Source organism: Cohnella kolymensis (assembly GCF_000829465.1).
Taxonomy (GTDB): Bacteria; Bacillota; Bacilli; order Paenibacillales; family Paenibacillaceae; genus Cohnella; species Cohnella kolymensis.
In genome coordinates this window covers 1-115343 of record NZ_JXAL01000016.1, presented here as the reverse complement: position 1 = coordinate 115343, position 115343 = coordinate 1, and the positions used below count along the sequence as shown (strand labels likewise).

At 48.9% G+C, this 115343-nt stretch carries 113 protein-coding genes, 5 tRNA genes, 11 pseudogenes and 1 other annotated feature (1 of these 130 running past the window's edge); of the genes and pseudogenes, 19 read left to right on the top strand and 110 right to left on the bottom strand.

From position 1 onward, the window contains the following. Window positions 1–217: the start of a bifunctional 3-deoxy-7-phosphoheptulonate synthase/chorismate mutase gene (locus SD71_RS10490; protein WP_041062460.1), read on the bottom strand. It extends 857 nt beyond the left edge of the window; 217 of the gene's 1074 nt are visible here — the first part of the coding sequence; its start codon is at window positions 215–217; its stop codon lies beyond the left edge, outside the window. 132 nt (window positions 218–349) lie between these two features. Between SD71_RS10490 and SD71_RS10485 the strand changes: the two genes are divergently transcribed. Then, window positions 350–928, top strand: coding sequence for a shikimate kinase (locus SD71_RS10485; protein WP_041062458.1), 579 nt, complete (start codon window positions 350–352; stop codon window positions 926–928). Between the two features lie 6 nt (window positions 929–934). On the opposite strand, the gene SD71_RS10480 is transcribed toward SD71_RS10485, so the two are convergent. From SD71_RS10480 to SD71_RS10350, 31 genes and pseudogenes are all read right to left on the bottom strand, one after another. Next, entirely contained in the window at window positions 935–2026 is a 1092-nt protein-coding gene (locus SD71_RS10480) for a hypothetical protein (RefSeq protein WP_041062456.1), read from the bottom strand. A gap of 11 nt (window positions 2027–2037) precedes the next feature. Further along, window positions 2038–2301 (bottom strand): hypothetical protein, encoded by a 264-nt coding sequence (locus SD71_RS10475; protein WP_041062454.1) that lies wholly within the window; start codon window positions 2299–2301, stop codon window positions 2038–2040. A 98-nt stretch (window positions 2302–2399) separates the two neighbouring features. After that, window positions 2400–3680: a TRAP transporter large permease gene (locus SD71_RS10470; protein WP_041062452.1), complete on the bottom strand. Its 1281-nt coding sequence runs from the start codon at window positions 3678–3680 to the stop codon at window positions 2400–2402. Then, on the bottom strand, window positions 3677–4285 hold the full coding sequence (locus tag SD71_RS10465; RefSeq protein WP_041062450.1) for a TRAP transporter small permease: 609 nt from the start codon (window positions 4283–4285) through the stop codon (window positions 3677–3679). Before SD71_RS10465 ends, SD71_RS10470 begins: the two co-directional genes overlap by 4 nt. Window positions 4286–4365: 80 nt before the next feature. Further along, complete coding sequence (locus tag SD71_RS10460) at window positions 4366–5424, bottom strand: TRAP transporter substrate-binding protein (protein WP_041062448.1); 1059 nt, start codon at window positions 5422–5424, stop codon at window positions 4366–4368. 331 nt (window positions 5425–5755) lie between these two features. Then, window positions 5756–6775 (bottom strand): LacI family DNA-binding transcriptional regulator, encoded by a 1020-nt coding sequence (locus SD71_RS10455; RefSeq protein WP_041062445.1) that lies wholly within the window; start codon window positions 6773–6775, stop codon window positions 5756–5758. A 36-nt stretch (window positions 6776–6811) separates the two neighbouring features. Beyond that, window positions 6812–7606: a sugar phosphate isomerase/epimerase family protein gene (locus SD71_RS10450; protein ID WP_041063091.1), complete on the bottom strand. Its 795-nt coding sequence runs from the start codon at window positions 7604–7606 to the stop codon at window positions 6812–6814. A 58-nt stretch (window positions 7607–7664) separates the two neighbouring features. After that, complete coding sequence (locus SD71_RS10445; RefSeq protein WP_041062442.1) at window positions 7665–8645, bottom strand: zinc-dependent alcohol dehydrogenase; 981 nt, start codon at window positions 8643–8645, stop codon at window positions 7665–7667. Between the two features lie 66 nt (window positions 8646–8711). Further along, window positions 8712–8981 (bottom strand): YciI family protein, encoded by a 270-nt coding sequence (locus SD71_RS10440; RefSeq protein ID WP_041062439.1) that lies wholly within the window; start codon window positions 8979–8981, stop codon window positions 8712–8714. A gap of 16 nt (window positions 8982–8997) precedes the next feature. Further along, window positions 8998–9801, bottom strand: coding sequence for a DODA-type extradiol aromatic ring-opening family dioxygenase (locus SD71_RS10435; RefSeq protein WP_041062436.1), 804 nt, complete (start codon window positions 9799–9801; stop codon window positions 8998–9000). Between the two features lie 19 nt (window positions 9802–9820). After that, complete coding sequence (locus SD71_RS10430; RefSeq protein ID WP_041062433.1) at window positions 9821–10453, bottom strand: fumarylacetoacetate hydrolase family protein; 633 nt, start codon at window positions 10451–10453, stop codon at window positions 9821–9823. Between the two features lie 45 nt (window positions 10454–10498). Continuing rightward, on the bottom strand, window positions 10499–10990 hold the full coding sequence (locus SD71_RS24890; protein ID WP_235427082.1) for a sugar phosphate isomerase/epimerase family protein: 492 nt from the start codon (window positions 10988–10990) through the stop codon (window positions 10499–10501). 17 nt (window positions 10991–11007) lie between these two features. Next, entirely contained in the window at window positions 11008–11409 is a 402-nt protein-coding gene (locus tag SD71_RS24885; protein ID WP_235427072.1) for a sugar phosphate isomerase/epimerase, read from the bottom strand. Then, complete coding sequence (locus tag SD71_RS10420; RefSeq protein WP_082034172.1) at window positions 11409–11873, bottom strand: type II 3-dehydroquinate dehydratase; 465 nt, start codon at window positions 11871–11873, stop codon at window positions 11409–11411. Before SD71_RS10420 ends, SD71_RS24885 begins: the two co-directional genes overlap by 1 nt. 149 nt (window positions 11874–12022) lie before the next feature. Then, window positions 12023–13879 (bottom strand): annotated as a pseudogene (locus tag SD71_RS26205) (bifunctional diguanylate cyclase/phosphohydrolase). Window positions 13880–14368: 489 nt separating this feature from the next. Beyond that, window positions 14369–14950 carry a DUF5317 domain-containing protein gene (locus tag SD71_RS10410; RefSeq protein WP_041062426.1) on the bottom strand — a complete coding sequence of 194 codons (582 nt, stop codon included), beginning with the start codon at window positions 14948–14950 and terminating at the stop codon, window positions 14369–14371. Between the two features lie 35 nt (window positions 14951–14985). Then, a complete protein-coding gene (locus SD71_RS26200) occupies window positions 14986–15138 on the bottom strand; it encodes a helix-turn-helix domain-containing protein (protein ID WP_407637535.1) in 153 nt (50 codons plus the stop codon). Window positions 15139–15443: 305 nt separating this feature from the next. Next, window positions 15444–15968 (bottom strand): 3-phenylpropionate/cinnamic acid dioxygenase subunit beta, encoded by a 525-nt coding sequence (locus SD71_RS10405; RefSeq protein WP_082034171.1) that lies wholly within the window; start codon window positions 15966–15968, stop codon window positions 15444–15446. Further along, a complete protein-coding gene (locus tag SD71_RS25900; protein ID WP_326998736.1) occupies window positions 15965–16756 on the bottom strand; it encodes an SRPBCC family protein in 792 nt (263 codons plus the stop codon). Before SD71_RS25900 ends, SD71_RS10405 begins: the two co-directional genes overlap by 4 nt. 245 nt (window positions 16757–17001) lie before the next feature. Continuing rightward, a pseudogene (locus SD71_RS25895) lies at window positions 17002–17211 on the bottom strand (Rieske 2Fe-2S domain-containing protein); the annotation flags it as partial. Between the two features lie 330 nt (window positions 17212–17541). Further along, entirely contained in the window at window positions 17542–18315 is a 774-nt protein-coding gene (locus SD71_RS10395; protein ID WP_041062423.1) for a Cof-type HAD-IIB family hydrolase, read from the bottom strand. 141 nt (window positions 18316–18456) lie between these two features. Beyond that, the gene (locus SD71_RS10390) at window positions 18457–18882 is read right to left on the bottom strand and encodes a cupredoxin domain-containing protein (protein WP_041062420.1); all 426 of its coding nucleotides are present in this window, start codon (window positions 18880–18882) and stop codon (window positions 18457–18459) included. 12 nt (window positions 18883–18894) lie between these two features. Continuing rightward, complete coding sequence (locus SD71_RS10385) at window positions 18895–19110, bottom strand: twin-arginine translocase TatA/TatE family subunit (protein WP_041062416.1); 216 nt, start codon at window positions 19108–19110, stop codon at window positions 18895–18897. Between the two features lie 42 nt (window positions 19111–19152). Then, window positions 19153–19884, bottom strand: a complete 732-nt coding sequence (gene tatC / locus SD71_RS10380; RefSeq protein WP_041062413.1) for a twin-arginine translocase subunit TatC — start codon at window positions 19882–19884, stop codon at window positions 19153–19155. Window positions 19885–19891: 7 nt separating this feature from the next. Then, complete coding sequence (locus SD71_RS10375) at window positions 19892–21610, bottom strand: GMC family oxidoreductase (protein WP_041062410.1); 1719 nt, start codon at window positions 21608–21610, stop codon at window positions 19892–19894. A 19-nt stretch (window positions 21611–21629) separates the two neighbouring features. After that, entirely contained in the window at window positions 21630–22439 is an 810-nt protein-coding gene (locus tag SD71_RS10370) for a gluconate 2-dehydrogenase subunit 3 family protein (RefSeq protein WP_041062407.1), read from the bottom strand. Between the two features lie 229 nt (window positions 22440–22668). Beyond that, complete coding sequence (locus SD71_RS10365; RefSeq protein ID WP_041062404.1) at window positions 22669–24072, bottom strand: alanine/glycine:cation symporter family protein; 1404 nt, start codon at window positions 24070–24072, stop codon at window positions 22669–22671. A gap of 92 nt (window positions 24073–24164) precedes the next feature. Further along, window positions 24165–24842, bottom strand: coding sequence for a Na-translocating system protein MpsC family protein (locus SD71_RS10360; protein WP_041062401.1), 678 nt, complete (start codon window positions 24840–24842; stop codon window positions 24165–24167). Window positions 24843–25073: 231 nt separating this feature from the next. Further along, window positions 25074–25229 carry a hypothetical protein gene (locus SD71_RS23940; protein WP_161793370.1) on the bottom strand — a complete coding sequence of 52 codons (156 nt, stop codon included), beginning with the start codon at window positions 25227–25229 and terminating at the stop codon, window positions 25074–25076. Window positions 25230–25313: 84 nt separating this feature from the next. Then, complete coding sequence (locus tag SD71_RS10355; protein WP_041062398.1) at window positions 25314–26102, bottom strand: ABC transporter permease; 789 nt, start codon at window positions 26100–26102, stop codon at window positions 25314–25316. Continuing rightward, window positions 26099–26986 (bottom strand): daunorubicin resistance protein DrrA family ABC transporter ATP-binding protein, encoded by an 888-nt coding sequence (locus SD71_RS10350; RefSeq protein WP_041062396.1) that lies wholly within the window; start codon window positions 26984–26986, stop codon window positions 26099–26101. The genes SD71_RS10355 and SD71_RS10350 overlap by 4 nt, the downstream gene beginning before the upstream one ends. A gap of 130 nt (window positions 26987–27116) precedes the next feature. On the opposite strand from SD71_RS10350, the gene SD71_RS10345 reads away from it, so the two are divergent. Then, window positions 27117–27887 (top strand): TetR/AcrR family transcriptional regulator, encoded by a 771-nt coding sequence (locus SD71_RS10345; RefSeq protein WP_041062393.1) that lies wholly within the window; start codon window positions 27117–27119, stop codon window positions 27885–27887. A 259-nt stretch (window positions 27888–28146) separates the two neighbouring features. Here the strand turns inward: SD71_RS10345 and SD71_RS23050 are convergent, their stop codons facing one another. The 9 genes and pseudogenes from SD71_RS23050 to SD71_RS10305 form a co-directional block, all read right to left on the bottom strand. Continuing rightward, window positions 28147–29880: an immunoglobulin-like domain-containing protein gene (locus SD71_RS23050; RefSeq protein ID WP_161793369.1), complete on the bottom strand. Its 1734-nt coding sequence runs from the start codon at window positions 29878–29880 to the stop codon at window positions 28147–28149. After that, window positions 29792–32295: pseudogene (locus SD71_RS10335) on the bottom strand (GH92 family glycosyl hydrolase). The gene SD71_RS23050 and the pseudogene SD71_RS10335 overlap by 89 nt, the downstream one beginning before the upstream one ends. Before the next feature lie 466 nt (window positions 32296–32761). Continuing rightward, the gene (locus SD71_RS24420; protein WP_200889584.1) at window positions 32762–33364 is read right to left on the bottom strand and encodes a discoidin domain-containing protein; all 603 of its coding nucleotides are present in this window, start codon (window positions 33362–33364) and stop codon (window positions 32762–32764) included. Window positions 33365–33390: 26 nt separating this feature from the next. Continuing rightward, window positions 33391–34212, bottom strand: coding sequence for a carbohydrate ABC transporter permease (locus tag SD71_RS10330; protein ID WP_041062387.1), 822 nt, complete (start codon window positions 34210–34212; stop codon window positions 33391–33393). Further along, on the bottom strand, window positions 34212–35198 hold the full coding sequence (locus SD71_RS10325) for a carbohydrate ABC transporter permease (protein WP_041062384.1): 987 nt from the start codon (window positions 35196–35198) through the stop codon (window positions 34212–34214). Before SD71_RS10325 ends, SD71_RS10330 begins: the two co-directional genes overlap by 1 nt. Before the next feature lie 63 nt (window positions 35199–35261). Beyond that, the gene (locus SD71_RS10320; RefSeq protein WP_235427070.1) at window positions 35262–36632 is read right to left on the bottom strand and encodes an ABC transporter substrate-binding protein; all 1371 of its coding nucleotides are present in this window, start codon (window positions 36630–36632) and stop codon (window positions 35262–35264) included. A 135-nt stretch (window positions 36633–36767) separates the two neighbouring features. Further along, a complete protein-coding gene (locus SD71_RS10315) occupies window positions 36768–37544 on the bottom strand; it encodes a response regulator transcription factor (RefSeq protein WP_041062381.1) in 777 nt (258 codons plus the stop codon). Between the two features lie 16 nt (window positions 37545–37560). After that, window positions 37561–38886: an ABC transporter substrate-binding protein gene (locus tag SD71_RS10310; RefSeq protein ID WP_161793368.1), complete on the bottom strand. Its 1326-nt coding sequence runs from the start codon at window positions 38884–38886 to the stop codon at window positions 37561–37563. A gap of 42 nt (window positions 38887–38928) precedes the next feature. Continuing rightward, window positions 38929–40710, bottom strand: a complete 1782-nt coding sequence (locus tag SD71_RS10305) for a cache domain-containing sensor histidine kinase (protein ID WP_041062375.1) — start codon at window positions 40708–40710, stop codon at window positions 38929–38931. 434 nt (window positions 40711–41144) lie between these two features. Here SD71_RS10305 and SD71_RS10300 point away from each other — a divergent pair, with 434 nt between their 5' ends. Further along, window positions 41145–41936: a M48 family metallopeptidase gene (locus SD71_RS10300; protein ID WP_235427069.1), complete on the top strand. Its 792-nt coding sequence runs from the start codon at window positions 41145–41147 to the stop codon at window positions 41934–41936. 69 nt (window positions 41937–42005) lie between these two features. Here the strand turns inward: SD71_RS10300 and SD71_RS10295 are convergent, their stop codons facing one another. From SD71_RS10295 to SD71_RS10185, 22 genes and pseudogenes are all read right to left on the bottom strand, one after another. Beyond that, window positions 42006–42311 (bottom strand): hypothetical protein, encoded by a 306-nt coding sequence (locus tag SD71_RS10295; protein ID WP_041062372.1) that lies wholly within the window; start codon window positions 42309–42311, stop codon window positions 42006–42008. 235 nt (window positions 42312–42546) lie between these two features. Beyond that, a pseudogene (locus SD71_RS23045) lies at window positions 42547–43025 on the bottom strand (aldo/keto reductase); the annotation flags it as partial. A gap of 72 nt (window positions 43026–43097) precedes the next feature. Continuing rightward, window positions 43098–43448 carry a DsrE family protein gene (locus SD71_RS10285; protein WP_041062369.1) on the bottom strand — a complete coding sequence of 117 codons (351 nt, stop codon included), beginning with the start codon at window positions 43446–43448 and terminating at the stop codon, window positions 43098–43100. Window positions 43449–43587: 139 nt separating this feature from the next. Then, window positions 43588–45057: an aldehyde dehydrogenase family protein gene (locus SD71_RS10280; protein WP_041062366.1), complete on the bottom strand. Its 1470-nt coding sequence runs from the start codon at window positions 45055–45057 to the stop codon at window positions 43588–43590. A gap of 159 nt (window positions 45058–45216) precedes the next feature. Then, the gene (locus SD71_RS10275) at window positions 45217–46038 is read right to left on the bottom strand and encodes a BtpA/SgcQ family protein (RefSeq protein ID WP_041062363.1); all 822 of its coding nucleotides are present in this window, start codon (window positions 46036–46038) and stop codon (window positions 45217–45219) included. A gap of 28 nt (window positions 46039–46066) precedes the next feature. Continuing rightward, window positions 46067–46942, bottom strand: coding sequence for a carbohydrate ABC transporter permease (locus SD71_RS10270; protein ID WP_041062361.1), 876 nt, complete (start codon window positions 46940–46942; stop codon window positions 46067–46069). A 44-nt stretch (window positions 46943–46986) separates the two neighbouring features. Then, window positions 46987–48306, bottom strand: coding sequence for an ABC transporter substrate-binding protein (locus tag SD71_RS10265; protein WP_082034169.1), 1320 nt, complete (start codon window positions 48304–48306; stop codon window positions 46987–46989). Between the two features lie 15 nt (window positions 48307–48321). Further along, the gene (locus SD71_RS10260) at window positions 48322–49149 is read right to left on the bottom strand and encodes a carbohydrate ABC transporter permease (RefSeq protein ID WP_041062359.1); all 828 of its coding nucleotides are present in this window, start codon (window positions 49147–49149) and stop codon (window positions 48322–48324) included. A 6-nt stretch (window positions 49150–49155) separates the two neighbouring features. Next, window positions 49156–49917, bottom strand: a complete 762-nt coding sequence (locus tag SD71_RS10255) for an HAD family hydrolase (protein ID WP_041062356.1) — start codon at window positions 49915–49917, stop codon at window positions 49156–49158. Further along, the gene (locus SD71_RS26195; protein WP_407637534.1) at window positions 49914–50099 is read right to left on the bottom strand and encodes an SDR family oxidoreductase; all 186 of its coding nucleotides are present in this window, start codon (window positions 50097–50099) and stop codon (window positions 49914–49916) included. The genes SD71_RS10255 and SD71_RS26195 overlap by 4 nt, the downstream gene beginning before the upstream one ends. 53 nt (window positions 50100–50152) lie before the next feature. Then, window positions 50153–50695 (bottom strand): annotated as a pseudogene (locus SD71_RS10250) (SDR family NAD(P)-dependent oxidoreductase); the annotation flags it as partial. A 15-nt stretch (window positions 50696–50710) separates the two neighbouring features. Next, entirely contained in the window at window positions 50711–52210 is a 1500-nt protein-coding gene (locus SD71_RS10245; RefSeq protein ID WP_041062354.1) for an FGGY-family carbohydrate kinase, read from the bottom strand. Between the two features lie 201 nt (window positions 52211–52411). After that, window positions 52412–53161: a DeoR/GlpR family DNA-binding transcription regulator gene (locus SD71_RS10240; RefSeq protein ID WP_041062351.1), complete on the bottom strand. Its 750-nt coding sequence runs from the start codon at window positions 53159–53161 to the stop codon at window positions 52412–52414. Window positions 53162–53355: 194 nt separating this feature from the next. Then, the gene (locus SD71_RS10235; RefSeq protein ID WP_041062348.1) at window positions 53356–54420 is read right to left on the bottom strand and encodes a TolB family protein; all 1065 of its coding nucleotides are present in this window, start codon (window positions 54418–54420) and stop codon (window positions 53356–53358) included. Window positions 54421–54485: 65 nt separating this feature from the next. Then, complete coding sequence (locus tag SD71_RS10230) at window positions 54486–54935, bottom strand: hypothetical protein (protein WP_041062345.1); 450 nt, start codon at window positions 54933–54935, stop codon at window positions 54486–54488. 987 nt (window positions 54936–55922) lie between these two features. Further along, window positions 55923–56078, bottom strand: coding sequence for a helix-turn-helix domain-containing protein (locus SD71_RS10215; RefSeq protein ID WP_082034203.1), 156 nt, complete (start codon window positions 56076–56078; stop codon window positions 55923–55925). A gap of 61 nt (window positions 56079–56139) precedes the next feature. Next, a complete protein-coding gene (locus SD71_RS10210) occupies window positions 56140–56403 on the bottom strand; it encodes a hypothetical protein (RefSeq protein ID WP_152619409.1) in 264 nt (87 codons plus the stop codon). Window positions 56404–56588: 185 nt separating this feature from the next. Further along, window positions 56589–57317: a hypothetical protein gene (locus SD71_RS10205; RefSeq protein ID WP_041062331.1), complete on the bottom strand. Its 729-nt coding sequence runs from the start codon at window positions 57315–57317 to the stop codon at window positions 56589–56591. A gap of 161 nt (window positions 57318–57478) precedes the next feature. After that, the gene (locus SD71_RS10200) at window positions 57479–58615 is read right to left on the bottom strand and encodes a hypothetical protein (RefSeq protein ID WP_041062329.1); all 1137 of its coding nucleotides are present in this window, start codon (window positions 58613–58615) and stop codon (window positions 57479–57481) included. A gap of 14 nt (window positions 58616–58629) precedes the next feature. Then, on the bottom strand, window positions 58630–59826 hold the full coding sequence (locus SD71_RS10195) for an MBOAT family O-acyltransferase (RefSeq protein WP_041062326.1): 1197 nt from the start codon (window positions 59824–59826) through the stop codon (window positions 58630–58632). An 88-nt stretch (window positions 59827–59914) separates the two neighbouring features. Beyond that, window positions 59915–61390: a DUF4179 domain-containing protein gene (locus SD71_RS10190; RefSeq protein ID WP_041062324.1), complete on the bottom strand. Its 1476-nt coding sequence runs from the start codon at window positions 61388–61390 to the stop codon at window positions 59915–59917. Beyond that, a complete protein-coding gene (locus tag SD71_RS10185) occupies window positions 61391–61897 on the bottom strand; it encodes an RNA polymerase sigma factor (protein WP_041062323.1) in 507 nt (168 codons plus the stop codon). It abuts the gene before it with no gap. A 491-nt stretch (window positions 61898–62388) separates the two neighbouring features. Between SD71_RS10185 and SD71_RS10180 the strand changes: the two genes are divergently transcribed. After that, window positions 62389–63000 (top strand): TetR/AcrR family transcriptional regulator, encoded by a 612-nt coding sequence (locus tag SD71_RS10180; protein WP_041062321.1) that lies wholly within the window; start codon window positions 62389–62391, stop codon window positions 62998–63000. A gap of 689 nt (window positions 63001–63689) precedes the next feature. Next, window positions 63690–64517 carry a pyrroline-5-carboxylate reductase gene (gene proC / locus SD71_RS10175; protein WP_041062319.1) on the top strand — a complete coding sequence of 276 codons (828 nt, stop codon included), beginning with the start codon at window positions 63690–63692 and terminating at the stop codon, window positions 64515–64517. Window positions 64518–64540: 23 nt separating this feature from the next. On the opposite strand, the gene SD71_RS22170 is transcribed toward proC, so the two are convergent. From SD71_RS22170 to SD71_RS10120, 13 genes and pseudogenes are all read right to left on the bottom strand, one after another. Beyond that, on the bottom strand, window positions 64541–64915 hold the full coding sequence (locus tag SD71_RS22170; RefSeq protein ID WP_052476132.1) for a membrane protein: 375 nt from the start codon (window positions 64913–64915) through the stop codon (window positions 64541–64543). 7 nt (window positions 64916–64922) lie between these two features. Continuing rightward, window positions 64923–65129: a hypothetical protein gene (locus tag SD71_RS22165; RefSeq protein WP_052476131.1), complete on the bottom strand. Its 207-nt coding sequence runs from the start codon at window positions 65127–65129 to the stop codon at window positions 64923–64925. 11 nt (window positions 65130–65140) lie between these two features. After that, window positions 65141–66380, bottom strand: a pseudogene (locus SD71_RS10165) (hydantoinase/carbamoylase family amidase). 44 nt (window positions 66381–66424) lie between these two features. Continuing rightward, window positions 66425–66943 (bottom strand): L-2-amino-thiazoline-4-carboxylic acid hydrolase, encoded by a 519-nt coding sequence (locus tag SD71_RS10160; RefSeq protein WP_041062317.1) that lies wholly within the window; start codon window positions 66941–66943, stop codon window positions 66425–66427. A 12-nt stretch (window positions 66944–66955) separates the two neighbouring features. Next, window positions 66956–67663 (bottom strand): ABC transporter ATP-binding protein, encoded by a 708-nt coding sequence (locus tag SD71_RS10155; RefSeq protein WP_041062315.1) that lies wholly within the window; start codon window positions 67661–67663, stop codon window positions 66956–66958. Further along, window positions 67650–68630 carry an agmatinase family protein gene (locus tag SD71_RS10150; RefSeq protein WP_041062313.1) on the bottom strand — a complete coding sequence of 327 codons (981 nt, stop codon included), beginning with the start codon at window positions 68628–68630 and terminating at the stop codon, window positions 67650–67652. Before SD71_RS10150 ends, SD71_RS10155 begins: the two co-directional genes overlap by 14 nt. 2 nt (window positions 68631–68632) lie before the next feature. Next, window positions 68633–69397 carry an ABC transporter ATP-binding protein gene (locus SD71_RS10145; RefSeq protein ID WP_041062311.1) on the bottom strand — a complete coding sequence of 255 codons (765 nt, stop codon included), beginning with the start codon at window positions 69395–69397 and terminating at the stop codon, window positions 68633–68635. Further along, window positions 69339–70157, bottom strand: coding sequence for a branched-chain amino acid ABC transporter permease (locus SD71_RS10140; RefSeq protein ID WP_235427080.1), 819 nt, complete (start codon window positions 70155–70157; stop codon window positions 69339–69341). Before SD71_RS10140 ends, SD71_RS10145 begins: the two co-directional genes overlap by 59 nt. Then, entirely contained in the window at window positions 70154–70357 is a 204-nt protein-coding gene (locus tag SD71_RS24870; protein WP_052476129.1) for a hypothetical protein, read from the bottom strand. Before SD71_RS24870 ends, SD71_RS10140 begins: the two co-directional genes overlap by 4 nt. A gap of 8 nt (window positions 70358–70365) precedes the next feature. After that, window positions 70366–71238: a branched-chain amino acid ABC transporter permease gene (locus tag SD71_RS10135; protein WP_041062309.1), complete on the bottom strand. Its 873-nt coding sequence runs from the start codon at window positions 71236–71238 to the stop codon at window positions 70366–70368. A gap of 55 nt (window positions 71239–71293) precedes the next feature. Further along, on the bottom strand, window positions 71294–72424 hold the full coding sequence (locus SD71_RS10130) for an ABC transporter substrate-binding protein (RefSeq protein ID WP_041062307.1): 1131 nt from the start codon (window positions 72422–72424) through the stop codon (window positions 71294–71296). A 154-nt stretch (window positions 72425–72578) separates the two neighbouring features. Next, the gene (locus tag SD71_RS10125) at window positions 72579–73556 is read right to left on the bottom strand and encodes a sigma-54 interaction domain-containing protein (protein WP_052476128.1); all 978 of its coding nucleotides are present in this window, start codon (window positions 73554–73556) and stop codon (window positions 72579–72581) included. A gap of 82 nt (window positions 73557–73638) precedes the next feature. After that, a complete protein-coding gene (locus SD71_RS10120) occupies window positions 73639–74517 on the bottom strand; it encodes a LysR family transcriptional regulator (protein WP_041062305.1) in 879 nt (292 codons plus the stop codon). A gap of 152 nt (window positions 74518–74669) precedes the next feature. Here SD71_RS10120 and SD71_RS10115 point away from each other — a divergent pair, with 152 nt between their 5' ends. Continuing rightward, a complete protein-coding gene (locus tag SD71_RS10115) occupies window positions 74670–75644 on the top strand; it encodes a DMT family transporter (RefSeq protein ID WP_041062303.1) in 975 nt (324 codons plus the stop codon). Between the two features lie 433 nt (window positions 75645–76077). Here the strand turns inward: SD71_RS10115 and SD71_RS10110 are convergent. From SD71_RS10110 to SD71_RS10080, 6 genes are all read right to left on the bottom strand, one after another. Beyond that, window positions 76078–76163 (bottom strand) — tRNA-Leu (locus SD71_RS10110). Between the two features lie 49 nt (window positions 76164–76212). Beyond that, a tRNA-Lys gene (locus SD71_RS10105) sits at window positions 76213–76288 on the bottom strand. Window positions 76289–76293: 5 nt separating this feature from the next. Continuing rightward, window positions 76294–76368 (bottom strand) — tRNA-Glu (locus SD71_RS10100). A gap of 211 nt (window positions 76369–76579) precedes the next feature. Further along, window positions 76580–76670: transfer RNA gene (locus tag SD71_RS10090), tRNA-Ser, on the bottom strand. Window position 76671: 1 nt separating this feature from the next. Then, a tRNA-Asn gene (locus SD71_RS10085) sits at window positions 76672–76747 on the bottom strand. 132 nt (window positions 76748–76879) lie between these two features. Beyond that, window positions 76880–77344: a SprT family protein gene (locus tag SD71_RS10080; RefSeq protein WP_041062299.1), complete on the bottom strand. Its 465-nt coding sequence runs from the start codon at window positions 77342–77344 to the stop codon at window positions 76880–76882. A 121-nt stretch (window positions 77345–77465) separates the two neighbouring features. On the opposite strand from SD71_RS10080, the gene SD71_RS10075 reads away from it, so the two are divergent. After that, on the top strand, window positions 77466–77822 hold the full coding sequence (locus SD71_RS10075; RefSeq protein WP_041062297.1) for a hypothetical protein: 357 nt from the start codon (window positions 77466–77468) through the stop codon (window positions 77820–77822). 87 nt (window positions 77823–77909) lie between these two features. Continuing rightward, complete coding sequence (gene cmpA / locus SD71_RS23560) at window positions 77910–78050, top strand: cortex morphogenetic protein CmpA (RefSeq protein ID WP_152619408.1); 141 nt, start codon at window positions 77910–77912, stop codon at window positions 78048–78050. A 55-nt stretch (window positions 78051–78105) separates the two neighbouring features. Here cmpA and SD71_RS10070 read toward each other — a convergent pair whose 3' ends face one another. The 8 genes and pseudogenes from SD71_RS10070 to SD71_RS10035 all read right to left on the bottom strand — a co-directional run bounded on the left by SD71_RS10070 (window position 78106) and on the right by SD71_RS10035 (window position 86865). Further along, a complete protein-coding gene (locus SD71_RS10070) occupies window positions 78106–78756 on the bottom strand; it encodes a nitroreductase family protein (RefSeq protein WP_041062295.1) in 651 nt (216 codons plus the stop codon). 150 nt (window positions 78757–78906) lie between these two features. Further along, window positions 78907–79356 carry an RrF2 family transcriptional regulator gene (locus SD71_RS10065; protein WP_041062294.1) on the bottom strand — a complete coding sequence of 150 codons (450 nt, stop codon included), beginning with the start codon at window positions 79354–79356 and terminating at the stop codon, window positions 78907–78909. Window positions 79357–79384: 28 nt separating this feature from the next. After that, window positions 79385–81564 (bottom strand): annotated as a pseudogene (locus SD71_RS10060) (Tex family protein). 97 nt (window positions 81565–81661) lie between these two features. Next, window positions 81662–83491 carry an LTA synthase family protein gene (locus SD71_RS10055; protein ID WP_052476196.1) on the bottom strand — a complete coding sequence of 610 codons (1830 nt, stop codon included), beginning with the start codon at window positions 83489–83491 and terminating at the stop codon, window positions 81662–81664. A 149-nt stretch (window positions 83492–83640) separates the two neighbouring features. Next, window positions 83641–83991, bottom strand: a complete 351-nt coding sequence (locus SD71_RS10050) for a type II toxin-antitoxin system PemK/MazF family toxin (protein WP_041062292.1) — start codon at window positions 83989–83991, stop codon at window positions 83641–83643. A gap of 3 nt (window positions 83992–83994) precedes the next feature. Next, complete coding sequence (locus SD71_RS10045) at window positions 83995–84276, bottom strand: CopG family ribbon-helix-helix protein (RefSeq protein ID WP_041062290.1); 282 nt, start codon at window positions 84274–84276, stop codon at window positions 83995–83997. Window positions 84277–84424: 148 nt separating this feature from the next. Then, a complete protein-coding gene (alr, locus tag SD71_RS10040; protein ID WP_041062288.1) occupies window positions 84425–85606 on the bottom strand; it encodes an alanine racemase in 1182 nt (393 codons plus the stop codon). A 146-nt stretch (window positions 85607–85752) separates the two neighbouring features. Further along, complete coding sequence (locus SD71_RS10035; protein ID WP_041062286.1) at window positions 85753–86865, bottom strand: LolA family protein; 1113 nt, start codon at window positions 86863–86865, stop codon at window positions 85753–85755. 262 nt (window positions 86866–87127) lie between these two features. Here SD71_RS10035 and SD71_RS10030 point away from each other — a divergent pair. From SD71_RS10030 to SD71_RS24855, 3 genes and pseudogenes are all read left to right on the top strand, one after another. Further along, window positions 87128–87941: pseudogene (locus tag SD71_RS10030) on the top strand (SDR family oxidoreductase). Window positions 87942–87968: 27 nt separating this feature from the next. Next, window positions 87969–88701 (top strand): annotated as a pseudogene (locus tag SD71_RS24860) (sugar phosphate nucleotidyltransferase). Between the two features lie 20 nt (window positions 88702–88721). Further along, window positions 88722–89162, top strand: coding sequence for a GlgC family sugar phosphate nucleotidyltransferase (locus tag SD71_RS24855; protein ID WP_235427066.1), 441 nt, complete (start codon window positions 88722–88724; stop codon window positions 89160–89162). Window positions 89163–89227: 65 nt separating this feature from the next. Here SD71_RS24855 and SD71_RS10020 read toward each other — a convergent pair whose 3' ends face one another. The 4 genes from SD71_RS10020 to SD71_RS10010 form a co-directional block, all read right to left on the bottom strand. Beyond that, window positions 89228–89950: an amino acid ABC transporter ATP-binding protein gene (locus SD71_RS10020; protein ID WP_041062284.1), complete on the bottom strand. Its 723-nt coding sequence runs from the start codon at window positions 89948–89950 to the stop codon at window positions 89228–89230. Beyond that, window positions 89943–90188, bottom strand: a complete 246-nt coding sequence (locus SD71_RS24850) for a hypothetical protein (protein ID WP_235427065.1) — start codon at window positions 90186–90188, stop codon at window positions 89943–89945. Before SD71_RS24850 ends, SD71_RS10020 begins: the two co-directional genes overlap by 8 nt. After that, the gene (locus SD71_RS10015; RefSeq protein ID WP_235427064.1) at window positions 90172–90615 is read right to left on the bottom strand and encodes an amino acid ABC transporter permease; all 444 of its coding nucleotides are present in this window, start codon (window positions 90613–90615) and stop codon (window positions 90172–90174) included. Before SD71_RS10015 ends, SD71_RS24850 begins: the two co-directional genes overlap by 17 nt. Window positions 90616–90711: 96 nt before the next feature. Further along, window positions 90712–91563 carry an ABC transporter substrate-binding protein gene (locus SD71_RS10010; protein WP_041062282.1) on the bottom strand — a complete coding sequence of 284 codons (852 nt, stop codon included), beginning with the start codon at window positions 91561–91563 and terminating at the stop codon, window positions 90712–90714. A gap of 238 nt (window positions 91564–91801) precedes the next feature. Between SD71_RS10010 and SD71_RS10005 the strand changes: the two genes are divergently transcribed. From SD71_RS10005 to SD71_RS09980, 6 genes are all read left to right on the top strand, one after another. After that, on the top strand, window positions 91802–92974 hold the full coding sequence (locus SD71_RS10005; RefSeq protein ID WP_041062281.1) for a M20 family metallopeptidase: 1173 nt from the start codon (window positions 91802–91804) through the stop codon (window positions 92972–92974). A 245-nt stretch (window positions 92975–93219) separates the two neighbouring features. Then, the gene (locus SD71_RS10000) at window positions 93220–94422 is read left to right on the top strand and encodes an ABC transporter substrate-binding protein (RefSeq protein ID WP_041062279.1); all 1203 of its coding nucleotides are present in this window, start codon (window positions 93220–93222) and stop codon (window positions 94420–94422) included. 69 nt (window positions 94423–94491) lie between these two features. Beyond that, the gene (locus SD71_RS09995) at window positions 94492–95361 is read left to right on the top strand and encodes a branched-chain amino acid ABC transporter permease (RefSeq protein ID WP_041062277.1); all 870 of its coding nucleotides are present in this window, start codon (window positions 94492–94494) and stop codon (window positions 95359–95361) included. Beyond that, window positions 95358–96365: a branched-chain amino acid ABC transporter permease gene (locus SD71_RS09990; RefSeq protein ID WP_052476126.1), complete on the top strand. Its 1008-nt coding sequence runs from the start codon at window positions 95358–95360 to the stop codon at window positions 96363–96365. The genes SD71_RS09995 and SD71_RS09990 overlap by 4 nt, the downstream gene beginning before the upstream one ends. Next, the gene (locus SD71_RS09985) at window positions 96334–97089 is read left to right on the top strand and encodes an ABC transporter ATP-binding protein (RefSeq protein ID WP_041062275.1); all 756 of its coding nucleotides are present in this window, start codon (window positions 96334–96336) and stop codon (window positions 97087–97089) included. The genes SD71_RS09990 and SD71_RS09985 overlap by 32 nt, the downstream gene beginning before the upstream one ends. Continuing rightward, window positions 97082–97792 (top strand): ABC transporter ATP-binding protein, encoded by a 711-nt coding sequence (locus SD71_RS09980; RefSeq protein WP_041062273.1) that lies wholly within the window; start codon window positions 97082–97084, stop codon window positions 97790–97792. Before SD71_RS09985 ends, SD71_RS09980 begins: the two co-directional genes overlap by 8 nt. 61 nt (window positions 97793–97853) lie before the next feature. Here the strand turns inward: SD71_RS09980 and SD71_RS09975 are convergent, their stop codons facing one another. After that, on the bottom strand, window positions 97854–98654 hold the full coding sequence (locus tag SD71_RS09975; RefSeq protein WP_041062271.1) for a DODA-type extradiol aromatic ring-opening family dioxygenase: 801 nt from the start codon (window positions 98652–98654) through the stop codon (window positions 97854–97856). A gap of 200 nt (window positions 98655–98854) precedes the next feature. Between SD71_RS09975 and SD71_RS09970 the strand changes: the two genes are divergently transcribed. Further along, a complete protein-coding gene (locus SD71_RS09970; RefSeq protein ID WP_041062270.1) occupies window positions 98855–99646 on the top strand; it encodes an IclR family transcriptional regulator in 792 nt (263 codons plus the stop codon). A gap of 15 nt (window positions 99647–99661) precedes the next feature. On the opposite strand, the gene SD71_RS09965 is transcribed toward SD71_RS09970, so the two are convergent. From SD71_RS09965 to SD71_RS09930, 8 genes and pseudogenes are all read right to left on the bottom strand, one after another. Further along, complete coding sequence (locus SD71_RS09965) at window positions 99662–100846, bottom strand: 4-hydroxybenzoate 3-monooxygenase (RefSeq protein WP_041063074.1); 1185 nt, start codon at window positions 100844–100846, stop codon at window positions 99662–99664. 186 nt (window positions 100847–101032) lie between these two features. Continuing rightward, entirely contained in the window at window positions 101033–102667 is a 1635-nt protein-coding gene (gene groL, locus SD71_RS09960) for a chaperonin GroEL (RefSeq protein ID WP_041062268.1), read from the bottom strand. Between the two features lie 84 nt (window positions 102668–102751). After that, complete coding sequence (groES, locus tag SD71_RS09955) at window positions 102752–103036, bottom strand: co-chaperone GroES (protein WP_041062266.1); 285 nt, start codon at window positions 103034–103036, stop codon at window positions 102752–102754. Window positions 103037–103296: 260 nt separating this feature from the next. Next, window positions 103297–104085, bottom strand: a complete 789-nt coding sequence (tatC, locus tag SD71_RS09950) for a twin-arginine translocase subunit TatC (RefSeq protein ID WP_041062264.1) — start codon at window positions 104083–104085, stop codon at window positions 103297–103299. A 124-nt stretch (window positions 104086–104209) separates the two neighbouring features. Next, window positions 104210–104440 (bottom strand): twin-arginine translocase TatA/TatE family subunit, encoded by a 231-nt coding sequence (tatA, locus tag SD71_RS09945; RefSeq protein WP_041062262.1) that lies wholly within the window; start codon window positions 104438–104440, stop codon window positions 104210–104212. A gap of 127 nt (window positions 104441–104567) precedes the next feature. Then, window positions 104568–105070 (bottom strand): annotated as a pseudogene (locus SD71_RS09940) (MogA/MoaB family molybdenum cofactor biosynthesis protein). A gap of 42 nt (window positions 105071–105112) precedes the next feature. After that, window positions 105113–105613, bottom strand: a complete 501-nt coding sequence (moaC, locus tag SD71_RS09935) for a cyclic pyranopterin monophosphate synthase MoaC (protein WP_041062260.1) — start codon at window positions 105611–105613, stop codon at window positions 105113–105115. Next, window positions 105613–106254: a 5-formyltetrahydrofolate cyclo-ligase gene (locus SD71_RS09930; RefSeq protein WP_052476125.1), complete on the bottom strand. Its 642-nt coding sequence runs from the start codon at window positions 106252–106254 to the stop codon at window positions 105613–105615. Before SD71_RS09930 ends, moaC begins: the two co-directional genes overlap by 1 nt. Before the next feature lie 151 nt (window positions 106255–106405). Between SD71_RS09930 and SD71_RS09925 the strand changes: the two genes are divergently transcribed. Next, on the top strand, window positions 106406–108322 hold the full coding sequence (locus SD71_RS09925; protein ID WP_041062257.1) for an ABC-F family ATP-binding cassette domain-containing protein: 1917 nt from the start codon (window positions 106406–106408) through the stop codon (window positions 108320–108322). A gap of 515 nt (window positions 108323–108837) precedes the next feature. Here SD71_RS09925 and SD71_RS09920 read toward each other — a convergent pair. The 7 genes and pseudogenes from SD71_RS09920 to SD71_RS23935 form a co-directional block, all read right to left on the bottom strand. Continuing rightward, window positions 108838–110390 (bottom strand): annotated as a pseudogene (locus tag SD71_RS09920) (2-isopropylmalate synthase). A 394-nt stretch (window positions 110391–110784) separates the two neighbouring features. Next, window positions 110785–111039: a binding site (T-box leader), on the bottom strand. Window positions 111040–111112: 73 nt separating this feature from the next. Beyond that, window positions 111113–112192 carry a tRNA (adenosine(37)-N6)-threonylcarbamoyltransferase complex transferase subunit TsaD gene (gene tsaD, locus SD71_RS09915; RefSeq protein ID WP_082034165.1) on the bottom strand — a complete coding sequence of 360 codons (1080 nt, stop codon included), beginning with the start codon at window positions 112190–112192 and terminating at the stop codon, window positions 111113–111115. Next, complete coding sequence (rimI, locus tag SD71_RS09910) at window positions 112137–112682, bottom strand: ribosomal protein S18-alanine N-acetyltransferase (protein ID WP_041062253.1); 546 nt, start codon at window positions 112680–112682, stop codon at window positions 112137–112139. The genes tsaD and rimI overlap by 56 nt, the downstream gene beginning before the upstream one ends. A gap of 4 nt (window positions 112683–112686) precedes the next feature. Further along, window positions 112687–113481, bottom strand: a complete 795-nt coding sequence (gene tsaB, locus SD71_RS09905) for a tRNA (adenosine(37)-N6)-threonylcarbamoyltransferase complex dimerization subunit type 1 TsaB (RefSeq protein ID WP_041062250.1) — start codon at window positions 113479–113481, stop codon at window positions 112687–112689. Then, window positions 113478–113996, bottom strand: a complete 519-nt coding sequence (gene tsaE, locus SD71_RS09900; protein ID WP_041062249.1) for a tRNA (adenosine(37)-N6)-threonylcarbamoyltransferase complex ATPase subunit type 1 TsaE — start codon at window positions 113994–113996, stop codon at window positions 113478–113480. The genes tsaB and tsaE overlap by 4 nt, the downstream gene beginning before the upstream one ends. 8 nt (window positions 113997–114004) lie before the next feature. Next, entirely contained in the window at window positions 114005–115027 is a 1023-nt protein-coding gene (thiL, locus tag SD71_RS09895) for a thiamine-phosphate kinase (RefSeq protein WP_326998734.1), read from the bottom strand. Window positions 115028–115135: 108 nt separating this feature from the next. Then, on the bottom strand, window positions 115136–115343 hold a 208-nt coding region (locus tag SD71_RS23935; RefSeq protein WP_041062247.1), incomplete at its 5' end, for a hypothetical protein.

The window sequence follows — 115343 nt, the reverse complement described above, 5'->3', positions numbered from 1 at the left end:
GCCTCACCGTCGCATCGTCGAACGGTCCTTTATTTCGGGAGACCAAGTTCTCCAGCATTGTGCTCTCTCGAACGGGATCAAACCGGGGAAGTCCGTGTTTTTGCTTCTGGGCCCCGATTTTCTCGACGATCTCTGCCCGCTTTGATATTAATTCAAGGATTTGATAATTGATCTCATCCAAAGATTTGCGAAGTGATTCCAACTCCGAATTGCTCATGCCTGCAACTCCTTTTCCAAGCTCTTCCTCAGTTCATTATAACCGAATTGATACGTATTCCAATTACCTTTATAATGTGTGTAATTCATTGAGACGGTGCTTAAAGTCATCACCAGGAAAGAGTGATCAGCCATTACTACGAATAAAGTTATCCCGCTTAAGGAACGAAATATCATTTTAACCGGATTTATGGGCGTAGGCAAAACAACGATCGGCCAACTAATCGCCAACAAACTGTACCGCGATTTTATTGACGTCGACCAAGAGATCGAGAAGCAACATAACATGCCGGTAACCGAAATCTTCAAGTCGATGGGCGAAAAGAATTTTCGTCAAATGGAAAAGGATTATATCGTCGATCTATGCTATAACTCCCGATTGAAGATTGTCTCTCTAGGTGGCGGCGCGTTCATGCAGGAAGAAATAAGAGCCGCTTGCCTTTCAACGTCCATCGTGTTTTTCCTTGATCTATCCTGGTCGTCTTGGAAAGACAGGCTGCATCTTATTGTGGACAGCAGGCCGGTTCTGCAGAACAAATCCTTGGATGACATCGAGAGCTTGTTTGCTGCCCGCCAGCATGTGTATGAAATAAACAATTCGAAAATAAGCACGGACGACTCGGACCCGGAAGAGGTCGCCGATTATATTGTCCGGACATTAAAACTCGGCTGGGAGATGAATGACCGCTCTCCTTTCTCTCAGAGCTTTTAGTCCAGTCTAGATAACCGAATTAAGCACTACAGCTACCGTGATACTGAATCCGACATACAACATTGCAAATGCAAGATTCCAGGAAGTTATTCTATACGGATTGATTTTCAGTTCATTCGCCAACACAGATACAGACAAGTTAAACGGACTGTACATCACGCTTGCTATGCTGCATGCGATCAGGACAACCGTGAACGGAACGATGGACAACTCAGCGATGACAGGCTCAAGGCTTGCGGCATACACGGCCAGCGCTATTAACGGATGAAATCCGACCAGAGATGTGATCAGGAAAAATGCTGCTGTCAGCAGATAAAAGTAGACGGGTACATCTACAAAAGGTTCGTAAAAATTTTGCAGCAGCTCCATCGCACCGCTTGCCACCGCCATTTTGACGAATAGCCCCGCGCTCAAGAACATGAAGAAGTACTTCGATAATCCTCGTGTATGATTGTTCCAGTTCCCCGCGATAAGAGACATATACCTCTTTGGTTTCCTAACGGCCAATGACCATATCAGTGAATAGACAGGAAGAACGATTACGATGGAAATCAGAAAGCTTTGATTCAAACAGGATTGAACAAGGGAAGCGAGTCCCACGAAAACGGATATAAAAATCCCCAGCTTAAGCAATTTCTTTTTGATTGTTACCGTGCCTGCGTGCTGAAGTCCGACTGTCGGTGTGAACTTGATCTTGCGGTAGCGTAAAAAGGATATGCCTACGTCTGCATAGATAGCCGCTATAGCTATTGAAAGCATAATGGGAGCGACAATCAAGTAGTTGACGCCTGTAAAATCGATACTGCTCGTAACAGTGGCATCCAGAGGGCTCCAAGTTAAAGCAAGGGCATAAGAACGCAAAATCATTTTGCTGCTGAACGAATGTTTTTTTGATTTAGGAAATTCGCCCAGGGTTGGCTTCAAGGATCTGGCGATCAATGGAATGGCAGCGACATTCAAAAAGTTCGCGATCACTTGGTTGGCGAAGGTGGAACGCTTGTACAATTGGTCCCAGTAGCTGATCTTCTGCTTGAGAAAGCTTTCAATGGTCTTATCAAATCTCTCGATATAAATAATGGTGTTAATGAAAGGCAGCACGATAAAAAAAGCTAAGCAGCGCTAACATCGACTGGAACTGTAAAAAAGAATTGCTGCCAGGGGATCCCGTTGTAAATAAAAAGGTAAACGCCGATCAGCAAAAAGACTAACCCGGTATAAAAATAAAGCCCTTTTGCATATATGGACGAGAGAAGCAGCGCAACAACAGCGAGCGCACCGACAATATAATTCAAGATCGGAATGGGGGCGAAAATTGAAGTTAGATAGAGTACGATCAGAATGGGATAAACAAAGGCGTACATAGATTTCTTCACCGCTCTCCACCTCGTTTCTATGGCAAAAGAAAAGGAATTCCAGCCCCTCCCGGATGCAGGAGCTTGAATTCCCTTTATTTGTGAACCATAAAATCCTCTTACCTGCTGAACCATTCAAGCGGTACTGTGACGATACTCGGGAAGAGTATCAGTAGTAGCATCACGATACATTGCACGATCAGGAACGGCATAACGCCTTTCATGATTCCTTCCATTGTCGTTCGGCCTACTCCTGCCGCAACATTGAGCACAGTGCCGACAGGCGGAGTCAATAAGCCGATACTGCAGTTAAGAACGAACAGCACTCCGAAATAAACCGGGTCGATCCCTGCCTGTACGACGATCGGCATTAAAACCGGCGCCATAATGAGGATGGTTGGTGTCATGTCGAGCGCCGTTCCTACGAGGACGAGCAGCACGTTCATCATCAGCACAAGCAGTAATGGACTATCAATCAGCGGTCCAAGCCACTCCGTGATTTGCGCCGGAACATTCGCAAGAGTGATGAGCCATGAGGATACCATTGCGGCGGCAGCGAGGAACATGACAACGCTTGTTGTTTTGGCTGCTCCGACCAGGCATTGATATATCACTTTAAGCGAAAGTGAACGATTGATGACAGCGCCAACGAATAAGGCGTAGAAAGCGGCTACTACCGCAGCTTCCGTCGGGGTAAACATTCCGCCGCGTAATCCGCCGAGAATAATAACCGGCAGCAGCAGCGCCCAAGCCGCATCTTTGATTGCAAAAAGAACTTCCTTGAATGTTTTGCGCGGCATGACTTCAACGGTTGCTTTGCGGGAATACCACCACCACACAGCGACTAATGCAATTCCCATCATGAGACCGGGCACAATGCCGGCCAGAAACAATTTGGTGATAGAGACATCTGCCGTTACGCCGAATATGATGAACGCGATGCTCGGAGGTATAACGGGGGCTATAATGCCGCCGGCGGCAATCAACCCGGCTGCTCGATCCCGATCGTAACCCGCTTTCACCATCATGGGTATGAGAATGGCTCCTAGAGCCGCCGTATCTGCTACGGCTGAACCCGATAATCCCGCAAAGATGACGGCAGCGATAATGGCTACGTAACCTAGACCGCCGCGAACTTGGCCGACTAAAGTCAAAGCAAAATTAATGATCTTCCTGGAAATGCCGCCCGCATTCATGAATTCACCGGCAAGGATAAAGAACGGAACAGCGAGCAACGGGAAGCTGTTGGCTCCGTTGATCAGGTTCTGTGCAATGATTTGACTGTCGAACACTCCCATAGAAAACATAAGAATGACGCCGCTTAACAGCAGGGCAAATGCGATCGGCATGCCCAATGCCATTGCTCCCAATAAAGATCCGAGAAAGACGACAGAAGTCATGAACGATCCGCTCCTTCCGCTGCACGCAATTGATGTTGATCAAGCTTGGTGACTGTCTCTGTTGATTGCGTTTCAGCCGGAACATGATGATCGATAATCTCTTCTTCCGATTCAACGGTTCTGGAAAGTTTATGGATAGAATCCTTGTCAATAATGACACGGATGATGTTGACAATAAGGATGATTGCCATGCAGGCACTTGTAATAACGCCGACTACATATACGAAAGAGAAAGGGAGACCTGTTGCGGGTGCGTGTGTATCGCCGCTAAGAATGGTCATCTTCCAGCTGCCTTGCCCAAGCAAGTACAAGGTATAAAGTACAATACCGTTACTAATCACATATACGATTCTTCTGAGCGTGAGAGGAAGTCTTCTAACCAAAATATCCACACCCAAATGTTCGTTGTCTTTCAATGCTGCAATTGCACCAAAGAAAACGAGATAAACGAAAAGATAGCGGGACATTTCCTCCGACCATGTAATCCCGGAATCGAAGAAATATCGTAACACCACGTTACCGAACACGAACAGAGCCATGGCCGCTAAGCAAAAAGCCATCAGGACATTGATGATGTGTTTCATAATCGAATATATCTTTTCCATGCTTCCTCCTGCCCAGGACCCATTGGCTAATGGATGCTCTTAAGGGGATGGTCTCCCCTTAAGAGCCCTGCATTTCCGAATTATTTTACAGCTTCTAACAGCTTATTAACCAAATCTTCTCCAATAGTCGGTTTGAATTTATCATAAACCGGCTTCAGAGCGTCAACAAATTTTTGTTTCTCTTCCGGTGTTAATTCAGTAACCGTCATACCGTTCTGGGCTAAGAAGTCATACGCCTCTTTACTTTCCTTCTGGTTCTCCGCACGCTGCCAAGTGATGGATTCAGCGGCAGCTTTCTTGATCGCTTCCTTCTCTTGATCGGAGAGCTGTTCCCAGAACTTATTGCTGATGATCAGCGGGCTGGCGTTATAGACGTGACCCGTTTTGGTAACGTACTTCTGAACCTCGTAGAACTTGTTTAATTTAATGTTCCCCGACGGATTTTCCTGACCGTCTACAACTTTTTGTTCCAATGCGGTGAACAGTTCGGTAATAGCCATTGGAGTCGGAGTGGCGCCTAGCGTCTTCCACAACTCGATATGCAGCTCATTCTCCAAAGTTCTGATTTTCAGGCCTTTGACATCATCGGGTGATTTCACTTCTCTTTTGTTATTCGTAAGATCCCGGAAACCGTTCTCCATGTAGCCGAGACCCACAACGCCGGCAGCCGGCAGTTCGCTTAACAATTCCTGTCCGATATCCCCATCAAGAACTTTGTAAGCTGTCTCGGCATCCTTAAACAGGAAAGGCAGGTCAAAGATATTGAAGCGCTTCGAGAAAGACGCGATCGGACCGGTAGACATTGTGGACCCTTGAACGGAACCGATCTTCATGGCCTCAAACACTTGAATATCTCCGCCAAGCTGTCCGTCAGGATAAACCTCCACTTTAATGGAGCCGTTCGTTTCTTTTTCCACGAGTTCGCCGAACTTCACCAGTCCTCTGGTTAAAGAGCGATCTTTAGCATTGGCAGTTGCCATTTTCATGACCTTAACTTCACCTTTTGGAGCTTCGGAAGAAGCTGAAGCAGCAGTAGTGCCGGCCGGCGAAGAAGAAGATCCGCTCGTCGTGTTCTTACTGCCGCAGCCTACTACGAAAATCACACAGAACATTACAAGTACCGTCAACAACTTTTTCAAAGAAACACACCTCACTGTTTAGTATAGAGTAACCCCTTGAATTAATCTTCCATGAAGAATGAATCAAAATCGGCAAGCATGATAGAACTCGCTATGTAGCGTGGGCTTCAGTGTTTCACCTTTTTTGAAACACCTCCTATAAGAATCTCAAACGGCTGCAGGATATGTACGTAATCAACGAACGGCAGAACCATTTTTATAAGCGCTTTCACTAATATTAGATCGATCTAATAAAATACTGAGGTTTTAGATCGATCTAAGGATTTATGGTTATTGTAAAGCCTTGTTGTAAGCGTTGTCAATCATTTTCTTCTTGTTGGATACGAAAAGGTTAGCTGGATCCCCGGATGACGAGCTCCGGCTTTAAAATGATCCGCTGCGGTTCCTCATCTACCGTCTTTGAAGTGATTCGATGGTGGAGAAGATTCGCTGCATTGGTCCCCACAAGCATCGGCGATGCCATTACTGTCGTTAAACCGGGATCCGTGAACGCCGATTCTTCAATATTGTCATAGCCGACAACCGCAAAATCCCGTCCCGGAACGAGGCCTGCTTCTTTTAATCCAAGCATGACGCCGAATGCTACGATATCGTTATAACAGAACGCCGCAGTTGGCGGATTAGTATGCTTGAGTATTTGTTGCACAACCTCTCTTCCGCCCTGGCGGGAAGCCGCGCTTGTTAGGATCAACGACTCGTCATACCCGATCCCGGCCTGTTGCAGGGCATCCATATAGCCTTGCTGCCGGTCCAGTCTAGCGGAAGATTCCGAGGGACCGCCCAAAAAAGCGATTCTGCGATGTCCCTTCGCAATGAGATGTTCGGCCGCTATCTTTCCTCCCAACACGTTATCGATACCGACATAATCGGTATTCGCATGAGGCGGTTCTTTAGTGACAAGAACGACTGGAATATCCCATTGCCTGAGCCGGTTTAGCGTATCCGCTGCACTTCCTGATGCCGGACTTACAATTGCGCCCCCCACCCTGTATTCAAGCATCGTGGAAATCAGTTGATCTTGCTTTTCCGCAGATTCAAAGGTTGTACCGAGTATGACCGTATATCCTTCCTCGTCCAGCACCTGATGTACACCTACTAAAAGCTCGGAAAAGAAAGGGTTTCCAATTTCCGTTATAATAAGTCCAACCGTCGAGGAATTACGTGATCGCAAATTGGCGGCCACGCGGTCGTAGACATATCCCAACTGATTCATGGACTCCTGAACTTTCTTGCGTGTAGAATCGGCGACCAGCTTGCTTCCCCGGACGATCAGCGAGGCAGTTGCCCTCGAAACACCGGCATGATCCGCCACCTGCTGCAGAGTAACGCGTGATCCTTTTTCCTGATTCACTGTTTCTCACCTTTTTTCTCTTTCGGTCTAAAACAATTATACAGGCTTTTTGTCAAATTCCAACCGAAACAGACTTTTTAGATAATGCAGAGAATCTGTCAAAGCGCTCGTATCAAAGGTAGTCCATATTGCTTCGATACATATCCGGCCGTTATAATTTGCATCTTTTAAGCATTGAGAGAATTCAGCATAGGGATACTTCCCCGTGCCCGGTTGCTGACGAAAAGTGTCCGCAAGATGGATATGTTTCAAGTAATCCTTATGCTTTACAATCTCACTCAGAGGTTCATACTCTTCATCCATATGGTAGAAATCCGCAAGTACCTGGATAGAACGGCTGTTCACCTTGCGCGCAAAATACACACCCTCGGCTACATTGTTAATGATGTTGGATTCTTTCCTATTTAGCGGTTCAATAACAATTGTGAGACCAAGCCTTTCCGCATGGTCTGCAGCGATTTTGAGAAACTCTACGATTTGTTCCTCGGCTTTGATTCGAGCAAAGCCACTCGGTACATTTCGTGCGTAACCGCTGCCGAATACGATGGTGTCTGCGCCTATTGTTTTTACGCGTTTCAAGGCTGCTGCGACATACCGTTTGATGCGAACGTGATCTAAAGACTCACCAACCAGGTGAAGATCTTTCGGGAGGAAGAGATTGCACGCCTCCACAGGAATGGAAAGCATTTGATAGCTGCGCAGCACCTCTAGAAAAACGGCTTCTTCTCCTTCAGGATGCAGGGACAGTACTGAACACTCTACAAAATCGTAGCCGGCATGCTCGGCGACCCGCGCTTCCCGCGCATCTTTCACACAACATCCGAATCTCAATTGACCGTTCATCCTCTCTTTTGAAGAAATGATTCGCCATTTAAGTAAGCCGCCCCAGTTAGAACTTGAAAACAATCTTGCCGTAATCTCCGGATAGAGCACTCTCATATGCGCTTTGATATTCCGTTAATGGGACAATTTTCGAAACGATAGGAGAAATATTCAAATTCGGGTCTTGCAAATATTCGATTGTCTGCTGATAGTCTGACGGGAAGTTATAGATGATCGTTCCGAGTAAGGTCAATTCCTTCCGGACCAGTTGAATAACCGGAATATTGGCTTCCGGCGTCATTCCGATTAAAACCATCGCACCTCCCGGCTTGACCAATTCGATGCCCTGTTCCACGGAACTTCTGACACCCGCAGCCTCGATCACAACATCGAATGTCTCATCGTGTATGTCCGAAGGATAAACGGCATTAATATCTCCGATGCTTTTAATGATTTCAAGTTTCTTTGGGTTGATATCAATGGCAGTCACATGAGCTCCTAAATAGTAGGCCAATGCAGAAGCCAGCATACCCTCATTTCCGCTCCCTACAATTGCCACCGACGTGCCCTTTGTTATGTTAACCTTTTTAAAAGCATGAACGACAACCGCAAGCGGCTCGATTAATACCGCTTTTTCATCCGGCAGGTCATCCGGAAGCGAAAGGGCAAACTTGGAGGAAATAACAAACTCCTCCGAAAAGCCGCCGTTCGAATTAACTCCCAGCGATTTTTTGTGACGGCAGATATTCGTATGTCCCTTCAAGCACAAATCGCATTCACCGCAAAAAGTGTTGGGGAGGATTACCACGCGCGTACCGACAGGGTACGACGCCTGCGGGCCTGCCTCGATCACCGTTCCTACCAATTCATGTCCGGGGCGCAGAGGATAAGTTGCATGCGGAAGTTTACCTCTATAGACAGAGACATCGGATCCGCAAATTCCTCCATACGATGTTTTTATCTTGATTTCATCCCCTTTTGGCGAGGGTAGAGCGTCAACGGTTCTCAATTGCAGCTCCGTCGGATTTGTCAGAAATAATTCCAGCATGTAATCCCTCCGTCATTTGGATCGATCTAAATGGATTTCATAATTGTAAGCCTATCAAACGCTATACTATTGTTGGATCAGCGTCATTTCCCATTCGTGAATTTCATAACTGCGCGCACCCTGAAAAATAAACGGATCATTTTCAACCATTGATCTTACATCTTCTATAGCATCAGCCTTATAGATCACTAAACCACCGGTTCCGTCAGAAAATCTGCCTTTAGCAAAAACCTTGCCCTCTTTGGAAAGCCCCTTCAAATAATCCAGATGTTCCTCGCGGTACTGCTTGTTCAGTTCCAGACTGAGCATTGTCGTAATGACTGCAAAATACTTCATTGTATCGAATCTCTCCTTATTTAGGTTGGAACGAGAAGTGAGGGTTGCCGCTGCCGGAAGATTGCGCATAACCCAAGTATGAAGCATTAAAATCATTGCCGAGTGCTCCTAAAAGCGCTGCCACGTGTCTCCCTCCGGACTCAACATCGGCCGCCGCAGAAAACTGAGGGAGAATATCCCAAGCGGAATCATATTTGCCCTCTACGAGAAACTCTATGAATTTGTCGTCCAATGCTTTTTCTGCTAGGGAAGGCATATTCGCGCGGCCGCGGGTAAGATGATGAGACAAAGCTCCGCTGCTGGCCAGAACTGCCCGCTTGTTGCTTTCTCTCAGTACTTTTCCGATTTGCTGACCCCAACGGTAAGTCTCTTCAAGCGAAGCCGACATGTTACATGACAAGTCAATGACAGCAATATCTCCATCCGGAACAAAGTACCGAAGCGGCACAAGAACACCATAGTCCCAAATATATGTCGGCTCCTTAAAGGCAACGGCCGGTATGCCGGCGTCTTTGCCGGCTTGCGCCAGCTGATAGCCCAATTCTTCGTCTCCAGGATAGTTAAAGGGAATATTCGCGATCATATCAGGGTGTTCACGCGCCGTTAAATAGCCTTCATGCCGTGGTGTAGCATCAACATAGTGATTCCAATTCGTCAGAAAGTGACTGGAAATCATGATAAGGACATCCGGCTTTACTTGTTTTATTTTTTCCCGCTGCTGATGAAAGGCCTTCACGATAGACTGCTGAAAATCAGGCACCTGATCCTCATGCAGAAGGGAAGGCGCATGCGAACTCAGAAGAGCTAACTCAAGTGACATAATGATGCCCGCCTCTCTATTATGATTTCAAACTGACTCTGCAGGAGCCTATATTCTCAGCCCCCCACTGAATTTCGAGCGTATCCTGATGCTGTAGTTTGGCTATCCCTTCCGGCGTGCCGGTGTAGATCAGGTCACCTTGGCCCAGACCATAGCGCTCCCCAATGAAGTCAACCAATGTTTGCAGCGAAAAAACCATATCCCGCACATTGCCAACCTGCAGGACTTCGCCATTTTGTAAAAGTTTAAAATCATTCGCCTTTACCGATTCGCTTTTGAAAGTGTGGAACTTTCCTATTAATGAGGAATTTCGAAAGCCTTTCGCAGGCATCCAAGGCTGCCCCTTCTTTTTGACGTCGTTCAATAGTTCCCGATAGGTAAAATCCAGACCGACAGTGAATTGATTTACCAGATCGTCAATCTGAATTCCAGGCTGAAAATCGCGTCCGATATGAAGTACAATTTCCGCTTCGCAATTCACCTCACCGACGGATCCCGCCAGCTCAATGACGTTGCCGGTCATACTTACCAATGAATGTGTAGGTTTCAAGAAAATAATAGGTGTCTCAGAGACTTTATTGCCCATCTCTTTCGCAAATGAAGAATAGTTACGACCGACGCAGTAAATGTTCCGGACATTTGGGTTTTCCAACGTCTTGCTCCTTCCGTGAGCTCAGAGGATGAGCTATATTGTGAGCTATATTCGCTGCCACGCAGCTCTCAGTGTCCTTTTGGCTTGTGCGATCACGACTTCCGAGGACTCCCCGGGAGCCGGTTTGATTTCAAATGACAGTGTTCGGCGTTTTCCCTTTTCCAAGTAGCCAATGTCAATCAATGTCCGCAAATATTCCGCTAATTCGGGCACACCAATCTCACTTCCCGGGTAACCGAAACGAGGATGCTTGTCGCCATATACAGGGTCATTCTTATCACGAATCAGACAATTCCCTATATGTGCATGCTTCAAATAATCCTTTGTTGCAGTTAATGCTTGCGCCGGCGATTCACGGAGCATGGGCAAATGGCTCAAATCAACCATTAGACCAAAAGTAGGGTCGACTTTTCGAACCTCTTGTGCAACCTGGACAGCCAGTTCGGAAGGTCCTATTAAACAACGAAAATCCGTGTCATGGTCGAACGGTTCCAACAGAATCTCCAAGTCGCCTTTGGATCGGGCATATCTGCAGATCTCCTGAATGGATTCGATTAGATAACCCAGCGCCCGCTCCCTGAGCTCAGTCCCGGATCTTTCCCTGACATGAAAGCTAGGTTAGCGGCGCCGAAATGATAGGCGTCATCGATCGAACCTTTCACAAGATTAACCGCTCTGTGCCTCTCCTCTTCCTCCATCGCATTAAGATTGGCCTGATTTCCAAGCAGAACCGGATGAGCACTGAAACCAACCGTAACCCCTGAGCTTTGGAGTAATGCCCGAACCTGCTCAGCGGTCTGTTGATCAGGAGCGGACGTTATCTCAATCAAGTCGAAAAATTCATCTTCAATAATTGCGGATATGGTACGCAAGTAATGCTCGCTGGATTTAGACTGAGGGAACGCCATGAACTGGACAATGCCTAGCCGCATGAAATCGTGAAGACTTTCCCGCATTATGTGGAACCTCCGTCTCTTTCCTGTCTGATTCGGCTGCAAAGCGCTTCAGCAGCATAGAGATACACATCAATGCCGAGACCGACGATTTGGCCTGTGACTACTGCAGATAATACTAGATGGTGGCGGAATTCCTCCCGCTTATGCACGTTTGTTATATGTACTTCTATGGTCGGCCGACTGATGTCCTCCAAGCAGTCCCGCAGCGCAATGCTGTAATGGCCGAATGCCCCTGGATTAATGATAATTCCCGCAGCACCTGGGCCATGTTCCTGCAAGTAATCAATCAATTCACCTTCATAATTGGACTGTATATCTAATACGCCAACTCCCTGCGGCGCTGCGACAGAGCGAACAAGCTCAATGACATCGGGAAGAGTCTTATTCCCATATAACTCGGGCACTCGGAGACCTAAACGGTTTAAGTTTGGTCCATTCACAACGATTAGATAGGGTTCAGCCAAGGATCTCATCTCTTTTCATAAGATATAGGCAATTTTAGATCGATCTAAATTTATAATAACAAGGTATGAAAGCGGTGTCAATGAACTTAATAGGCGGTGAAAATAAAAAACCCTTATCGAATAAGGGTTTAGAAATGAAGCATATTCGTTCACTGTTGCTCCAAGTCCGCGGCAACATAGGAGTTGCTCGAAGCCATCTTGGCCTCAATATAGGCAATAAAGAGCTCGGCGAGCTCGGGATCAAATTGCGTACCCGAACATCTCCTGATTTCCAAAAGAGCTTCGTCAAATGATTTTGTTTCCTGATATGGACGCTCCGTTGTCATCGCGTCAAAAGAGTCAATGACACATAACATTCTCGCAAGCCGTGGAATTTCATGCTCCTTTAGCCCGTGCGGATAACCCTTGCCGTCAAACCGTTCGTGGTGCAGTTCAACCAGCGGGGCCAAATCTTTATATTTATCTCTTACCATTACGATTTCTTTGCCCCAAATGACATGCTTCTTGACGATTTCCCACTCTTCGTTCGTAAGCTTTGTTTTTTTTATTCAGAATATCACGCGGAACCTCCAACTTGCCTATATCATGAATCAATGCGCCCAATACCAGCAGCCGCCGATCTTCCTTGTTCAAATGCAGAATCTCGGCCATATCGACTGCGTAAGAGAAGACCCTCTTGGAGTGTTTAAACGTATAGACGTCTTTGGATAAGAAAAATTTGAGCTGCTGTTCAATTTCGTTGATATCATGTTCCAGCCGTTGAGGCAGCTTGTTGTCTTCGCCATGGATGGAAACGGTATTCTTTCCTTTGGACTTGGCTACATAAAGTGCGCGGTCTGCCCAATCAACCAATTGGGACTTGTCGTAACTTTCCTTATTTACTTCAAGAAGGCCTGCCGAAAATGAAACACAGCCGTGAGGAAACACGTCTACCCCTTCGAAAGGAGAATCATTCACTTTTTTTTCGGAGACCGTCCACAAACTCCTTGGCTCTAACCTTCGTAAAGCCCGGCATGATGATAGCAAATTCCTCTCCGCCATAACGAGCGGCGAACAGGTTGTGGGGTTCGCATTCTTCCTTGACGATTTTACCAAAGAAACCAAGCAGTCGATCACCTTGCGGATGGCCGAAAGCGTCATTATATTTCTTGAAATCGTCCAGGTCGAGCATTGCTAAGCACAATGGAGTACCACCAAGCCGGGATTGACTTATATAATCATCCAGCTTTTCCTCGAAATAACTATGGCTATAGAGCCCTGTTCGCTGGTCTGTGTTCGCTTTGTCGCTGACTTCGTTGTACATCTTAAATAATTGCCGAAAACCATGGGATAGCAGCATGCCGACAGCCAAAAATAAAAAAAGTCCGAATGTACCGGTATTTATGATCAGAATCAGTAAAACAACAGAAAGCAGCAAAGTACTGAAATAAGCAAAAATGGCATCTGTTAAAATCGTTTTGATAATTTCATATAGTACGCCTTTATACAGTAGGTAATAGTAATAGCCAACGAGAAGACAATTCACAAAAAAAATAGACCGCTAATGCGAAAATATATGCATGTAGATGCCTGATGTCAAAAGCACCTGTTGTGCCCCCCAACAAATGAAAAGTGAAGTTTGCACCATAGATCATGAGTGTGTATGTAGAAAAATTAAGCAGATGTTTCCACCATTCAACTTGTCTTTTATATAGCAATAATACAAACGTTCCCAATATTAATATTATAAGAGCAAAATTCCCACCATACGCAAAGGTAGCAGCCAGATAGACTGATGAGTCCATAGACTGACGATTTCCTTCCGGCGGAAGCTGAAACATGAAATACTCTAAAATAAGGACAGCCCCGACCATCGCGTAAATCATTACCCACTCGGAAAGCGAATAGGAACGAAACAAACTTTTATTATTGGCAATACATAGGATCGCACCAGCCAAGAATACTAATAATGAATAACAGAACCCGGGTTGACGTATCTGTGAATAAAATCTTTCTGTCGCCCCCATTATTGTTCCGACCTTTCATGTTCGAAGTAAAATAATAATTAGGGAAACAAGGAGACCTTGTTTCCCTATTAGAGATTCTTAATTAACTTTCAAACCCGATGTGAGATCCCTGATTACTAATGCTACAATTATAGCATTTATCACAATATGTGTGATGTTTAATTCTTATATGATATATATCGGCTAAGTTGGCCGATTAGTTTACTTTAAAACCCGAAGTTAATGCGATAACTACTGAAGCAACGATCAATGCATTCACCAGAATGCGGGTGATTTTGATTCCTTCTAATTTCTTCATTTGTATGTATCCTCCAATTATTTGCGGTTTAGTTTACTTTAAAACCGGATGTTAATGCGATAACTACAGAAGCTACGATCAGGGCATTTACCAGAATGCGAGTGATTTTAATTCCCTCTAATTTTTTCATATTGAATTTATCTCCTCTCAGATTGGTAGTTTCGTTCTGCTAATTAGTTTGACGATCTATGTTATTTTGTCTCAACAATGGAAGTTCGGAGTTTGTGGAGCAGCATGACATTTTGTAGATATATAAACATTCCAAAGTTCATGATGACATCCCCAATACTAATGGCTTGATCTCTAGGATAGGGTGACGTAAGGGGAATGATATCGCCTAAAAAAGGTAGCAGTGTTGATTCAGTTAAAACTGCATGTTTGGATACAGCTGTACCGTCTTGCAACATTTCAACGTAAATGGGGTCAAGCACCGAAGCTGCTTCTAAAGAGACCGGCATCTTACCACCATTGAGCAACATGACGAGAAAATTTAATGCAACGCCGGCAAAGATGAACATAAATCCTTTTTGCTCTCGGTTGAGCCAAAGTACATAGAGACCGACTACATACACCACCATAAAAAAGTATCCGTTATACAGGGCTATGAATGGCACTTTGTCATGCAGGAAGTACATCAAGAATTGGATCAACAGCAATACCGGAAAAATCAAGCCGCCTCGAATTCGAATCTGGGATAAAGCCGCCAGGCCGTTCTTCCATCCAGCCCTAATGAAACCGGCTATTAACCCAATTATGATGCCATCGTAAACCATGTACTTAGATCCCTTCGTTCTGTCATGGAGTGGATTTAAACGAGCGTCCTGCTGCCTGGCTTCGGTTGATTCTTAGGGAGAATATAGGTCTTACCGAATTTTCGGCAGACTACCTTCCCTTCCCGGCACAAGCGCTTAACATGATCTTGATGAACACCCCAAATCTTGGACGCCTCTTCAGTTGACATAATCTGGTTCAGCGGGTTTATCCTCTCTCCTCCTCTGTCAAAGAGAGTGAAGTGCAGGTCAATTGCAAAGCTTTTTCAAATCCTTGTTCTATTATGTAATAATTTCTTCCTTGTCCATATTATAGAATGCCCGTTGTCGGACGTCAACAATTTTTTTCAGAAATTTTACCAATATGCGTTTCAATGAAACTTGTATTGGGTAAATAGCACCTTCAAATATTACACCACTACTGCCTGCATCTCCTGCGTGAGTGGTCAAAAAGATTGAAAAGAACCCTCGATCGAGGGTTCTTTTCGTTTCGGTATTATAGAAACATACTCATGTTCATCGTTGTGATTACCGTTTGATCCGGGATGATGATTCGCGATGCAATCTTCCAATCCCCGTTGACCCGCTTGATCGTGTCGTGACGTTCGCCGAGCATCTCTTCGATCTCTGGATGGGATCCTCTACTGCGTTTATATAGGAAATAACTCACAACCTTGTACTCGTCGGGCCCTGACCCGGACTCTACTCGGATGTTACTGATGAAGTGCCGCTGCCGTGTTGCCGGATTTTCCACCCATGCGGATTTGGTATAATATCTATTCACCCGTGTTGTAAGAGCGGCCTTGGATTCATCGAAAAAAGCGGAATCAGATGCAACGTTATCTACTCCCACGCCCTCAACCGTTTCCCGCATCGGCATCCGATAGACGATGTCTTCCGATAGTAAATCAAGCCATTCCTTATACATCCGATGGTCCAACAGATATGCTTCCCGATAGAGAAAATCCGCAATCTCTATTTGGATCTCAGGAAGAATTCGTGTTTTCGTTTCCGAACTCATTTGCTCGCCCCCTCGATTATCAAATCCTTCGTTAATAATTCGAGCCAGCGTTCATGAATGCTTCTAGAGAGAGCATCAATATACGTGGTGGGGTAGGCCGTACCCGGGCCTGCGAATGTCGGATCGGGCTCAACATGACTGAAGCCCATCAGGTAATTGCTCACATTATTGTAGTTCAGCTGTTTGTCCCGCATCATCAGCCCGCCGCTTACCTCGACGATGCGCGCCCAAGTTTCGGTATCGTCCTGTTCCAGCGTGCCGGAAACACCGAATGAGCCCAAGTACCCTTTGTAGGCTGCCTTTTTGTATTCCTCCGGAGCCGCTTTATCGATCATAAACCAGCACCATACTTCAACCTTATCAGGAGCCAAAGGGCGCCATACCCGAAAATTCAAATAATTATGCAAATGCCCCTCCGTACCATGAATCGGGCTGACAAACGATAAGTTCGGATACACTCCGCCAACGAATACAGTGGTCCTCGATAAAATATCATCCTGCTCCGGCTTCAAATTACGCTGAAACATCGGCCACATTGATTCGGGCATACCCTGGTAAGGCGCTCTGGAACGGCCCGTTTTAGATGTGATGACATTCAGTCCGTGCCCGTTCTGCATGACCACCTGGTGGCCATAACCGGCATATAACGGATCTTCCGGGCTGATGCCCATTTCAACGGTTGAGCGGTGGGTGGTTTGAACATGATAGGGGTCGGCTGAGAAATTCTCCTGTGTCGCTTTCCAGTTGGCCTTGGCGACCCAGCGTTGAGGAAGGCCGATGACCTCCATGCCCCCGTCGCCTCTGCCGAGAAGAATATCGAAATACCATTCATATCTCCCAAATAATCTTCGAGAGATTCCGCATTGGGATCGAGGTTACCGAAAATCATCCCCTGATACGAAGCGACCTTCGGAATTTCTTTCAATCCCCATTCCGATTTGGTCATTTCCTCACCGTAAACCTTATCCCCGGCAACGATGCCGATCAGCTGCCCGTCACGGTTGTAGCTCCAGCCATGATAAGGGCATGTGAATGTTTTCTTATTACCGCGGTCTGCAGTACATAGCTGCGTTCCGCGATGTGTACATGAATTTAAAAAGGCCTTAATCTTGCCCTCACCGTTTTTGATCAGCAAGACGGGATCGTTAACAAGCCATCTTGTAATATAATCCCCAGTCTCCTTAAGTTCGGTTTCATGAGCTAAAAACTGCCAGGTCTTGCCGAATATTTGTTCAAGCTCCATCAGATACACGTCGGGATCCGTCAGCACCCATTGCGGGAATAGTCCTTGACTCATCTTTTCCTTCAAGGTTTGTACGGCGGCTTCATCAAGATGTCTTTTTATCATAGCGAGCACCCCTCATCAATAAAGTGGATCGTTGGGAACCTATAAACGGGTTTATTAAGTATAGTTGCAACGCTTGCAATATCATTGATGTAAGCGCTCTTATTTTATAGTAAGCCCCCGCCTTTTTATATTCAAGACGGTTTTTCCTCTATACGGGAAATGAATGCTGGAAAAGCAAAAAAGAGGAGCCTATAGCGCTCCTCTTGAATAACCAAGCACCTTGACCTACAACAATCCCACCATACGCAAACCATGAAGGATGCCGTCTTCACTGACGTCCTTGGTAACATGTGTGGCCGCACGCTTAACGATGTCCGGCGCATTCCCCATGGCAACGCTGGTGCCGGCATATTGAAGCATCTCGATGTCATTCAAATAATCGCCGAACGCGTAGATATCTTCTTTAGCAATGCCTAGTTTATTCAGCGCCACTTCAATGCCTTTTGCTTTGGACCCTCCAAGCGGCAGCACATCCATGGAAAACTGATGCCACCGAATGAAGTCCAAATTCGGGAACCGCTCACGGTAAAGAGGCTCCTCCCCGATCGTACAGAAAACTAACCCTTGGAAAATATCCCTGCCCCGGAAGTAATCTGGATCATACGCCGGATGAGGCGCCTTAAGCGTAGCGATGCTCTCTTGAATATGAACATGAAACTCAGCGCTGCTTTTCATCGTCTCAAGGTCCATGTACACCAGGGGATGTCCATGCTGATCGGCATAATCGGTCAGTTTCTCAAGCAGATCGGTGTCAATGGGATTTCTGTAGATCGTTTTATTTTCCCACTCCACATATTGACCGTTATAGCTTACGTAAGAGTCAATACCTAGCCGCTCTCGAATTTCTTTGAACATGAATGGAGCTCTGCCGGTAGCAATGGCTACTTGGTGGCCCTTTTGCTTTAGCTGGTGAACGGCGTCTATCGTCGATTCGGGCAATTGTTTGTCATGGTCGAGCAGAGTACCGTCAATATCGAAAAAAATCAGTTTTCCCGTCATGTGTCCTCCAGCTTCTGCTTGTATTTCCCTTTACTATAACATAGCTGGCTAACGGAGATGCGGGATGCTCCAGCTGAAAAAATAAGTACAGTCATGGCGGAAACGCCACGAACTGCTCTGAAACCAAAGTTACCTTAAGGTCTATTCTACAATGAATGTCCCCGTCATTTTAGAATGGCCGGCACCGCATATGACCGAGCATGCGAACGGAAACTCTCCGGCTTGATCTGCTATGAATTCAACACTTCCCGGCTCTTTTAAGTCGATGTTTAAATCAGGAATCGAAAAGCCGTGAGCTCCTTCCTTACTTTCAAATGTCAGCTTTATCTTTTCTCCCTTCTTCACACGTATTTCCTTTTGATCAAACTCGAAATTCGACGCCGTTACTTTGATTTCCCTCACTCCATTATCGGCCGGCTGAGGCGAAGCCTGAGAGGCGGGCTGCGAAGAAGACGGTGAGTCAGCTTCCGAAGCACCCTGCGTAGGATTTGAAGAATTCTCGTTGCTGCCTCCACAGCCTGACAATAAAAGCGAGAGAAATAACACCAAAGCCGTTATCCGTTTCATTTGAAAAGCCTCCTAAGCACGTTCCTCGACATTTTTGTTGTCAATAAGCTTTTTCTCGGCGTTGTCACTATCTGAATGATCCTCCATAACCGTTTTAGTGGAATTCCGAAACTCACGCAAAGTATCACCGACGGCTCTCCCCAATTGCGGAAGTTTAGATGGACCAAACAGCACCAAAGCTATAATCAGAATAATGACTAAGCCGGAAACTCCGATATTGCTGAACATGCGGCTTACCTCCCCGTGACTTGCGTTGTATCCCCAATGTAATCAGGCCTGCAACGCGAGCTTCGCTTTTTTTCGCAAGTACCAGCCGGAAAAGAAAATGCTGACTTCATAGAGCAAGATAAGCGGAATGGTGACCAAGATGTGAGAGATGTAATCGGGCGGGGATATCATTGTACCTGCGATCACAAGAATGAAGTATGTCTTCTTTCTAAATTTCTTCAGCCTCAGCGGATTGATGATCCCGAGTTTCGTCAGAAACAAAGTGACGACCGGCATTTGAAACGCGATGCTAAGCGGCAGCAGTACATTGAACAGTAAGGAAAAAAATCGGTCTATTCCATAAGTTTCAACCGCTCCGATGCTTTCGTTTATCGTGCTCATGAATTTCACCATCATGGGAAAGACGACGAAGTAACCGAAGGAAACACCCATTAAAACAAGCCCAAAAGACATTGGCACAAACCAAACCAAACCTTTAGCCTCGAATTCTGTAAGACCAGGTCTGACAAATATCCAAATCTGGAGGAGCATGACCGGTAAAGTAACCAAAAGGGCAATAATCAGGGCACATTTTAAGTAAAGAAATATACCGTCTGTTAACGAAAAGACATTCCACACAATGTTGACGGCTGCGGGCTGCTCCTTAATGATCAGAAGAATTTTAGGCGACAAGTAGAAGCCGACAGCCAAGGAAAGAACAAAAATAACAAGGACGATAATGATCCGTTTTCTTAACTCCGTCAGATGCTCTAAGGAATCGATAGGGGACTCCATAATTACCTCACACCAGTGATCCGCCTTGTTTTAAATATTTCAAAGCTCCTTCGGCAGCTCTGTAGGCCAGCGCACCGACCGTAGCCGTTGGATTGTAGCCGCTGTTATGAGCGAATGCCGATGCCCCGACGACGAACATATTCTCATAATCCCACATTTGCAAATAGTTGTTGACCGCTGAAGATTTAGGATCTGCTCCCATGATAACTCCGCCGGTATTGTGTGTGGACTGATAAGGGGTGATATTATACGATGTTAAGTCCCGGCCAGGGACAGTACTGGTGGCACCCATTTCCTTAAGTATTTCTGAACTCTTTGCCGCCAAAAACTTACCCATCTCGCGATCCTGCTCTTCGAAATCATATGTCATGCGAAGAAGCGGCAGTCCATATACGTCTTTGTATGTCGGATCCAAGTCGAGATAGTGATGCCGCCATGGCATATTGGAGCCTTGGCCGCTGACCGAAAGGGTACGATAGCTGTATTTTAATGAAGCTTTTTTAAACTCCGCCCCCCAAGAAGGCGTTCCGGACGGCACCGTGTTGTTAGCGATCGGCCGGCTGCCGCTTTGGGCGTGACGGATATTGCCGCCATGAATAAACTTCAGATCCGAGTGGTCAAAGTTATCACCGTTAAAGTCATCCAGGCATACACCGAGCGCACCGGCACCCATGTAGCTGTTAAACTCCTTATCTTCGAAGAATCCGGTCGCTCCTCCGCCGGTTTGATAAGCGTAATTTTTGCCGATGACACCGGTGCCGGTCGCAGGATCGTAGGGTTTCCCCATTTGGGAGATCAGCAAAAGTTTCACGTTGTTGAGTACATAGCTCGTCATGATGACAAGGTCTGCCGGCTGTTCGAATTCTTCACCGGTTAAGGTGTTTAGATACACGACGCCGGTTGCCTTCTTGCCTTTGTGAAGCACTCTAAGCACGTTAGAATGGGTACGGGTTTCGAGCTTTCCGGTCTTTTCGGCTACGGGGATTACCGTTACGACGGGATCTGCTTTAGCACCGTATTCGCAGCCGAAACGTTCGCAGTACGCACAATATTGGCATGCGGCACGTTCAATTCCGTCCGGATTTTTATACGGCTGGGACAGATTGGCGGAGGGACCGTTATACGGGTTGTAGCCTAGCTTTTTTGCCGCCTCCATAAACAATTTCATGCTGGGTGTTTGTTTCATCGGCGGTGTCGGGTAAGGATTCGAGCGTTTTCCGATCATCGGATTCTGTTCGGCATCTCCCGAGATTCCCGCCATTTTCTCATATTTATCGAAATACGGTTCTATTTCTTCCCATTTAATACCCCAATCTTGAATGGTCATTCCGGCCGGTATTTTCTTTTTTCCGTAGCGTTCCACCGTTTTGGAGTAAATTTCAAAATCGTACGGAAGAAAGCGAACGGATACGCCGTTCCAGTGTTTCCCCGCTCCTCCCACGCCGTCCCCAGGTAAAAATGAACCGTATGTCCGCATTGGCAGCGCCGTCATTTTATCGTTATTCCGGAACGTGATCGTCTCTTTGGATAAATCCTGCATCATATCATGCCGCAAGGCGTAACGTACTTCATCATGCATGGCATAGTAATCTTCTAACTTCGCCCGTTTACCCCGCTCCAAAGCAACGACTTTGTGACCGGCTTTCGTCAACTCTGAGGCAATGATGCCGCCGGCCCAGCCCAGGCCCACAATAAGTACGGGTACTTTCGGCAGTTTGGTCGCCATATTCAGATCGCCCCCATTATCAATGATTCAGATGATCGTGAAGACTTTTGGGCTCTATTACGATGAAGCCGTCTTTCTCAATGTCGTTGAAATAGCTCGGTTGGTTGCCGGGGTATCGTTTCATTTTCCAGCCCTGCATATCTTTGTTGCCGCCGTAAAGCGGATCGGAATATATGCCTTCCAGGGTTCCAGTGCGCAGCAGGCCAAAGAACGCGGACGTCGATGTTCCCTCCAGCTGTACCGCTTCACCGGCTTCGAAAACTTTTAACACCTCATCCTGCTCCGCCGCGGATAAATCTGCGAACCCTTTCTTATATTTCTGCATGCTGTAATCTTGCAGACCTTGCAGGCCAATGGCGAAAATCTCCTTGCGCGTGAGCCGCGTCTGCATGCCTTGAGTTGGCTCTGCCTTGGGGAACGGCCCCATCATATAATCCCTGGAATTATTTCCCCAAGGCCCGGCCAGTTGATGATCGATGTAAAAAGCAGCTCCCAGCTCTTTGGCTCCGGGACCCGAATCGTCTTGCGGGAAAATGCGTTCGGCAGCCGCTTCCGCGATCGCGAACTGCTCCAAGCTGAAAAACATGAGAGCCTGATGGTAGTAAACCGGTTGCGGGACAATCTTTTCCACTTCTTTCTCAACCACTTTTTCAACGACTTTTTCTTCCACTTTGGTTTCAACCTTCGTTTCCACTTTCACCTGCGGCTTTGGCCTAAGCAGGACGCCTCCGACAACTCCCCCGACCACAACACCTCCTAATGCAATACCAGACTGTTTGAGAAACGTGCGCCTTGCAGCGTTCTGCGGTTTCGCGTCTTGTTCAGACACATTACACTCCTCCTTCAGAGTTCAGTCTGCAACGATTACTTTGGTCAAGCTGTCGTAATCCGAAGCCATCTGTCGATTGGTGCATTGTATTAAAATACATATGTAGCCGAGCGACAGCTATGACACCAAATAAACCGAGCATAGGAGGTACGTAAAATGGAGTTTAAATGAGACACAAAAAAAAACGCCTAGCCATATAGGCTAAGCGGAAGCTTTTCCTGCTCAATTTTTACTTTTGCTCGATGTCGTCCCAGCATTGAATGTTACGCACGCCTTCGATGCTATGTTTAGTGAACACAGGGTCTTTGCCTGCTTTTTTCTGTTTGTTATAGTCATTGAGAGCAGCGAAGGCGATCTTTGACAGCAACGTGATGGCAATCAGGTTTACGATAACCATGAAGCCCATGAACACGTCTGCCAAATCCCACACCAGCTGTACCTTTGCCACGGATCCGAATATAACCATAGCGACAACGCTGAATCGGTAAAGCCACAGCCAAGTTCGATTGGACTTTAGAAAATCAATATTGGTCTCCCCATAATAGTAATTCCCGATCAACGTACTAAACGCGAACAGAAAAATCATGATCGCCAGAAAACCGGATGCCCAAGAACCGATATGTGTGCTCAGCGCCGATTGTGTAAGCTCGATGCCGGCGGCGGTGCTGCCGTAAGCATCGGAAAGCAGGATAATAAAAGCCGTACAGCTGCAAATCACGAACGTATCTATGAGCACAGCCAGAGCCTGAATTAGTCCCTGTTTGGCCGGATGGCTTGTTGTTGCGGTTGCTGCGGCGTTGGGTGCGCTCCCCATACCCGCTTCATTGGAGAAAAGGCCTCGTTTGATTCCTTGCAGAATGGCGGCTCCAAGCGTTCCGCCCGCCACTTGTTCAATGCCGAACGCATGTTTGAAGATCGTCATGAACATCCCAGGAACTTCAGTAATATTTGCCAGCACAATAAATAACGAAACGCCAATGTAGAGCGCGGCCATAAAAATGACCATATATTCGGAAATTCTCGCAATACGCTTTACACCGCCGAAGATAATAGCCGCGAATATCGCGGCCATGATCAAGCCGACAGTCAAACGGTTTGTACCGAAAGAATTTTGAAAAGCAATTGTAATCGTATTGGATTGCACGGCGTTAAACACAAGACCGAAGGATAGCGTGATCAGAACCGCGAACAATGCGCCCATCCAACGTGCATTCAAGCCGAACTGCATATAATATGCAGGACCTCCGCGAAAACCCGTCTCATCCCTAACTTTATATATTTGCGCAAGCGTGCTTTCTATATAGCTGGAAGCTGAACCGATTAAGGCGATCAGCCACATCCAGAATACAGCCCCGGGTCCGCCTAATCCAATAGCGATTGCAACCCCCGTTATATTACCTGTGCCCACTCGGGCGGCCATACTTATACAGAATGCTTGGAATGGAGAGATGTCATTGCGCGCGCCGCCTCTGGACTCCATAAGAAGTCTGAACATTTCTCTGAACATCCGAATTTGTAAAAATTTCGATCTGGATGTGAAATAAAAGCCGAGAGCGATAAGCAGCACAATTAACAAATTGGACCAAAGAAAATCGTTTATTCCGCTAATCGCTACCTGAAGTGATTCAGTCATGTAAGAGATCCTCGCTGATGTGATTTTTTGCAGCAATGGAGAAAAGAAGCTGCCCTTATTATCTTTACCTGATGAGGACGTGTTGCAAACACTCACCCATCAAAAGCATAGACCAATGCACTTTTGTCTAATTCAAATTGCCAATCCACATATAGGGCACGATGTTTTCGCTTCAGGATAGCCGTGGCCTGGGCTTCCGAAAGGAAGCTTTGTCTTTCGAGGGTACGTTTGGCCGTCCATAAACCGTCCGTAAACCCGAGCTTGATCAGCTCTTTCTCAAGCTTGATGAAGAGTCCTTCCCGAACAATTACCAGCATATTGTCTCCCGTCCAGAATGAATAAATGCTGTCCGGGACTTTTTGTACATCGTAAGTAATCTTGGCAACCTGTCGGTGAATTTCGTCTTTGCCGGGATAATAGTCTTCATGCTCGCGGTAGCGGCTGCCTTGCGGCAACCCGATTATAAGCCCGGATGAATCACTGTCGTTCCAATCGTAGTACATACTTTCAAACTTAATGCCGCTTACTTTGTTAATGAAATCGCCCAAGTCCGGAATAACGTAATCGACGATCAAATCCCGAGTTGCACGCATATCATGTTGGTCCAATCTGACCATTGTCTCTTGAGCGGATGTAAATAAATGATGTAACTGTATGGTCAGGCATCGCTCATCTAACGAGACAGTGATGTCTTCGGGGATCAGTCCTAAATTCCGGAGTAATGTTTGTGTCTCTGCGGAAATCTGGTCTGTGATTTTTGTGATAAGCATGAATCCACCACCCCTGTCAATGTTTTTTGAAATTTCTTTGTGTATGTAATACCCCGTTTTACAATAAATAGAAACGACCCCCTTCGAATATGCGGCAGAGGAAAGTGCAAATGTGAAGTGGATACGCGTGAGAAACTGGTTGCCAAGCAACGGTACATATACAGCGACTCGTCACGAAAAAGACCCGCCGTATGGGCAGGTCTGATCGTTTTTTTAAATGCTGCGGGGTGACTATTGCGTTATCCCTTCATCATTTGCAATCGGCTGAACTTCATTCGTACTGCCTTTTTTGTACTTCTCATCCGTACCATTCTGCTGTTCGAGTTGATCAAGCTGTTTTTGTACGTTTTCAGCATTTATTTTACCTGTCTGAGTTTCTTGATCCATCGTTGCGTTTCCTCCTCCATAACAAAGATTGGATTGATCTTCATTATGGTAAGGTAATAATTGCAAATTTATACAAACCCGGTGCTATCGCCGCCCTGCTTTCCTATTGAAAGCCCAAGATGCCCAAATGTAAGATCCAACAAGAATGAGCATGCACCATCCGACCGCCCACCATGCGACGTCAGAGATTGGGGTTCCCGTGAGCAACCCTCGGATCGTTTCGATGACCGGCGTGATGGGCTGGTTATCGGCGACTCCGCGCAGCCAGGTTGGCATCGTGTCTGTCGGAACGAATGCGCTGGAGAGATAGGGGAGAAAAAGCAGGGCAAATCCGTAACCGCTCGCGGCCGACGGACTCCCCGCCACTAAGCCGATGGCCGCGTAGAGCCAAGTAAATGTAAGAATGAACAGGGTGATCACGCCGACTGCAGCGAGCCACTCCATAATACCCGCAGTTGTGCGGAACCCCACGAGCAGTGCGACCCCGATTACAACGGCGGTAGCCACGAGGTTGCGGACGAGGCTCGCGATGACGTGGCCTACTATAACACTCATGCTGCTTATTGGCATCGTGCGAAACCGGTCGATAATGCCGTTAGTCATATCTCCAGCCACGTCCACCGCGGTGCTTGAGGAACCGAATCCCGCGCAAAGCAGAATAATACCCGGTACGACGTAGTTTACGTAATGCCCGCCCGGCTGAATCGCTCCTCCAAACACGTAGGTGAACAGCAGCATAAGCATGATTGGAAGTGCGATGGCCATGACCAAAGCCTCCGTGTTGCGAACGCTGTGACGTATGCTTCGTCCAATGAAGACCGCGTTTGTGCTGGCGAATGATGCCGATTTGGCCGGTTTGATGAGAGAGTTCATATTGCGGATTCCTCCAGTTCCTTAGTCGTGAGGGCAACGAATACATCTTCCATACTCGGTCTGCGAATATTCACGCGCGATCCCTCAGGCGCTGCGCGCACCAACTCATCGATCGTCATTTTCACTTCTCGGATGCTGCTGCCTGTCGGTACTTCACGTATAATTTCGTCATTCTCGTCGCGAAGCTCGACTACGTCTCCACCGACGCGCGACTTGAGCTCATCCGCCGTTCCCTGCGCCACGACGCGGCCGCCCGCGATGACGGCGATAGCATCAGCCAATTGATCCGCTTCCTCTAAATACTGCGTGGTTAGAAAAACAGTGACACCCTTCGCGGCAAGCTGCCGGATATCGTTCCATAACGCCCGCCTGCTTTGGGTGTCGAGACCCGTGGTCGGCTCGTCAAGGAACAGGATCGGCCGGGTCACTACGAGACTCAGGGCCAAGTCCAAGCGACGGCGCATGCCCCCCGAATATGTCTTCACCCGTTTGTGCGCAGCGGCTGTAAGGTCGAAACTGGCCAGCAGTTCTATCGCTCTTCTGCGAGCTTCCGCTGCCGTAAGTCCGCAAAGCCGGCCCATCATGCGTAGGTTCTCTTCCGCGGTTAACACCTCATCGACGGCAGCGAACTGTCCCGTCAGGCTGATGGACTGTTTAACCCCTTCCTTATCGGTTATGACATCGTGCCCTGCTACGCGAACGCTTCCCGAATCCGGAGCGACAAGCGTGGAAAGGATGTGGATGAGCGTCGTCTTGCCTGCACCATTCGGACCAATAAGCGCAAAAATCGCTCCGGATGGAACCGACAGGTCGATACCGTCCAACACGACATGATCTCCGAAGGCTTTGCGCAGCCCTTTCACCTCAATCATTGCAGTCACCATATTCCAATCCCCTTTCTGCTTATATGATAAACAGTATATTGCATACACAGTATATTATGTATACAGTTATCTTGCAACGATTATTTTTGGTTAAGATTAGGAGACAGAGGAAACACAGGAGGGCATTCTAATGGATCGCGAAATCGAGGCAAAGCTGCCGCACGGAGTGGCGCTCAGCTGGGGGATCGTCAAACAGCCTCAGCGGGGGCCGAAGCGTGAGATGAGCATAGAACAAATCGTGGATGCCGCGGTTTCCATCGCTGACAAGGAAGGGCTCGCCGCCGTTTCCATGAACCGGGTTGCGGCTTCCTTGGGTTTTACTACGATGTCTCTTTACAGGTATATTCCCAGCAAGGACGACCTGCTGCTGCTCATGCAGGAAGCCGTAAGTCACGTAGATTTGCCCGAGAAGGCGGAAGGCGAGCACTGGCGGGAAAGCCTGCGGAAATATGTACGAGTAGCTATGACGGTCTTCCGGGAGCATCCTTGGTTCGGAGATATACCGATTATGGGCGTCCCCATTACGCCAAACAACCTTCGGATGGTGGATTGGGCGCTTGGCGCGATGGAAGGACTCTGTCTGAACAACAGTGAGAAAATGTCCGTAATCCTCCTGTTAAGCAGTTATGCGCGAGCGACGGGCATGTTGGTTCGGGATATGGAACGTGCCATTCGGGCGGGCGCCAGTCCGGGCGCTGTCAGCGGAACGGATTACAGCGCCGCGTTGAAACAACTGGTCACAGCGGAACGTTTTCCGCATTTGCATCCGGTTTTTATGTCCGGTGCGTATACAGGCGAGAGCGACGAAGATCTCACCATCGGAAACGACTTTGATTTCGGCCTGGAGCGGATTCTGGACGGCATAGAGCATTACCTCAACTCCAAGCCGTCGGATAACTAAAAAACCGTCTGCAGCCCCAGCGGATCGCGGGCGCAGAACGGCTCAAAAAAAGCATAGAAGGCTGCCGATCAGTGGAGCTCGGCAGCCTTTGCAGGATATTAATCCATCTATTATTCGATCAACCAAGGTATGGGTGTAACCTTATTGTTCTCCCAATCTTCCCTGATGACCGCGTAGCCGACCGAGTCAAACAATTGCCCGGCTTGCCTCCAGTCCTCCCGCATTCTTATTACTGTGTAACCTCTGGCTCTAGGTCAGTTCATATTGGGTCAGCTGTTGCCGGCGCTTCGTGCCCCGAATCCCCAGTTGCGGAATCTGTTGGTGCCTGTTCCACAGGTGCCGAGTCCCCTGGAGGTGTTTCCAGAACCGACCCCGTATTTACTGCTGCACGGAACTTTTCGACGGCGCTGGCCAGCTTTTGTGCAGCTACATCGATATCCGCTTGTGCAGCTGATTTGTTGTTGAACATCTCTTCGGCCCGAGTGATCTCCGCCTGAAGTGCCGCCTTTGACCCTGATGGATATTGGCCCTCTTGATTTCCTTCGATTGCGGCATCATGAACGGCTTGTGCTTCTGCGATCAGCCCTTGCAGAGCCGTGAAGGTCGATGTCGGCGCGGTGCTGCTGCTTGCGTGTTCAATCTTGATATCGTCGAAGAATCCGCGTCCCAGACCGGTTTGACCGGTAGCGTTAAAAGAGACCATAACGCGATCTACAGTTTTCCCTGCAGCGACCAGCCCTATCTCAGACGTAATCAAGTTCCATTGGTCCGCTATGAGCTTGCCGCCAGCTCCTTGCTGCTGTGGATGCAGTCCGATGCCATGTTGATCCGTGGCTCCAAGATCGTGGAGATACGTACCGTCGGTAAAATGCAGGTCTACCGAAACATACTTACTTGTAGCCAAGGCACCGTTGAAATTAGCTTGAGGAAGTACCCAGTAAGACAACACGGTAGTAGGCTTAATGTCGAAGTCCACGTCAAACATCTCGTTGTAGGAATAATTCTCTACCGCGTCCAGGGCCCTGCCGGAATAGAGTATCGCTGTGCTGCTATCCCGCCCCGGTGTTCCCGGAATTGATTCTAATCCGCCTATGCCGCAACAGAATTCTCCTACGTTTTTAGCTATGATTTCCTGGTTGTTCCAATTCGGCATCACATCGCCCGCTTCCAATCCGGTAGCGAAGTCGATGCCTTCCTCATAGACCAGATCGGCAGCATCGATTGCTAATACTGTGACGTCAAAGATCTTGGTTTGTGTTACAGTTCCACGGGTTACCGTTGCAGTGAAGGTCAACTGCGCGTTCGGCTCTCCTTGTGCGGGACGTTTCACCATTCTGCCGTCATGGGTCATGACAGCCGTATCGGAGCTCTGCCAACTGATCTTGGTCCCGAATTCGAAGTTCTCGACAGGCAGCTTCAAACTTTTTCTAACGGCACTGGTATCGCCCAGAGATAATATTGAAATCGTCTCTGCCACTGCTTGGTTGTCGGTCAGCGGAGCCGATGGGTAGGCCATCAACTCAAACTCAGCCAAGGAAGTAACAGCTTCACCGCTGTTTGTGACAATTTCCAATCGATAGAAACTGTACGGCTTCGATTTCTTAATTGAGAATGCACGAGTAAAAGATCTCCACTGGAAGCTTTCATTGCTTCTCTCATCCAATAGATCCCACTTGGAGCCGTCATTAGAACCCTGGAGCACCCAGCTTTTCGGATCTCCGGCGGCTGTACCGGAAGTCAATGTATACATAACAGCTTCCCGTTTGCCGCTTAGGAATTCATATTGGATCCATGGCGTCTGGCTGGCGAAGTTGACGGTCGTTCTGGAGTTGTTGTCGAAAAGATTCCCGAGATTCGCATTGTTCTGGCTGTCGGTTGCCACCGCTGTTCCCGATGGGATCAATTTATCCGTCGCATCCCGGAATGGCCCGTCTTTTTTTGCGTTTATTATCATTGTTTCTGCTGTCATCATTGTCTTTGTTACGATCATCATGATCCTCTGTTTCATCCTCAGCTTCAACGCCCCATGAGCTAGGCTGTGCTGCCATTTCAAAGTCCAGTCTGGCGCCCCGGGCCAGCAAAGAATGAGACAATGTCGTGCTGTCATGGCTCTCTCCGTTCACCTTCAAGCTGCGAACATATTTGTTTTGTTTACTGTTATTCGGAGCGTTGATGACAATTTTCTTTCCGTTGTCAAGATTGATCGTAGCTTTCTTGAATAATGGCGCACCGATTGTGTATTCAGGACTCCCCATTTTGAGAGGATAGAAGCCGAGCGAACTGAAGATATACCAGCGGACATCTCGCCGTTATCTTCGTCGCCCGCATACCCTTGACCGATTTCACTGCCGATATAAAGACGGTCTAATACTTCGCGTACCTTTTCTTGTGTTTTCCAAGGTTGATCGGCGTAGTTGTAGATATAAGGGATGTGATGAGACGGTTGATTGCTGTGTCCGTACTGCCCCATTCTTACATCTCTGGCTTCTCTCATTTCGTGGATGACTCCACCGTAAGAACCGACATTCGCTGCAGTTTCAGGGATGCTGAAGAACTGATCCAATTTGGCAGCCAACTGGGCTTTACCGCCATACAGCTTCGCCAAGCCCTCACCGTCTTGCGGAACATGGAATGCCATATTCCAAGCATTCGTTTCCGTGTAGTCGCCTCCCCATTCTCTCGGATCGAAATCCGCCGGCGAGGATCTCCAATCTCCGCTTGGGGTTCTGCCCATAAAGAAGCCTGCGTCAGCGTTGAACATATTGATATAGTTATGTGCCCGATTCATGTAATACACAGAATCGTCCGTATATTGGCGATTCATAGGATCCTTCTTATCCGTTTTCTTCGCCAGTGCCTTTGCCAGGTTGGCAATGCCATAGTCGTTGATATATCCGTCCATCGCCCATGACAAACCTTCACCGGTGTCAGTGTTCGTGTAGCCGTCGAACACGGAAGTGGAAATGCCTTTTCTGCCTACATTTGCATTAGGAGGATTCACTGCGGCGTCTTTTAACGCCGAGTCGTAGAAGCTTTTCACATCAAAGTTGGTGACTCCTTTTAGATACGCATCGGCAAAAGCGACATTGGCGCTCGTGCCCACCATCAGGTTGGCGTATCCGGGTGAAGACCATCTCGAAATCCAGCCGCCGTCACGATAATGCTGTACGAATCCGTCGATTAATTCACCGGCCTTGTTCGGTGTTAACAAAGTGTATGCCGGCCATGTGGTACGGTAAGTATCCCAGAAGCCGTTGTTCACATAAGTCTTGCCATCAACGATCCGCGCGCATGTAGTCGTCGCGGTGCTTGTTCCGCAGCTTTGAATCGGTGTTTGATCCGCATGCTTGTATACCGGCTCTGCGTTTGTACCTACATTTTCATACGCAGAGTTCGGGTACAGATAAAGCCGGTACAAGTTGGAATACAAAGTGACCAGCTGATCCTCTGTCGCGCCTTCCACCTGAATCAATCCCATAATTTGATCCCACTGCGTCTGAGCCCTTTCTTTCACTGTCTCGAAAGTGTCCCCAGTTGAGATCTCCAGTTGTAAGTTTCTCTTAGCTTGATCCAAGCTGATCAGAGAGGTAGCAATTTTCATTGAGACAACTTTATCTACCGATGTGTCGAATTTAAGATATCCCTGCACATTAGCTCCGCCACCGCCGCCGCCAGTCAGCTTACCGCCGGCTGTTACCGGTTTGTCGATTTCAGCATAGATAAACATTCGCGTTGCGCCGGTCGACAGGCCGCTTCTCCGGTCCGAATATCCCGTTAGAGTGCCAGTGGCTGTGTCTAGTGTGAGCCCGCCGCTGTTATCCATATTGTCAAAAATAAGGTTCCCGGTATTACCGGTAAAGGTGAATCTGAACATTGCAGCGTGATCAGTCGGCGTAAACTCCGTTTTTATTCCATTCTCAAATGTGACTCCGTAGTAATACGGTTTGCCCACTTCGTTGGCATGTTTGAATGGCAAAGCACGTGCAGTACGGCTGATGTTTGGCGTCCCTTCTGCACCAGAGGGCATAAGATGGAACGTTTGGCGATCACCCATCCACGGACTTGGCTCATGACTTAAGGTGAACGCTTGAATCGTCGGGAGATTGTTGCCGTTATTGGCCTCATGATACCGGTATCCGAAATCTGAGCTCGCATTTGTTTTGGGAATCCAGAAATTAAACCCATGCGGCACAGCCACCGCCGGAATGTTATTTCCCCTGGAAAATGTCCCGTTGGCCTGAGTCCCTCTAAGAATATCTGTATATTCAGATAATCGGGAGTAGCTTTTCGCCGTAGGTTTACCCTCTATTTTAATGTCATCGATGGTTCCTTTGAACGCGCTTCCGTTAACAGCCGCAGGATTATCGTAACCGATTAGTATCCGCTTGACTGTTTTTCCGGAAGCCACTTCACCGATTTTAGCTTTTTTGAAGTTCCATTGATTGTTATACAGCGTCTTGGAGTTCCCTTGATCTTGCGGAGTCAACTTGACGCCATGCTGATCAACTGCACCGAGCTCATGAAGATATGTGCCATCTGTAAATGCTAAATCCACCGCTGCGTAAGTACTGGAATATTCCGTTTGCGCCGTGTCTGTAAATTCGGGAGCGATATAATAAGAGAGTTCCGTATCAGGCGTTACCTGAATATTAACATCGTAAATTTTGTTATAGGAATAGACTCTTCCATCGGCAATATGCTTCCTGAGAACGTAAATGCTTTGAGACCGGTCCAACCGACATTGGGCTTCGCCGCATAGAGGCCGGAAGGCCCGTTCGATACGAATGATTTCATATCACCAGGCGGCGGAGGAGGCAAAACTACGCCATCTGACAGCTGGAACTCCGCCAATTGGATGATATTCTCACCATGGTTTAGTGTGATATTAAGACGGTAGTACAGGAACGCTTTGTCATTGGAGAAGTCATATACGTTTGTGACGAAGCGCCCGCTGAAGTCTGATTGGTTCGGGTGTCGACCACAGTCCATGTCTGCCCGTCATCAGAACCCTCGAACGTCCAGTTTCTCGGGTCTCTTCCTGGGGCATCATTAGCTGAGGTCAGCGCATATTTCACCACCGCTGCCGGTTCGGAAAGCTTAAATTGAACCCAGCTGGTGGAGTTGAAATCCAGCCACTTTGAATTGCTATCGGAGTCAACAAGATTTCCGGCAACCTCACCGGCTCCTGTGTTTTCACCTCTGGCCTTAGCCTCTACGACCTTGTGCGTAATACTTCCGGGAATACCTGTAAAAGGAGCATTACCATCAACTCCGGAGCTCAATTGGTTACCCTGGGCATCCGTTTCAACAGTGCTTTCCCATGTGACTTGTGGATCGCCCGTTTCAAATGATGAATAGAAATCGCTGCCGTCGTTGGCAGCTGATGCGGTTCTATCTGCAGGGACATAGAGGATACCTGATATAAGAGCAATGCACACTGCAACAGGAAGAATTTTGCCGCTTGTTCGGTAGAACATTCGATGATACCTCCCAATGATTGATGTCACCCTTTAATAGAGCCAGCAAGCAATCCCCGGATAAAATAACGGCTAAGAAAAACATAAACGAGCAGTGTCGGTAAAGCAGCCAGTAAAGCACCGGCCATTTGCACGTTCCACTGCACGATCTGGCTCCCCGACAGATTCTGCAGCGCAACCATGATCGGCTGCTGCTTCTGCGATGTCAGAGTCACAGCAAAAAGGAATTCATTCCATATACTCGTAAACTGCCAAATAGCGACTACCACGAAACCCGTCAGCGACAGCGGCACCATCACATAGCGGTAAATCCCGAAGAATCCGCCACCGTCTATTTTTGCAGCCTCAAGCACTTCAGTCGGAACGCCGACATAGAAATTTCGGAACATCAAAGTACAGATCGGAAGTCCATATACCACATGAACGAGGATCAACCCCGGTATGGTGTTGTACAGATTGATCTTTTGCATGAACTGGATCAATGGTATGAGCACGCTCTGGTATGGGATGAACATTCCGAACAACATAATCGTGAACAGAACATCTGATCCTTTGAACCGCCACTTAGCCAATATATAGCCGTTCATCGATCCGAGTATGGAAGAGATGAGAGTTGCCGGGATTGCAAGCAAAAAGCTATTTGTCAGATTGGGCACCAGTTTGGTGAATGCTTGTTCATAACCGGCCAGACTGAAGCTGTTCGGCAGCTGCCACATTCGATCCAGTGTGATCTCATCTAAGCCTTTGACGCTGGTAACGAGCATGATATAAACCGGAACCAAGAAGAGAACGGCCAAAATGACTAATGTAACGTACATCAGCGCACGGTTAAACCGCTGCATCGTCATTAGCCCTCCCCCTTCCTCATGTTGGAGACGAGGTACGGCACTATTAGCAACGAAACGAGCAGCAGCATTATGATTGCGATACCGGCCCCTTGTGCGTAATGGTTGCCGCGGAAAGTTGTTTCAAACATGTAGACGCCGGGCACGTCTGTTACGAACATTGCTCCGGGCCCGGTCATCGCGTATACAAGGTCGAAGATCTTGAGTGAGATGTGAGCCAAAATAATAATAAGGCTCATCGTGATCGGTCTGAGCTGAGGGAGAATAACCTTTTGCAGAACCTGCCTTTCTGATGCCCCATCCACTCTGGCCGCTTCCCGAAGATCGTCGGGAATACCCCTCAAACCTGCAAGATACATGGCCATAGCAAAGCCGGACATCTGCCAGATGGCGGCAAGGGCTACTGAAATGATAGCAACGGGCAGACCGAATTCAATTTGACCCACATGGATCTTGGGCACGATATCCGTACTCACGAACCAGTTCGGAACGTTGTTAACTCCGATGGATTTCAATATCAGATTGATACCTGTTGTGGGGTTGAGGATCCATTGCCACACGACACCCGTTACAACAAAAGACAGGGCCATCGGAAAAATAAATATATTGCGAAAAAATGCTTCACCGCGCACCTTCCGGTCAACCATAACCGCTAAAAATAATCCGATAACCATGGCACCTAAGATGAAGAGAACGGTGAACATCAGCGTGTTTCTTAGATCCGACTGAAAGCGGAAATCCTGGAACAGAAATTTGTAATTATCCAAGCCTGCGAATGAAAAATCAGTGACAAGTGTATTCCACTCGGATAAGGATACATAACCGGTCCACGCGATAAATCCATAAACAAAAATCGCGATAGCCGCCACGGAAGGCAGAAGCATGAGCAGCGGGACGAGCTTGTCCGACTTCCGCCTGCTGCTGTGAACAGTCACGGCTGATATAACACCAGTTTTATTCGATTGTTCGGTTGAACGGAGTGAATTCATCAGTTCACACTCCAAGTAAGGCGGGCCGGACGCCTGCCTTGCCATCCGGCCCGGTTATTTTGGTTATTTCTTCATGCCGTTGGATTCCTGCGCTTGTTTCAGTGCTTTGGCAGTCTGCTCCACGTTTCCTTGCGTAACGAAAATATTAATCGCTTGGTTCGCCTGTGTCGTAAAGCCTTCCGGAGCTGCCGATCCATGAGCCATGCTTGGTGTAAGCTTGCTTTTCTTGAAGTCCTCTATGGTTGCTTTACCATACACATCGTATTTGCTTGCATCCGCATCGACCCGTGCAGGAATAGAGCCTTTTAGCGGGTTAAACACATCCTGGCCTTCCACGGACCCGAGCACCTTGAGAAACTCTTTTGCAGTAGCCTGGTCCTTGGATTCCTTCGGAAGCGCAAAAGTATCCGTGACAACCATAAATGTGCCTGTGGAACCTGGAGAGGCCACCCACCCGAAATCCTTATCCGCAGTTAGTTTCAAGTCGGTTGTGAAGTAACCTTTTGCCCAGTCTCCCATATTGTTCATTGCTGCTTCGCCCTTTGCGACCAGCTGGGCGGCATCCTGCCAATTCCGTGCCGCATGGTCTTTGTTGACGTACGTGAGCATCTTTTTGAACGTTTCCAGTGATTTGACCACTCGGGCGTCATCGAATGCAATCTCACCGGTCCATAGTTTTTTGTAATCCTCTGCACCGAGCTCGCCAAGGAGCACATTCTCAAACAGCATCGTCGCCGTCCATGGCTCTTTGTCACCCAGTGCAAGCGGTGTAATTCCCTTCGCCTGAAGCGCATCCGCAACTTTGAAGAACTCTTCAAAGGTAGTGGGCGCTTTCAGCCCATTGTCGTCGAATATTTTTTTGTTGTAGAAGATCACGTTTCCACGATGGATATTGACCGGCACAGAATAGATATTGCCGTCCTTACTGACCATGTCAATCAGGTCTTTCGGGAATTTGTCTTTCCACCCTTCCTGATCGTACAAATCATTCAATGGACTTACTTTATCCGCGGCAACCCAGCCGGTGTTAAGCTCCGCCCCTCCATGAACCTGGAATGCGGACGGCGGATCTCCGCCCTGCATCCGGCTCGCCAGCACGGCTTTCGCGTTTGTACCGGCGCCTCCGGCTACTGCAGCGTTGATGACTTCAATATCAGGCTGCTTTTGCTTAAAGAGATCGATGAGCGCCAGCAGTCCCGCCTCTTCGCCGGCTCCCGTCCACCAGCTGAAGATCTCCACTTTCTTGTCTCCCTGCTCAGCCGGTTCCGGTGATGCAGGCTCCGTCGAAGCAGGAGTCGTCTCAGCGGGCGTCGATGCCGGAGGGCTGCTGCTCTGGCTCGGCGACGCATCTGAATTCGAGTTCCCGCCGCAAGCAGTCAATACCATACTGAGCAGGAAGATAGCCGACAGAATTACACTAAATTTTCGTTTCACGTTTACTTCCCCTTTCACCCTTTTTGGAATGTAAGCGTTTTACACAATAATCATAGTCAATCGGCCAATCTTTTTTAATGCGGTAATTCTATCTTTTATTCCGATTTTGTGCACAGATCAGCTTAGGCTGCTCCTTCAAGCAAAACGCGCACGGTAATCGCCGGGTGACATTCCCGTCTGTCTTTGGAACCATTCGCTGAAGTAACGGGCATTCGGATAGCCTACGGATTCACCGACCTGGTAAATTTTAAGCGTACTGTTGCTGAGAAGTTGACAGGCTCTTTCAATTCTCATTTGCGATAGACAATCACTGAATGACTTCCCGGTTTCCTGACGGAATAACCGGCTTAAATAATTCGAAGTTACGAACAACTGATCTGCGATTTGGGCAAGATGGATGTCTTCCGTATATCGGTCAGTGATAATTTGGAGCGCCTTTTTAATGAGGTAGGAGGCGGGTTGCTCCAAATTGAGCAGTCCGGCCGAATCATGATTCGAAAACTGCGGGGCAGCGGAACATAAACTTTTTGCTTTTTGCAGAACGATTTCAATCTCTTGTACATCTGTGGGCTTAAGTAAGTAGTCCACCGCTCCAAGCCGCAACGCTTCTTGAGCATATTTGAAATCACCATATCCGCTTAGAAAGATGACCTTAGGGAACTGCAGGGTACCCGATTCCCCTTGTGAGCGCAACCTTGAAACGAGCTCCAATCCGGTCATATTGGGCATGCGAATATCGGATACTACAATATCAATCGGATGGCTCTCCAAATAAACCGCCGCCTCAAGCCCATCCTTAAATACTTCTACAAGCTCGATTCCGAGCGCCCCCCAATTGATATGCTCACTCAGACCTTCCCGGATCCATTCCTCATCATCGATAATAACAGCACGGCATATTGAGGCGTTCAAATCGAATTCCTCCATCCTATCGAGAATTTCGGTTCATCCGTCCGGTAAGCTGGCGCAGCTCTTGCGCAGCCTCCGAGAAGCTGTCTTTAGCACTCTCATACATGGTGACGATCTTCGCCAACGCTTTCTCTTCTATATCTACCATCGCCGGGTAGTAACTGACGGAAGGTTCGTTCTTGGCAATGCCCATTGTTTCCAAGATCAAGGAGAAATCAGGCCGCGTTTCTCGAAAAGACACATCTCCCAGAATCGAGCGTCTGGCCGGTACGCCTCCGTTCCTCGCATAGACAGCGCCTCCCCGTTTGCCCGTTGCAAATTTGATAAACTCCCAAGCCTCCAGCGGGTGGTTGGAGCTGGCGTTGATGGCAAGGGTCCATCCATGCTGAAAAGGTACTCGGGTGATTCGTCCACTTGCGTCTTTGATGCCCGGCACCATTGCGATTCGGATTGCATCTTTGAAAGGGCTGTTGCTGTTTTTAATCATGGGATATGCTGCATTCCAATATGGAGCCGCCATCGCGGCCTCGCCCATGAGAAGACCTTCCCGCGTTCTCGAAAAATCCCAATTGAGCAGGTCTTGCGGCACAATTTTTTGCCTTATCAATTTTTCCAGATATTCTCCCGCTTGAATCGAGGCGATGCTGTCGAACTGCACATTGCCTTCTTTCTCAGTCAGCACATCGCCCCCATGCGACCACAACAAAGAAGCGAATATTTTTGTTCTTTCCTCCGGCGCGACAGCGGGCATCGTCAGACCCCAGACTGTAGGCGAGTCAGAGTTGATGCTTTTCGTGAATCTTAACGCTGTCTTGTACAATTCGTCCCATGTTTCCGGCGGCTGCGGAATCAAATCGCTGCGATAATAAAGAAAATGGGTGCTGATATCTGTGGGGAGCGCATACGTGATTCCTTGATAGCGATAAACGGCAAGAAAATCATCCAGATCAAGGGCGTCCAAATCGGTCAAGTTTGTGTCTTGCATAAAAGGATCCAGAGGCAATATGGCACGCGCTGAGGCAAATTGAGCTATAGACGTATTGGGTACTGAGACGATATCGAACGCTTCTGTGCCGGCAAGCAGTTGGGTTCCTACCGAAGTAAAATAAACATCTCTGCCAAGTTCCGTAAATTCCACTTTGATTCCGGTTTCCTTCTCGAAGATTGTGGATATTTGCCGCAGCGCGCCTGACTCGGTTCCTGTTCGGATCAATACCTTGATCTTCTTCTGGCCGGCCGCCACCTGTGGCGGATCGAGAGGCATTTGCTCCAACAATATGAGGCTGCTCACAGCCCATATCAAGAGAAGCACGAAAGATAGGAAAACCAATCGGTTGTTTTTCACGCCCATCCCTGCTGCACCTCTTTCTCTGTTTTGCTGAGTGCGTTAATGAGCATATGGAATGCTTACGAACACGATTGTCCCCTGTTCACGTCCGGGCGAAAGCGAAATGCCGTAATCCGCACCGAACGCCATTTGGATTCTCTGCTGCACGTTCCGCAGACCCAGATGGTCAGTGGCCGATGGGTCATCCATTAGTCGATTTGCATATTCCACATTGATGGGTAAGCCTGTGTTCTCGACGGAAATACACACTCGGTCTTCTGCCCGGTGTGCACTAACCGTAATAATTCCGCCGTCCGGGCTTTTTGATATGCCATGCTCAATAGCGTTTTCGATAATGGGCTGCAGAATAAGTGGCATGATAGGGACAGCAGAAACAGAGGGATCCACATTAATGTCATAGGAAAGTTTATCCCTGTAACGAAAGGATTGAATTTGCAAATAGTTCTCGACATGTTCAATCTCTTTGCCTAATGTCGTCCATTCCTGTCCGGAGCTTAAAGTGAACCGGAAAAATCGGCCTAACGCCGTAACCAACTTGCTGATGGAGTCCGCTTTGTGTTTCTTTGACATCCAGTAAATCATGTCCAATGTGTTATATAAAAAATGGGGATGAATCTGCATCTGTAAAGCTTGGAGCAGTGCCTCTCTTTTTTCCTTCTGCTGCACCTCGTTTTCATGAATCAGCTGCTGGACCCGCTCCATCAACAGGTTGAAATTCACTTGCAGCATACCGATTTCCCGAATGGAACCGAGCTCATCCCTCACATGCAGATTGTTTTTTGAAGCAAAGGACATTAATCTGGCCAAATGAATAACCGGTTTGGAAATGGCCGTAGCCAGCAGAAAAGACACGATGACAGAAACAACGGCGCCGAATATCGCGATGATCAGCAAGTAACGCAAAATCGTTTGGGAAGATCCTTGTAATTCATCTAATGGTACGAGTGCAGTCATCTTCCAACCGCTTATTGGGGATGAGTCAGAGGCAAGCAGCCAATTTTCGTCAACAACCTGCAGTCCTTGACTCTCGGATGACAAAGATTTAATTACCTCGTTCACTTTGTCGTTATGTAACAATTGAGGATTCTGCTGATAAAGCACATCACCATTGTTAGCCGATACCAGTATAGAACCGGTTGCGCCGATTTGTACTTTATCCAGGTATTCTTTCAAAAACAGGTCATTGAATTGCACGAACAAGTAGCCTCTAAGCTGCCCTGTATTACTATCAATCAGACGCCTTGCCGCTGTTACCGAAGCTCTGACGGGAGTCTGGAAGCCGACTTCCGCGCGATAGATCGCTTGTTGCTCAGTGAACCAGCTCATTTTTAGAGGACGCCGATCAACCTCTTGAATCACTTCTTTATAGTTATGCTCGTTTACTTGGGAGATGGAATAGAAGGAGTTATCGGTAGAAAGAACATTCCCGTCCGGCGTGATGAAATAGATGGCGCGAATGTGTTCCAGCCTGCCGCGAAACAACTTGGAGTATACGAGATCTTTGAATTTCTGATTGGCGTCGAACAATAGATAAGCCGACTCCTGAGTGCCGTCGATAAACTGTAACGATTGTTCATATACCAAGGCCCATGTAAGCCGGTCAATCTCAGAGAGATTGGCATCGAGCGCACGATGTGATTGTTCAACGGTCTGAAGCAGATATTGGCTCATCTGTTTTTGAGACAGCTGAGCTTCCTTCTTGTAGGTCACGAAAGTGATCACTACTAAAGGGAAAATCATGAGAAGCAGAAATATGGAGAGCAATATCGTTCGAATAGATATTGAGTTGCTGAATGACAAGCGAGCCAACAATCTGTTCACCGGGAAACCCCTTTGACAAGTTTTGTAAGGCACCACTAATGTAGCATGCAGCAGTGAAAAAACCTGTCGAACTTAGTGATTGGTAAGACAAATCGTTCCAAGCATGGGACGCATGGGTAACAAGAAGACCAAGCGAGCCTTTTCAGGCTCGCTTGGTCTTCTGCGCAATTACTCCTTTAATTACATTTTTGCTTATTTTGCTGCGTACCGTTGGAATCCGTATTTAAAATCCCAAGGCTGTACAAATTTCGCGTCGCCGGGCAAGCATGCACGAACTTCCCGAAGAATACTCTGCTCAACCGATTCGCTCCCTCTCATTAATGCTGTTCAATTCATTCTACTATAAACCGATAACATTTATTGATAGACAAAATTACCTCGTTGCAGATACTATTAAATGAAACAAACATGATAAGAAAAAGGTGATGATCTCTTTGAACCCGCGTTTGATCCATGCGAATGAAAAATCTTTGTTTATAGTTTGCATATTAATGAGTATCGGAATTTATTTCAGTCTAATTATGTCGATAGTAGGTATCCCGTATCTTATCATCGGCTTATTGGTCAGCTTTTTCCTGCATGGCCTGATGATCGGGCATATCCGTTCGAACGGCGTGAAATTGAGCCCTCAGCAGTTTGCCACGGTATACGGAAAAATGCGCGAATTATGTGCCCTGATGGATATTAAGAAAGTTCCGGATGTGTATGTTCTGCAGTCGGATGGCATGCTCAACGCATTCGCTACCCGATTCTTCGGCCGCAACATGGTCGTGCTGTATTCGAACTTGTTTGAATTAATCGAAACCGGGGAAGAGGAGGAGCTCACATACGTTCTTGCACATGAGCTTGCGCATATCAAACGAAACCATATGAGCAAAAATCTGTTGATCCTTCCGGCCATGTGGGTCCCGTTTATCGGCAAAGCGTACTCCCGTGGCTGTGAATACACGTGTGACCGCATTGCTGCCGTTTTTACCGGAAACGCAAATGCGGCCATTCGCGGGTTGACGATTCTGGCGATAGGTCGGACGCTGCACAAAAGGTTGAACGTTCCCGAATATGTCGCGGAAAGTGCCAAGGAAGGCGGCTTCTTCGTATGGCTAAGCCAAGTGACGTCGACGCATCCTCCGCTCCCCCAACGGATAGTTAAAATCGAACATTTGCAGTCCTATCCTGAAAACTACGGTTATCGCACGACGTCCTTCGAACGGGACTTGTCCGCTTGATCCGAACTCATGCCAAACGCAAAAGGCACCCGAAACTCGGGTGCCTTTTGCGTTTGGTTTACATTCCAATTAGGAGACCGCTGCGCCTCTGGTTTCGGCGATGAAGCCTTTGGTCACCAGTACGACACGGGAGCTTTCATCGGATGGCGTGTATCCTTTTTCCAGCAGGTCGTTAATGTGCAGCTTGTTGTAAATAAAGCAGAATACCAAGTTGGAAACACCGAAGGTGAGAGAACTGCAAATGAATTGAATGATGGCCCATTTCCAGTCGCCCCGGAACAGCGCCGGGAAAAAGGCGAAGAAGAAGGTCGTCCATGAAAACCCGACTTTCCGTTGTTTAATCATTCCAACTTGGTTGCGAAGATTGATGTACATCCATTGTCCCCTTTTCAAATAGGTGATATGTCCTATGAAAGTAGTATAATTCGACACCACCTGAAAAGAAAGTCCAAAAATTTACAAATTATTTATATATGCACCATTTAGTTTGCAATAACCGGCACCACAAAAAAACCGACCGCAAGAGTCGGCTTTTCCGCAGTCCTTCATATAATGTCCAACGGCGGCATTCTCGAGAACATGCTGCTTCGTCGAAGCTTTCGGAATGGCGGTCCAGGTTGGAAACTCCCCACCTCAGTATTTTCCCCTCTTCCACCAGTTTCTCCATGCCTTCGATCGTCTCGCTGAGCGGCACGCTGCCTCGCCAGTGAAGTAAATAAAGATCAAGCCGATCGGTTTTCAGCCTTCTTAAGCTTTCCTCACAGCTTTTGCCGATCTGACTTTGTCCTGCATGATGAGGGTACACCTTGGATACCAAGAACACTTGGTCCCTGATCCGTCGATTGCTTCCCCGACCAAGGACTCCGATCGCCCATCCCCGCACATCTCCGCCGTACCGATCACGTTCATTCCGAGCTCCACCCCGAATCTCAACGTGGAGATTTCTTCTTGGGCGGTGGATGCGCTATCTCCGATATACCAAGTCCCTTGACCCAATCTTGGCAGCAAAGTTCCATCCGGAAGCTTCACCCTGTGCTCGTTCAGGCTCTTCTTTATTCGGTCTATCTCATCTCGCTCGATTGTCGCCATTTTCTCATTCCCTTACTCGTCAGTTCCTTCCGCTCCTGCAGAGAACAGAAACCGGAAACGGCTTCGAGAGTCTTACAGAGTAATAATGATATAGTCTTCTGCTATCAGATCGGCTATGCTGGCATGACCTTCATTGCCCTTCGACGGCGTGATATTCGCCTTCTGAACGTCTTCCTCAACGCCAAAAGCCGCGGCGCAATGCTCGCAAGCCTCGATTATGCCAAGAGCTTTGACTTTCTTGTACAATGGGTTCAACGTGTGCCCAGGGTCTTCCAATCGGCGAATCCACACCGTACCTTCCCCATCGAATATCAATCTCACTTTATTGCCGGCCGAGTGGATTTCCTCTGCGTACAATAAACCGTGAACGGCTCTGCCCAATTCCTTTTCACCTGCATGTACGAAAATCGCCACTTTTTTCATGTTCGTCACCCCTTTCGGTTTTTACCCCATTCGTTGTTATTTCCAATTTGCCCGTACCTATTTAAGATATTTGACTGTAGAATCTGAAAATCAAAAAGAACCCTTGCTCCGCAAGGGTCCTTCATTTATCTTATTGAACTCAGAACGGAAACTTGCGGAATTCATGCTGCAGTGACACCCATTTGGTGATGGTGAATTCCTCCACGATCCACGGATTCCCGAAACGTCCGCTGCCGCTTGCTTTGTTGCCGCCGAACGGAACGTTGGGCGCGTCGTTGACCGTTTGGTCATTAATGTGCGTCATGCCGCTGTCGATTTGGAGAGCATACCGTTCACCCTTCTCCATATCGCTTGTGAAGATGGCGGAACTTAATCCATACAGCGTCTCCCCCGCCATCCGGATGGCATCGTCATCGGTTTCCGCTTTAATGATGGTGGCTATAGGGGCGAACAGCTCCGTCTGTGCCAGCTTACTGTCATTGTCTACGTCAACGAATACATAAGGGGTGATGACGCTGCCCTCACGTTTGCCTTCCAGCGCCATTTTCACGCCGTCCAGCTTGGCTTCTTCAATTACGTTCAACGCCTTTTCGAGCTGCCGTTCGTTAACGATGGGTCCGATAATCGTTTTCGGATCTCTCGGATCACCGCATGGAATGGCTTTCGCTCTTTCCACGAATTTGGCGACGAACTCGTCGTATTTGTCCTTGTGGACGATGAGACGGTTGATGATCATGCAGATCTGCCCTTGATGGATGAATTTGCCGAAGATCGCGGCGTCGACCGCGCGATCCACGTCCGCGTCCGACAACACGACGAACGGGCTGTTGCCCCCGAGTTCAAGAATGACCCGCTTTAGATTCTGTCCCGCGATAGAGCCAATATGCCGACCGACCGCAGTCGAGCCGGTGAAGCTGATCAAATTCGGAATCGGGTTGGTCAGCATCTCGTCCCCAATTTCCGAAATGTCGGTCAACACCACGTTGAAAACTCCCGGCGGGAGGCCGGCGTACTCGAACGCTTTGGCCAGAACGGAGCCGCCCGTCAATCCGACTTGGATGTCGGGCTTGTGCACAACGCTGTTGCCCAGCGCAATCGCCGGCGCGATCGTTCGCATGGAGAGGTTCATCGGGAAGTTGAAAGGCGAGATGGAAGCCACAACGCCCAAAGGAAGCCGATGAATATGGTTGACCTTGCCCGGAATGTGGGCGGGGACTTCCCGAACCTTGTAGATTTCGTCCGCGTAGTGGAGGGCCTCCTCCAGGAGCTCTAAGGTGAGGTGGACTTCCACGTTGGCTTTCAGTTGGCTTCCGCCTGTTTCGCGTACGACTAGATCCACAATACTTTCACGGTTTTCTTTTAAATATTCCGCCGCCTTGTGAAGAACTTCCTTTCTCTGCTCCGCAGTGGATCGGGCCCACTCTTTCTGGGCTTTCTTCGCAATCTCGAAAGACTCCCTGACCTGTTCGAGCGACGCGAGCCGCACCGACGTCACTACCGATTGATCATAAGGGTTCAAAATCTCGTAGGTCCTTCCGCTGTTGCCTTCCGTCCATACGCCGTTCAAGTAACTTTTGTTTGCGCTTTCAAAAGCGGTTGCCGTGGTCATGCCAGAACACCTCTTCCGATTGAAATTTCTTGAAAAATGTAAGCCTTTACTAGGTATAATACATCAAGACTGTTCTATAGAGAATACATGCATTGCGAAATGAAAACAAAAAACCGCCCCAAGGTCCCCACCTCGGAACGGTTTCCATGGCCAACAAGATTACACGGTGATTTTGTCACCGCGGAACGCCTTCACTTTCTCCATCAGCGCTTTCACTCGTTGAACATCCACATGGTTTTCGAACACGCCGTCATATTTAAAGGTGGTACCTACCACTGCGCCGTCTGCGACGGACAATTGGCGTTCCACATTTTCCAGCCGGATCCCCGTATTCGCGAGTACGACCGTACTGCCGGCGTTGTTCTTCACGCGTTGCAGAATCTCGTCGTTCGTCTCTGCGCCCGCCGTTAATCCCGATACGCACAACGCATCCGGCCTGTTATTGAATACCGTGGATTTCACGATGCTCTCGATATCGCGGTCGGCAACGTACTTCGCAGCCTCCGGCACGATATTGAACAGCAGCTTCACATTGCTCGCTCCTACGCGATGCTGGTGCCGGATCGTTTCGCCTACGTTCGTATTCCACAGCCCGAAATCGCTCGCATATACGCCGGTGAAGATCTCACGCACAAATTTGGCGCCTGTCGCGGCAGCCAGGTCAAGAGACTTTTTCGCGTCCCACAACACGTTCACGCCGAACGGGATTTTGATCACCGGCATCAGCTCCCCGATAATGCGGGCCATGGCGGCTACCGTTTCGGTTTTGACATCCGTCAAATACGGCAGGCTGAACTCGTTGGAGAACATCACGGCATCGACGCCGCCTTCTTGCAGGGCGAGAAAATCCTTACGAGCCATCTCAATCGCATAATCCATGCCTTTGGCGGGGTCGTAAGACGGATCTCCCGGAAGGGGCAGCAAATGACACATGGCGATGATGGCTTTTTCCGTACCGATGACGTCTTTTAACCAGGTCATTGTTTCTCACTCCAATATATTGATGGTTTTATTGTGCCTGCGGTTTCCCTCTGCTCACTCGGATGAACGCGATGCTAAGCAGCAAGATGACGAGCAGCAAAAGATAAGACATCGCGGACGCATACCCTGTATCGAGAAACGTGTAAGCCTGCTTATAGATGTGGTAGCTGATCACTTCTGTGGTTGTGCCGGGACCGCCTTTGGTCAGGACGAAGATCAGGTCATAGGTTTTGATGGCCGTGATCGCCCGGAACAGGATGGCGACAATGATCGTCTCCTTCATCAGAGGAACCGTTATGGTCCAAAATGTCTGCAGCCTGCCCGCTCCGTCGATTTTGGCCGCTTCGTACGGTTCGCTAGGCATCGAAACCAGGCCAGCGAGCAGCAGCAAAATCATGAACGGAACCTGATGCCATATATCGATCATAACCACGGTGAACATCGCCAGACTAGAATCCCCCAGCCAAGCATGGCCCTCGACCCCGAACAGGCTAAGCATGTAATTTACGATCCCGAGATCGGGGTGAAGAAGCAATCTCCAGATGAGGCCGACCGCAACCGGGGTGATGAGCATCGGGATGATGATGATCGTGAAAAATATTTTTTTACCGAATCGAATGCGGTTTAGCATCAGTGCGACTATGAATCCAAACACAAACTCAAGCGTTACGACCAATACTGTAAACACAGTGGTCGTCCATACAGAGCCGATAAAATGCGTATCGTGAAAAATCCGTATGTAGTTGTCCAGCCCGATGAAGTCTCCCAGCCCTCTCCGCTTCAAGGAAGAATCCGTGAAACTCATGAAAAGGGCATATATAAGCGGATAGAGCACCGTAGCCGCGAGGACAATCATCGACGGAAGGAAGAAAATAAGGAACGATTTTCTTTTCTCCGAAAGCATCGGCACACACCCCCTCTCTGCACCGCATCAATCTGAATTGCCGCTTACTTCAACTGCCCGACGTCTTTAGCCACCGTGTCCAGCGCATCTTTCGGAGATTTCCCGCCGGATACCGCTTCGGACAGCTCGCGACCGAGAATTTCGATCAGTTGCGGCGCTTGAGGAATGATTGGAATCATCTTGGATGCTTCGAGAATCTTCTGAACTTTCACATAGTGCGGGAACTGACCCAGCACGTCGCTGTCGGCAAGCACATCTTTACGGGTCGGAGATCCGCCCAACAGAGCGCGTTCCTTCGCCGCATCAAAAGACTCAATCCATTTGAGATACTGCCAGGAAGCTTCCTTGTCTTCGGCATTTTTCGGAATCGCCCATCCCCATCCGCCGTTAAGCGAGGTTCCGCCCGGCACGCTGGCGATGTCGACCTTGCCCGCCACTTTCGATTCGGCGGCATTTTGCAGCTTTGGCAGCATCCAGTTGTAGGTAATGAACGAGGCGGCATTGCCTTGCGCGAATACGTTGAACGCTTCATCAAATCCAAAGCCGGCGGCTCCCTTCGGAGCGGCATTTTTCATATTGTCGACGTACAGTTCGAGTGCTTTGACCGCCTTGTCGTCATTGATTCTCAACGTATTGTCGCCGTTGTAGAAGTCTCCTCCGGAGCTGTATAAGTAATTGAGCCATTCTACGCTGATCGGGTCAGGGCGCAGTCCCATCATGACGGAGCCGTACATGGATTCGCCCTTCTGCTTGGTGATGAATTTGCTGATGTTCACGTACTCTTCCAAAGTGTCCGGAATTTTCAGCTCTTTACCCGCTTCCGCCTGGTACTTGCTTTTGAGATCGGCATCCTCAAATACATCCTTACGATAGATTAGAGCCATCGCATAATTGTAGAAAGGAAGCATATAGGTTGTTCCTTCTACTTGGCCGACCATATCGAACATCGATTTCAGATAGACGCTCGTATCAAACTTGTCCCTCTTTATAAAGGAATCCAGCGGTTCGAGCCAGCCTGCGTCCGTGAACTCGCCGACCCAATAGTTGTCTACGACAATCAAATCATAGCTGCTAGTCGCTCCAAGAAGTTGAGGCACGAGCTTCTCATGCATTGAAGCGTAGTTGACGGCCTCAATATTGACTTTAATGCCTGTCTCTTGGGTGAATTTCTCCGTGACTTTCTGCACCATCTCAGTGTCAGGTACAGTTTCCATAAGAATATTAAGCTCTTTCTTGCTGCCACCTTTACCCGAGGCCGCAGGCGCGGAAGAACTTGCCCCCTCGCCGCCTTTACCGGAACTGCAGGCCGTGACAAGCGATAAAATCAGAATCGTTACGATACCCAACAGCCAGTGCTTTTTCATCCGAAATATTCCCCCTTATTTGATTGAACCCGTCGTCATGCCGTTTACCAGGTACTTTTGTATGAATAGAGACAGGATGACGACCGGAAGAATGATGATCACCGTCGCGGCGCACAACTCGGCGATCATGACGCCTTGCTGCGTTTCCATGTTGGCGATCGCTACCGGAAGCGTCCTGGACCCCGTACCGGTCAGAACCAGTGCGAACAAGAATTCATTCCATGCGAGCAGAAAACTCAGGATGCCGGCCGCCATGATCCCCGGTGCGGCTAACGGAAGGACGACTTTCGTGAACGCCTGCATTTTCGTACAGCCATCCATTTCGCAGGCTTCGTCCAAGTCTTTGGGGATCGTCTCGAAGAACCCGATAAGCAGCCAAATCATATACGGCAGATTGAAAGAGAGGTAAGTGACGATCAACGTTTCCCAGGAATCGAGCATGTCCAGGCTTTTGACCATCAGGAAAATCGGAATCACCATGACGATCGGCGGCAGCATTTGCGTCACCAATACGGCAATGCGGAGGAAGTTGCCTCCCTTCGAACTGCGGGCAATCCAGTAAGCCGCCATCGCGCCCAGGAATACGGCGATCAATGTCGATACAAGCGAGACGAGCATACTGTTAAAAAAATACTTGCCGAACGGATTATCAGAGAAGATCGCGCGGTAATTGTCCAGCGTCGGCGTAACGAACCATTGGGGCGGTATTTGATAAGCGACCGCCTTGGTTGTGAAGGATGTTCGGATGATCCACAAGATCGGCAGAAGAAAAATGAGAGAACATGCGATTAGGGCGATATAGGTAATACGGTTGAGCAACTTGTCGCTAAAGCTTAGATTCATTGGCTATCACCTCCCGCGCATCACTTCGAGTTCCTCGAGAGAGTCGATAATGGTGCACTCAAACGCCATCATCTTCTCTCTCATCATGTTGTCATCGGGAATGCCCACTCCGATGCTGCCGGCCGCTTGCGCCATCTGCACATCCACGTAGGAGTCGCCGATCATCATGATTCTGTTCAGCGGTATGCCCAGTAAGTCAGAGATGAGGATGAGCATATCCGGATTCGGCTTGCCTCGTTTCACCTCCACTGGAGTGACGATAAACCGAAGAGCATCTGCACGATCGAACTGATCCACGGATACGCGCGTTCTATGAGCATCGTCCGAGGTGGCAATACCGTATGGAATCCCGGCTTCCCTAAGCTGCTGGAAAATGGCGGGAAACCCGGGTTTGGGAAGCAGCGCTTTGCGAACGTCAAACCTTATGTCCGACTGATGGAACGCCTGCGACGCCATGCTTCGGCATGCTTCCCATTCCTGACCAGTAGCTTCATGCAACAGCGACGCGGTCACGATCGTCTCCTCATAAGGGGAGGCGATCGCGAAGATGCCGGCGGGGTGAATGCTTACGACCTTGCCGTCTTCGCGCTCAACGCCGAATAGGCTGCACCACTTGTCGATGGGAAACCCCTCGTACTCACTAAGCGTTTCAATTCGAATCTCTGCAAGCGCCTTCCAAAAATACTGAGAATCGAACAGCAATCCGTCTTTATCGAAAACAACGGCGTCAACGTCGAAGATTTCCTTGCCCGCCCGTATTTGGGTCACATCATGTGCGCTCCGCCGGTAATGTCCATCGCCTCGCCGGTAATGAAATCCGCTTCCGGTGAAGCGAGGAAGCCCACAGCCTTCGCCACATCGTCGGGCGTGCAGAGCCTGGCCAACGGAGTTTCGTAATGTATTCCGCCTTTACTGCCTCCGTCGTCATGCCGCGCAATCCGGCTTCCCATTCCAGCTCCCTGTCCTGCATGCTCGTCTTAACAAAACCGGGACACACGCAGTTGACGGTTATGTTCAATGGTGCGAGCTCAATCGCGGCACTCTGGGTGAAGCCGAGAACCGCATACTTCGAAGCTGTATAATGGGCGAGCAGCGGAGCCGCTCTCTTGGCCGCCATTGAGGCCGTATTTACGATCTTCCCGCAGCCGTTCTTCCTCATATAAGGAATCACTGCCTGGGTACAGAAGAAGACGCCTTTGATATTCACATCAAAATTGAAGTCCCATTCCTTCTCGGTGAGGTTCTCGATCGTGTTCATTGTCGACACGCCGGCGTTGTTGATCAGAATATCGATGGTGCCGTACTCCGCGGCGACTTCCTCAAACACGCGAACCACTTCCGCACGATCGGTGACATCCAGCTTCTTGGCCCCGTGGGCCGGCGACTGCGCAGCCAATTGGGATTTGGTATCTTCCGCCGCTTCCAGACGCATGTCGGTTACGACTACTGTCGCTCCCATTGCTGCGAGCTTACGAGCGATGCTCTGACCGATGCCGGCGCCGCCGCCCGTTACCAAGGCGACCTTATGATTTAAAGGCAATGACATGGTAATCTCTCTCCCTTAGTAAAGTTTTTGAACGGCTGCAAAAGACGGCTGCAATTGCTTGTACAAGTCCCGATAGATTCGATAGCTCTTATCGTAAACGTCCGAATGGGACGGAATCGGGGAGAAATCACGGTACTCGTCTAAGAAGCTGTGGATCTTATTCCAATCGGTGAACATCCCCGTCGACTTGCCTGCCACGAAAGCGACTCCCAGCGCGGAACCCGGATGCGATGGGAACGAACGAATATCGCTTTTCAGTACATCGGCTGCAATTTGGCACCAAAACTTACTTTTGGCCCCTCCGTTGGTGGCATAAATCTTGTTCGGACGGTAGCCGAGAGACTCAAGCACTTCGATATGATGGCGAAATCCATAGATCACAGCTTCAAGAATCGCTCGGAATATATGTCCCCGGCCGTGTGTCAGGGTGAGCCCGAACATCACGCCTCTTGCCTCAGGGTCGAAGATGGGCGTCTTCTCGCCAAGAAAATAAGGAAGAATGATGAGACCATCCGATCCTGGCTTCACTTGCAGTGCGGCCGCGTCCAGTTCGGCGAAAATCCCCTCGGACGATTCGCGCAAAATATCTTTGATATACCATTTGACCAATGATCCGCTGGCCGCCATGCAGCCATTGAGCAAATACCGATCGGGAACAACATGGTAATCGAAAAACAATTCCGGCGTGGTCACGATCTGGTTGGTACAGTAGAGAATGTCTCCTGCTCCTCCAAATTTGATCAGCAGGTCGCCTTCTTCTACAATGCCTGCAGCCAATGTCGACGCGACATGGTCAGCACTTCCCGCGATAACCGGGATGCCCCCCGGAAGACTGGTCGCCTGCGCCGCCAAACTTGTTATCGTTCCGACAATTTCGGATGATGCGTGAACTTGAGGGAACATAGAATGCGGGATGTCACAGGCATCCAATTGATCGGTGAGCCAGCCTCCACGACGAATGTCGTACATACCGCTCTCGACCGCCCAGTTCACCTCAATGGACGTTTGGCCGGTCAACAGATACGTGATATAGTCGTAAGAACCGAGTACGGTGGCAGTTTTTGACCAAACTTCGGGTTCGTTCGCCTTCACCCACAACAGACGCGGAAGAACATGCTGTTGATTGGTGAACCCGCCGGTGAGTTCATATAATCGCTGTTGATCCAATTTGTTTTTCAACATTTCAATTTCATTGGTCGACCTGGCGTCATTCTGTTGGATTGAGCGTCGAAGCGGCAGCCCCTGGTCATCCAGCATGACAATTGCCGGTACCATTCCGCTTACTCCGACCGCTTCGATATGAGAAGCTGCGCCAGGAACCTTGTCGAGAATTTGACGGATAACCGAAACAGTATTCGCCCACCACTGCTCGGCATTTTCTTCGGCCCAGCCGATTTTCTCCGAGTAAAGGTCGTGAGGTGCGTTAGTCTCGTATATGATTCTGCCTTCTTGGCTGATCAGAAGGGCTTTAACCGAAGTTGTGCCGATATCGATTCCCAGTGCGTAGCGGGACATCGCGAATTCCCCCCTGGATGAACCCTTAGTTCCAATACAAATATGTATGCACTTTATTTTCTGAATATATCACGATGTTTAATTATGGTCAATTAATAAACATATAATGATCTTGTTTCTATCAATAATTGATCTATATATGATCATATACACATAAAAAAGAGACAGATTGTCGCTGCCTCTTTCGTGTCACAATCCTATCTATACAAACACCCACCTGCCGCTGAACGGGATCTGCTTGATCAATGATTTGTCCACTCCATCGTTCGTCACAATCTCATCAATGTCACTGAACTCGCATATTTTCACAAGCGAAGTGGCGCCTATTTTGGTGCTGTCCGCCAATGCCGTAACATGCCTGGATCTTTCGACGAAGGCTCGCTTTACTTCCACTTCTTCCAAGCTGAAATCCGTCGGCCCGTGATCCGGCGAAATACCGGCCACGCCCATGAAGAAGCGATCGAAGTGAAACTTGCTTATCGTATCGCGTGTGATCGAGCCGACCAGAGACATTTCCGTTTTCCGGAGATTGCCCCCGACCAGATATAAGTTTAGATTGCTTTGCGCCAAAATGCCTGCAGCTTGAAAAGAGTAAGTAAACACTGTGACATTCTTCTTCCGCAGCAGTTCTTTGGCCAGCTCTGCGATCGTTGTGCCGACATCCAAGGCAATGACCTCGCCCTCGCAAACCTGGTCGGCAGTGTAGGCGGCGATTGTATGTTTAAGTTCAGCGTTCGCCTTCATCCGTTGATTGAACAAAGGCTCGATGCCCAGTCCGGGCAGTGAAATCCAGCCGCGTTTTCTTATGATCAAGCCTTTCTGCACCATCTCCGCCAGATCTCTCCGCACAGTGACTTCCGCAATCTTAAAATGCTCCGCCAGCTGTTCCACAGACAACGAAGACTTTTGGTGGAGCATGTCCAAAATGGCTTTCTCTCTTCCGTTATTCAATAACTAATCCCCCTTTCTGAATATAATGTATCATATTTCGATCAAATGATCATCTTCTGATCATAATTTGACTTACCAGCCGTAGATAACGCAGCTGAGATCTGAAGATCACATCAAGATATGTCTGATTCTCATATTGCTGATCGACGCCGGCAGATCGAATATAAGCAATTAGACACGCTAAGCCATCCATTTTATATAGAAAACGGTAATTGGTTCCGTTCTACCTTGCTCCAATCATCGTACCCAGCAGATTTAAAGATATCGCCATTTTTCTGTTTCGAATATTTATCAAAACCATACTTAATGTCGCTATAACTGATCTTTTTTACATAAAGGTTTTCATCGTTCAACTTAACAAGAAGATAATAATCATGCATTTCTACTTTTCCATTCTTCCCGCTATGCTGTAATATCAATGCAATTCGCTCAGCTTTATCGGCACTTAATTTCTCGCTGGGATTCAGACTTTCGAACAGTTCTCTAAATTTCTTTAAATCGTCTGCGGCAGAGAACATGGTTGACAATTCCGGCTGTGCTTTCTTTGAGCCCTCGTTATATAGATGAAGTTCGACGTCAATGATTCCTATATTGTTCGCCTCTTCACCTACTTTCTCGCCATCGTTTATTAAAGTCGATTTATTTGCTTCCGAGACAACGATTCGTCCCATATAGACCTCAGCTGTAGTAGGGATTTGGACAGCCGCTATCAAGCAGCTCGACGAAGGTGTCCATTCCAGGTGTACAATACCCATTTCATTATTTGTAAGTGTTTTGAGATTCGTGGCGTCCGCATCGCTCAACATTATTCTGCTGCCTTCGCTGGTGTTTTTTGCGAATACGAGCTTGTTACCGTCTGGCGAAAAGCTGTAAAAGGATGTTGTATACTTGTCAGTTGAATAATCAAGCTGAGGTAGAGCTATTTGTTCCGCGTTGTCCGTATAAAGGCTAACTTTTCCCTCTGTTGCAATTAAAACTTGATGCCGTGAAGGATTGTTTGCCACATGTGTATCACCGGTCCTATCGGTATTCAGGATCATATTTTCCGTTGATTCCTTTATTTTTAGAATTCTAAGTTGCCTGATATCATCAAAACCCGTGCTGGCAAGAACTGTTTCCCCTGGATTTATCCATTGAAGACCACCCCAGAATCCTTTTTCAAATGGCAAAATGGTTTCTTTCTGTTGTTTGACATTATAAATAGCCGGCACTTTTTCTGGCCCCGCACCATCACCAAGGCTTTTGCCTGTCTCGTGCAAATATAGGTATCGTTCTCTATCGGGAAACCAAAGCTTTCTATTGTCTCGGTTGGTTTGATCTTCGGCTAATTCCTGTACTTTTCCTTGTGAGAGCTTAAACCAACGTGCTGTTTCGTCTCCCTGCGTCGCGCGAATTCTAATTCCTGTTTGTCTTCATTATCTGGTACGCGTTCAATCGAAATGATTTTTTGCTGCCCTTGCCACAAGACGGCTGACTGATTTGTGTCCCAATTATATCTGACCAAACGGCTTTCGCTTCCATCCAGTTTGTCTTCCGAATACACTGTTTCTGTATCACTAATAACCTTGAATAAACTTTTTTGCCACCCCGTATCGTTTTCTGCAACATCGTCAAAGCTTCGTTTTATAATATCGACTTCCGTTGTTTCGGCTAGCTGATTACTTATCGGTTGACTTGATAGAGGTGTATGTTCAGTAGTAATAGAAGTCTCTTTGGCAGCTGTACATCCGCTTAATACAATCGTTATCAGAACGATATATAGTAAATGTTTCAAATAATTCCTCCTAAAAATCAATTGATCATCCCTGACGAATCGATCTTCTCCGTTTCCGGAGCAAATCGAGCAGAAATCCCACGCAAATCCAAAACAATAGCCCTAAAAGTGCAGTAATAAAATTAAATCTGAAGTTGACAATGTCAGTTAAGCCAAGAGTTGCTTTGATATAGTACTCGACATTTGAAACCAGATTAGCGATCACCTGATTGTCAGCTTCACCGGCTCCATTTTGAGATCTCAAGTCAAACAACACCGAAACAATAACCAAAACCAATTGGATTAGGGGCAACAAGTACGAGAACCTCACTCTCACGACAGGACCTCCTTAGCCTGAGTTAACACTAGCATCAGTCGATATTTGCTATCTTCCACTTGCCGTCTTTGCCTTGAAGAGAAGTAAAGACGTATCCGGATTCGCTAATTAATACGTCTTCGGTAATGCCTCGAATTTTGATGCCGCGAGGAGGACTAACTTACTTTCCATCAACTGCTGATCCCCTTCGGACTGCATAATAATGTGAATCGGGAAAAACCAATATTTGGGTTAAGCTTAACCATGATTATAACCGCTTCTTGGATGGCTTTGCTACCACCGTGCTACAACGGAGCGAAAGTAACCTTCACAGCTCCAAAATTGTTTTGCGCAACGAATAAACAAATACAAAAAGATCCCTTGCTCCGCAAGGGTTCTTGTCACTGATTAAGTATGGATCAAGATAGTCAATTTACCTATTATTTGTTCTTAACAGATGTTTTGTTTCTGGTGTGTAAAGCTAAAAACATGGATCCTATTGAGAAAAACATGATAAACAAAATAAAGAATGGAACTTTGTTTGCTGAAACAAATGTACTGCTTAAAAATGAAAGAGAACCAAGGAAAGAAAACATACTTGCCAATAAAAGGAGTTTGGATTTCTCCAACTTCAATCACCTCCAGTGTTTTCACTATGTTCACCAGAATGGACCAATATACGGTCAATTTATTTAGCATTCACCCTTCAACCAATTCTCAAAGATCTGCTCATGGACTAAATATCTGCGTCCGACCTTCAATACATGAAACTCACCACTATTAATTATCTCATGAGCTCGATTCCGTCCAACACCCATTTTTTTCATAATGTCAGTGACACTTAACATAACTCTGCGTTTTGCCTTGATGTCCAATATATACACCTCATCTAACTTGTTCAGTATGCTACTAGTTGTGGATAACACGGCCGTATTCTACGCGAATTGATTTTTTATATATGTCCATGGAAGCTTTTGTTGCTTCTTTTCTCATCCATTCTTCTGAGTCTTTTTCTTTATGATGAAAGAATTTATCATCTTTGATAATATTGAACAATGCTGTTTTAGCTGCTTCTATTGCCTTTTCTTCACACTGCAGCAAATGGAGACATACTGAGTAAATTTCGGTTTCATAACCTTTAAGGATAGTTACCCGTTTTGCTATATCCATCATGCCCTCCCTAACAAAGTTGGTTTTATTGTATTTTGATGAGCCAAAAGGTTTCATTAAAATGAGAAGAAGGATACCCGCAACTGTGAAAAATGCGAGTAACCCCAATAAACTGACCAGTCAGTCATTTAAATATTATTATTTCATATAGTATTTGTCAATCAGTTTCAATAAATCAAGCCTTGTTACTATTGTTTAGGTTTCAAATCATCTGCATTCACAATCGTTACATTTTTAGGTAGTGTCAGTTTGAAAGTAGCCGCACTAAACTTAGGCGCAAAATCAACTTTCACGACTTCCTTAAACCTTTCAATGGATAGACGTGTATCCCTTTCCGTATCTTTCATAACAAATCCAGTCTTTGTATCTATCCATATTTCTCTATCTGGATATGTATGCTTGAATGAATCAGATTGCCCTCTGTTGTTAATTGTGATTGTTTCCGTTTTGCCTTTACCTTTTAGATGGTACACGGATCGATTTAGAAGTTTTTCTACTCCAACGAATGTTAGCACCGTTGTCTCTTGCATCTCTTTCAAAACGGGTTTAGCATCGTTTAGACTAACAGTTGTTCCGGCATTATACTCAATTGCCTGATTCTCACCTTTTGTATAGGTAATCGTTTTTTTGCCCGAACTGACCGAATAGCTGATCGTATCACCTATTTTCTCTTCAGTCCGGAATTGACCTTTGATTGTATTATCCCATGCCTTTATGGTCATACCTGTATGTCCCGAACCCGTTGAATTTGCCTCAATCTCGGCATACGTGGGAACCAGCTTCGTATGCAGTATCTTTTCGACAACTTCCTTAGTAGTCATCTTTTTGGCGGAAGAAGCTGCCGACACTGAACTGAATCCAGAGCAGGATAATAAAAATATGCCTAGCAGCACCAAGATCATCATTTTCATTTTCATCGTAATCGCGACCTTTCTTTTTTTAAAATTTCATATAAATAAATTCTGTAGGCTCGTAGGCGAAAAATAATATGCCCAAAAACAGAGCAATCCAAAGCATTGAATAACCCAAAGTCACTATAATACTGAGCAATACCTGGCGAACTTTGTTGAGCATACTCTCACTCCAGTAAAGTTATAGTTTTTTGAAATAGAATTTCTCCGAACTGTTTGTTTCCCTCGTCAGTTAAATGTGTGGGGTCCCGGTAGAGACGGTGCGGGATGACATTCTTCCGATTATTGAACTCGATAAATGGATACCCGGCTTCTTCCACTCGTTTCCGATAAGCGCTCATGACACGCTCATAATCATTCCAATTAAGCATTTTACGGTTGTTTATCAACTCATAGTCCAGCGGTGCCGAATAGAAAATCGCTTTCTTGTTATGCTTCCGGATTAACTCAAGTGTCTTAACGATCATAAAAAGGCCAAAGCTGTCCTGTTCAGAAAAGGGCTTATTCCAATGATATAAAGTGTGGAATCCTTTATCGATCCGCTGTTTGCTTTCTGTTGACATCTTGTCATACGGTTTATACATCGGGTCGTACGGGGTCAGTTTACCTTTTTTCTTATCGTATTCCCTCCTAAACTTTTCTTTCGGTGTTCGGGTTTTGAAAAAATGATAGCTTAGTACGTCCCGCTCTCTGTACAAAGTAAAATGATTCATAAGATTAGACGCCACCCATCCGTGCGCTCGGCTTGGCAGTGAATTTTCATTTTTATCCGGAAAAGACTTTAGCCACTCCCTTGGAATCGAGTGTCCGAGCTTCCCGATCAAAGTCGGATAGGCGACGGGTTCCGGCTCGTTCTCGCTCACAACCGTCATGCCGTAATTAATTTCAAAAACAACAACATCTACATCGTATATCATGGATTCGACAAGGGCGTAAGTATCGGTAAAACGCGCACCGCTAAGACCCAAGTTCAAAACCCGATGGTCCTTAAGATGAGATTGGAATACTCCGGCCGATGTATTGGCACTCTTCATCACTGTTGTGCCGTACACCGTCGATGAGCCAAAGAATCCGATTACAGGTTTTTGACCGTCCAGATCGCTTTGAAGATGTTCGACCCACAATGGTGTATACACGATTGAATCATATGGCGGCACTCGCAGTTCCTTGTCGGCATAGGAAGCGACATACTCCTTCATATCCGATGCAATAGGTACCGCAAGTGAATTGATGATCGTGATTCCTATGGCAGCAATCAAGAAGCTAAGAACAAATTTACTTTTTAGATAGACTAAAGTTGCCAATGAAATAATCACTCCTATATCGAGTTTTCCAGACCGAGTAATTTTAATGAAAACTTCCAACCCTCCGAAATCGGCATTACGAAAAAGATACGGCTGATCGTCACACAAAAAAACGTGAATACAACAGCTAAAGCTGTGAAAGCAGGAGATAAAAATGGAATCGAGCTTCGACCCTTCAGCCGTTTGACATAAAAGCGGTAAATGCACAACATGGCCCCGTGAAACATACCCCATACAACAAAATGCCAAGCCGCCCCATGCCATAAACCTGACACTGTCATCGTGAGCATGAGATTTATGTAAGTCCGATGCTCTGCAAGCCTGCTGCCGCCTAGCGGAAAATAGATGTATTTGGTGAGCCAGGCTCCAAGTGAAACATGCCAACGGTTCCAAAATTCTGCGATGTTGCGACTCAAATATGGATTACGGAAGTTGGGCGGCAGAACAATGCCAAACAATCTGGCGGTTCCAATGGCAATATCCGAATATCCGGAAAAATCGAAGTAAATCACAAAAGTATAAGCGACCAAAGCCGCCCAGAGCATAAGCGTTTGTTCTGCGGCCATCCCCTCTTTCGCATATAGCGGCTGTGCAAGGATATCAAGTGTGCCGGCTAAGACCAGCTTTTTAAAAAGACCGGTTGCGATGAGTACCAAACCCGACCGCATATTCGCCCATTCGAATCGGGAACGGAGCTGTGGAAAATACTTTTCAAATTGTTTAATCGGGCCTGCGAATAATGTAGGGAAAAAGAAAACGAACGCCAGGAAATCGGTGAAGCGATGCTCGGGCAGATTCTCCTTTTTCTTCTCGACCAGATAATGAATCAGTTCGAATGTGAAATAGGATATGCCAAGCGGGAGTACGACCTGATCCGCCCGAGGCAAATAGGGTTTGTTAAAAAACGAGAAGAGATTTAAAACCGGTTGAAGAAGTAACTCATTATATTTGTAATAGATGAGAACCAAAGCCGCGCCAGCTATTACACCGGCAAAAAACCACCGCTTTGTGCGGCGCGAGATGAAAGCTGCAGCCCAACCGATCAGGCAAGCCTCAGTAATTAAAAGCATCAATAAAGGACCCGCGTAATAGCCATAGAAATTGGCACCTGCCGCAACAATGAGTAGAGGTCGAATTTTTCCCGGCAGCAAATAATACGATGAGCAAACGAACGCAATGAACAACCAATATAGCCAATCGGAATAAAACATGGTTTGAGCCACCTATGTATAAGGATAATTAGGTATGACAAAAGAAGCCCGAACAAGCACATCCGGGCGCGTGCACTTATAACAGCGTTTAAGGAACGGTTATTGGAATGACCTTGTTTACGATAACTGCATCCTCATACCTGTAAATATTCAGTGTATATTTATCTTGTTCCGGCGCCATAATCATCACTTGATAAACACCGGGAACTTCTTTTCCCTTTGAATCGATCTTCAGATAAGATCTGCCATATGCCTGGCCGGAGTATACTTTATATTTCTCTTGATAGAGTTTGAACAACTCGGGATCTTCGTTCATTTTTAGAATATAGTTGCCGAACTCCATTTTCCAGGGCCGCAATTCCTTTGCCTCCGGCTGGGCCTTATTGATATCCAAGTAGAGATGGCCGTTCTCATAACGACTGCCCATGATCGTTATTTTGTGATTGTGAAATTGTATGGTTTGCGGAAAAGTCTTCTGATCCTTCAGCGAAAGGTCAAAGGATAAACGGTCGTTCTTATCCGTAATCCATACTTTATCGATATGAAGCTCCGCCTCATCCCCGGATTTGAAATAAACGGAAGGATGAAACGTGAGTTCGTTTCGATCACCGTCGATTCTATGACCGCCCGTCGATTTGGACGCATAGACGTCACCATTCTTATCCACGATATAAGGATTTTCTTCCGAGCCGTACTTATCGATCATGATTTCCATTCCCTCAGATCTTTGCAGGGTGTAATTAAGCTTCATCTCCGTAGGCGAAACTGTTAATTCATTCAATTCCACCGAGACCGTTTTCTCTATAGTAAGCTCATTATCCAGAGCAATTCGCTTTGATTTCAGGAATGACGAACCATCGAAAGGAACTTGAATGTCCATAAAATGATGCTCCCTTTCACCCTCCGAAGTTGGAGTTTCCATAACTTCAAAATTCAGATGATCAGGCTTTGTCTTCAGAAATTCCTGTACTTCAGCAGGATCTAAAGTCTGGACGATTTGTGCCACATCAATTTTCTTTCCATGTTCATCTTTCAAGGTCGTGTTACTCATACGCCAACCGGCGTGTTGAAAGTCGGATGAAGCAATTCTATATCCTCTTTGCTTTTCCACTGCACCGTTAATTGCTGCATAGAAAACAAGTCTCTCCTCTTCCAAGTAAATATTCTCCAATGTGATCGATATACCGTCTTTCTGAACAGTGACCGGAGGTATCGGCCGATAGTTGTTAACCTGCGCATCTTGAATTCCGCTGTATTCGGCGAACAATGTTTTCCAACTGACGGGTACCTGCAGGCCGAGCCACTGCTTCGCGAATGCTGACAGTGTAGGAGAAATCACTATAACAGCCAGGAGAATGACTGCCGCGGCTATAGAACTGGAGATACTCAGCTGCCAACGTCTATTTTTCCTCTGTCGGTCTGCTGTGCTTCGGATGACGGAACGAATCCGGTCACCCAGCTCGGATGGAACAACCGTTTGATTGTCATCCATGCGGTGTCCAAGCGTCTGCTCGAATAACAGGTCCATGTCCTCTTCGTTGAATTCATTTCCCTGAGCTGCCATTTATTTCACCTCCAGCTTGACTCGCAATTGGCGCAGAGTGGTATAAAGTTTTGTTTTAACCGTTCCAAGCGGCATTTCCGTCATATCCGCTATTTCCTCGAAAGAATAACCCAGATAATATTTCATCTGTATGATCAGTCTCTCAATCGGGGGTAAATTGCTCAATGTCTGCTCCAAATCCATCACTTCAGCGGAGGTATCTTTCGTTCCAGGTATGTATAATGAATCAGCGATGTCAATTGTCGTTTGACGTTTTCGGAGTTGAATTTTACTTTCATTGATCACAATGCGCATGAACCATGTCGAGAAGAACTTGGGTTCCCTTAGTTTTTTAATATTCAGCAACGCTTTTACTACCGCATCGCTAACTGCATCCATACTATTGGATTCATTTCTTAAATAGGAATAAGCAATACGGTAGGCCCTGTCTTTCAGTTTCATTACGACCACTTCAAAGCTGTGAAAGTCTCCTTTTTGTGCTTTCCGGATTAGTTCCTCATCGCTCATCGATACCGACACCTTCTTTATCTCTATAATCGCTATCAATCATTAGATGATTTAAATTGACATTTGGCTTTAACGGTTAAACTTTTATTTTTGAAACTAGCCAATCACCCTGGATACCCGGCCCACAAGAAACAAGAAAAGCACCGAGAGGTAAGCGTCTAGGTGCAATTGGCACAAACCAGTAGAAAATACTACTCTAAAGCGTTTTCAGATACTCTGATGCAATAAGCGCAGCAATTCTTGTTCGCGTACCTGTTCCAATGCCGCTTTAAGCTGTGCAGTTTGGAGGCTTTTTATTAAACTGACTGTTCAGTTTTATATATTATGATAAAATAATAGTGATATTGCAAGTACATTTTAAGTTCATCCGTTTTCATAAACTTTGAGCAGATGATCATATTTATCACTGAAGTGATGAAACGGTTGGATTCGGTACAGTTCTATAGTCTGCTGAAGTAGTGCGCCGTAACTAGATTTGAGGAGAGAACGAGATGTCACCTAAAGTTTCCAATGCATATAAGGAAGAGAAAAGAGCCGTTATTTTGGAGGGGGCCTTACATTGCTTTACTGAAAAGGGCTACCAGGCTACAACCATTGACGATATCGTACGCCATCTGGGAATGAGCAAAGGTTTGATTTATAATTACTTCTCCAGCAAAGAAGAAATGTATATACAAATGGCTGACACCCGAATGAACGGCATGGTGGAAACACTCACCGAGCAGTTTCAAGAGATACCAAGCGCGGCGGATAAGCTTCGTCATTTGTTTGCAAAGTTTTACAGGCAATCGCTTGATGAACTGCGCAAGTGGCTGCCTTTTCAAATGGAATTTACAATCTACGCCGGACGCCAACCAGAATTAACAAATTTATTATCCGTACAGATGAGCAAAGCGTTGTCATTGATCCAAGGTATCATTGAGGAAGGCAAACGCAGCGGGGAATTTAAGCCAGATCTTGACGCAAGGTCGGCTGCTGAACTGTTCTGGTCCGTCCGAGACGGGCTTGCGGTTCATTTTATGCTTGGTGGCGAGGAAACGGAGTACAAGTCCATCCTCAATGACATGGAAACGATGGTATTCCGCTACATTTTGAATCAGTAAAAGCAACCACCTTCAAGATTTCGGTGGTTTCTTTACTCTATGGTCGTCACCCACGAAAGGCGTATCTTATGCATACAAATGGCAAGCGACAAACTGGCCGTATCGGTGTCCTTAATGTCCCCTCAAGTATGGTGCGGTCGAGAGGACTCGAACCTCCACGAGATTGCTCCCGCCAGCCCCTCAAGCTGGGTGACAGTGTCTTTTCTGGTGGGTTTGTATACGAAGAATGCTGATACAGTGCGCTTTTTCCATGGCGTCTTTGCGATTGATTGGGATTGAGTTGGATCTTATATGTCCCCATTTGTTCCCAAACTGTCCCCATCGGGGAGATAAGGAAATCATATGGAGATGGAGAAAGACGTTGATGCAGAAATCGTAGATACGATTAAAGTTAGTGTAATTATTCCCGGCAGAAACAACGCTTACCTATTCCAGTAGATTCCACGCGACAAAATGCATCGATTTGTGGAAATGACAGGTCGATTTAAAGGACTACAATGATCTGCTGAAATTGAAGCTTGTTTTTCTTTTCCAGGACATCATGGCAAGTTATTAATCACTGGCTTTAATAGTAACCGCATACCTGTCGTAAACCTCAATGGATATTAATTCCGATTTGCAGAGTGTCATCAAAATAAATATGACTCTGGTATAATGGGTTTACAAATTGCAAAGGGGTTAAACGGCATATGTTGATCAACAAGAGAATTTGCTTCATTGGCGCTGGAGCGATGGCAGAAGCCATTTTATCCGGTTTAATTAGAAAAGGCGTAGTGAATTCTGAGTTTCTCTCGGTTACTAACCGTTCAAATGAAAGCCGGTTGCACGAATTGAGCCAAAAGTATGGAGTACAGGCTGATGCCTCGCGAAAATCCGAATTCATAAAACACGCGGATATATTGATGCTTGCCATGAAGCCTAAGGACACTGCAGCTACGCTGGAAGAAATCCGGGCATTCACGCATAGCGGACAGTTAATTATCTCTGTAGCCGCAGGTGTGACCACTGACCGTATCTCTGCTCTACTCGGGCATGATGCGCCCGTGATTCGCAGCATGCCCAATACCTCGGCGGCCATCGGCCAATCGGTAACAGGTTTATGCGGCGGCGCTGCTGCTGAGGCTATACATTTTGAGACCGCCTCGCAGATTTTCGAATCCATCGGAAAGGTGTTTCAGGTGGAGGAGGGGAAGATCGATTCATTAACAGCTGTTTCCGGCAGCGGACCGGCATTCTTTTATTATTTTGTAGAGGCCATGCTGGCTGGGGCACGCGATGTCGGTTTGGACGAAAGGTTCGCCACGGAGCTTGTGCAGCACACGATGCTGGGAGCCGCTAATATGCTGATTCAATCGGGTAAAGAGCCCTCCAAGCTGCGAGTGGAAATCTGTTCCCCCGGCGGAACAACGCTCGCCGGTCTGGATGTGCTTCAATCCCGAGGGTTTGAGGATGCGATTCGGTTATGCGTGCAGGCCGCGGCAAGAAGAGCGGCTGAACTTGGAAAGAAATTCTCGTAAATAATAAAAATGGATGCGAGCTTTTACAGCTCGACATCCATTTTTTTTGATCCGGCCGAATCTGGTGTAAACGCGGTCATGAGTTTTTTTTCCAAAATGAAATAAAAAATATCGCAAAAATACCCGATCGTTACGGAAAACAGGATTGTACCTATAAACACAGGTCCTCCAAGCCATACGCCTGCTCCCAAAACTGAGAGTTCTATTATCGTGCGAATGACTCCGAATCGAGCGCGGAACAAGGCGGCAAAAGCAAGCGTAAAGCCGTCCCGCGGACCGGCGCCCCAGCCGATTGACAGATACATGCCGATTCCGCAGCCGGTCAACGCAACCCCAAGCATAAATTGGGTGAGCGATACAGGGAAGGATGCAAAGTGCGGAATCCACTCCCATTCCATGAGCCGATCAATCCAATAACCAATAAAAAACATGTTCAATACGGTACCTGATTTGCGACCAGATCCCGAAGGTCAGGCCCCAGGTTTTCGTCAAACCGGTATGCAGCACGTCCCACGGCGGCAGGCCTATTCCCGCCATGATCATGCAGACACTGCCCACGGCAATGGTGAACAGTCCAGCCATAAAGAACACAAAAGACAACAGATGACGCACGACTACTCCCCTTATTGATCGATCTGATACTCTTGATCCAGAAGCAATACAGTATGATACAAAAGTTGCGCACCTTTTTCACAATCCTCAAAAACTGCTCCACTCTTTAGGATTGTGGCTGATCCCTAGCTCGGAACGGACAAAAATCATGCCGATCGGGCAAACTTCCCGGAACTGCATGGCATCATGTCCTGCACCGCTGGGCAAATACAGAGGTTCGATGCCGGCCAAGACGCAGGCCTTCGCAACGATAGATTGCACCTGTTTCGAGCAAGGAACAGGGGGAACCCTCTGAAAGTCTTCCAACTCCCAGGTTATTCCCCTTGGCACACAGATTTCAGCAATGGCGGCGCGAATCTTTGCCTCCGCTTCGTCACGTATATTCGCATCAATATCCCTTAAGTCTATGGAGAACTCTACATCAGAAGGAATAATATTAATCCCCCCGGGAAGCAACTGAAGCTTGCCGACCGTAGCCACTGCAACGGGATAAGATCGAGCAATGTCCTCAATACGGACGATTACTGCCGCCGCCGCGGCTAGTGCATCCTTGCGAAACCGCATCGGAGCAGCGCCCGCGTGCCCCGCTTGGCCCTTTAATTTGACCTTCATCCAGAGTGGACCCGCGATTCCAGTCACAATGCCCGCCGGTAAAGACGCTGACTCCAGCACCTGGCCTTGTTCGATATGCAGCTCCAAATAGGCATGAATTCCGGGTGCCTTGGCGCCAGCGATTAAGGCCGGCTCGAGGCCGGCGGCAAGCATCGCTTCTCTGATGGATACCCCTTCCGAATCCCTGCAGCTCAGATCCTCTTCGTTAAGCGTTCCCGCCATTGCTCTGCTTCCGATCATCCCAAACCCAAATCGGGCACCTTCTTCATCTGTGAATGCCACAACTTCAACCGGGTGTTTCAGCGTCAGTCCTTGCTCGACGATCGACTGAACCGCTTCAATGCCGGCAAGCACGCCGAGAGCGCCGTCAAACTTACCGCCCTGCACCACCGTGTCGATGTGAGAACCAATGACAATCGGCGATAACTGTGAGTTGTTCCACTCTTTACGCCCGATTAGATTACCCGCGGCATCTTCTCGAACCTCAAGTCCTGCTTCCTTCATATATTCAGCTGTCAAGTCTTTCGCTTTTCTCTCTTCAGAGGTAAACGATAGCCGGCTGATCCCACCGCTCTCCTGCGCGCCAATCTGCGCAAGCCGCATTATCCGCTGCCACAGCCGCGATCCTTGAACCGCCATCTCACTCACCGCTTTTCCCTAGAAAAATAAGAGGCGAACGCCTCTCATTTTTGCTTGTTTTCTTTTTTAGTTTCTTCCTTATTTTCTTCTTTATCATCTTTCATTTGAAACCGGAAATGACATGTACCCTCTTTGAGGATGTATTGATCGTGAATAACCTCAAAATTGGGGTTAAAGCCCCGGGCAATTGCAGGATCGATCATCTCGCAGTACATGATTCCGACGTCTTCCATGCCGTCTTTCTTCCATTGCTCCGCAAAAGCACACTTGGTGAACGTTTGTTCGATTTCTTTTGGATGTATCAGAGTTTCGTATTCGAATAGATCAGAACGACCCAGATCATAGTTGGGCAAGTAGTTTTCGATCCCATTCGGCTCACCGACAAGGGCTGCACGCCGGGCGATGTCTCGTCCGCGTTCTTCGCCAAATGTCCGTACACCCTCCTTCACTGCTGCCCTGCCTTCTTCTCCGAAGCGGTCCACCACTGCTTTGGCTACATGAGCAAAGAGCTTCGCCATTATGGCATGCGTCGAGACCGGCTCAAGCTTCTCCTTCGGTTCCATAGCAATACCTCCTTAGTGGATTCCTAGATAAATTCTACGGATCATATCATTATTCTGCAGTTCATCGGCAGTTCCTTGCGCGACAATCTCTCCGGTTTCCAACACATAGCCGTGATGCGCTACCGACAGAGCCATATTGGCGTTTTGCTCTACAAGCAGGACGGTGGTCCCTTCATCGTTAATTCTTTTGATGATTTTAAAGATTTCCTTTACGATAATCGGAGCGAGCCCCATCGAGGGTTCATCAAGCAGCAATAACTTAGGCCTTGCCATTAGCGCGCGCCCCATCGCCAGCATCTGCTGTTCACCGCCGCTTAGTGTACCTGATTGCTGGTGTTTACGTTCATTTAATCGTGGAAAAAGAGCGAAAACCTCTTCCAAATCTTTATTAATCGCCTGCTTATCCTTGCGGATAAAGGCGCCGAGCTTCAGGTTCTCCAGCACCGTCAGGTCGGCGAATACTCCGCGCCCTTCCGGAACTTGAGATATTCCCATTCGAACGATTTCGTGAGAATCGAGCCTGCTCAAGTCTTTTCCTTCGAACAATATGCGGCCTGATTTGGGCTTAATAATCCCGGAAATCCCCCGAAGGGTAGTCGTCTTGCCGGAACCATTGGTTCCGATCAGACAGACCACCTTTCCTTGCGGGATATCAATATTTAATTCTTTTACCGCCGGGATAACGCCATAATGGATCGTTAATCCCTCAATTTTTAACATATTCCTTTTCTCCCATCCTTGCATTCTCGCGATGATGGATGACACCTGCTAAAGCATAAAGCACAATGGTCGAAGCGATATGAGCGGAGAATTTGTTCGCGTCGTGCTGCGGATAAATCTCCACGAAGTCCATTCCCGCCACGCCCAGCTTACAAATTTCATAGACCAATTCGAGAAGTTCATAGGAGCTTAAACCGTTGCCGTCAGCAGGTCCACCCGGGTTGAAGGCATAGTCCATGACGTCGGAACAAATGCTGAGGTATACAGCTTTCGTGCCTTTGCTTGCAATGTCGTGCATTTGTTTAGCGAGCGCCTGAAGGTTGCCGTTCTTGCGGATATCTCGAACGGTGATCGTTGTGGCGCCTACGGAGTTGGCCAATCGGCCGTTGTCCGGATGGTTTCTTGGGCCGTGGATCCCTGCGTGAACGATGGACTCACTTCTCACACCTTCTTGCTCGTACAAGCGGGCAAACGGCGAGCAGCGGGCGAATTTATCACCGGCGAAGTTCGGTTTGTTGTCGTAATGCGTGTCCAAGTGAATGATTCCCACTTCGCCGTCCGTCTTTTGTGCCAAGGCTTTCACAATCGGAAACGTAATTCCGTGATCTCCACCCAGGGCTACTGCAAACTTACCAGAATCCCACACCTCGGAAGCGAAGTTCTCAATGCGTCGCATCGTCTCTTCTACATCCGCAGGGACGATATCGACGTCACCCATATCACCCAGCTTCATATGTTCAAATACGTCCAAATGGTCGATTTCCGGCAGGTAACCGGTATATCTCGCACTTACAAGACGCATGACCTTAGGACCCAATTCGCAACCCGTATAATCACCCCAAGTAACAGCACCTTCCCACGGTACGCCGTATACCGCTACGTCCAGGCCCTCGGTGTTTTTATCTGCGCTGATGTTTTTGGCTCCCAGGAAACAAGGTGTGTTACCGTAGATGTTTTTGCTGCTCATGACTATATGTCCTCCCCTAAGTAGGCTTTGATGACTTTTGGATTGTTCTGTACTTCCGGGCCGATACCCTCAGCGATTTTCTCGCCATGCTCTAAGACGACGACCCGGTCGGCAATGCTCATGACCATCCTTATGTCATGCTCGATGATCAAAATTTCAACGTTGTATGTTTTTGACAGGTTGCGAATGACGTCAACCAACTGCTTTTTTTCTTGTGAATTCATACCGGCTGCCGGCTCATCCAGCAAGAGCAACCGGCATTTCGTCGCCATAGCGCGGGCGATTTCCAGCAGCCTTTGTTCCCCGTAAGGAAGATTTCCGGCTAGCTCATCGATTTTAGAATCCAACCCGACGATCTTCAATACTTCCATGCAATCAGCCACAACGTTTTGACGCTGTTGTTTGGTTTTGCTCGTTAAAAACATGGACCGCCATACCGACTCAGAATTGCAGCCTTTATGAGCCACCAAAACGTTCTCTAGAACCGTCATATTTTTAATGAGACGTATGTTCTGGAACGTTCGGGCAATGCCTAGATCCACACGTTCGTATGGCTTCAGCTTATTGACCGGCTGCTGCTTATAGAAAACAGTACCCGAGGTCGGGGAATAGATACCGGTTAAGAGATTGAATAAGGTCGTTTTACCGGCGCCGTTCGGACCGATCAAAGCAAGAATTTCGCCTTGATCCATGTGAAGGTCAACTTTGTTAACCGCGACCAGTCCCCCGAACTTGACCGTAACTCCCTCCAGCCGTAAGATTTCCATCTTGATAACCTCCCGTCTTACCGAAGAAATTCCGTTTCCGTTTGCTTTCACCCCAGAAACCTGACGGTTTATATACCATCATAAGGACGATAACTAGACCAAGCAGGATCATCCGGTAATCGCTGATAAATCGTAGAATCTCCGGAGCTACCGTAAGGATAGTGGCACCTAAGACCGAACCTGCAATACTTCCTGTCCCACCCAAAACCACCATCGCCAGAATGTTCACCGACTCTACGTATTGGAATGAGTCAGGGCTGACGAACATCGCAGTGACCGCGAACAGCGCACCTGCAACGCCGGCAAACAGTGCCCCGATGGTGAAGGCCAATAACTTGTATCGGGTCGGACGAATCCCAATCGATTCAGCCGCGATTTCATCCTCGCGGACGGTAAGCAAATTCAGGCCGAAGCCGGACTGAACGATTCGGCGGATAATAAATACACTTACGACTGTGATGACAAGGACGAGATAATAAAAATCACTATTCGAAGTCAGCGTATATCCGCCGACTGAAGGTGAGGGTATCGCAGGAATGCCCATAGGCCCGTTTGTAAGATCAATCCAATTGACGAAGATCAGACGTACGATTTCCCCGAATCCGAGAGTTACGATCCCGAGATAATCACCTTTGAGACGCATCACGGGAGTTCCGAGCAGGAAACCGAAGAAACCGCTGACGATAGCCGCTGCAGGCAGCGCCAGCCAAAAGGAAAGTTCGTAATTTACCATTAGAATTGCGGCGGTATAAGCGCCTATCCCGTAAAAGGCGGCGTGTCCCAGAGCAAACTGCCCGGCGTAGCGACGATTATATTCAAGCTTAGCGTCAAAATGATATAAATACCGATCATGACGGCAATCCGCATCAAAAAATCCCCGCTGCCCAGACCTTGAAACAAGAAAGGCAGAGCGATCAGCAGAATTGCTGTAAGTAATGCTAAGACCTTTTTGGATTTCATGGTTCCACCTACACTTTTTTGATTTCTTTTTTGCCAAGAATACCCGTAGGTCTCACTATTAAAACCAAGATCAAAATAGCAAATGCAATGATATCCTGGAATTTGGAAGCGATATAAGCGCTGCCCAAATTCTCGGTAACACCCAGCAAAAGTCCGCCCACCATCGCACCCGGAATGCTTCCGATGCCGCCCAGTACGGCCGCAGTAAACGCTTTGAGGCCTGCTGTATAACCCATCGTCGGATAAACGGCATCGTAGTAAATTCCTACTAAAATACCTGCCGCTGCCGCTAATGCCGAACCGATCGCGAAGGTAAGCATAATAATGAAATTCGTGTTGATGCCCATTAATGAGGCATTCGTGATGCTGATCGAAGTGGCGCGCATGGCTGTGCCGATTTTTGTTTTATGAACAAACAAATGCAAAGCTATCATGGCGATGATCGACAATGTAACGATAAGGATTTGAATGGTTGAAAACGTCACGCTTCCAATCGAATAAGTTTTGATTTGAATAACCTGAGGAAAAGTATGTACCTCAGAACCCCACAGTTTCTGGGCCAAGTTGGCCAAGAAGATCGACACTCCCATCGCGCTGATGAGGGGGACGATCCGATCCGCAAATCGAAGCCTCCGATAAGCAAAACGTTCCACAATGATCCCCAGTAGGGCCGTTAAAACAGCCGCAGCAGCAAAAGCCGCCACGAACGGAAGGCCTGCATTCCTGATCAGGATTAAGCCGAAGAAGCTGCCCATCATGAATATATCTCCGTGAGCGAAGTTTACGATTTTTAAAATTCCGTAAACCATTGTATACCCGATAGCAATAAGCGCGTAGATCATCCCGATCGTTAAACCGTTCACAATTTGCTGCGAGAACATAGATGTCTCCTTTCAACAATTTCGGGCAAAGGTCGTTAACCCTTGCCCGAAAAAATCACTTTTTATAAGGCTGGAACTTCCCGTCTTTGACGATTAATTTTTCAGGGTTCTTCAGTACGTCGCCTTTTTCATCGAAATCGTTAACGCCGGTTGCGCCTTTAAAGCCTTTCAAACTGCTCATGTACTGCTGAATTTTTTCACGGTCCGCACCGTTTTTCTTGATGCTTTCAATGATGATGTTCGTCGCATCAAACGCGTAAGCTGCGTATGTTCCTGGATCGGAATTGTGAGCCGCCTTGTAGGCGTCAACAAACTTCTTGGTTTCTGCTGCATCGCTATTGGGATTAAAGAATCCCGGGATCAGGAAGCCTTCAACCGCGTCACCGCCCAATTTGATCAGCGCATCGGAGAACAATGCATCCACGCCAAGGAAAGGAACCTGTATGCCTTGCTGTTTGGCTTGCTTCGCGATCAATGCAGCTTCATTGTACAGACCGCCTATGAAAATAGCATTTGGTTGCTTTTCTTTGATTTTGGTTAATACGGAAGCAAAGTCCTTGGTTTGACCGGCGGTATACGCCTCGGAGGCAACGATTTGAATTCCGTTTGCTTCAGCCGCCTTTTGGTAAACATCCGCAAGTCCTACACCGTAATCGGTTTGTTCGTAGAGGATCGCAACTTTATTAAGGCCTTCTTCTTTCGTCCATTTTGCGACAAATTCGCCTTGGAAAGCATCAGTCGTGATGACACGGAAAGTATAATCCCCGGCATCCGTGACTTTCGGTGAACTTGAACCTGGAGACACTTCAACAATTTTGTTTCTGTTATAAACCGGTGCGCCGGCCAACGTCGCGCTGCTGTTGAAGTGGCCTACAACTGCGAGCACCGACTTGTCAGATGCCAATTTGTTCGCAACGTTGGTAGCTTCTTTCGGATCGCCTTTGTCGTCTAATGCGGTAAGAGAGAGTTGCTTGCCGTCGATTCCGCCGGCGTCGTTTGCTAATTTAATTGCAAGTTCGACACCTTTTTTAATAGATTCGCCGTCTTGTGCGGAAGCTCCGCTAAGCGGTGCCGCCAGCCCGATCTTCAATGTGTCGGAGCTGCCTCCGCCCGAGTTTGCTGAGCATCCCGTAATTGCAAATGCCGCAACTGAAATCGCCGCCAATAGCTTTAAGCCTTTTTTCATGCTGCTGCTTGCCTCCCCTTTTTGATCAACCGCCTACACAGCTTTCAGTAGTAGATGTAATCTTTTTTAACATATATAAAAACATGTTGTAAACTAGTCGATTTTTCCACTATAAAGACGCTTTGCATTTTTGCAAAACGTCGAATCTTGGCAATCAACCTTGCAGCTTAATATTGTACTTCTTACATTTTCTTGAGAGGGTAGAAACATCGATTCCGAGTTCGGTGCTGGTGCTAAGAAGTGTCTTGTGGCGTCGGACTGCCTCTTTGATAATATCGTACTCATATCCTTCCAGCATTTCCCTTAAACTGCGTTGCGCTTGTTCCGGCTTGGTCCGGTTTTCTTCGATGCTGTCCAAGATCTCCGGCGGAATATCATAGATATCGATAAGATTCTCTCTGCTTGTCACGACGAGACGCTCCACCAAATTTTTCAATTCACGAATATTTCCCGGCCATTGATACTGCATAAGCACGTTTACGACACTGGCGCTGATTATTTTTCTTTTCGAATACTTCCTGTTTAAATAATTAACAAAAAAATCAATAAATCCGGGAATATCTTCTCTGCGTTCCCGCAATGACGGTACCTTAATGGGCACTACATTCAATCGGTGATACAACTCTTCGCGAAATTTGCCGCTTTCAATCAGGCTGCGCAAATTCCGGCTGGTGGCCGTAATCACCCGGATATCTACTGTAATCGCCTCCACTGAGTCAATCGGATAAAAATGCCTTTCCTGTATGACGCGCAGCAGCTTGCCTTGGATCGGGAGCGTCAACTCAGCGATTTCATCCAAGAAAAGAGTCCCGCGGTTGGCCAACGAAATGAGCCCGAGTTTTCCCTGATGTTTGACTCCCGAAAAAACTCCCTCCGCATATCCGAACATTTCTGATTCCATCAAATTCTCAGGAATAGCCCCGCAGTTGATCCTAACAAACGGTCCGTTCCGGCGCGGACTCTTTTCATGAATCCTTTGTACAACAACTTCTTTTCCCACTCCGGATTCCCCGAGAACCAGCACATTCGAATCAAACTGGGCCACTTGATCGACTTGCTCATAAAGCAGTTGGACCGCTTTTGCTTTAGTAAATTCAAACTCTGAATAATCGCTGTTCCGATGCGCTGACAACGTAATCCCCCCTTCATTAATCTAATTAAAAATCCGAACTTTGCATTTCTGCAAATCATATTGTTTTTTTGCAAAGCTTTTTTTATTGAAGTAGGTCTACCACCCACGCCTTCACACATCCGATAAACCGTTTGGAGGCTGGTGACATCTGTTTGAAAGATACGGATGCCAGAGCCAAGGAACGGTAGCTGTCCTGATCGAAGCTTGCCATATGAACATGATTCGCCGTACCCGCTAAAATCATCTCTGGTAGAATGCTGACGCCGAGCCCGTTTGCGACCATGGCAATGATGGCTTGGTCAAGCGCCATTTCGAACCGGATATTCGGTTTTACCCCAGCCTCTCTAAACATTCTGCGAACGTCATTGTCACATCCGTCCTTAGGCATGATAAACGATTCTTCACAGATGTCTTCGATACGAATCGTCTGTTTTTCGCTCAGCGCATGTCCCTGGGGCATGATGCAGAGCATCCTGTCTTTCTTTAGCGGAATCGTCTCGAAGGGGGCCGCAGTTGGTAACGATATAAAGCCGAAATCGACATCGCCGTTCAAAATCCACCGTTCGACCTCATCATAATTCCCTTCCAAGAGCCTTATTTCAATAGATGGATGCTGAGCCTGAAACTCCTTCAATATACCGGGAAGCCATTGGATGGATACACTCGGGAACGTGCCGACGCGCACCGTCCCGATTTCCAGACCCTTAATGATAGCGGCTTCCTGTTTGATCTGTTCGTTCTTCTGAAGAATATCCCGAATATATTTCAAAATCCTTTCCCCATCGCAGGTGAGGCTGATTCCGGAACGGCCTCGTATCAGTAGCGGAAATCCCATTTCCGTTTCGAGACTCGCAATCGCATGGCTGACACCCGATTGCGTTAGATGAAGCGCCTCGGCTGCCTTTGTGAGGCTCCCGAGTTCAATGACCGTATTGAATACTTCGAATTTTGCAATTGTCACACAGAAACCTCCAGCGACTCATTACATTAAATTTATTCAACATACCCATTATAAACATTCATTTTACTTATGATAAGACGCTTCTTAAACTTAAGTCCAAGAGATTGCTAAATTTGCGAGAGTAAATGTGTTTGCTGCTTGGAGGGAAGGCAATGAATATAAAATCAAACAAATGGACATCCGAAAATTCACTGGCTTTTGCCGCTCTTTTATTCGTTTCCGCCATTTGGGGACTACACGGAGTCTTTGGAAAATCTATCGGCGATCGTATCGAACCGTTTCCATTGACGCTTTTAAGATTTACGGCGTTCGCGCTGTTTTTCCTGCCATGGTATTCGAATCTTGGCTTCATCCTGAGGCGGAGTAAAACAATATTCTTACAAATAGTGATTTCAGGGTTGTGCTTTTCCATTCTGTTTCCGGTTTTCTTTTACAAATCGCTGATGTTGCTCACACCCGTTACCGTTCTTATGCTGGTCAGTATATCACCTTTTTTTGCCACGCTTATAGAAAGGTACTGCTTTAACGAAAGAATCCCGAGCAAAACTTGGGTCGGTATGCTGGTTTCATTGCTGGGGGCAGCCGTTCTTATCATTGATCAATGGAGTGAAGCCGCATCGACCCGCGGAATTGTTTATGGACTTATTAGCTCCGCCGCATTTGCCGTGTATACGGCGTCATCTCGAAAGTTATTCCAAACCCTGCCTTTCCGGGATGTACTTATGGCTACGTCCGTCGTCGGGACAATCGGTTTATGGATGATTGCCCCTTTTGTAGGAGGAATTCAAGCAGCCGTTTTATCACTGTCTTATTTTCAACCGATTGATTGGGCCGAGTTGGCTTTCATCGTGTTTCTTGTCAGTCTGTTGGGTTATGTCCTTAACGGCTATGGACTCAAGCGTCTGCCGGCCGGCATCGCTTCATCTTTGACCTTATACCCTCAGCCCATTTTTGCGGCTGCGGCGCAATGGGTCTGGCTGGGAACCGCTGCCTCTCCGTCAACCCTCCTAAGCGCTGTACTAATATTTGGTGGAACTGCCATCATGCGCTCCAGCAGCAAAAACCTTGTGAATAAAGCTGATGGTACAGTACCTCTACGCCGACCGCACCCTCTAAAACAAAGTTAAAAATCAATAGCGAAAAACCACCTCTTGTACGGCTAACAAAACCGCGAAAGAGTGGTTTTTACTAAGCAAAAAGAGCCCACTAAGTCGTGAGTTGCAAAACCCTTTAATTTGTATGTATGGTGCGGTCGAAATGACGCGAACCTCCACGGCAGTTTCCAAGATCCTTGCTGAGTTAATCGATCAAACTCGAGTAATGTCATGCTTTTTATTTTCATTATCATCAATTCATTTCTGTTTTCTAACCTCTTCAAAGTGCCCTACAAAAGTCCTGGCATTAGGCTGAAGTGCCCGACTAACGAATAAATACACTGGTATTATAGATTTCCCAAAAAGTCCCCATTCTTCATCACTAGCCTTTTTTAAACATTTACGGCCAATAAAAGAAAAACTCAAAAAACCCTTGCTCCGCAAGGGTTTCGTCATTTGTTAAGTATGGTGCGGTCGAGAGGACTCGAACCTCCACGAGATTGCTCCCGCCAGCCCCTCAAGCTGGTGCGTCTGCCATTCCGCCACGACCGCATATATGAATGTCGTCCGAAGGTTTCACGCCTTCCGGATCAAATAAACCTGGTGAGCCATGAAGGACTCGAACCTTCGACACCCTGATTAAAAGTCAGGTGCTCTACCAACTGAGCTAATGGCTCGCGAGTGGTGACCCGTAGGGGACTCGAACCCCTGTTACCTCCGTGAAAGGGAGGTGTCTTAACCACTTGACCAACGGGCCATTCGGGCTTGCGATTCCGGAATTCAACGATAACCCGTTTCAGACGACAAGACTGATTATATCTGAATACCGGACTGAAGGCAAGCATAATTCGGCAATATTATTTAAGGTAAAATCAGGCACTGAATATCGGTGTATTGGCCCTTTTCATGAAAAAAGAGCCACCAGCGCAAACGCCGATGAGGCCCTTCCATAGTCGTTTTTGGTTGAGTGGCGGAGAGAGAGGGATTCGAACCCTCGCACGCATGACACGTCTACTCCCTTAGCAGAGGAGCCCCTTATAGCCACTTGGGTATCTCTCCATGGCTCCCCGAACAGGACTCGAACCTGTGACAACTCGATTAACAGTCGAGTGCTCTACCAACTGAGCTATCAGGGAATATTCAAAAGCGACAAGAATAAATTTAACATGATTCAAAAGTGAAGTCAAGCCTTGAAAGCCCGTTTTTAGCTTAGGGTAATATGTTCCAGATGATGCCGGTATGATTGTAAAATAACATGCATATAACCCTCATTGCGGCTTAGTTTGGTACAGCTTCAGACGTCCCCTGCAGCGGCCGCAAGCATACTTGCGGGGATCAACCCGGCGTTTGCGCGGGTACTCCATGCCGCATGCGTCACATACCAGCAAATAGCGCACCGGCAACCGGCGAGCGGCACCGGGCAGCGGACTGCAATGGCGCGTCGCGCCTACCTGTACAAGAAGTGACTTGAAGTCCTGATCACGATGCTGGTATCCTTTCCCCTGCAAGTGCAAATGATAATGGCAAAGCTCATGCTTGATAATCGCTTCCGTCTCTTCCTTGCCGTGCACTTCCAGCTGGTGAGGGCTGATCTCGATATTATGGGTTTTGGTAAAATAACGTCCGCCGGTTGTCCTGAGCCGTCCGTTGAAGGTTGCCCGGTGCAGGAACGGCCTGCCGAAATCCCGGGCAGAGACCTGTTCCACCCACTGCTGAAGTTCTTGATTGTCCACTACGATCCCCTTCCTTTCATCCGGAGATTCACGACCGTCCGCGGCTTGGTCCTACTTGAATTGTAGACTGGGGTTGGGCTACACTGTCAAGTAGAAATGGATGAGGGGGGAACGCCGCATTATGCCGGAAATGGCTTATATTCTCATGCAGTCTGACGATGGACGTCTGGAGTTCGTCCAAATGCCCGCTTCACATGCGTATCAATTGAGCGCGCTTAATCTTAGACTGCACAAGGAACTGTCCAAGCTGACTGCGGACAACGTGCCTAAGCTTCCCAAAGCAGTAGCAGAATGCCGCACAGTCGAGCTCCTCGATGACACCCGGTCACCGACGAACGGCCTTGAATATATTAATCAGCTTGAGCAATCATTCTCCGCCATTCGTGAAAATTCCTACCCGCTGATCTCGCTTCTTACGGAAATTCGCGCACTGCAAGCACAGCTGGAGCAATGGTACGAAGAAGAGGGCTTGCTGTAAGTAACCGTGTGAATCGGACCTGCACGGACATTCGCCCAGTTCCATATGTTAGTAATACAGATCTGGAATCGGAGGGAGGCGATTTCTGTGCCGCAATGGCTTTGCCATCAATTGATGTCCGCGTTCCAGAAAAAAGATCGCCGGCAAATTCGTCTGCTGAACGATTGCTGGTTTTATTATCGAGCACGACCGGAGAAATCCAAAGACACCGCTGGGGTTCAGCATTGATAAAGCTAAAAGACCGACCCACCGCCGCGAGGCGGCAGGAATCGGTCTTTTTTTTTTACAGCTTCATTTCATTCCAGCTCGTCACTTCATCTACCGACAGCCGAACGGTCGGGTGGCCGGGTTTAGCCGCTTTACCAATCGCAATCAGCATAATCGGCACGTAACGCTCACCGATTCCGAACGCTTTAACAAACTTCTCCGCATCATATCCGCCCATCGGCACGGTATCGTAACCTCTTGCTTTCGCTGCCAGCATCAGCTGCATGGATACGAGCCCGCCGTCCGTATAGACGATTCTCCTCATGACTTCGGGCGGAAGCGAAGAGTACATCGCTACCGTTCGCTCCACGAACGCGTTCTTCCTGTCTTCCGGCATGTAACCGGCTTTAAAAGCCCTGTCATAAATCGTCTCAGCCAATTTGTAGCTTTCCACATCACCGAGCACGGCGATCACCGCTGAAGCATCTAAAACCTGCTGCTGATTGTTAGCGATGGGGAAGAGCTTCTCCTTCAACGGCTGTTCATCAATAACAAGAAACCGCCAAGGCTGCAGATTCGACGAGGATGGCGCAAGCATTGCCTCAGCCAACAGAGCCTTCATATCATCGCGAGATATTTTAAACTTGGAATCATATGATCTTACGGAATGACGCTCGCGGATCACGTCAGAGAACGTCTCGTCTTTAACCGTTTGTGTTGCCGACATTCAAAATCTCCTCCATCCAAAAAGTAATATTTCTCTATACTGTGTAATTTTTACCACAGTTAACTGTAACGATTTCTAGCACAGTATAACCCCACAAAAAGGGCGGTGTCAACCGCCCATGCTTCCCCCCCGACTTTTGTGATTTTTCCCCTAATTCCGCAATCCATTCGCTCGCTCGGCAATCCCGCCAATCGTATATCGCCCAAGCAGATCCAGCACAGCACGATCCATTTCGGCAGTGATATCCGCGAAAATCGACTTCATCTCCACGCCGAAAGGGTGGGAGCCCGCTGTTTCTATGATGCCGTAGCACAGCGGGTCGCTCACCTGAAGTGTGTTATACACCTCAGACAAGGTAATCGAATAAGGATCTCTTTTCAACCGATAACCGCCGTCACGGCCTTCACGGGTTTCCAATATCCCCTCTTTTGCCAGGATCGCGAGAATACGCCGCAGCAAAGTGGCTTCCGATTGGAGATAGGCCGCAAGTTCTACACTAGGGCATGTTTGGATGTTTTCTTTCGATAATATAACTAAGGCTTGCACTGCCAATCCAAACCATTTGGGATGATGCGATCCGATACAATTTTCCGGAGTCATCCGACTCATCCTCCAATTCGTCCGATCCTTACGGCTGACGCATCGTCAAGCTCACGCGGCCTTTCTTCAAATCTGTGGTCAACACCCACACCGTCACCGTATCCCCTACTGCGACTACCTCGGTCGGATGCTTCACAAACTTGCTGCTCATTTGGGAGACATGCACGAGACCGTCATTTTTGATGCCGATGTCGACGAAAGCGCCGAAATCTACCACATTTCGAACCGTCCCTTTAAGCTCCATGCCGGGCTTCAGATCTTCAATATCCAGCACGTCCGTATGGAAGATCGGCGGCGGAAGCTCATCGCGCGGATCACGGCCGGGACGCTGGAGGCTGTCTACGATATCTCGCAGTGTAGGCACGCCGACACCCAGCCGCCCGGCAACCTCTTCCAGCTCAATCTCTCTAAGCTTTGCCTTCAGCGGCTCTGAACCGATGTCCGCAAGCTGCAACCCGAGATCCTGGAATAATTTCTTCACTACATCGTACGATTCCGGATGGATCGGCGTGCGATCCAGGGGATTTTTGCCTTCCGTAATACGCAGAAAGCCGACACATTGCTCATACGTTTTGGCACCCAATCTGGGCACCTTTTGCAGCTGTTTGCGCTCGATGAACTTTCCGTTCTCCTCACGCACCTTAACAATATTACGAGCTAAAGTGGCATTGATCCCGGAAACATACGACAGCAAAGAAGGAGAAGCTGTGTTTACGTCAACCCCTACATGGTTAACCGCGGATTCCACGACACCGGACAAGCTTTCATCCAGCCTCTTTTGCGTGACATCGTGCTGGTATTGGCCGACACCGATTGCTTTGGGTTCGATCTTTACGAGCTCCGCCAGCGGATCCTGCAATCTTCGGGCGATGGACACCGCGCTGCGCTCTGCCACGTCCAGGTCGGGAAACTCCTCTTGCGCCAGTTTGGATGCGGAATACACGCTCGCACCCGCTTCGTTGACGATCAAATATTGAAGCCCCTTATCCGGCATGCGTGAATGACACTGACCACAAACTGCTCCGTTTCCCGGGATGCCGTACCGTTACCGATGACGATCAGCTCAACGCCGTATTGATTGATCAACCGCCGGAATGTGGCCTCTGCTTCAGCGGTTTTGTGATGCGGCGCCGTCGGATAGGTGACGGACACTTCCATCAGTTTGCCCGTCTCATCTACGACCGCAAGCTTGCAGCCTGTGCGAAAAGCGGGATCCGCGCCGAGCACGACCCTTCCTTTCACCGGAGGCTGCAGAAGCAGGTTGCGCAGGTTTTCGGAGAAGATGCTGATGGCGTGCTCCTCCGCTCGCTCCGTCAATTCTCCGCGAAGCTCACGCTCAATTGAAGGTGCAATCAGCCGCTTGTAGGCATCTTCAGCTGCTGCGGCAAGCACATCTCGAGCCGTGGAAGGACCTTTGATCAATCTGCGGTGCAATTCCGCTGCAATCCGATCCGCCTGTACATCTATGGATACATTCAGGACATCTTCTCGTTCGCCGCGATTGATCGCAAGAATGCGGTGAGGCGGCAGTCTTTTGACTGGCTCGGAATATTGATAATACATCTCGTATACCGATTCGGCTTCACTATTCTTCGCTTTGCTTATAAGAATTCCTTGATCCCAAGTAAACTTACGCACCCATTTGCGAATGTCGGGATCGTCGGCAACGCCCTCCGCGATGATGTCCATCGCTCCTTGCAAGGCATCTTCCGCCGAATTCACACCTTTGTCCTCGTCGATGTACTTCGCTGCTTCAGCAGGTACATCGCCGCTTCTAGGCTGTGCAAGAAGCCACTCAGCCAGAGGCTCAAGCCCGCGTTCCTTGGCCACGCTTGCGCGAGTTTTCCGTTTTTGCCGATAGGGACGATAGAGATCCTCCACTTCCTGCAGCTTCACGGCCTTGCGGATAGACGCTTCAAGTTCGGGAGTAAGCTTGCCCTGCTCATCAATCAACCGGATGACTTCGACTTTGCGATCCTCCAGCCCTTTCAAATAGCTGCGGCGCTCTTCGATGGCGCGCAGCTGATTCTCATCGAGTTCACCCGTCATTTCTTTCCGGTAACGCGCGATAAAAGGAATTGTGTTGCCGTCATCGAGCAGCGAAGCGACTGTCCGCACTTGCGCAGCACCGATCCCAAGCTCACTTGCGATCTGCTTTATCATTCTCTGTTCGGTTTCTTTAGCCAAAGCCTGGTTGGTTTCCGTCATACATCCATAGCTCCCATCATGGTTACACCTGCAAAGGAGCGCCCCTCAAGGGACGCTCCTTCGATTATACCTTCTATGAATACAGAATAAAACGAGTTTAAGGCGCGCGTTTCGGCAAAAGTCTGACGTACTCGTCGGAAAGCTTCAACAGCTTCAAAGTATACTCATAGTCCTGCCGGTATGGCGATATATCCTTTACCGGTTCCAGTGACTTGATCGAGACGGCCGTTCCATCATCGAACCCTTTGCCGGGCACAAACAGAATATCATTATTGATAAATGAACCAGTCGGCAAATAGTAGCGCATGCCGAACGTATTACGTTCAATATTCAGCAAATCATGACCAAATGCGGTGAAATGTTCACTTTTCAGGTTAACGCCCAAAAGGTTGGCAACGGTCGGCAGAAAATCGAGCTGCCCGCCGGCTTGTTCGATCACCTTCCCTTTGTCATTACCCGGTACATGGATGACGAGAGGGATGTTAAAGCGACTCACGACCGGGTCATAGGTGATGCCAAGCTGCGATTTGATAAATGCCGGATCATTGTCCTGCGGCTGCAGCCCGAAATGGTCACCGTACACCACAAGAACGGTATTGTCCCACAAGCCTTCCTGCTTTAACCGGTCGATGAACGTTCCCAGTGCATAATCCGTATAATTGACGGCAGCCAAATAATCGCCAAGCTGGGTTCCCTGCATCGATTCCGGAATGGCGATCCGCTTGCGATCGTCCGGAATTTTGAAAGGATGGTGGCTGGACACGGTAACGAACTGCGCATAGAACGGTTTGTTCTGCTTCGCACGAGCTAATATTTTATCCATCCCGAGTTTATAGAGTTCTTCATCGGAAGGTCCGAAATCGTTAAAATGATCATTCTTATAAAACGGTTTGTCGTAATAGTGATCAAAATGGAGAGCGGGATAAAGCTTGTTCCGATCCCAGAACTTCACATCGTTAACATGGAAAGTAGAAGCCTCATAGCCGTATTTCTGCAGAAGCCGAGGTAAGCTCGGCAGCTCCCGGTCCCCATATCCCATAGACATTGCAATCTTTCCCGTAGGATAAATAGATGTGTTCGACATAAACTCCGCATCCGCGGTGTTCCCTTGTCCGATTTGCTGGAAGACGTGCGGGAAGTATAGACCCTCATCAGTCAGCCGATTCAACACAGGCGTCAGCACTTGCCCGCCTAGCGACAGATGGATGGGGAAGTTCTGGAAAGCCTCCAATTGCACGATGATCAGATTCTTCCCTTTCGCGGCGCCGAAGTACGCAGGCTTATCGAGTTTCTTTGCACGAGTCTGCAAGGGGTAGTCGGCTTCGAGCTTATCCAGCTTCGCCGCTGTGTCCTGCAGACTGCCGCCCTTGGCTGCCTCGTCTTCCCGGCTTAGCTTAATTGCAGCTGATACCTGGTAATCCAGAAAGCCCAGGCTCTCCAATTCCGCGTTCTCATTGGCGATAGAGCCGCCGGATTGGATGTACCTCCCGGAAACGAAAATACACACGAGGGCTATAACCATAACTCCCGTCTTCCAAGCGAGATTGCTTTTCATGGTTGCGGCAAACCTCATCTTTTTCCGGTATGCCATCCAAACTGCGATCAGTACAATCAGATCGGCAAAAAATAAAAAATAACCCGGCCGGACGGTTGACTCGACACTGGCTCTGATTTGCATCACCTGCTTTAATGCCAACAACGCCGTGTAGGTCGGTACAGATCCGTAATAGGAGTAATACACGGTTGACGCGAACAGGATCAATGAGAAAATGAAGTTCACGATGAAGAAGCACATCCGTTTCCACGCAGCCGAAGTTGCCAGTTCAACCAAGCACAGGATGGCCAACAGTGCCAAGCCGTCTGCGGGAAGCCTGCTCCATCCGGCGTCATCGAACAAAAAGAGACGAAATAGCATAAGCTTCAGCATCAGCAGAATAAATGTATAAAAGAATGGCCGAGCGAGCTTGTTAAGCAGCTTGCCCTCTTGTATCGGTTCAGACAAAATTAAACCACTCCTCTTGCTAATAAAAAACACTTCAGTATCCCTGAAGTGTTCGGGTGAACAGCCTGTTTAGCTTAGAAATCGATCAACCCTACGCTGATCTGCAGCGCTTCATCCACTTTACGCATGGATTCCTCGTCCAGATGAGTGATTTTATCCGTTAAACGCTGTTTATCAATTGTACGTATCTGTTCGAGCAGTACGACCGAATCGCGTTCCATGCCGTGCGTTTTGGCTTCGATTTCAACATGTGTAGGCAATTTCGCCTTTTGGATTTGTGCCGTAATTGCGGCGACAATGACTGTTGGGCTGAAACGGTTGCCGATATCGTTCTGGATCACCAGCACAGGGCGTACGCCACCTTGCTCCGAGCCGACGACCGGCGACAAATCCGCATAGAATACATCCCCGCGTTTGACAATCAAACGTTACACCCCGCTAACGAGGCGTCCGAGTGTGCTTTCGGCATCTTCTTCGGCATAAAAAGCTTCCGATGCCATGTTCAGATTAATTTTGGCCATCTCCATATACCCGCGCTGCATGGCGTCGTGAATCAACCGCTTTTTCCGGTCTACCAGGTAATACTTCATGGCCTGACGGATAATTTCACTCCGATTCGTATTTTCCTTTGCCACGACAAAATCCACTTCCCGCAGCAAATGATCCGGAAGACTAATCATAATGCGCTTCGTATTGTGCAAATTGGCCACCGAACAGACACCCCCAAAGATTTTCCAAGACGCGACCTAATTTCCAGTATGCATGAGACAACACATAATTATACGAATATCATTCGTATTTCATTCTAGCTATACCTTTCACTTTCCTGCCGGTGGAGCACAAAAAACAGCTGTAAATCTATACCAGAAGCGCATTGGTGACAGCAGCAACATTCCCATTACTTTGGTATATACGCGGTACACGAGATGCTATCATGCAGATCAGCTCATAGTTGATCGTACCAAGCTTTGCGGCCAGTTCCTCTGCAGATATGAACTCGTTCCCCTGCCGTCCGATCAGCACGACTTCTTCTCCGGGTTCGATCGGGGGCTCACCCTCCAGCCTTGCGTCGCCGGCCCGGATCATGCATTGATCCATGCAAATCGTCCCGACCACGGGAACGCGAACGCCTCTGAGCAGCGCTTCCGCCTTACCGGTCAACATGCGGCTGAATCCGTCCGCATAGCCGATCGGCAGTGTACCGATCGTCTCTAAACCTGTTGTGAAATACCGGCAACCGTAGCTGATACCTTCTCCGGCCTTCACATTTTTTACATGAACTATTTTTGTTTTCAAAGAGAGCACCGGTTCCAGTTGAATCGCTTGAGTGCCCACTTCACTGCTCGGATAAAGTCCGTACATGCTGATGCCAAGCCGGAGCATCTCGCCGACATGCCCGGGCAGATCGATCCCGGCCGCACTGTTGCCCGAATGGACGATCGACACCGGCATACCGCTTCGGCGGACGTAGTCCACGACGGTGGAGAACCGCTCCGCCTGCATCATGGTGTATTGCTTATCAAGCTCATCCGCCTTGGCGAAGTGGGTGAACAAGCCTTCCACCTCTAGCTGACCGATGGCAAACGCCCGCTCCAAAAAGCCTTCCGCTTGCTGCCCCGGCAGAAGCCCAAGACGCCCCATACCGGAATCGATCTTGATGTGGGCCTTCAATTTTTTTCCTGTTTCAGGTAAGCTCCGTGCAGCGTCCAGCATTTCATCACGGTACAGCGTAAGCGTTATATTGTGCTCGCGCGCAACCGGAAACCCTTCCGGCGGCGTATATCCAAGCACCAGAATCGGCGCCTGAATGCCTGCTTTCCGCAGTTCAAGCGCCTCATCCAAAAATGCGACTCCCAAATAATCGGCTCCGCAGGCAACGGCGTGCCGCGCAACCTCAGCCGCACCATGACCGTAGGCATTGGCCTTCACCGAAGCCAGCAATTTGGTGCCGGCGGCCAAACGTTCGCGGAATGCTCCGATGTTGCGTCCGAGGGCATCCAGCGAAATCTCGGCCACGGTCGGCCGGTAATAGCAGTCCACAGACCGGTCACCACCCCTGTTGTACATCTACACAATAAAGTAATGTTACCGGGTGCGGGCGGTACTGTCAACGCAATTAAGGCAGTCAACCTTTTCCTTTTCGCAGCAAAAGGGGCCGATCTGCTAAAGACCGGCCTCTTATCCCATTATTTACCTGACGATTGCTCCATGGATTGCGCGATGGTCACCATATCCTCTTGCGGCAGATCCGCGCTCGTCAGCCGATATTCTATGCCTTGATACGTCCAGGTCAAGGTTTTAACATCGCCAAGCGACAGATGTCCGACCGTAAAGCCGAGGTCCTGGACGATTCCTTCACTGTTCAAAGCTTTGCGGTCCTTAGGAATCATCTCCAGGATCGTGAAATCGTACGTACCCGAATATCTGAGCATCACGCCCATATTTTCACCGAGCTGAACTTCCGCTCTATCCTTGAATTGCACGCCCACCGGCAGCGCTTCCGGATCGGGTTCCACAACGTCCAAGCTCTGCTCAGGCAGTGTGCTTGCGTCTTCCTCGTTCACACCGTCTGCATCTTCCGGCGATGCGGATGCACCCGGTGCCGCTGTAGCATCCGGACTTGAGCCATCTCCTGCGCCGGTTGAGGGCTTCGTCCCCGGCTTGGATCCCATGTTCGTATCCATATCGAATGCGGATTTATCGAATTTCTTGCCGAACTTGAAGTTCTTGAAGTCGACCTCGATCATGACGTTCGCGTTCGTATCCGTCACTTCAACGTGTCTAGGCGAATAGTCATTTTGCGAGAGCCATATTTTCTGCCGCGCAAACGACCCGTTCTGGTAATTGCTTGCCATCACATCAAACACATAAGTGTCCTTGTCTGTCGTCAACTGTCTCGATTCGTCCAGCATGATGCTTTGCACCAGTGTCTGATATAAGTAAACTTGCCCCTGGTTGTCCGGCCAATCGCTTTGGAAACGATAGCTCTTGTTCAGCTGCGGAGTGAGTACGAACACCCCTTCATCGTTGCGAAGCACGATTTGGGTGATGTCCCTTTTGGCATTCGTAAGGGCGATCCGGTAATATTGCGGTTTCTGGTACCATACTTCCACTTCATACTCCAGCGGCTGCTGTCCGGTATGTAATTTCATCGTGCCGCTTCCTTCATAGCTTTCCATTTTACCCACGACTTTGTCCAGGTCCTTCACGATCGAATCCGCATTCTTGCTCCCGCAACCGGCCAACAGGACGGTAATAAGCAGGGCAACAGCGGTGATCCATGGGATCCGACGACGCATGCGATCCACCCCTCTGCACTTTGGTTATTCCATGGTTCATGTCTATGAGGGGACTTGGCCGATTATGCAGACTAGCATGACGAGCCTGACAAGTTATAAATTTCAGATGAATAGGTCAAGTCGTTCCAAAATAGGATGAAAATCGGGCTCAATGTTACATAGCGCATCTTGTTTAACGCGCACTGCCCGGGGTAATGGATTAATAAACGGCAGTCTGTGATCAAGCAACGGAATCATGAACCTAAGGAGGTATCCCAATCCCATGTTTGACCAGCACAGTGCCGGCCGTCTCAGGCTGTCAGGTAAGGTGGCAGTCGTCACGGGTGCCGCATCCGGGGATCGGTCTCGCATCCGCTGTGCGAATGGCAGAGGAAGGCGCGAAAATCGCCTTGCTGGACCTCCAGGGCTCTCCATTGGCAGCAGCGCAGCAGCAAATAGAGAAGGCCGGAGCTGAATCGCTGGTCTTGGAAGCCGACATTTCGCAGGAAGAAGATATCCGAAAGGCGATAGCTTCCGTGCTTGAGCATTGGGGGCGTCTGGATATCCTTGTCGCGAATGCCGGTATCAACGGCGTGCTGTCACCCATCGAATCGATGGAGCTTAACGATTGGAACCGGACGATGAGCATCAATCTGACAGGTACGTTTCTATGCTTGAAACATGCCATTGCCGCTCTGAAAAAGAATGGCGGCGGCAGCATTGTCATCACGAGCTCCATCAATGGGAACCGGGTATTCTCCAGTTTCGGCTTCAGTGCGTACAGCACTTCCAAAGCGGGGCAAGTGGCTTTTACGAAAATGGCGGCACTGGAATTGGCCCGGTACAAAATCCGCGTGAACGCGATCTGCCCAGGCGCAATCGAGACGAACATCGGAGAGAGTACCGAACGCCGACCTGAAGTGGAGAACATCAAAATACCCGTTGAATTCCCCGAAGGGGATCAACCGTTGAAACATAAAGCCGGGCAGCCGCGCCAGGTTGCAAATCTGGTGTTGTTCCTGGCTTCGGACGAGTCGGATCATGTGACCGGGTCGGTCGTATTCGTGGATGGCGCGGAGTCATTAATTCACGGTTAACTTTTATTCAGGAGGCATCCATTCCGAATGATAAGCGAATCTTGCATAGCCCTGCTTCTAGCCGGAGGGGAAGGAAAAAGACTGGAGCCGCTGACCGGCGAGTGGGCTAAACCAGCCGTTCCTTTCGGCGGGCGGTACCGCATCGTTGATTTTCCACTCAGCAACTGCGCGAACTCCGGCATTCATCGGAATTTTTACTCAATATAAATCGGAATCCCTGGAAAGCCATATTGGGGATGGCGCAGCATGGCTCGGTTCCGATAAGAAAAGTGGACTTCGTATACTCCCCGCAAGCCGCACCGGCACAAACTACCGCGGAACGGCAGATGCCATCTACCGGAACATCGATTATGTAGACAGTCAGAATCCGGACCACGTGTTAATTTTATCCGCAGACCATATTTACACGATGGATTATCGTCCATTGCTGGAATACCATCGGCACAAGGGCGCCTCCGCCACGATCGTGGTCAAACGGGTGCCTTGGAAGGATGCCGGACGATTCGGTATTATGAACACGGATGAATCCTTGAAAATTACCGACTTTGTAGAGAAGCCTTCCAGACCGGAAAGCAATTTGGCCTCAATGGGTATTTATGTTTTCCGTTGGGCGGATTTGCGGAAGTATTTAATTGAGGATGCGTATCGTGATCATTCCAGTCACGACTTCGGCAAGGATGTCATCCCGCTGTTGGTCCAAACCGGAACACCGCTCACCGCTTATCCTTTTGACGGATACGGAGGGATGTCGGAACGATAGACAGCCTATGGGAGTCCAATATGGACTTAATCGAGGGAAGGTTTGAACCCATCCGTCTCGAATGGCCGATTGCTTCTACCGGAAAGTATTTCAGCGCTTCCACGAACCCCTATTGTGAGTTGAGACGTTCGATTATACAGCATGGCTGCTCCGTCGAAGGAAAAGTTCATCGCTCCGTCATCTCTTCCGGAGTCTATGTCGGCCAAGAGAGCACCATCAGCGACAGTTATGTGATGCCGAACGCCGTTATCGGTAACCATGTACGGATCAGCAGAGCCATTATCGGCGAAGGCGCGATTATCGGGGATCACGCCATCATTGAAGGAACGGAGCAAGAAATCAAGGTGGTCGCTCCTCGAGTACATATCCTGTCACGCGAATACAGCCTGCCGTCGTTAAACCTGGTGAAGGCCGCATTCAAGACAGACTCGGCAGTTCAGCAGCCGCCCCTTGTTATCTAATTGGGTGCCCCTATAATACATAACAGCTTCACCGACAATGGCTGTCAGTGAAGCTGTTGTTTGTTTTACAACACTTTGCTGAGGAACTCCTGGGTCCTCGGATGCTGCGGGGCCGAGAAGATGTCCCGTGGATTCCCCTGTTCTACAATGACCCCGCCGTCGATAAACAGCAGGCGGTCGCCGACTTCACGCGCAAATCCCATTTCATGCGTGACGATGACCATTGTCATCCCTTCGCGGGCCAAGGACTTCATGACGTCGAGTACTTCGCCTACCATCTCCGGATCGAGTGCGGATGTAGGTTCATCGAACAGCATGACATGAGGCCGCATCGCCAGCGCGCGCGCAATCGCCACTCGCTGCTTCTGACCGCCCGAGAGCCGGTTCGGATAAGCATCCCGCTTATCCTCCAGACCGACTCGGCGAAGCAATTCGATGCCTATTCGCTCCGCTTCCTCTCTGGGTGTATTCCTGACCCCAATGGGAGCAAGGGTTATATTTTGCATTACCGTCTTGTGCGGAAACAGGTTAAACTGCTGGAACACCATGCCCATGCTCTGACGAAGCACATTGATATTTACGCCGCTGCCTGTGATTTCTTTGCCCTCAAATTCGATTTCACCGCCCGTAGGCGCCTCAAGAAGATTTAAGCAGCGCAGAAAAGTGCTTTTACCGGAACCACTAGGCCCGATCACCACGACAACTTCCCCTTTGGCGATGTCTACATCGATTCCATTCAAGACATTCGTTTTACCGAACGATTTGGTCAATCCGCGCACTTTAATCACTGGCTTTCAACCTCCTTTCACCGATTCCGAGAAGCTTGGACAGCGTAAACGTAAGCACAAAGTATATTCCTGCTACAATAATCAGCGGTTCCAATGGCGAATAAGTGGCGCCTCGAATGGCATTCGCTTGATAAGTCAATTCAGCGAACCCGACGATGGAGAGCACGGAAGATTCCTTCACTACGACAACAAATTCATTACCGATTGCCGGCAAAACGTTTTTAAAAGCTTGCGGCAAAATGATTTGGCCTCATCGCCATAGTTCTGCTCATACCGAGAGAACGTGCTGCCTCCATCTGTCCACGATCGACGGCTTGGATACCGGCTCTCATGATTTCAGCAATGTATGCTCCGCTGTTAATGGACAAAGCAATACAAGCTGCGGCAAAGATGCCTAAGTCGACGCCCAAGAAAAGCGGCAATCCGTAATAAAATAAATACACCTGTACGAGCAGCGGCGTGCCCCGAATAATTTCAACGTATGTCGTTCCAATGAATCGAATCGGCCAAATTCGTGACAACCGCACCAGCGCCACAAGAATCCCTACAAGAAGTCCGCCGATTACCGCCACAAGTGATACGGACAAGGTCATTTTCGTTCCGACCCAAAATAACGAACCATACTCATCCAAAAAAGAAAAATCCCAGTTATAGGCTAAACTCACGCTTTATTGTCCTCCCCTCATACCCTGAAAAAAGGGAAACAGGGGCGCTTCATAATAGCCGCCTCTATTTCCCCTCCGCCTGTCCAAGTTAACGGCTTATTTGTCCGCCAATTCGGTCATCTCAGCAACCCACTTATCGATGGTTTTTTCTGCCATTAGACGGTCAAGCGAATTTTGGATCTCAGCAAGTAGATCCGCCTCTCCTTTGTTTACCGCTACAGCAGAACCGCCGTCCTGATATTCGGGCACGACATCCGTCAAAGCCAGATCGGGATTTTTATTGACATAGCCTTGCGCCACGGGAAGTTCCACAATGAGAGCATCGACTTTCTTGGATTTAAGCTCCAAAACCAATTCTGTTGTTTTACCGAGCGACTTTACTTTTGCATCTTTAATTCCTTTTGCAATTTTCTCCTGAGTCGAGCCCATTTGTACGCCAATAGACTTTCCTTCAAGATCCGCCATGGTTTTGAACTTATCTTTGTCTTCAGCTCTAACGAATACGGCTTGCTTTGCTTCGTAATAGTTTTTGGAGAAATCTACGCTCTTACGACGATCTTCATCCGGCGTCATTCCTGCAAGAACAAAATCGATTTTGCCCAGCTTCAGTTCCGTCAACAGGTTGTCAAATTGCATATCTTTAATCTCCAATTCGACTCCCATATCTGCTGCGATTGCCTTGGCGATCTCAATGTCGAAACCAACAATTTGATCCTTACCGTCAATCATTTTATGGAACTCATAAGGTGCATACTCCGCGCTTGTACCCAGTACGATTTTTCCGGCCTTCTTTATGTCTGCCAGCTTACCGGAAGCCGTGTTGCTTGGAGCGCCGCTTTGGCTTGCGCCCGGGGCCGCGTTCGAACCTGAGTTTTCTTCTTTTTTTCCGCAAGCCGCAAGCGCGAAAGCCAGCACTAACGACAGAACGAGCAAAATTCCTTTTTTCATAGCCTGTCCATCTCCTGTAAGTTATAATTTCTCGTGATGAATATTTATTTATTGTAATGCATAAAAGCCCAATGGAATACCGGAAAAAGTTACAATTTTTCAACGAAATCAGGCGGTTGTTTGATATGAATTGCAACGCCAGAAAATCAACGGTTACTTTTATCCTCATGGGGCTTGATTGTTTCCCTGCGTGAGGGCTACCATAGTATTAATAAGAAACGATCGAAGGAGCCTTCCAATGGAACAATTAAAAAGCACCATTCGCGATACGATCTCCCGATATGCACCGCGGTTAAAGGAAGTTGCAGCATTTATCGGCGCACATCCCGAGCTAGGGCACGAGGAGAAGCAAGCTTCAGAATTGCTCGTTTCGGAGCTGCAAAAGCTCGGCTTTAACGTTAAGACGGAAGTTCTGGGCTTGTCTACCGCATTCATCGCCGAATACCGCTCCGGAAAACCCGGTCCCGTCATCGCCCTGCTCGCTGAATATGATGCTCTCCCGGAGATCGGACATGCATGCGGCCATCATCTGATCTGCACCATGTCGCTCGGCGCAGCAGCCGGATTGCGAGCCATAGCGGAAGAGACGGGCGGTACGATCCGTGTATATGGAACGCCGGCCGAGGAGACCATGGGCGCCAAAGTCGATATGGCCGCCGCAGGCTTGTTCGATGATTGCGACATCGCACTGATGGCGCACCCCTTCCACACCTATGAGAGATCGGGAGCTTCGCTCGCTATGGATGCGCTGCAGTTTGAATTCCACGGCAAGCCCGCACATGCGGCAGCCAACCCGCACCTCGGTATTAACGCGCTGGATGCGGTCATTCAATTGTTCAATTCCGTGAACGCAATGCGCCAGCAAACCCAGAGCGATTCACGAATTCACGGTATTATATCCAATGGGGGACAGGCGCCCAATATTATACCCGAATATGCGGCAGCCCAATTTTATGTCAGGTCCGCCAGCCGGGCATATACCAACGAGCTCTCGCGCAAGGTCACTGTCTGTGCCGAAGCGGCGGCCTTAGCTACCGGAAGCAAGCTTACCGTCAGCAATTACCAGTATTCTTACGACGAAATGAGAACGAATGAAACATTGTCCGACATTTTTACCGCAAATCTGCTCGCAGCCGGAATTAAACCGGAGGACATTCCGATCGGCAAAGATCACGGCTCATTGGATCTGGGCAACGTCTCTTTGCGCTGTCCCGCGATTCATCCTTACATTAAAGTTGTAGATCAACCTTATAATTTGCATACGGTAGAGTTCCGCGACGCCGCACAAACCGCTCCAGCCTACGAGGCTATGGTGTTCGGCGCCACTATGTTAGCTTTTACTGCGTCTGAAGTGCTGGCCCGACCAGACTTGCTAAAGCAAATCCGCGATGAGTTTGAAATCAATCGATAACGCTCAAAAGTTAAATAGAAAACGCACCGATTCCAAGCTGGCTCCCGCATTCCACCGGAGCCGGCTTGTTTTTTTGTCCTTCGATCTGATCAACCGACATATTCCCCTACCGTTTATGTTTCTTCGACTTTTTAGGCAGAAAATATGCGCTGTTTACTATGCCGGAATATAAGCGTTTTCATAATACTTAATTTTCGATATATTTACATCAAGAACGGCCAACTATTTCAAGGGGGTAACACAGAATGCAGAAAGGCAAACTGAGCAAGATCTTGTTTGCATTGACAGCGCTTTTATTGGTTCTGACCGCATGCGGACAAAACTCGGGAACAGGCAGCAAGTCCGACGGGCCTATTAAAATCGGCGCCATCCTCTCCTTCTCGGGCAACTTCGCTCCACTTTCCGAAAGTATCAAAGAAGGTATGGAACTGTACTTCGAATTGAACGGCAACAAAATCGGCGACCGTCCCGTAACGATTAAATATGAGGATGATGAAGCCAACCCGCAAGTCGCTCTTCGCAAATACCGTTCCCTGGTAGAGAACGAGAAAGTTGACATTCTGACGGGCCCTATCTCTTCAGCCGTTATTTACGCTCTTCGCGACGTGATTGAGAAAGACAAAATGGTGCTGATCGACGCCAATGCAGCGGCCAATGATATTTCATGGGCTAAGAAAAGCGATTATATCTACCGCGTATCTATCTCCAACTGGCAGGACGGCACTCCAGGCGCAGAATATATTTACAAAAATGTCGGCAAAAAAGCTTATGTCATCGCTCCAGACTATCCGGCCGGCCACGAAACGATCGAGGCTTTCAAAGCGGCTTTCATCAAAGCCGGCGGCGAGATCGTAAAAGAAGCATGGCCGAAGCTCGGCACGAACGATTACGCAACCTACATGACGGAAATTCAAGACTCCAAACCGGATCTGGTGTTCCCGTTCTTGGCCGGTACGGATGCAATCCGTTTTGTCCAGCAGTATGAGCAGTTCGGTCTGAAAGGTAAAATTCCATTGACAGGCACACAGGAATTCCTTGACCCGCTTGTAACAGTACCTGCGGGCAAAGCAGCGGAAGGCATTATCGGCGCTACGATGTATACGGCCACAGTCGACAATGCAACCAACAAGAAGTTCGTTGAGGAATTCACCAAGAAATACAACAAAACGCCTAACTACTTCAATGTCCAAGGCTACGATGTGGCTCAAGTCATCAGCAAAGCGGTTGAAAAAGCCGGCAGCACGAAATCCGAGGATTTGATCAAAGTCTTGAAAGATATCAGCTTCAGCAGCCCTCGCGGCGAGCTGGTTATGGATCCGAACACTCACAACTTGGCTTTGGATATGTATCTGGCAAAGAACGTTTGGAAAGACGGAAAAATCGAACAAGAGATTCTCGGTATCGCAGCGAAAGGTCTGAAAATACCGGACGCACCGCCGGCAAAATAAGTTTAAGTGATGACGGGGGGCGTGTCCCCCCGTTTCACCTATGTACGAGTGAGGAAAGAGGAGGATCCCATGTCTGTTACAACACTGACAATGCATTTATTAAACGGGCTCGCCTACGGCATGCTGTTGTTTATGATCGCGGCCGGTTTATCGATTATTTTCGGATTAATGAATGTCGTTAACTTGGCGCATGGAACATTTTACTTGGCAGGTGTGTATATCGCCTATTACTTTATAGGCCGGCAATTCGGATTTTGGCTGTCAATGCTTCTGTCGATCATCGTTGTGGCCATTCTTGGCGTCCTGATGGAGAAACTGCTGCTTGAACGGGTGTACGGCAAGGAGCTGGAACAGGTGCTCCTCACGTTCGGGCTTTCTTTTATATTTGCGGATGTCGTCAAGTGGATCTGGGGAACGAGTCCTTTGACTCTGCCTGTTCCCTCGGGATTGGACGTTTCCGCGGACCTTGGGTTTATGATTTTCCCGGCTTACCGCATTTTCGTCATCCTCGTCGGCTGTATGCTTGCGGTGCTTCTCTGGTATATGGAGAACAAAACGCGAGTCGGCGCGATGATTCGGGCTGGAGTCGACGACCGCGATATGCTGTCGGCACTCGGCATTAACATTAAAGTGGTGTTCACGTGCATCTTTGCCTTCGGCGCAGGGCTGGCCGGCCTTAGCGGAGTTTTGGGCGGACCTATTATGGGAATGTATGTAGGCATCGATTCTGAAATCCTGATCTCCTCCCTTGTCATTGTGGTGATCGGCGGGCTCGGAACCTGGAAAGGCGCTTTCATCGGGGCCATTATGGTCGGTGTTGTAGATACACTTGGACGTGTCCTGTTCCCTTCCTTCACGATGGCGATGATCTTTGCCATTATGATTGTGGTGCTTTTGATTAAACCGAACGGCTTGTTTGGACGGGGGGCTCACGCATGAAAAATCGACCATTATGGCTTAACCTCGTCCTTCTCGTTGTCCTGGCTGTAATGCCTCTCCTGCTTTCCTCATACGGATTGAAGCTGGGCAGCGAAGTGCTCATTATGGCCATCTTCGTCATGAGTCTCGGCCTGATTATCGGTTTTGCCGGTCTTGTTTCACTCGGCCATGCAGCGTTTTTCGGAGCAGGCGCTTATACGGTTACATTAATCGGCGATCATCTGAACAATACGTATGTGCTGCTGCTCGCCGCAATCCTTGTGTCCGGTATTCTCGCATTCATTTCCGGATTGTTATTTATTCGTTCATCCGGCGCTTATTTCTTGATGATTACATTGGCGTTCGGCCAAATGTTGTACGCCATCGCTTACAAGATGGAGGATATCACCGGCGGGGTAGACGGGAAGCCGGTTCTGGCAACCTTTGACCTTGGATTCGGTGCCATCGACAGCCGCTTGACCTTTTACTATGTGACCGCTGTTGCTTTTGCAGCCAGTTATTTCTTGCTTCGCGTGTTCATTTCCTCCCCGCTCGGCAAGAGCGTCAGAGGGATTAAAGAAAACGAGTCCAGGATGACGGCACTCGGATACAACACCCGTAATTATAAGCTTGTCGTCTACACGCTGTCCGGCATGATGGCTGGGTTTGCTGGCGGACTCTACTCCTACTTCAACGAGTATATTTCCCCGGACCTGCTCAACTGGATGTTCTCCGGCCAAGCACTGATCATGGTTATCGTCGGCGGCGTAGGAACGCTGCTGGGACCGGCAATCGGTGCCGGATTCTTCGTTATCCTGCAGAATTATATCAGCTCTTACACCGAGCGTTGGCCAATCATTATGGGATTGATTTTCGTAGCGATCGTCCTTTACGGCCGAGGAGGAATCATTCATATCGTCTCGTTGATATGGAACCTGCTTTTCCGACGCAAAAACCGGGATCAGAATATGCAGCATAAGGAGGGAACCGGCATTGACTCTTCTAAAAGTGGAACATCTGTCTAAATCGTTCAAAGCGCTCAACGTGTTAAAGGACGTTTCTCTTGAAGTTCGGGAAGGAGAACGCCATGTCGTAATCGGACCGAACGGTGCCGGCAAAACAACCTTGTTCAACTGCATCACAGGAACGCTGCCGATCAATCAAGGCACGGTAACGGTGAACAATACGCAAATCAGCGGGCTGCCGGCGTACACCGCCGTCGGTGTCGGTATGTCGAGAACCTTCCAAAAGAACAATCTGTTCGGAAGTCTGACCGTTGAGGAGAACCTGCACCTAGCGATCAACGCTTGTAAACCCTACCGGTTCAACTTCTTCAAGCCTATCAATAAATTTACCGACGTATTGGAAGAAACGGAACATCTGCTGAAAGAATGGAACCTCTGGGATCGTCGGGACCGTGTGGTGAACGAGCTGTCTTACGGCGAACAACGACTCCTGGAAGTACTGCTCGCTCTCGCCTCCAAGCCGAAAATCTTGCTTTTAGATGAGCCTACTTCGGGCATGTCTCCCGCGGAAACGATACAAACGACCAAGCTCATTCAAAGCATGCCCCGCTCGATCACCCTGCTTGTGATCGAACATGATATGGAAGTGGTGTTCTCCATTGCCGACCGCATTACCGTGCTGCATCATGGCGAAGTGTTCTTGAGCGGCGCGCCGGAGGAGATTAAGGGTGACGAGCGTGTGAAAGAAATTTACTTCGGGGGAGGCACGCTTAAACATGCTTAAGCTGGATCAAGTAGATACGTATTACGGAAACAGCCACATCCTGCAGCGACTCTCGTTCGAAGTACCCGAAGGAAAATGCGTCGCCCTTCTCGGACGCAACGGAGCGGGCAAAACGACGACCATCCATTCCATTGCAGGCTTGACTCCTCCGCGGCAAGGGAGCATTACTTATAAGGGCCAACCGATTTCCGGCCTGCCGCCTTATAAGATCGCCCGCCGCGGCATCGGCTTGGTGCCCCAAGGAAGACGGATCTTCCCTTCGCTTTCAATCCGGGAGAACTTGACGGTGCCCGCCAAAGACAGCCGCAGTACGGAATCCAGCAGGCAAAAGTGGACCTTGGACGAAGTGTATAAACTGTTTCCGATCCTCAAAGAACGAGAGCATAACATGGGCACTCAGCTTTCGGGCGGACAGCAGCAGATGCTGGCCATCGGAAGAGCCCTCATGACGAACCCGGAGTTCATTCTCATGGATGAACCGTCCGAAGGATTGGCACCGGTCATTATCGAGCAGGTAGGGGATATCATTAAGAAGTTGAAGGAAACCGGCTTATCCATTCTCTTGGTGGAGCAGAACTTTTACCTGGCTTGCGGCGCAGCCGACGAGGTGCTTGTCATGAACAAGGGGCACATCGTGTGGAAAGGCACACCTCAGGAGCTGCTTGCGAACGAGGAAATACAGCATCAATACTTGGGCGTTTAAAAGCGTTCAATACAAAAGGTGGTTCCTGAATTGATCAGGAACCACCTTTTGTATTAAACATTTAAGAAGCAAAAGAGATAATGGCATTTCCGCTGCCCGATGATTGACCATAGCCCCAGAACTCGGCTTTCTGTTCGTTATCCAATACGCCGAGAAGAGCCGCCAGATGACGTCCTCCCGACTCTACGCCGGCTATTTTTGAATATTGATTCAACATTTCGCGCGCGGCCGCATAGTCTCCGGTCATCATATACTGAATGAATTGATTATCCATAGCCTGTTCCGATCTTGACGGCATGTTCTCCCGCCCTCTGACCAGATTGTGGGACAAGGCGCCGCTGCTGACGAATACCACTTTCTTGTTTGTCTCCCGAAGCACCTTGCCGATTTGCTCTCCCCATTTGAACGTTTCATCTAAGCTTGCCGCACAGCAAATGGAAAGGCTGATGATCGGAATATTCTGCTCGGGCACCAAATATCGCAGGGGAACCACTGTACCGTAGTCCCAAATGTAAGTCGGATCATCGAGTTTCACGACGGGTAAATCCGCGTCCCTTCCCGCTGCCACCAGCTGGCTGGCAAGCTCGTGATCCCCCGGATGGTCATACGGCACATCCGAGATTAAATCCGGGCATTCCAGCGCCGTCAGTATTCCTGTATGCCGGGGTGTGGCATCGACATAATGATGAAACGTTGTTGGAAAATGGCAGGACATCAACACGATCGCTTCGGTCTGCATCTCTTGCATGCGATCCCGCATTTGCCGCAGCCCTTTGATTAATTCCTGTTGAAATGCCGGAGACCTCTCCTCATGACAGATGCTTGGAACATGCGCTGCCAGCAAAGCCATCTGCAGTGACATTCGAATCCCTCCTGTATATGCTTCCTTCACGAATGTAAACCTTTTCATTAAAATAATGCTTATTTGCTCTTAATGCAATAGACCGATTCCTTTATCCGGAACACGGAGACAGACAATTGCGCAATTTACATTTTTACGATACGGTACTTACATGAGCTCTAAATGGTTCATAATCGTTCAGTTCACAGGAGGTTCCTGCAGTGTCAGCAGAAAAAAGCGAGAAAAGGCTCCTATCCTCCCTGCAAAACGCCCTTCAAATCCTTCGTTCCTACACTTTGGACAATCCCTTGCAAGGAATTACGGATATCTCGAACAATTTGGGGCTGGGCAAAAGCACGGTGCATCGTCTGGTTACCACATTGGCGGAAGAAGGCTTTCTGATAAAAGATAAAGAGACGCAAAAGTACCGGCTCGGGTATTCCGTTCTGGCACTAAGCGGTGTCGTAACATCCAACTTGGACATTTACAATGAATCGCTGCCGGTCGTGCGAAATCTGGTAAACAAAGTGGATGAAACGGCCCATATCGGCGTGCTGGATGACGGCCATATCATCTACTTGCTCAAGGTGGAATGCAATCACCTCGTGCGCTTTTTGACGCATGTGGGCAGAAGGAATCCACTCCATTGCACGAGCTCCGGCAAAGTCATGCTTGCCCATCAAACTCCTGAATACATTAACGACTATATTGAAAACGGTCTAAAGGGATACACCAAGTCCACGATTACCAATCCCAGACTCCTCAACAAGACATTGGAGGAAATCCGGGAAAAGGGGTATGCAACAAGCTATGAAGAGCTTTTGGAAGGCGTTCACTCGGTAGCTGCGCCGATCCGGGACTACACCGGGAAAGTCATTTCCTCGATTACCACCGTCGGGCCGAAACAAAGGATTACTCTATCCAAAATACCTTTCTTCGCAAAAAATGTGATGGAGGCCGCCAACGAGATATCTATGAAAATGGGTTACATGAAGCGTATGAGATTGAGTTAATTTGATGCATTAGCCTTAGAGCGCCATAGGCAAACCTACGTAATTCTCGGCCAAACTTGCAGCAGCCACGCGGGAGGTGGTTACGTATTCCAATTCGGCGAGTTGGATTCCGCGCTCGAATGGCGTATGCTCCGCATGGCGGTGGAGCATCGACGTCATGTAAGAGGAGAACCGCTCCGCCTTCCAAACCCGCCGAAGAGCGGTATGCGAGTATTGCGCCAGCAAATCGTTTTTGCCGGAAGTATAGAGTTGTTGCAGCCCCCGTGCAAGTACCTGTACGTCCGCAAAAGCCAGGTTCAATCCTTTAGCACCGGTCGGCGGTACGATGTGCGCCGCGTCGCCGGCCAGGAATAAGCGCCCGTATTGCATGGGATCGCAGACGAAGCTGCGCATGGAAAGGATACTTTTCTGTATGATCGGTCCTTCAATGAGGTTAAATCCGTCATGCGTTTCGAGCCGGGCGTGAAGCTCCGTCCAAATACGGTCATCCGACCAATTGGCAATGTTGTCGGTTATGTCTACTTGCAGATACAACCGCTGAATTTCCGGCGATCGAGTGCTGAGTAACGCGAATCCGCGATCATGGTTGGCATATACGAGTTCGGGAGCGGACGGCGGCGCCTCTGCAAGAATACCGAGCCAGCCGAACGGATATTTTTTCTGGTAATCGACCCGGATATTAACCGGTATGTTCGGCCGGCTCGGTCCGTGAAAGCCGTCGCAGCCTGCAATGTAATCACACAAAATCTCCTGAAGTTCGGCGCCTTTATGAGGGCGAAATTGAATTTTGGGCAGCTCTGTATCCAGACCATGCAGGCTGACATCATCCACTCCGAAATAGATTTCACCGGCAGAGTCAAGCCTTGCAGCAACCAAATCCTTAATCACTTCATGCTGAGGATAAACGGTAACGTTCTTTCCTTCGGTAAGTTCATGCATATTGATTCGATGGCCCTGTCTGTTAAAACGCAATTCGATGCCATGGTGACAATGCCCTTCCCGCATCATGCGTTCGCCGACACCGGCCGCATTCATCAGATCTACGGATCCCTGTTCGAGAACGCCTGCGCGAATCGTTCCTTCAATTTCTTCCCGACTGCGATTCTCGAGTATTATGGAGTCGATCCCCTGTAGGTGCAGCAGATGGGAAAGCATCAAACCGGCGGGCCCAGCCCCGATGATTCCAACTTGTGTACGCACGTTGTAGCCCCCTTGATCAAGTCTTGACGCATCAATCCTACCAGTAATGAATGCGCTTTCAATATAGAACATGATACTCCTCTTTTTTCAGATTTAAAAGAGCATGATCTCTCTATGTGGAACATCATACGATAAAAAGCCCGGCCAGATATCTGGCCGGGCTTATGTTGCGCAGTATACTGCTTATTACATCATATCCATGCCGCCCATGCCGCCCATACCGCCAGGCATGCCCCCAGCAGCTTTGTCTTTCTCAGGCTTATCGGCAATAACCGCTTCGGTTGTCAGGAACATCGCTGCCACGGAAGCAGCGTTCTGCAATGCGGATCGAGTCACTTTCACCGGATCGATGATGCCGGCTTCGAACATGTTGACCCATTCGCCGGTTGCAGCGTTGTATCCTGTGCCGACGGATTCTTTCTTCAGGCGCTCAACGATAACGGATCCTTCTTGGCCTGCGTTGGACGCGATCGTACGGATCGGCTCTTCCAAAGCGCGAAGAATGATGTTTACGCCGGTTTTCTCGTCGCCGTCAGCTTTAACTGCGGAAACAGCGCTATATACATTAACGAGTGCCGTTCCGCCGCCGGATACGATTCCTTCTTCAACGGCTGCACGAGTAGCGTTCAATGCATCTTCAATGCGGAGCTTGCGCTCTTTCAACTCAGTTTCAGTAGCTGCGCCGACTTTAATTACGGCTACGCCGCCCGACAATTTCGCCAAGCGCTCTTGCAGTTTCTCGCGGTCGAAGTCGGAAGTGGTGTCTTCGATTTGCGCTTTGATTTGGTTGACACGAGCGACGATATCCGCTTTGTCGCCTGCACCGTCAACAACGATTGTGTTCTCTTTGTTAACGCGAATTTGACGAGCCGTACCGAGCTGTTGAATGGTCGTGGATTTCAGTTCAAGACCAAGTTCCTCGGTGATCACTTGACCGCCCGTAAGAGCGGCGATATCTTGCAGCATCGCTTTGCGGCGATCGCCAAAGCCTGGAGCTTTAACGCCGACACAAGTGAACGTACCGCGCAGACGGTTAACGACCAGCGTTGCCAAAGCTTCGCCTTCGATGTCTTCTGCGATGATCAGAAGCTGCTTGCCGGATTGAACGACCTTCTCCAGGACAGGCAGGATCTCTTGGATGTTTGTGATTTTCTTATCGGTGATCAGGATGTATGGGTTTTCGAGGACAGCTTCCATTTTGTCCGTGTCCGTAATCATGTACGGGGAGATGTAGCCGCGGTCGAACTGCATACCTTCTACGACTTCAAGCTCGGTTTGGAAGCCTTTCGATTCTTCTACAGTAATAACGCCGTCTTTACCGACTTTCTCCATAGCGTCAGCGATCAGCTGGCCGACTTCTTCGTCACCGGCAGAGATCGAAGCAACTTGAGCAATGTCATTGCGGCCTTCTACTTGTTTGGAAATGGACTGCAAACCTTCGACAGCAGCTCTCACCGCTTTGTCGATCCCTCTGCGGACGACCATAGGGTTTGCGCCTGCAGTTACGTTCTTCAAACCTTCGCGGATCATAGCCTGAGCCAGAACCGTAGCCGTTGTCGTACCGTCACCGGCGATATCGTTCGTTTTGGTAGCAACTTCTTTAACAAGCTGCGCTCCCATGTTCTCGAACGCATCTTCCAGCTCGATTTCTTTAGCAATGGTTACACCATCATTCGTGATGAGCGGGGAACCGAATTTTTTCTCGAGAACAACGTTGCGGCCTTTAGGTCCGAGCGTTACTTTTACTGCGTTCGCAAGAGCGTCAACCCCGCGAAGCATTGCGCGGCGTGCGTCTTCGCTAAACTTAATTTCTTTAGCCATGTTCAATAGCCTCCTTAAGTTCTTAACATATGTGCTTCCGCTGCCGTTTAAGGCCTCATGTTATGTTGCTATCTCTGCGCGCAATCAGCCTACGATTGCGTGAATGTCGCTTTCTTTCATAATCAAGTACTCTTTGCCTTCATACTTGATTTCGGTACCGGCATATTTGGAGAACAATACACGGTCGCCTTCTTTGACTTCCAGCGCGATCCGCTCGCCGTCCTTGTTCAGTGCGCCGGCTCCTACCGCGATAATGGTTCCTTCTTGCGGTTTCTCTTTCGCCGTGTCCGGCAGAACGATGCCGCTTGCGGTTTTTTCTTCTTTTGCGCTTGCTTCGACAAGTACGCGATCACCCAAAGGTTTGATCATGAAAAAGCCTCCTTCTTAAATAGGTGTAAAGTTTTTTTGCGGGTTGTACCCCTGTTAGCACTCGATTGCGTCAAGTGCTAATAACCATTTTCTATGATACTGATTTTGAAGTTGGTTTTCAAGCCCTTTTGAGATAATCCTTCACAAAAAAAAATACGGATCCGCATCTGCAGCGGATCCGCACCGATCGTCACGATTTCCATTGTTTCCCTTTTGGAAGAACCTCATTCATTCCTTGATCAACAGTCCATGGCGACCTGTTAAAGGTTGTCTTGCGCGGCCAATTGAGCCTCTTTGCTCTCACGTGCCTGAATACGTTTGCGATAGGCGATACGTGACAGCAGCACACTGAACTCATACAGTAGAACGAGCGGCACGGAGACCAGCACATCCGAAACGACATCCGGCGGCGTAATCATCGTGGCGATGGCTATGAGCGCAAACCAAGCGACTTTGCGCATTTTCTGCAGCAGTCTCGGATTCAGGATTCCGATCCGGGTGAGAAACAGAATAATCAGAGGAAGCTCGAACAGTAAGGAGACCGGCAGCAAAATATTGAAAAGAAAAGCGAAATACTGCGTCACTCCGTACAACTGTTGCAAGCCTAGGCTGGTCGACACTTTGTCTGTAAACAGATAAGCCATCGGAAAAACGACAAAGTAGGCAAAAGCAAGACCGATCAGAAACATAAGCAGCGCTCCGGGAACAAATTGAAGCGTGGACCGCTGCTCCTTCTCTCCCAATGCCGGGCGCACGAATGCCCACAATTGAAACAGGGTGAAGGGGATGGCGGCAATGAAAGAAATGAGTATCGCAAATTTCATATATAGGCCGATTGCGTCCCAAGGGGAGAATACATTCAATTTCAACTGCTCCACCGGGGCTGCGGCTACCAAATAATCATACAAGGGCTGGGCGCCGAATAAGCCGCCGACCAGACCGAGAACAAATACGATCAAACAATAGATGATCCGCTTTCGCAGTTCACCTACGTGCTCCAATACCGGCATCCAATTCTCATCCGGCCGGGAGTCGGGACTTTGCGCCATAGCTTGCCTCCTCGATTAATACGGTAGTCCGTCAAAGTGTTTACTCGCACAAGAGGGCTATCCCGCACGCAAGCACTTATCTGCGCAATGGGACAGCCCCTTGATGTATACCGGTAAACCCGAGTTATTCCGGGAGACGGCGTTCCGCCTTCGGCTGCTCGTTCTCCTCGGGGGATACGTCCACCCTACCCGCGGTACGGTCTTTGGAATCGTCCATGAGATCGTTAGCGCCTTTTTTGAATTCACGCAGTGTGCGGCCGAATGCGCGTCCTAATTCAGGCAGCTTGTTCGGTCCGAACAGAAGCAGCGCAATAAGTACCAGCAATATAATTCCTGAAGCGCCAATTCCGGACATGAGAATAACCTCCGTTCTCAATCTATTTCAAAAATATGCCGACATTACGCCTAATATCAGTATCATATCATACCATTGTTCACGGAAGTAGTGTATTTCCTTGACAATTATTTGTCCGCCCGCTGCTTCAAAGGGTTTGTTCCTGACTCAGTCCTCTTAACCCTTTCACTTGATCCAATGCTTCCGGGAGCATGTCCATAACGGCCATCAAATGTTCATGACGCCCTTCGGATCCCCGGGCAAATTCAGGATCAAGGTTCGTCCCCGAATGGCGCAGACGCCCCGGAAAAGCATGCCGCGGCGGGAGCGCTGCATTACAGCTGCACGCATAGCCTCAGCCATACCAGGAACAACACGCTCAGCAATCATAAGAGTCACTTCAGGAGTGACGTCGCGGATCGCCAGTTCCGTGCCGCCTGTAGTCAACACCAGATCCGCCTGAAAATAATCCGCCATTTCAATCAAAGCTGCCCGTATTTCATCCTTTTCGTCAGGAACGATGCGATAATCTACTATGTCTCCGCCCAGCTCTTCCTCTACCAACTCGCGTACAACTTGGGCGCTTGTATCTTCACGTTCCCCGCGCGATCCTTTATCGCTTGCCGTCAAAAGAGCGACCTTCCAACGCATGTTCCATCCCCCCGCTCCCATGAATGCGACGCTATTGCAATCTTATTCGGCTTCTCCGGCGTTGTAGGTATAATCGCCGGATTTCCCGCCGCTCTTTATCAATAACTTCACCGGACCGATCACCATATCCTTCTGGAGAGCCTTACACATATCGTAAACGGTCAACGCGGCTGCGGAGACGGCAGTAAGTGCTTCCATTTCCACGCCTGTTTTGCCTGTCGTTTTCACTTCGGCGGTAATCGTGAGAGTATCGGCTCCGTTATCCGCGAATTTCAGGTTGACGCCGGTTAACGGCAGCGGGTGGCACATCGGAATCCAATCGGAAGTCCGCTTGGCGGCCTGAATACCGGCAACTTGAGCGACAGCCAGCACGTCCCCTTTGGCCACGGAACCCGCTTTAATTCGCTGCAGCGTATCCGGCGCCATCGTGACTAGCCCTTGCGCAACGGCCACCCGGGCTGTCACCGGCTTATCGGACACATCAACCATAACCGCGCGGCCCTGTTCATTAAAATGGGTCAGACGATCTTCCGCATCAGCCATTACAATCCCCCCTGATCGTTGAACCAAATAATACCCTTATCTGTAGCCAAAGCATCGAGCCTTAGATCATGGGATTCTACCGGCAGCGGCTCTTCCACAACCTGATTGGAAAATGCAAAGCCGATCCACAGCGGGTTCTGCTTGCCGCTTGCCGTCATGGCCTCGTACAGCCGGTCATAATGTCCGCCGCCATATCCCAGCCGGCCGCCATTCTTGCTGAAGGCTAATCCGGGGACAAGTACAATGTCGATCGGCTGCGTGTCTTCCCAGAGCGCCGTTTGACGGGGATCCGGCTCCGGCACTCCCCATTTGCCGGGAATCCAGCTATACAATGCTTCGACCTTTCTTAACTGCATTCCTTCTTGGGCCGGCAGAATTGCCGGAGCATAGATCGCGTCCCCCATCTGCCAACATTGTTCGAGAAGCCGGACCGGGTCCGCCTCGGAGCGGAAAGCAGCGTATGCGCATAAGTTCAATGACCGGTTCAGACTCTGCCGAAGGGGGATAAGGATTTGGTCCTGCACCAGACGGCTGAGCTCATCGGAACGCTTTTTCCTTTCATCCGCCGACAGCGATTCCCGCACGGCTGTCATGCGGCTGCGCCATTCTCTTTTATCAGGCTTGCCTTGTGACGCTACCATGAAGGAAACCCACCTTTTAATCCGTCAAAAAGTAGTTCTATTTTATCATTTTTCACCTATTTGCGCCAAAAGAATGCCGCTTGGACGATCCCCTGCATTTAAGATACACTTGAATTATTAAGACGAAATTAAATCTTCGGAGGGATACCTCTTGCTTTTACAATCATCAGGCATTACCAAACATTATGGCGTGACCCCCGTACTCGAAGGAGTCTCACTTCAAATAAACGAACGCGAGCGAATAGGCCTCGTAGGCGTAAATGGCGCAGGAAAATCGACGTTCCTCAAAATATTGGCCGGGGAAATAACAGCGGATAACGGTTCGATTTCCAAACCGAGAGAGCTGCGAATCGGATATTTGGCACAAAACGGAGGCCTCCAAGGACACCTCACGATCATGGAGGAAATGATCTCGGCATTCGGACCACTCCTGGAGCAGGAAAGGATTTTGCGCGGCTTGGAGGAACGCATGGCCGACCCTGCCGAGCTGGAGAATCCGGAGCGTTATGAATCCTTGGTCTCCCAGTTCGCCGATCTAAGTGAAAAGTTTCGGGAAAATGGCGGATACGAGATGAATAACCGCATTCGCAGCGTTCTTCACGGCATGGGCTTCGGAGATTTCGCCCCGGATACGCCTGTTTCCTCTTTAAGCGGCGGACAGCGGACGAGATTGGCATTGGCCAGACTTCTGCTCGTTCATCCGGACCTGCTTCTGCTGGACGAGCCGACCAACCATCTGGACATCGACACATTGAGCTGGCTGGAACAGTATCTTCGTTCGTATTCCGGCGCTATGGTCATCGTCTCCCACGACCGTTATTTTCTTGACGCAACGGTTACTTCCATCGTAGAAATCGAACGGCATGCGGCCATCCGATATACGGGCAACTACACGCGATTCATGGAGCTGAAGGCTGCAGCTTTCGCCCAACAGCTTAAACTCTATGAGCAGCAGCGCAAAGAACTGTCGCGTATGGAGGACTTTGTGCAGCGCAACATTGCGCGGGCATCTACGACGAGACGGGCACAGAGCCGGCAGAAGTCGATCGAACGGATTGAAAGGCTGGAAAGACCGGGAAGTCTGCGGCAAGCCAGTTTTTCTTTTACAACTGAGCGAAGAAGCGGCAAAGAGGTTCTTAGGGCCGTTAATTGTTCTGCAGCTCCTAAGCCGGAGTTGGAAGCCCTGTTTCAAAACGTTACGTTTGAGGTTAAAAGAGGTGAAAGGCTTGCTTTGTTAGGACCGAACGGTGTCGGTAAAACGACCTTGTTAAAGACGCTCATCGGCAAATTAGAATTGCGGAGCGGCACCATTGAATGGGGAGCGGGAATCTCTCTCGGTTACTATGATCAGGAACAACGGGAAGTGAATCCCGGCAATACGGTGCTTGAAGAACTGTGGAGCGCGTTCCCCCAGCTTCCTGAAGCAGAAATTCGCACCGTGCTCGGTAATTTTCTGTTCAGCGGCGATGATGTCCGGAAGAAAATCAGCTCCTTAAGCGGCGGAGAAAAAGCGCGGGTAGCTCTCTCGAAGCTCATGCTGCGCAAAGCCAATGTTCTGCTGCTCGATGAGCCGACGAATCATCTGGATCTGATGAGCCGCGAAGTGCTGGAAGCTGCGCTTGATGAATATGACGGCACCCTGATTTTCGTATCTCACGACCGTTATTTTCTGAATCGGATCGCTGATCGCATTGTCGAGCTTCATCCGAACGGGACGGAGCATTTCCTCGGAAATTATGACGAAATGGTTGCGAAAAAACAAGAAATGCTGGAGTGGGAAAACGCTGCGGATACCATTTCCTCAAAAGTTTCGGATCCGTCTGTAAGCGATTATGAAGCGGATAAGCAGGCAAAACGCGAGGAACGCGCGCGCCAGCGCAAACGGGAGCAGGCGGAAGCGGATATCGCGAAGCTGGAGACCGAGCTGACCGGCTTGGAAGAGGAAATGGCTTCGCCGGAGTTGAGCACGGATTATATGAAACTCCGGGATAAACAGGCGGAAGCCGAGCAAAAGCGTGAGGCACTGGATGAGGCCTACCAAGCTTGGGAACAATTGATGGAAGAATAAATCGGTTTATTTATTTTACTTATACACAGGCCTATCCACAGCTTGCGCATAACAAGGGCGATCGGCGGATTTTTTAATCCTCCGCATTCTTCTTGGTGCGCAGGCTGTTTTTATGTCTTTTTTTAGCAGAAGGTACACTTTTCCACCGATTTATCCCCATTATCCACAAATCTATGAAAAGAGAATTGAAAAACTCATCCCCCGCTTCATTTTTTCATCCGTCATCTGCGCCAACGGTTTCACAATTTTATCCCCACTATCCACAAGCCCTGTGGATAACCTTGTCCACAAAGGGGTTTTTACTGTCCTTGATTCGGTAATATGGGCAGTTAAACCGCTCCCAGCGGCTTACACGTGCTGAACCGCGGCTGAGTGCGCAAATAAGCCGCTCCCAGCGGCTTACACGAGCTGAACAGTGGCTGAATGCGCAAATAAGCCGCTCCCAGCGGCTTACACGAGCTCAGCCGGGGCTGAGTGTGCAAATAAGCCGCTGACAACGGGTTAAATGGACCTAGTTAAGCTTCTTTACGCACCTTTCGATTGCCGTCCGCCAGCAACGCGGAATTGCAGGCAGAGACATAAGCACGTGCAGAGGCCAGAATGATGTCCTGGTGAATCGCAGTGCCTCGGAACCTTTGTCCGTTGCTCACTACAGTAACTACCGCCTCCCCGAATGCCTCCTCACCGGTAGAAAGTGATTGAAGTTCCAAATCCTCGAATACCGCCTCGACAGGCATTGCTTGACGGATACAATGGATAACCGCCTCAAGCGGACCTTCACCGGCTCCGGTATAGGTTTTGCCGATGCCATCCTCAGCGCTGCTTATGGTAACGGACGCGATCCGGGAACGGTTGGAACCGGCCAGCACTTGCAAATCCACTAAAGTGAACGGCTCTATGCTCGAGCCCGTCGATTCGCCGAGCAGCTGGAGAAGAACGTCGTCTGTAATGATTTTCTGCTCATCCGCTTTTTCTTTGAATCGTCGATACAAGTCGTCCATCGCGGAATCTGCCAACGTCACCCCATATTCTGCTGCCCTGTGTTTAATGGCATGACGGCCGGAATGTTTGCCCAGAATGATCATGCTCCGAGGTATGCCCATAGCTTCCGGATCCATAATCTCGTACGTGCTGCGGTTTTTAAGCAGTCCGTCCTGATGGATACCTGACTCGTGCTGGAACGCGTTTCTTCCGACGATAGGTTTGTTAAAGGCAACCGGAAAATGCATGGTTCGGCTTACCAAGCGGGAGTCTCGTAAATTTGATCCGTGCGGATCCCGGTTTCAACCCCAATGGACTCGCCCCGCGTCTGAACGGCCATAACCAGCTCCTCCAAAGCACAATTGCCCGCGCGCTCCCCGACTCCATTGACGCTTACTTCGACCTGAGTTGCGCCGTGGCGGATCGCAGCAAGGCTGTTCGCAACAGCCAAACCTAAATCGTTGTGACAGTGGGTGCTGAATACCACTCTGTCTGCGCCCCGCACCGCTTTACGCAGCCGGGAAAAGAGCGGCCCGAACTCTTCCGGCAGGGCGTAGCCCATTGTATCCGGAATGTTGATGATCGTTGCTCCTTCCTCGATGGCCGCCTCAACCACTTGAATAAGAAACTCCTCAGTTGAACGGGAAGCATCCATGGGTGAAAACTCGATTTCGTCGACGAATTGTTTTCCGTAGGCAACCATGTCGCGCAGCATGCGAATAACTTGGTCCTGGGTTTTACGAAGCTGAAAATCCAGGTGTATTTGTGAAGAAGAGATGAACAGATGCAGACGCCGGCGGGCCGCGTCTTGCGTTGCCGCTGCCGCAGCGTCGATGTCCGCTTTTACGCAGCGTGCAAACCCGCAAATTTCTACGTTTTGAAGCTCGCGTGAAATTTGCCGGATCGCCTCGAACTCCCCGGGGCTGGAGATCGGAAAGCCGGGCTCTATGACATCCACTCCCAAGCGGGCAAGCTGGCGGGCAATGACAATTTTCTGCTCGGGTTTCAAGGATGCTCCGGGAGCTTGCTCGCCGTCTCTCAATGTCGTATCGAAAATTTGAATTCGTCTTTTGTTTGTGCTTGTCATTAAGTTAACCTCCTTGAAATTGTGAGTACGGCATATCGAGAGAACGACAAAAAGCCCGTCGTCTCTTAAGGCTAGAGACGACGGGCTTGTGAGCCGCCGCGGTACCACTCCGCTTGAAGGGGTTCGCTTCCGAACGGCGAACTGTTCCTCCCACTTATGCGCCGGCTTCCATCGTTCGGTCGATGGAAGCGGCGAGCGCCCGATATCGGAGGCCAACCGTACCCGTGTACCCGATGGCGGCTGGAGGCCGTCCTTCGATCCACGTTTCCGCTCCCGGGCGAGTTCGGATCCCTTATACGGCTGCGTCGCACCAACCCGCAGCTCTCTGCACGATAAGGGGTTCCTACTGCTCCCGTTCATTGCGTTCTTAATATAAAAGCCCGCCGTCTCCTGAATAAGAGACGGCGGGCACGATGGCCTTCCGCGGTACCACTCTTGTTGATGTCCCTGCCTCCATACCAGAAGGGGAATATCCGCTTTACACCTTGTCACGGAGGTTCACCGTACAAGTGTACTGATCGGACTTAGGCCGATCCTTCCACATGTCCGCTCCCAGGCGAGTTTCGGGTTCCCTTCCGCTGCGTTGCACCGTCCCGCAGCTCTCTGTATGCCGGGTGAATTCCCTACTGTTCCTGATCTTTGCGTTTATTTGGCTATGTTCCCGCTTTTCGGGGATTGATCTTATTATATTCACCGGAAAATTATCTGTCAATTCCGTCTTTTTACCCTTTGACCGACCAGTCTTCCAACGAGAAGCCCGGCTCTGCTTTCATATCGAGTGAGGTAAACTCGCTTCTGCGCCACTTCAAATCCGCAGCTGCGCCAATCATCGCCGCATTATCGGTACACAGAACATGGGGCGGGATCAACAGCGGTAAATTCGCCTCCCGGCACAAGGCTGTCAACGTCTCCCTCAATCCCCGGTTTGCCGCCACCCCTCCGCAGAGAAGCAGCTGCCGGACGCCGAATTCCGCCGCTGCTCTCATCGCCTTGCCCGTGACGACATCTATAACCGATTGCTGAAATCCACGAGCCAAAGCTGAAAAATCGGGAGTTTCCCCTTTCATCCGGGAACGGTTGATTTCCGCCAGCACGGCGGATTTTAACCCGCTGAAGCTGAAATCATAGGAGTCCGGTTCCAGCCAGGAACGCGGAAGCACCACCTCATCCTGCGCTTCATGCGCAAGACGGTCGACATGCGGCCCGCCGGGATAAGGAAATTTGAGCGCGCGCGCGACTTTGTCATACGCCTCGCCCACCGCATCATCCCTTGTTCGGCCGACGATGCGGAATTGTCCTTCCTTTTCGATCAGAACAAGCTCTGTATGTCCGCCGGAAACAACGAGCGCGAGAGCAGGATAGAGAATATCCCCAATCAATTGATTCGCATAGATGTGGCCTGCAATATGATGCGTTCCGATGAGGGGAACATCCAGCGCAAGAGCAAGGCTTTTGGCCGCCACAATCCCGACCAGCAATGCTCCCACCAGCCCTGGCCCTTGCGTAACCGCTACCGTATCTATATCTCCCGGGCTTACGCCCGCTTTTTTGAATGCTTCCTCAATGATGACCGTAATGCTCTCCACATGCTTGCGGGAAGCGATCTCCGGAACGACGCCGCCGAACTGGCGGTGTGTCTCGATCTGGCTGGAAACGATATTCGAAAGTATTTGCCGGCCGCCTTTAACGACTGCAACCGATGTCTCGTCACAGCTCGTTTCGATCGCAAGCATCAGATAGTCCGGCTTAGTTGCCATTCCACTCATGTCTGTCCCCTTCCCGGCCTCCTGCCGTTTCCGCATCGGCGGCCGATCCGTTGGACGTAAGCTCCGCCCACATAATCAGCGCATCCTCTCTATTATCCGAATAGTAAGCCGGGCGGATGCCGGATGGGTAGAATCCCATTTTACGATATAAGGATTGCGCTCTTTCGTTCGAGACCCGCACCTCCAGCGTCATACGCAGCGCACCAAGCCAGAGCGCGGTTTTCATCATTTCTCGGAGCAGCTTCTTTCCATAGCCTTGGCCCCGATACTGCTCCCGGATGGCAATGTTCGTCACATGCGCCTCATCGACAATAAGCCACATGCCGCCGTAACCCAACACCTTGTCATCCAGTTCCATAATCATATATTTGGCGAAAGCATTTTGTGTAAGTTCGGTGCGAAAGGCTTCTTCCGACCATGGCGCGGTGAAAGACTCCCGCTCGATTTGTACGATCATGCCGATGTCGTCCAAAGTCATGCTCCTGTAATTCATGCGATCCTCGATTTCCTCTATCTTCTGCCGCATCCTTTCACTCTCCCCGCGATGCTGCGAGCAGCTTGGCTTCCGCTTCCGCGAGCTGAGTATAATTCGGAACGAAAGAATGCACATCATCCCGGCCGCCTTCACGAAAACGGATTTCCGCAAGCCGGCCTAATGCTCCCGCATCCATATCGCATGCCAAGGTGCGAAGCCGCATGCCCGACTGCTCCGCCATCTCGATAGCGGCGGAATGCGGTGCGACTTCGCCGACGAACCAAACTGCAGACACTCGTTCGTCATCCGTGGCTTCATTTTCCAGCAATTGTGACCAGCCGGCGATCAGCCTGATCCCGTCTTCGTCGAGTGTTTCCCATTTACGCGGATGGCCGGCGGCATATCGCGACGTGTAGACTTGTCCTCGACGCGCGTCCATGAGAGGGATGATCCACACAGCCCGATCTGTGCCGATGTTCTCGTCAGCGGATTGTAAAGACTCCCATGCTCCAAGCGCCAAAGCTTCCAAGCTGGACACGCCGATAAGCGGTTTGTTCCAGGTCCAAGCCAGCGTTTTGGCCGCAGTGACTGCAATTCTGACGCCGGTGTAAGATCCCGGTCCTTGACCGACTGCAATCGCATCTATATCTTGTGCTTTCAGACCGTTACGCTGCAGCAGGTCCTTGATCTCTGAAATCACTTTAACGGAATGATTGCGTTCGCTGAAAGATAGAATTGAATCCACAGTCTCGCCGTCTCTAACTATAGCTGCAGCGAGCGAAGCGGTGGATGTATCGAAGGACAGTATGGTGACCGAGCGATCACCCGTTTCATTTGCATCGTGTTTCATCCTGCCGTACCCTCCTCTTCCGCCTTACGCAGTCGAAGTTGTCTGCACCAGGCTTCATACCTTTGTCCAATAGGCCGGCAAACGATTTTCCGCGAGTGCGGTCCTGTTGTTTCCAGCCGAATGTGCAGCCGTTCCGGCGGCAAGATCGGTTCGATGATGGAGGCCCACTCTACTAATGTTACGCCTTCCCCGTGAAAATACTCGTCCAATCCGAGCTCATCCGCTTCCGGAAGCGACAATCGATAGACATCCATATGGTAAAAAGGCAATTTGCCGCCATCATATTCTTTAATAATCGTATAAGTAGGGCTGTTCACGGTTCCAGGCACACCGAGCCCATGAGCAAAGGCTTGTGCGAACCTCGTCTTCCCTGCGCCCAAATCGCCGTCCAGCGCCAGAAGGGTTCCAGGTGCCGCAAGCTGCGCCAATGCCGCCGCAAAATGAGCCGTATCCGCTTCGTTCTGTGCATGGAGCACGAATTCTAATGTGTGAATCTCCTTGTTATTTCGCTGCATGCGCCCGGTTATCCCTTCGAGAAATGATTGTAGCCCTGTTTTAAAATTTGCTGTCTGCGACCTGATGAGGCTTCGAGTAATACTTCCGGCGCGCCTTGTTCCACTTCTCCGATAATGAACAAAGGTATTCCTTCCGCGCGAAACTGTTCCTTCATCGCCGCTTCATGCCGGTGATCCGCAGTGCCCAGCAGCACATAATCCTCACCGCCGTACAGCACCCAATCCAGCGGGTTGATCCGGCATCGGTGGGCATACGCAGCGAGTTCCCCTGACAAAGGAAGCTGGGCTTCCTTCAATATGAGACGAACACTCGACGCTTCCGCGATTTCCCAAGCCTCGCTAGCTAAGCCGTCACTTATATCATTGAGTGCGGACCCCCAGCCCTGTTCGACCAGAAGCCGGCCCGCCTTAACGGAAGGTGAAGGACGTTGATGCGCCTTAATTAATCGCTGCGGTGGGCGCGGGCTTCGGCTGCCTTCAGGTTTCGGCAATAAACCGTGAAGCCCTGCCGCGGATAATCCCGTGGCTCCCGTCAGAAACACGAACTGGCCCGGACCGGCATCGCTCCGGCGAAGAGCCCGGCCTGCTTCAACTGTGCCCATCACCGTAACCGAGACGACCAAATGACGCGGCGCAGCGGTAGTGTCGCCGCCGACAACCGCCACTTCATACTGCGCAGCGCACTCGTAGAGACCGTCATACACTTTCTTCATGCGCTGCTCATTCCAGTTCGGAGGTATGCTGACCGATACGAGAGCGAACTTGGGCACACCACCCATGGCAGCAATATCGCTAATATTGGAGGCGAGGGCTTTATAACCGATGTCTTCTTCGCACATGGTATCCGAAAGAAAATGCACCTCTTCAACCATAGTGTCCATCGCCAGCAGCCATTCCTGACCGGATGCTCCTTGCACGATCGCAGTGTCGTCACCGATCCCCAGAATTACTCCCGAGCCTTGCAGGAATTCCTTCGACTGACGGTCTTCCGTCCAGACGCGAATGAGTCCGAACTCGTCAATTGTCGGCACCGGAAAATCCCCTTTATACGTCATTTTGTCATTAATTATATCGGGGTGTGCCTGAACATGCAAAGACCCGTTCGGCGGCGCCGAACGGGTTTTCGCGTTTGTATCGGACTATTGACGGTTGCCGAGATTCGCGAGAGCGGCCGTAAGTCCGCCATCCATCGGCATAGCGCCGGACATAGGTCCCATGGCGCCCATTGCCGTACGCGTTCCGTCCATCGGCAGATATCCGGTTCCACCCATCATGCTGCTGCCGCCCATACCCGCCCATCGGAACCCATCGATCCCATGCTGCTTCCGCCTACCGCCCATGACCCAT

What these genes read in the sequence shown, in the direction of transcription:
- SD71_RS10470 (WP_041062452.1), bottom strand. Translation starts at nt 3,680, where the DNA reads ATGACTTCTGTCGTCTTTCTCGGATCTTTATTGGGAGCAATGGCATTG.
- SD71_RS10465 (WP_041062450.1), bottom strand. Translation starts at nt 4,285, where the DNA reads ATGGAAAAGATATATTCGATTATGAAACACATCATCAATGTCCTGATG.
- SD71_RS10445 (WP_041062442.1), bottom strand. Translation starts at nt 8,645, where the DNA reads ATGCTGGAATTATTTCTGACAAATCCGACGGAGCTGCAATTGAGAACC.
- SD71_RS10440 (WP_041062439.1), bottom strand. Translation starts at nt 8,981, where the DNA reads ATGAAGTATTTTGCAGTCATTACGACAATGCTCAGTCTGGAACTGAAC.
- SD71_RS10435 (WP_041062436.1), bottom strand. Translation starts at nt 9,801, where the DNA reads ATGTCACTTGAGTTAGCTCTTCTGAGTTCGCATGCGCCTTCCCTTCTG.
- SD71_RS24885 (WP_235427072.1), bottom strand. Translation starts at nt 11,409, where the DNA reads ATGCGGGAAAGTCTTCACGATTTCATGCGGCTAGGCATTGTCCAGTTC.
- SD71_RS10410 (WP_041062426.1), bottom strand. Translation starts at nt 14,950, where the DNA reads ATGGTTTACGATGGCATCATAATTGGGTTAATAGCCGGTTTCATTAGG.
- SD71_RS26200 (WP_407637535.1), bottom strand. Translation starts at nt 15,138, where the DNA reads ATGTCAACTGAAGAGGCGTCCAAGATTTGGGGTGTTCATCAAGATCAT.
- SD71_RS10405 (WP_082034171.1), bottom strand. Translation starts at nt 15,968, where the DNA reads ATGAGTTCGGAAACGAAAACACGAATTCTTCCTGAGATCCAAATAGAG.
- SD71_RS25900 (WP_326998736.1), bottom strand. Translation starts at nt 16,756, where the DNA reads ATGGAGGTCATCGGCCTTCCTCAACGCTGGGTCGCCAAGGCCAACTGG.
- SD71_RS10395 (WP_041062423.1), bottom strand. Translation starts at nt 18,315, where the DNA reads ATGACGGGAAAACTGATTTTTTTCGATATTGACGGTACTCTGCTCGAC.
- SD71_RS10390 (WP_041062420.1), bottom strand. Translation starts at nt 18,882, where the DNA reads ATGAAACGGATAACGGCTTTGGTGTTATTTCTCTCGCTTTTATTGTCA.
- SD71_RS10385 (WP_041062416.1), bottom strand. Translation starts at nt 19,110, where the DNA reads ATGTTCAGCAATATCGGAGTTTCCGGCTTAGTCATTATTCTGATTATA.
- tatC (WP_041062413.1), bottom strand. Translation starts at nt 19,884, where the DNA reads ATGGAGTCCCCTATCGATTCCTTAGAGCATCTGACGGAGTTAAGAAAA.
- SD71_RS10375 (WP_041062410.1), bottom strand. Translation starts at nt 21,610, where the DNA reads ATGGCGACCAAACTGCCGAAAGTACCCGTACTTATTGTGGGCCTGGGC.
- SD71_RS10365 (WP_041062404.1), bottom strand. Translation starts at nt 24,072, where the DNA reads ATGACTGAATCACTTCAGGTAGCGATTAGCGGAATAAACGATTTTCTT.
- SD71_RS10360 (WP_041062401.1), bottom strand. Translation starts at nt 24,842, where the DNA reads ATGCTTATCACAAAAATCACAGACCAGATTTCCGCAGAGACACAAACA.
- SD71_RS23940 (WP_161793370.1), bottom strand. Translation starts at nt 25,229, where the DNA reads ATGGATCAAGAAACTCAGACAGGTAAAATAAATGCTGAAAACGTACAA.
- SD71_RS10355 (WP_041062398.1), bottom strand. Translation starts at nt 26,102, where the DNA reads ATGAACTCTCTCATCAAACCGGCCAAATCGGCATCATTCGCCAGCACA.
- SD71_RS10350 (WP_041062396.1), bottom strand. Translation starts at nt 26,986, where the DNA reads ATGGTGACTGCAATGATTGAGGTGAAAGGGCTGCGCAAAGCCTTCGGA.
- SD71_RS10345 (WP_041062393.1), top strand. Translation starts at nt 27,117, where the DNA reads ATGGATCGCGAAATCGAGGCAAAGCTGCCGCACGGAGTGGCGCTCAGC.
- SD71_RS23050 (WP_161793369.1), bottom strand. Translation starts at nt 29,880, where the DNA reads ATGATGATCGTAACAAAGACAATGATGACAGCAGAAACAATGATAATA.
- SD71_RS24420 (WP_200889584.1), bottom strand. Translation starts at nt 33,364, where the DNA reads ATGTTCTACCGAACAAGCGGCAAAATTCTTCCTGTTGCAGTGTGCATT.
- SD71_RS10330 (WP_041062387.1), bottom strand. Translation starts at nt 34,212, where the DNA reads ATGACGATGCAGCGGTTTAACCGTGCGCTGATGTACGTTACATTAGTC.
- SD71_RS10325 (WP_041062384.1), bottom strand. Translation starts at nt 35,198, where the DNA reads ATGAATTCACTCCGTTCAACCGAACAATCGAATAAAACTGGTGTTATA.
- SD71_RS10295 (WP_041062372.1), bottom strand. Translation starts at nt 42,311, where the DNA reads ATGTACATCAATCTTCGCAACCAAGTTGGAATGATTAAACAACGGAAA.
- SD71_RS10285 (WP_041062369.1), bottom strand. Translation starts at nt 43,448, where the DNA reads ATGAAAAAAGTGGCGATTTTCGTACATGCAGGTGAAAAGGAATTGGGC.
- SD71_RS10280 (WP_041062366.1), bottom strand. Translation starts at nt 45,057, where the DNA reads ATGACCACGGCAACCGCTTTTGAAAGCGCAAACAAAAGTTACTTGAAC.
- SD71_RS10275 (WP_041062363.1), bottom strand. Translation starts at nt 46,038, where the DNA reads ATGACCTGGTTAAAAGACGTCATCGGTACGGAAAAAGCCATCATCGCC.
- SD71_RS10270 (WP_041062361.1), bottom strand. Translation starts at nt 46,942, where the DNA reads ATGCTTTCGGAGAAAAGAAAATCGTTCCTTATTTTCTTCCTTCCGTCG.
- SD71_RS10265 (WP_082034169.1), bottom strand. Translation starts at nt 48,306, where the DNA reads ATGAAAAAGCACTGGCTGTTGGGTATCGTAACGATTCTGATTTTATCG.
- SD71_RS10260 (WP_041062359.1), bottom strand. Translation starts at nt 49,149, where the DNA reads ATGAATCTAAGCTTTAGCGACAAGTTGCTCAACCGTATTACCTATATC.
- SD71_RS26195 (WP_407637534.1), bottom strand. Translation starts at nt 50,099, where the DNA reads ATGGGAAGCCGGATTGCGCGGCATGACGACGGAGGCAGTAAAGGCGGA.
- SD71_RS10245 (WP_041062354.1), bottom strand. Translation starts at nt 52,210, where the DNA reads ATGTCCCGCTACGCACTGGGAATCGATATCGGCACAACTTCGGTTAAA.
- SD71_RS10215 (WP_082034203.1), bottom strand. Translation starts at nt 56,078, where the DNA reads ATGTTAAGTGTCACTGACATTATGAAAAAAATGGGTGTTGGACGGAAT.
- SD71_RS10210 (WP_152619409.1), bottom strand. Translation starts at nt 56,403, where the DNA reads ATGATGGATATAGCAAAACGGGTAACTATCCTTAAAGGTTATGAAACC.
- SD71_RS10205 (WP_041062331.1), bottom strand. Translation starts at nt 57,317, where the DNA reads ATGAAAATGAAAATGATGATCTTGGTGCTGCTAGGCATATTTTTATTA.
- SD71_RS10195 (WP_041062326.1), bottom strand. Translation starts at nt 59,826, where the DNA reads ATGTTTTATTCCGATTGGCTATATTGGTTGTTCATTGCGTTCGTTTGC.
- SD71_RS10190 (WP_041062324.1), bottom strand. Translation starts at nt 61,390, where the DNA reads ATGGCAGCTCAGGGAAATGAATTCAACGAAGAGGACATGGACCTGTTA.
- SD71_RS10185 (WP_041062323.1), bottom strand. Translation starts at nt 61,897, where the DNA reads ATGAGCGATGAGGAACTAATCCGGAAAGCACAAAAAGGAGACTTTCAC.
- SD71_RS10180 (WP_041062321.1), top strand. Translation starts at nt 62,389, where the DNA reads ATGTCACCTAAAGTTTCCAATGCATATAAGGAAGAGAAAAGAGCCGTT.
- proC (WP_041062319.1), top strand. Translation starts at nt 63,690, where the DNA reads ATGTTGATCAACAAGAGAATTTGCTTCATTGGCGCTGGAGCGATGGCA.
- SD71_RS22170 (WP_052476132.1), bottom strand. Translation starts at nt 64,915, where the DNA reads ATGGAATGGGAGTGGATTCCGCACTTTGCATCCTTCCCTGTATCGCTC.
- SD71_RS10160 (WP_041062317.1), bottom strand. Translation starts at nt 66,943, where the DNA reads ATGGAACCGAAGGAGAAGCTTGAGCCGGTCTCGACGCATGCCATAATG.
- SD71_RS10155 (WP_041062315.1), bottom strand. Translation starts at nt 67,663, where the DNA reads ATGTTAAAAATTGAGGGATTAACGATCCATTATGGCGTTATCCCGGCG.
- SD71_RS10150 (WP_041062313.1), bottom strand. Translation starts at nt 68,630, where the DNA reads ATGAGCAGCAAAAACATCTACGGTAACACACCTTGTTTCCTGGGAGCC.
- SD71_RS10145 (WP_041062311.1), bottom strand. Translation starts at nt 69,397, where the DNA reads ATGGAAATCTTACGGCTGGAGGGAGTTACGGTCAAGTTCGGGGGACTG.
- SD71_RS24870 (WP_052476129.1), bottom strand. Translation starts at nt 70,357, where the DNA reads ATGAAATCCAAAAAGGTCTTAGCATTACTTACAGCAATTCTGCTGATC.
- SD71_RS10135 (WP_041062309.1), bottom strand. Translation starts at nt 71,238, where the DNA reads ATGTTCTCGCAGCAAATTGTGAACGGTTTAACGATCGGGATGATCTAC.
- SD71_RS10130 (WP_041062307.1), bottom strand. Translation starts at nt 72,424, where the DNA reads ATGAAAAAAGGCTTAAAGCTATTGGCGGCGATTTCAGTTGCGGCATTT.
- SD71_RS10115 (WP_041062303.1), top strand. Translation starts at nt 74,670, where the DNA reads ATGAATATAAAATCAAACAAATGGACATCCGAAAATTCACTGGCTTTT.
- SD71_RS10075 (WP_041062297.1), top strand. Translation starts at nt 77,466, where the DNA reads ATGCCGGAAATGGCTTATATTCTCATGCAGTCTGACGATGGACGTCTG.
- SD71_RS10070 (WP_041062295.1), bottom strand. Translation starts at nt 78,756, where the DNA reads ATGTCGGCAACACAAACGGTTAAAGACGAGACGTTCTCTGACGTGATC.
- SD71_RS10065 (WP_041062294.1), bottom strand. Translation starts at nt 79,356, where the DNA reads ATGACTCCGGAAAATTGTATCGGATCGCATCATCCCAAATGGTTTGGA.
- SD71_RS10055 (WP_052476196.1), bottom strand. Translation starts at nt 83,491, where the DNA reads ATGCTGAAGCTTATGCTATTTCGTCTCTTTTTGTTCGATGACGCCGGA.
- SD71_RS10035 (WP_041062286.1), bottom strand. Translation starts at nt 86,865, where the DNA reads ATGCGTCGTCGGATCCCATGGATCACCGCTGTTGCCCTGCTTATTACC.
- SD71_RS24855 (WP_235427066.1), top strand. Translation starts at nt 88,722, where the DNA reads ATGGACTTAATCGAGGGAAGGTTTGAACCCATCCGTCTCGAATGGCCG.
- SD71_RS10010 (WP_041062282.1), bottom strand. Translation starts at nt 91,563, where the DNA reads ATGAAAAAAGGAATTTTGCTCGTTCTGTCGTTAGTGCTGGCTTTCGCG.
- SD71_RS10005 (WP_041062281.1), top strand. Translation starts at nt 91,802, where the DNA reads ATGGAACAATTAAAAAGCACCATTCGCGATACGATCTCCCGATATGCA.
- SD71_RS10000 (WP_041062279.1), top strand. Translation starts at nt 93,220, where the DNA reads ATGCAGAAAGGCAAACTGAGCAAGATCTTGTTTGCATTGACAGCGCTT.
- SD71_RS09995 (WP_041062277.1), top strand. Translation starts at nt 94,492, where the DNA reads ATGTCTGTTACAACACTGACAATGCATTTATTAAACGGGCTCGCCTAC.
- SD71_RS09990 (WP_052476126.1), top strand. Translation starts at nt 95,358, where the DNA reads ATGAAAAATCGACCATTATGGCTTAACCTCGTCCTTCTCGTTGTCCTG.
- SD71_RS09980 (WP_041062273.1), top strand. Translation starts at nt 97,082, where the DNA reads ATGCTTAAGCTGGATCAAGTAGATACGTATTACGGAAACAGCCACATC.
- SD71_RS09975 (WP_041062271.1), bottom strand. Translation starts at nt 98,654, where the DNA reads ATGTCACTGCAGATGGCTTTGCTGGCAGCGCATGTTCCAAGCATCTGT.
- groL (WP_041062268.1), bottom strand. Translation starts at nt 102,667, where the DNA reads ATGGCTAAAGAAATTAAGTTTAGCGAAGACGCACGCCGCGCAATGCTT.
- groES (WP_041062266.1), bottom strand. Translation starts at nt 103,036, where the DNA reads ATGATCAAACCTTTGGGTGATCGCGTACTTGTCGAAGCAAGCGCAAAA.
- tatC (WP_041062264.1), bottom strand. Translation starts at nt 104,085, where the DNA reads ATGGCGCAAAGTCCCGACTCCCGGCCGGATGAGAATTGGATGCCGGTA.
- tatA (WP_041062262.1), bottom strand. Translation starts at nt 104,440, where the DNA reads ATGTCCGGAATTGGCGCTTCAGGAATTATATTGCTGGTACTTATTGCG.
- moaC (WP_041062260.1), bottom strand. Translation starts at nt 105,613, where the DNA reads ATGGCTGATGCGGAAGATCGTCTGACCCATTTTAATGAACAGGGCCGC.
- SD71_RS09930 (WP_052476125.1), bottom strand. Translation starts at nt 106,254, where the DNA reads ATGGTAGCGTCACAAGGCAAGCCTGATAAAAGAGAATGGCGCAGCCGC.
- tsaD (WP_082034165.1), bottom strand. Translation starts at nt 112,192, where the DNA reads ATGCGGAAACGGCAGGAGGCCGGGAAGGGGACAGACATGAGTGGAATG.
- rimI (WP_041062253.1), bottom strand. Translation starts at nt 112,682, where the DNA reads ATGCGGCAGAAGATAGAGGAAATCGAGGATCGCATGAATTACAGGAGC.
- tsaB (WP_041062250.1), bottom strand. Translation starts at nt 113,481, where the DNA reads ATGAAACACGATGCAAATGAAACGGGTGATCGCTCGGTCACCATACTG.
- tsaE (WP_041062249.1), bottom strand. Translation starts at nt 113,996, where the DNA reads ATGCAGCGAAATAACAAGGAGATTCACACATTAGAATTCGTGCTCCAT.